General features: G+C 39.3%; 102 protein-coding genes, 4 pseudogenes and 1 CRISPR repeat array (1 of these 107 cut by a window edge). Of the genes and pseudogenes, 15 read left to right on the top strand and 91 right to left on the bottom strand.

Translation table 11 applies throughout. The annotated features are described in order from the left end of the window. The 5 genes from thrS to ccpA all read right to left on the bottom strand — a co-directional run. Positions 1-211, bottom strand: the beginning of a protein-coding gene (thrS, locus tag ABP870_RS00660) for a threonine--tRNA ligase (RefSeq protein ID WP_350013583.1). The gene continues 1,748 nt to the left of window position 1, outside the view; the window shows 211 of its 1,959 coding nt (coding positions 1-211); it begins with the start codon at positions 209-211; the stop codon falls past the left edge of the window. 668 nt (positions 212-879) lie between these two features. Beyond that, positions 880-2,232: a glycosyltransferase family 4 protein gene (locus ABP870_RS00665; protein WP_350013584.1), complete on the bottom strand. Its 1,353-nt coding sequence runs from the start codon at positions 2,230-2,232 to the stop codon at positions 880-882. Position 2,233: 1 nt separating this feature from the next. Then, positions 2,234-3,232 carry a glycosyltransferase gene (locus ABP870_RS00670; protein WP_350013585.1) on the bottom strand — a complete coding sequence of 333 codons (999 nt, stop codon included), beginning with the start codon at positions 3,230-3,232 and terminating at the stop codon, positions 2,234-2,236. A 221-nt stretch (positions 3,233-3,453) separates the two neighbouring features. Continuing rightward, entirely contained in the window at positions 3,454-4,923 is a 1,470-nt protein-coding gene (locus tag ABP870_RS00675; protein ID WP_350013586.1) for an alpha-amylase, read from the bottom strand. A gap of 90 nt (positions 4,924-5,013) precedes the next feature. After that, positions 5,014-6,015, bottom strand: coding sequence for a catabolite control protein A (gene ccpA, locus ABP870_RS00680; protein WP_062707584.1), 1,002 nt, complete (start codon positions 6,013-6,015; stop codon positions 5,014-5,016). Between the two features lie 193 nt (positions 6,016-6,208). Between ccpA and ABP870_RS00685 the strand changes: the two genes are divergently transcribed. Beyond that, the gene (locus ABP870_RS00685) at positions 6,209-7,294 is read left to right on the top strand and encodes a M24 family metallopeptidase (RefSeq protein WP_350013587.1); all 1,086 of its coding nucleotides are present in this window, start codon (positions 6,209-6,211) and stop codon (positions 7,292-7,294) included. Positions 7,295-7,509: 215 nt separating this feature from the next. Here ABP870_RS00685 and ABP870_RS00690 read toward each other — a convergent pair whose 3' ends face one another. Both ABP870_RS00690 and ABP870_RS00695 read right to left on the bottom strand, forming a co-directional pair. Continuing rightward, complete coding sequence (locus ABP870_RS00690; RefSeq protein ID WP_350013588.1) at positions 7,510-8,070, bottom strand: LOG family protein; 561 nt, start codon at positions 8,068-8,070, stop codon at positions 7,510-7,512. Positions 8,071-8,086: 16 nt separating this feature from the next. Beyond that, complete coding sequence (locus ABP870_RS00695) at positions 8,087-9,622, bottom strand: ClC family H(+)/Cl(-) exchange transporter (protein ID WP_350013589.1); 1,536 nt, start codon at positions 9,620-9,622, stop codon at positions 8,087-8,089. 126 nt (positions 9,623-9,748) lie between these two features. Between ABP870_RS00695 and ABP870_RS00700 the strand changes: the two genes are divergently transcribed. Both ABP870_RS00700 and gloA read left to right on the top strand, forming a co-directional pair. Further along, on the top strand, positions 9,749-10,417 hold the full coding sequence (locus tag ABP870_RS00700) for an NAD(P)H-dependent oxidoreductase (protein ID WP_350013590.1): 669 nt from the start codon (positions 9,749-9,751) through the stop codon (positions 10,415-10,417). 102 nt (positions 10,418-10,519) lie between these two features. Then, on the top strand, positions 10,520-10,912 hold the full coding sequence (gene gloA / locus ABP870_RS00705; protein WP_350013591.1) for a lactoylglutathione lyase: 393 nt from the start codon (positions 10,520-10,522) through the stop codon (positions 10,910-10,912). Between the two features lie 441 nt (positions 10,913-11,353). Here gloA and ABP870_RS00710 read toward each other — a convergent pair whose 3' ends face one another. From ABP870_RS00710 to ybeY, 27 genes and pseudogenes are all read right to left on the bottom strand, one after another. Continuing rightward, the gene (locus tag ABP870_RS00710; RefSeq protein WP_350013592.1) at positions 11,354-12,730 is read right to left on the bottom strand and encodes an NAD-dependent succinate-semialdehyde dehydrogenase; all 1,377 of its coding nucleotides are present in this window, start codon (positions 12,728-12,730) and stop codon (positions 11,354-11,356) included. A gap of 715 nt (positions 12,731-13,445) precedes the next feature. After that, complete coding sequence (locus tag ABP870_RS00715) at positions 13,446-14,819, bottom strand: PTS sugar transporter subunit IIC (protein WP_350013593.1); 1,374 nt, start codon at positions 14,817-14,819, stop codon at positions 13,446-13,448. Between the two features lie 27 nt (positions 14,820-14,846). Further along, the gene (locus tag ABP870_RS00720) at positions 14,847-16,277 is read right to left on the bottom strand and encodes a glycoside hydrolase family 1 protein (RefSeq protein WP_405054631.1); all 1,431 of its coding nucleotides are present in this window, start codon (positions 16,275-16,277) and stop codon (positions 14,847-14,849) included. Beyond that, on the bottom strand, positions 16,274-16,732 hold the full coding sequence (locus ABP870_RS00725) for a DUF3284 domain-containing protein (RefSeq protein ID WP_350013594.1): 459 nt from the start codon (positions 16,730-16,732) through the stop codon (positions 16,274-16,276). The genes ABP870_RS00720 and ABP870_RS00725 overlap by 4 nt, the downstream gene beginning before the upstream one ends. 4 nt (positions 16,733-16,736) lie before the next feature. Continuing rightward, the gene (locus tag ABP870_RS00730; protein WP_350013595.1) at positions 16,737-17,060 is read right to left on the bottom strand and encodes a PTS lactose/cellobiose transporter subunit IIA; all 324 of its coding nucleotides are present in this window, start codon (positions 17,058-17,060) and stop codon (positions 16,737-16,739) included. A 2-nt stretch (positions 17,061-17,062) separates the two neighbouring features. Continuing rightward, a complete protein-coding gene (locus ABP870_RS00735; protein ID WP_350013596.1) occupies positions 17,063-17,374 on the bottom strand; it encodes a PTS sugar transporter subunit IIB in 312 nt (103 codons plus the stop codon). 11 nt (positions 17,375-17,385) lie between these two features. Further along, entirely contained in the window at positions 17,386-19,380 is a 1,995-nt protein-coding gene (locus tag ABP870_RS00740; RefSeq protein ID WP_350013597.1) for a BglG family transcription antiterminator, read from the bottom strand. Positions 19,381-19,489: 109 nt separating this feature from the next. Next, positions 19,490-20,584: a DUF871 domain-containing protein gene (locus ABP870_RS00745; RefSeq protein WP_350013598.1), complete on the bottom strand. Its 1,095-nt coding sequence runs from the start codon at positions 20,582-20,584 to the stop codon at positions 19,490-19,492. Positions 20,585-20,595: 11 nt separating this feature from the next. After that, positions 20,596-21,993 carry a glycoside hydrolase family 1 protein gene (locus tag ABP870_RS00750; RefSeq protein WP_350013599.1) on the bottom strand — a complete coding sequence of 466 codons (1,398 nt, stop codon included), beginning with the start codon at positions 21,991-21,993 and terminating at the stop codon, positions 20,596-20,598. Beyond that, positions 21,994-23,349, bottom strand: coding sequence for a 6-phospho-beta-glucosidase (locus ABP870_RS00755; RefSeq protein ID WP_350013600.1), 1,356 nt, complete (start codon positions 23,347-23,349; stop codon positions 21,994-21,996). Positions 23,350-23,521: 172 nt separating this feature from the next. Then, a complete protein-coding gene (locus ABP870_RS00760) occupies positions 23,522-24,892 on the bottom strand; it encodes a glycoside hydrolase family 32 protein (protein WP_350013601.1) in 1,371 nt (456 codons plus the stop codon). A 9-nt stretch (positions 24,893-24,901) separates the two neighbouring features. After that, positions 24,902-26,530, bottom strand: coding sequence for an ABC transporter substrate-binding protein (locus tag ABP870_RS00765; RefSeq protein WP_350013602.1), 1,629 nt, complete (start codon positions 26,528-26,530; stop codon positions 24,902-24,904). Positions 26,531-26,652: 122 nt separating this feature from the next. Next, a complete protein-coding gene (locus ABP870_RS00770) occupies positions 26,653-27,540 on the bottom strand; it encodes a carbohydrate ABC transporter permease (RefSeq protein ID WP_350013603.1) in 888 nt (295 codons plus the stop codon). A 10-nt stretch (positions 27,541-27,550) separates the two neighbouring features. Beyond that, positions 27,551-28,465, bottom strand: a complete 915-nt coding sequence (locus ABP870_RS00775; protein WP_350013604.1) for an ABC transporter permease — start codon at positions 28,463-28,465, stop codon at positions 27,551-27,553. 141 nt (positions 28,466-28,606) lie between these two features. Then, on the bottom strand, positions 28,607-29,578 hold the full coding sequence (locus ABP870_RS00780) for a LacI family DNA-binding transcriptional regulator (RefSeq protein WP_350013605.1): 972 nt from the start codon (positions 29,576-29,578) through the stop codon (positions 28,607-28,609). Positions 29,579-29,836: 258 nt separating this feature from the next. Beyond that, a complete protein-coding gene (smpB, locus tag ABP870_RS00785; protein WP_350013606.1) occupies positions 29,837-30,307 on the bottom strand; it encodes an SsrA-binding protein SmpB in 471 nt (156 codons plus the stop codon). Between the two features lie 9 nt (positions 30,308-30,316). Then, entirely contained in the window at positions 30,317-32,680 is a 2,364-nt protein-coding gene (rnr, locus tag ABP870_RS00790) for a ribonuclease R (RefSeq protein ID WP_350013607.1), read from the bottom strand. A 78-nt stretch (positions 32,681-32,758) separates the two neighbouring features. After that, the gene (gene secG / locus ABP870_RS00795) at positions 32,759-32,995 is read right to left on the bottom strand and encodes a preprotein translocase subunit SecG (RefSeq protein WP_350013608.1); all 237 of its coding nucleotides are present in this window, start codon (positions 32,993-32,995) and stop codon (positions 32,759-32,761) included. A gap of 44 nt (positions 32,996-33,039) precedes the next feature. Next, the gene (gene rpmG / locus ABP870_RS00800) at positions 33,040-33,186 is read right to left on the bottom strand and encodes a 50S ribosomal protein L33 (RefSeq protein WP_062707522.1); all 147 of its coding nucleotides are present in this window, start codon (positions 33,184-33,186) and stop codon (positions 33,040-33,042) included. Then, positions 33,187-34,398 (bottom strand): multidrug efflux MFS transporter, encoded by a 1,212-nt coding sequence (locus ABP870_RS00805; RefSeq protein ID WP_350013609.1) that lies wholly within the window; start codon positions 34,396-34,398, stop codon positions 33,187-33,189. It lies immediately after the preceding gene. A 1,284-nt stretch (positions 34,399-35,682) separates the two neighbouring features. Further along, positions 35,683-36,285 (bottom strand): dephospho-CoA kinase, encoded by a 603-nt coding sequence (coaE, locus tag ABP870_RS00810; RefSeq protein WP_350013610.1) that lies wholly within the window; start codon positions 36,283-36,285, stop codon positions 35,683-35,685. Next, positions 36,282-37,112, bottom strand: a complete 831-nt coding sequence (gene mutM / locus ABP870_RS00815) for a DNA-formamidopyrimidine glycosylase (RefSeq protein ID WP_350013611.1) — start codon at positions 37,110-37,112, stop codon at positions 36,282-36,284. Before mutM ends, coaE begins: the two co-directional genes overlap by 4 nt. A gap of 954 nt (positions 37,113-38,066) precedes the next feature. Then, positions 38,067-38,601, bottom strand: a pseudogene (locus ABP870_RS00820) (NUDIX domain-containing protein). Positions 38,602-38,613: 12 nt separating this feature from the next. Then, positions 38,614-39,118, bottom strand: a pseudogene (locus ABP870_RS00825) (NUDIX hydrolase). A gap of 97 nt (positions 39,119-39,215) precedes the next feature. Then, on the bottom strand, positions 39,216-40,115 hold the full coding sequence (gene era / locus ABP870_RS00830; RefSeq protein WP_350013612.1) for a GTPase Era: 900 nt from the start codon (positions 40,113-40,115) through the stop codon (positions 39,216-39,218). 61 nt (positions 40,116-40,176) lie between these two features. Then, entirely contained in the window at positions 40,177-40,578 is a 402-nt protein-coding gene (locus ABP870_RS00835) for a diacylglycerol kinase family protein (RefSeq protein ID WP_350013684.1), read from the bottom strand. Then, positions 40,559-41,056 (bottom strand): rRNA maturation RNase YbeY, encoded by a 498-nt coding sequence (gene ybeY / locus ABP870_RS00840; protein ID WP_350013613.1) that lies wholly within the window; start codon positions 41,054-41,056, stop codon positions 40,559-40,561. Before ybeY ends, ABP870_RS00835 begins: the two co-directional genes overlap by 20 nt. A gap of 203 nt (positions 41,057-41,259) precedes the next feature. On the opposite strand from ybeY, the gene ABP870_RS00845 reads away from it, so the two are divergent. Further along, on the top strand, positions 41,260-42,465 hold the full coding sequence (locus tag ABP870_RS00845; RefSeq protein WP_350013614.1) for a mechanosensitive ion channel: 1,206 nt from the start codon (positions 41,260-41,262) through the stop codon (positions 42,463-42,465). Positions 42,466-42,621: 156 nt separating this feature from the next. On the opposite strand, the gene ABP870_RS00850 is transcribed toward ABP870_RS00845, so the two are convergent. The 8 genes from ABP870_RS00850 to rplK form a co-directional block, all read right to left on the bottom strand. Next, entirely contained in the window at positions 42,622-43,686 is a 1,065-nt protein-coding gene (locus ABP870_RS00850; RefSeq protein WP_350013615.1) for a PhoH family protein, read from the bottom strand. A 78-nt stretch (positions 43,687-43,764) separates the two neighbouring features. Then, positions 43,765-43,980 carry a YozE family protein gene (locus ABP870_RS00855; protein ID WP_350013616.1) on the bottom strand — a complete coding sequence of 72 codons (216 nt, stop codon included), beginning with the start codon at positions 43,978-43,980 and terminating at the stop codon, positions 43,765-43,767. Beyond that, a complete protein-coding gene (msrA, locus tag ABP870_RS00860) occupies positions 43,977-44,486 on the bottom strand; it encodes a peptide-methionine (S)-S-oxide reductase MsrA (RefSeq protein ID WP_350013617.1) in 510 nt (169 codons plus the stop codon). Before msrA ends, ABP870_RS00855 begins: the two co-directional genes overlap by 4 nt. Before the next feature lie 148 nt (positions 44,487-44,634). Then, positions 44,635-45,492, bottom strand: a complete 858-nt coding sequence (gene cvfB / locus ABP870_RS00865) for an RNA-binding virulence regulatory protein CvfB (RefSeq protein ID WP_350013618.1) — start codon at positions 45,490-45,492, stop codon at positions 44,635-44,637. A 93-nt stretch (positions 45,493-45,585) separates the two neighbouring features. Beyond that, positions 45,586-46,143, bottom strand: a complete 558-nt coding sequence (gene frr, locus ABP870_RS00870) for a ribosome recycling factor (protein WP_350013619.1) — start codon at positions 46,141-46,143, stop codon at positions 45,586-45,588. Positions 46,144-46,161: 18 nt separating this feature from the next. Continuing rightward, entirely contained in the window at positions 46,162-46,887 is a 726-nt protein-coding gene (pyrH, locus tag ABP870_RS00875) for a UMP kinase (protein WP_062707478.1), read from the bottom strand. Positions 46,888-47,635: 748 nt separating this feature from the next. Continuing rightward, positions 47,636-48,325: a 50S ribosomal protein L1 gene (gene rplA, locus ABP870_RS00880; RefSeq protein WP_350013620.1), complete on the bottom strand. Its 690-nt coding sequence runs from the start codon at positions 48,323-48,325 to the stop codon at positions 47,636-47,638. Positions 48,326-48,426: 101 nt separating this feature from the next. Further along, positions 48,427-48,852, bottom strand: coding sequence for a 50S ribosomal protein L11 (gene rplK / locus ABP870_RS00885; protein WP_018380860.1), 426 nt, complete (start codon positions 48,850-48,852; stop codon positions 48,427-48,429). A 184-nt stretch (positions 48,853-49,036) separates the two neighbouring features. On the opposite strand from rplK, the gene ABP870_RS00890 reads away from it, so the two are divergent. Further along, positions 49,037-49,387 (top strand): DUF3397 domain-containing protein, encoded by a 351-nt coding sequence (locus ABP870_RS00890; RefSeq protein WP_350013621.1) that lies wholly within the window; start codon positions 49,037-49,039, stop codon positions 49,385-49,387. 655 nt (positions 49,388-50,042) lie between these two features. On the opposite strand, the gene ABP870_RS00895 is transcribed toward ABP870_RS00890, so the two are convergent. Next, positions 50,043-50,681, bottom strand: coding sequence for an SDR family oxidoreductase (locus ABP870_RS00895; protein WP_350013622.1), 639 nt, complete (start codon positions 50,679-50,681; stop codon positions 50,043-50,045). Between the two features lie 81 nt (positions 50,682-50,762). Then, entirely contained in the window at positions 50,763-51,131 is a 369-nt protein-coding gene (locus tag ABP870_RS00900) for a MarR family winged helix-turn-helix transcriptional regulator (RefSeq protein ID WP_350013623.1), read from the bottom strand. An 827-nt stretch (positions 51,132-51,958) separates the two neighbouring features. Here ABP870_RS00900 and ABP870_RS00905 point away from each other — a divergent pair. Beyond that, positions 51,959-52,726: a MerR family transcriptional regulator gene (locus ABP870_RS00905; RefSeq protein ID WP_350013624.1), complete on the top strand. Its 768-nt coding sequence runs from the start codon at positions 51,959-51,961 to the stop codon at positions 52,724-52,726. Between the two features lie 198 nt (positions 52,727-52,924). Here the strand turns inward: ABP870_RS00905 and gloA2 are convergent, their stop codons facing one another. From gloA2 to rsmD, 11 genes are all read right to left on the bottom strand, one after another. Next, positions 52,925-53,311, bottom strand: coding sequence for an SMU1112c/YaeR family gloxylase I-like metalloprotein (gene gloA2, locus ABP870_RS00910; protein WP_350013625.1), 387 nt, complete (start codon positions 53,309-53,311; stop codon positions 52,925-52,927). A gap of 13 nt (positions 53,312-53,324) precedes the next feature. After that, the gene (locus ABP870_RS00915; protein ID WP_350013626.1) at positions 53,325-55,766 is read right to left on the bottom strand and encodes a DNA translocase FtsK; all 2,442 of its coding nucleotides are present in this window, start codon (positions 55,764-55,766) and stop codon (positions 53,325-53,327) included. Between the two features lie 269 nt (positions 55,767-56,035). Next, positions 56,036-57,004, bottom strand: coding sequence for a substrate-binding domain-containing protein (locus ABP870_RS00920; RefSeq protein WP_350013627.1), 969 nt, complete (start codon positions 57,002-57,004; stop codon positions 56,036-56,038). 11 nt (positions 57,005-57,015) lie between these two features. Beyond that, positions 57,016-57,960, bottom strand: coding sequence for an ABC transporter permease subunit (locus ABP870_RS00925; protein WP_350013628.1), 945 nt, complete (start codon positions 57,958-57,960; stop codon positions 57,016-57,018). Position 57,961: 1 nt separating this feature from the next. Then, on the bottom strand, positions 57,962-59,440 hold the full coding sequence (locus tag ABP870_RS00930; RefSeq protein ID WP_350013629.1) for a sugar ABC transporter ATP-binding protein: 1,479 nt from the start codon (positions 59,438-59,440) through the stop codon (positions 57,962-57,964). 12 nt (positions 59,441-59,452) lie between these two features. Then, positions 59,453-59,851 carry a D-ribose pyranase gene (rbsD, locus tag ABP870_RS00935; RefSeq protein WP_350013630.1) on the bottom strand — a complete coding sequence of 133 codons (399 nt, stop codon included), beginning with the start codon at positions 59,849-59,851 and terminating at the stop codon, positions 59,453-59,455. Next, positions 59,826-60,737: a ribokinase gene (rbsK, locus tag ABP870_RS00940; protein ID WP_350013631.1), complete on the bottom strand. Its 912-nt coding sequence runs from the start codon at positions 60,735-60,737 to the stop codon at positions 59,826-59,828. Before rbsK ends, rbsD begins: the two co-directional genes overlap by 26 nt. Then, positions 60,730-61,713, bottom strand: a complete 984-nt coding sequence (locus ABP870_RS00945; RefSeq protein WP_350013632.1) for a LacI family DNA-binding transcriptional regulator — start codon at positions 61,711-61,713, stop codon at positions 60,730-60,732. The genes rbsK and ABP870_RS00945 overlap by 8 nt, the downstream gene beginning before the upstream one ends. 126 nt (positions 61,714-61,839) lie before the next feature. Then, positions 61,840-62,919: a SepM family pheromone-processing serine protease gene (locus ABP870_RS00950; RefSeq protein ID WP_350013633.1), complete on the bottom strand. Its 1,080-nt coding sequence runs from the start codon at positions 62,917-62,919 to the stop codon at positions 61,840-61,842. Continuing rightward, positions 62,900-63,400, bottom strand: coding sequence for a pantetheine-phosphate adenylyltransferase (coaD, locus tag ABP870_RS00955; RefSeq protein ID WP_350013634.1), 501 nt, complete (start codon positions 63,398-63,400; stop codon positions 62,900-62,902). Before coaD ends, ABP870_RS00950 begins: the two co-directional genes overlap by 20 nt. Next, positions 63,390-63,929 carry a 16S rRNA (guanine(966)-N(2))-methyltransferase RsmD gene (gene rsmD / locus ABP870_RS00960; protein ID WP_350013635.1) on the bottom strand — a complete coding sequence of 180 codons (540 nt, stop codon included), beginning with the start codon at positions 63,927-63,929 and terminating at the stop codon, positions 63,390-63,392. The genes coaD and rsmD overlap by 11 nt, the downstream gene beginning before the upstream one ends. Before the next feature lie 87 nt (positions 63,930-64,016). Between rsmD and ABP870_RS00965 the strand changes: the two genes are divergently transcribed. Then, positions 64,017-64,925 (top strand): diacylglycerol/lipid kinase family protein, encoded by a 909-nt coding sequence (locus ABP870_RS00965; RefSeq protein ID WP_350013636.1) that lies wholly within the window; start codon positions 64,017-64,019, stop codon positions 64,923-64,925. A gap of 398 nt (positions 64,926-65,323) precedes the next feature. Here ABP870_RS00965 and ABP870_RS00970 read toward each other — a convergent pair whose 3' ends face one another. The 6 genes from ABP870_RS00970 to serC all read right to left on the bottom strand — a co-directional run bounded on the left by ABP870_RS00970 (position 65,324) and on the right by serC (position 70,171). Further along, on the bottom strand, positions 65,324-66,421 hold the full coding sequence (locus ABP870_RS00970) for an MmcQ/YjbR family DNA-binding protein (RefSeq protein ID WP_350013637.1): 1,098 nt from the start codon (positions 66,419-66,421) through the stop codon (positions 65,324-65,326). Between the two features lie 31 nt (positions 66,422-66,452). Then, the gene (locus tag ABP870_RS00975) at positions 66,453-66,980 is read right to left on the bottom strand and encodes a GNAT family N-acetyltransferase (protein WP_350013638.1); all 528 of its coding nucleotides are present in this window, start codon (positions 66,978-66,980) and stop codon (positions 66,453-66,455) included. 46 nt (positions 66,981-67,026) lie between these two features. Next, the gene (locus ABP870_RS00980) at positions 67,027-67,200 is read right to left on the bottom strand and encodes a DUF6440 family protein (protein WP_350013639.1); all 174 of its coding nucleotides are present in this window, start codon (positions 67,198-67,200) and stop codon (positions 67,027-67,029) included. A gap of 73 nt (positions 67,201-67,273) precedes the next feature. Next, positions 67,274-68,455, bottom strand: coding sequence for a 3-phosphoglycerate dehydrogenase family protein (locus tag ABP870_RS00985; protein ID WP_350013640.1), 1,182 nt, complete (start codon positions 68,453-68,455; stop codon positions 67,274-67,276). A gap of 76 nt (positions 68,456-68,531) precedes the next feature. Further along, positions 68,532-69,080, bottom strand: a complete 549-nt coding sequence (locus tag ABP870_RS00990) for a GNAT family N-acetyltransferase (protein WP_350013641.1) — start codon at positions 69,078-69,080, stop codon at positions 68,532-68,534. Continuing rightward, entirely contained in the window at positions 69,080-70,171 is a 1,092-nt protein-coding gene (gene serC, locus ABP870_RS00995) for a 3-phosphoserine/phosphohydroxythreonine transaminase (protein WP_350013642.1), read from the bottom strand. Before serC ends, ABP870_RS00990 begins: the two co-directional genes overlap by 1 nt. Positions 70,172-70,329: 158 nt before the next feature. Here serC and ABP870_RS01000 point away from each other — a divergent pair, with 158 nt between their 5' ends. Beyond that, positions 70,330-70,965, top strand: coding sequence for a copper homeostasis protein CutC (locus ABP870_RS01000; RefSeq protein ID WP_350013643.1), 636 nt, complete (start codon positions 70,330-70,332; stop codon positions 70,963-70,965). 81 nt (positions 70,966-71,046) lie between these two features. On the opposite strand, the gene ABP870_RS01005 is transcribed toward ABP870_RS01000, so the two are convergent. From ABP870_RS01005 to ABP870_RS01090, 18 genes are all read right to left on the bottom strand, one after another. Continuing rightward, the gene (locus tag ABP870_RS01005) at positions 71,047-71,436 is read right to left on the bottom strand and encodes a DUF5684 domain-containing protein (RefSeq protein WP_350013644.1); all 390 of its coding nucleotides are present in this window, start codon (positions 71,434-71,436) and stop codon (positions 71,047-71,049) included. 151 nt (positions 71,437-71,587) lie between these two features. Further along, on the bottom strand, positions 71,588-72,454 hold the full coding sequence (rsmI, locus tag ABP870_RS01010; RefSeq protein WP_350013645.1) for a 16S rRNA (cytidine(1402)-2'-O)-methyltransferase: 867 nt from the start codon (positions 72,452-72,454) through the stop codon (positions 71,588-71,590). A gap of 2 nt (positions 72,455-72,456) precedes the next feature. After that, the gene (gene yabA, locus ABP870_RS01015; RefSeq protein ID WP_350013646.1) at positions 72,457-72,777 is read right to left on the bottom strand and encodes a DNA replication initiation control protein YabA; all 321 of its coding nucleotides are present in this window, start codon (positions 72,775-72,777) and stop codon (positions 72,457-72,459) included. Positions 72,778-72,806: 29 nt separating this feature from the next. Further along, positions 72,807-73,706 (bottom strand): DNA polymerase III subunit delta', encoded by a 900-nt coding sequence (locus tag ABP870_RS01020; protein WP_350013647.1) that lies wholly within the window; start codon positions 73,704-73,706, stop codon positions 72,807-72,809. Further along, complete coding sequence (gene tmk, locus ABP870_RS01025) at positions 73,699-74,346, bottom strand: dTMP kinase (protein ID WP_350013648.1); 648 nt, start codon at positions 74,344-74,346, stop codon at positions 73,699-73,701. The genes ABP870_RS01020 and tmk overlap by 8 nt, the downstream gene beginning before the upstream one ends. Before the next feature lie 65 nt (positions 74,347-74,411). After that, entirely contained in the window at positions 74,412-75,071 is a 660-nt protein-coding gene (locus ABP870_RS01030; protein WP_350013649.1) for a CBS and ACT domain-containing protein, read from the bottom strand. Between the two features lie 227 nt (positions 75,072-75,298). Then, on the bottom strand, positions 75,299-75,475 hold the full coding sequence (locus ABP870_RS01035; RefSeq protein WP_350013650.1) for a hypothetical protein: 177 nt from the start codon (positions 75,473-75,475) through the stop codon (positions 75,299-75,301). Positions 75,476-75,723: 248 nt separating this feature from the next. Continuing rightward, on the bottom strand, positions 75,724-76,434 hold the full coding sequence (locus ABP870_RS01040; RefSeq protein WP_350013651.1) for an ABC transporter ATP-binding protein: 711 nt from the start codon (positions 76,432-76,434) through the stop codon (positions 75,724-75,726). Then, positions 76,434-77,198, bottom strand: coding sequence for an ABC transporter ATP-binding protein (locus ABP870_RS01045; RefSeq protein ID WP_350013652.1), 765 nt, complete (start codon positions 77,196-77,198; stop codon positions 76,434-76,436). The genes ABP870_RS01040 and ABP870_RS01045 overlap by 1 nt, the downstream gene beginning before the upstream one ends. Further along, positions 77,198-78,151 (bottom strand): branched-chain amino acid ABC transporter permease, encoded by a 954-nt coding sequence (locus ABP870_RS01050; protein ID WP_350013653.1) that lies wholly within the window; start codon positions 78,149-78,151, stop codon positions 77,198-77,200. Before ABP870_RS01050 ends, ABP870_RS01045 begins: the two co-directional genes overlap by 1 nt. 4 nt (positions 78,152-78,155) lie before the next feature. Beyond that, positions 78,156-79,025 (bottom strand): branched-chain amino acid ABC transporter permease, encoded by an 870-nt coding sequence (locus tag ABP870_RS01055; protein WP_350013654.1) that lies wholly within the window; start codon positions 79,023-79,025, stop codon positions 78,156-78,158. A gap of 136 nt (positions 79,026-79,161) precedes the next feature. After that, complete coding sequence (locus tag ABP870_RS01060) at positions 79,162-80,337, bottom strand: ABC transporter substrate-binding protein (protein WP_350013655.1); 1,176 nt, start codon at positions 80,335-80,337, stop codon at positions 79,162-79,164. Between the two features lie 376 nt (positions 80,338-80,713). Then, the gene (locus ABP870_RS01065; protein ID WP_350013656.1) at positions 80,714-80,968 is read right to left on the bottom strand and encodes a DUF2129 domain-containing protein; all 255 of its coding nucleotides are present in this window, start codon (positions 80,966-80,968) and stop codon (positions 80,714-80,716) included. Positions 80,969-81,061: 93 nt separating this feature from the next. After that, complete coding sequence (locus tag ABP870_RS01070; RefSeq protein ID WP_277952188.1) at positions 81,062-81,664, bottom strand: ATP-dependent Clp protease proteolytic subunit; 603 nt, start codon at positions 81,662-81,664, stop codon at positions 81,062-81,064. 181 nt (positions 81,665-81,845) lie between these two features. Beyond that, on the bottom strand, positions 81,846-82,475 hold the full coding sequence (upp, locus tag ABP870_RS01075; RefSeq protein WP_350013657.1) for a uracil phosphoribosyltransferase: 630 nt from the start codon (positions 82,473-82,475) through the stop codon (positions 81,846-81,848). Between the two features lie 92 nt (positions 82,476-82,567). After that, a complete protein-coding gene (locus ABP870_RS01080; RefSeq protein ID WP_350013658.1) occupies positions 82,568-83,734 on the bottom strand; it encodes a MalY/PatB family protein in 1,167 nt (388 codons plus the stop codon). 9 nt (positions 83,735-83,743) lie between these two features. Continuing rightward, positions 83,744-84,838, bottom strand: a complete 1,095-nt coding sequence (locus ABP870_RS01085; protein WP_350013659.1) for a cystathionine gamma-synthase — start codon at positions 84,836-84,838, stop codon at positions 83,744-83,746. A gap of 263 nt (positions 84,839-85,101) precedes the next feature. Further along, positions 85,102-86,736 (bottom strand): putative polysaccharide biosynthesis protein, encoded by a 1,635-nt coding sequence (locus tag ABP870_RS01090; RefSeq protein WP_350013660.1) that lies wholly within the window; start codon positions 86,734-86,736, stop codon positions 85,102-85,104. Positions 86,737-86,824: 88 nt separating this feature from the next. Here ABP870_RS01090 and ABP870_RS01095 point away from each other — a divergent pair, with 88 nt between their 5' ends. The 5 genes from ABP870_RS01095 to ABP870_RS01115 all read left to right on the top strand — a co-directional run bounded on the left by ABP870_RS01095 (position 86,825) and on the right by ABP870_RS01115 (position 92,266). Next, positions 86,825-88,270, top strand: coding sequence for a UDP-N-acetylmuramoyl-L-alanyl-D-glutamate--L-lysine ligase (locus ABP870_RS01095; RefSeq protein WP_350013661.1), 1,446 nt, complete (start codon positions 86,825-86,827; stop codon positions 88,268-88,270). Between the two features lie 216 nt (positions 88,271-88,486). Beyond that, a complete protein-coding gene (locus ABP870_RS01100) occupies positions 88,487-89,287 on the top strand; it encodes an ABC transporter ATP-binding protein (protein WP_350013662.1) in 801 nt (266 codons plus the stop codon). After that, complete coding sequence (locus ABP870_RS01105) at positions 89,284-90,228, top strand: ABC transporter substrate-binding protein (protein WP_350013663.1); 945 nt, start codon at positions 89,284-89,286, stop codon at positions 90,226-90,228. The genes ABP870_RS01100 and ABP870_RS01105 overlap by 4 nt, the downstream gene beginning before the upstream one ends. Positions 90,229-90,245: 17 nt before the next feature. Beyond that, on the top strand, positions 90,246-91,262 hold the full coding sequence (locus ABP870_RS01110; RefSeq protein WP_350013664.1) for a FecCD family ABC transporter permease: 1,017 nt from the start codon (positions 90,246-90,248) through the stop codon (positions 91,260-91,262). Beyond that, the gene (locus ABP870_RS01115; protein ID WP_350013665.1) at positions 91,259-92,266 is read left to right on the top strand and encodes an iron ABC transporter permease; all 1,008 of its coding nucleotides are present in this window, start codon (positions 91,259-91,261) and stop codon (positions 92,264-92,266) included. Before ABP870_RS01110 ends, ABP870_RS01115 begins: the two co-directional genes overlap by 4 nt. Before the next feature lie 680 nt (positions 92,267-92,946). Here the strand turns inward: ABP870_RS01115 and ABP870_RS01120 are convergent. Both ABP870_RS01120 and pflA read right to left on the bottom strand, forming a co-directional pair. Beyond that, positions 92,947-93,882: a manganese-dependent inorganic pyrophosphatase gene (locus ABP870_RS01120; protein ID WP_350013666.1), complete on the bottom strand. Its 936-nt coding sequence runs from the start codon at positions 93,880-93,882 to the stop codon at positions 92,947-92,949. Positions 93,883-94,025: 143 nt separating this feature from the next. Further along, positions 94,026-94,817, bottom strand: a complete 792-nt coding sequence (pflA, locus tag ABP870_RS01125; RefSeq protein ID WP_350013667.1) for a pyruvate formate-lyase-activating protein — start codon at positions 94,815-94,817, stop codon at positions 94,026-94,028. Positions 94,818-95,052: 235 nt separating this feature from the next. Between pflA and ABP870_RS01130 the strand changes: the two are divergent. After that, a pseudogene (locus ABP870_RS01130) lies at positions 95,053-95,348 on the top strand (transposase); the annotation flags it as partial. Positions 95,349-95,490: 142 nt separating this feature from the next. Here the strand turns inward: ABP870_RS01130 and ABP870_RS01135 are convergent. From ABP870_RS01135 to cas5c, 10 genes are all read right to left on the bottom strand, one after another. Further along, complete coding sequence (locus tag ABP870_RS01135; protein WP_350013668.1) at positions 95,491-96,822, bottom strand: hemolysin family protein; 1,332 nt, start codon at positions 96,820-96,822, stop codon at positions 95,491-95,493. 147 nt (positions 96,823-96,969) lie between these two features. Continuing rightward, a complete protein-coding gene (gene nth / locus ABP870_RS01140) occupies positions 96,970-97,599 on the bottom strand; it encodes an endonuclease III (RefSeq protein WP_350013669.1) in 630 nt (209 codons plus the stop codon). Positions 97,600-98,786: 1,187 nt separating this feature from the next. Continuing rightward, positions 98,787-99,146, bottom strand: coding sequence for a Spx/MgsR family RNA polymerase-binding regulatory protein (locus ABP870_RS01145; RefSeq protein ID WP_350013670.1), 360 nt, complete (start codon positions 99,144-99,146; stop codon positions 98,787-98,789). Continuing rightward, complete coding sequence (locus ABP870_RS01150; RefSeq protein WP_350013671.1) at positions 99,146-99,622, bottom strand: methylated-DNA--[protein]-cysteine S-methyltransferase; 477 nt, start codon at positions 99,620-99,622, stop codon at positions 99,146-99,148. The genes ABP870_RS01145 and ABP870_RS01150 overlap by 1 nt, the downstream gene beginning before the upstream one ends. Before the next feature lie 199 nt (positions 99,623-99,821). After that, a CRISPR array of direct repeats spans positions 99,822-101,377; the repeat unit is 32 nt; unit sequence ATTTCAATCCACGCACCCGCGAAGGGTGCGAC. A gap of 146 nt (positions 101,378-101,523) precedes the next feature. Then, positions 101,524-101,817: a CRISPR-associated endonuclease Cas2 gene (gene cas2 / locus ABP870_RS01155; protein ID WP_350013672.1), complete on the bottom strand. Its 294-nt coding sequence runs from the start codon at positions 101,815-101,817 to the stop codon at positions 101,524-101,526. 9 nt (positions 101,818-101,826) lie between these two features. Beyond that, positions 101,827-102,852: a type I-C CRISPR-associated endonuclease Cas1c gene (gene cas1c / locus ABP870_RS01160; RefSeq protein WP_350013673.1), complete on the bottom strand. Its 1,026-nt coding sequence runs from the start codon at positions 102,850-102,852 to the stop codon at positions 101,827-101,829. Beyond that, positions 102,849-103,520, bottom strand: coding sequence for a CRISPR-associated protein Cas4 (cas4, locus tag ABP870_RS01165; protein ID WP_350013674.1), 672 nt, complete (start codon positions 103,518-103,520; stop codon positions 102,849-102,851). Before cas4 ends, cas1c begins: the two co-directional genes overlap by 4 nt. A gap of 1 nt (position 103,521) precedes the next feature. After that, complete coding sequence (gene cas7c / locus ABP870_RS01170) at positions 103,522-104,370, bottom strand: type I-C CRISPR-associated protein Cas7/Csd2 (protein ID WP_350013675.1); 849 nt, start codon at positions 104,368-104,370, stop codon at positions 103,522-103,524. Positions 104,371-104,373: 3 nt separating this feature from the next. After that, the gene (gene cas8c / locus ABP870_RS01175) at positions 104,374-106,287 is read right to left on the bottom strand and encodes a type I-C CRISPR-associated protein Cas8c/Csd1 (protein WP_350013676.1); all 1,914 of its coding nucleotides are present in this window, start codon (positions 106,285-106,287) and stop codon (positions 104,374-104,376) included. Beyond that, positions 106,287-107,024: a type I-C CRISPR-associated protein Cas5c gene (gene cas5c / locus ABP870_RS01180; RefSeq protein ID WP_350013677.1), complete on the bottom strand. Its 738-nt coding sequence runs from the start codon at positions 107,022-107,024 to the stop codon at positions 106,287-106,289. The genes cas8c and cas5c overlap by 1 nt, the downstream gene beginning before the upstream one ends. Before the next feature lie 523 nt (positions 107,025-107,547). Here cas5c and ABP870_RS01185 point away from each other — a divergent pair. Continuing rightward, positions 107,548-107,881, top strand: a pseudogene (locus tag ABP870_RS01185) (transposase); the annotation flags it as partial.

A 107,881-nucleotide genomic window follows, 5' to 3' on the forward strand; every position in this document is an offset into this window, starting at 1 on the left:
GGACATCATAGGCATCTTCATGGTCTGGGGTGACAATTTCAAGTGAGCCATCCTCTGTAATCGGACGAACGGTATCCAATAATTGACCATTGAATTTACCAGCCAAGGCTTTTTTAGCTAAGGATTTACTGATAGATTCAGCAATATCAACTGTCGATACACCAGATTCATACTCACGAATGGCACCATCTGGAAAAGTAATCTTAATCATAAGAATCTCCTTTTGTTTCGTTTAGTAAACAAGAGCTTTAGTCTTGCTAAATTATTAGACAAATGTCCCAGACACCACTTCTGATTTTATCTTCTTCTACTTTCAAGAAGGACTCATACTCATCCAAAATCAAAAAATAACACAATGTATCACATAGCAAAATAAGATTCCGCAATTTAGAGCGAACGAAGTGAGCTTGAAAGGATATTTTCGCCGTAGTGATATTATTAGTGATAGTGTTGCTGTCACTAATAACAGAATTTTTGAGACCTAGGCTCAAAAATTAGGAATGAAACTCCGAAGGAGGTTGCTTCCGTCTGCACTACTTAAGAAAAGATCAAAAAAAGTTATTTTTTGAAATTAACTGAGTATCAAACTGCTTAAAAAAGATGTTTGAGAAAAGAAAATACGACGCCCTCAAAAGGACGTCGTAACGTGGTTCCACCTTAGTTTATCTAGGACGACAAAAAGACCCTAGAACTCTATCGGCGATAAGGGAACCACCCTTTTATGTTTGCATAAAATCATGAGAAGTAGTATCTCATCAGGCCATCTATATCCTCACACCAACCGGATACTCTCTCAAAAATAGCGACTGACAGACGTGTCTTCTATGGTTTAGAATATCATAATTCAACAGATTGTCAAGTTAAATGTTGGATTATTGTTTAGTCGTCTGACTCTCTATCACGTAGCGAAATCGTTCTAATCCGATCAACTAATAATTTTGGCGTTTTTAAAACTCTAACAGAGGTTTGAGCTGTTGTTCGGACAAGGGTCGAAGGCACTCCAAAGGTGTTTCTCATTAATTTAATATGGGTGTATTTTTTCTTACCATCCAAAGCAAAAGGACTTGTACTCACTTGATACTCTTTCGAAATAATGGCATCAATGTAGAGTTCATAAACCGACAAGGCAAAGCGCTCCGATGATATCTCATAAAGCTTGTGAGTTAAACATTCTTCAGTCATTCTCGGCGTATCAGCGATAGCATTTAAAATAGCTCGAGCAATATCCTCACTATCATCATAAAGATAACCAAACATAGGACAATCCAACAAATCTTCTAAATAAGAATTACTATGTGCAATAATCGGTGTCCCACTAACCAAACTCTCAGTATAGGTCAATCCTTGTGTTTCACTGGTTGAAGCAGATACGAGAAAATCGGCTGCTTTATAGTAATAAGCTGTCATCTCCTGAGCTACCATCCCTGTAAAAATGACATGGTCATCCAAGCCCAATGCAACCACTAAGTCTTTTAAATCATCTAGATAAGGACCACTACCAACCACCACACATTTGACCTTGGGATTTTCTGAAATAACCTCGGGAAGAGCGCGCAAAACAGCTTGAATATTTTTTTCATAGGAAATACGAGATAAACTTAATAGCATGGTATCATCACTAGCAATCCCTAATTCTTGCCGCAAAGCTAAAGTATCAGCTTCTTGAATCTCAGGGCGCTTGTACTGCTCCAACTCTATTCCAGTCGGGATAATCCTTTTAGGAATTTTGACCTTATAAGAGTCCAAGATGTTCAAGACAATACGACTTGGGCAAATGACACCATCACAATCTTTCAAAAAATTGCGCACAAAATACTTGACCATACCTGGTCTAATCAATCGTCCTTTGGCAATGTAATGCACATAGTCTTCGTAATGTGTGTGATAGGTGTGTACAACAGGAATTCCCAATTCTTTCCCAATCATCCAACCAAAAATGCCGACGCTAAACTCCGTTTGGGTATGGATAATATCGAGATGATGGTCCTTGGCAATCTTGTAGGCTGACGACAAGCCAGAATAAACGACACGTCTCTCACTAAAAGCTACAAACGGAACACTTGGTAAGCGAATGATGGTGGGGTCGTCATCAACACGGATATTTTTTTCCGCTGCTGTAAAAATAAAAACCTCATGCCCTAATTTTTCCAACTCTGTTTTTAAGGTTTTGATACTCGTTGCTACCCCCGAAATTTGTGGGAAGTAGGTATCCGTGAATAATCCAACTCTCATTTTAGAGCTCCAATACTTTTTGGTAGACGGCTGCTAATTGCTCTGCAACCAACTTGATATCCTTACTTGCGGCAACCTGGTAACCAGCCTCAACTTTATCTTCTTTACCAGCCAGAACTTTTTCTAAAGCGTAGACAAAACCAACAACATTTTTAGCTAAATAGGCAGAATGCTCATCAATCCAGCCTTCATAAACAGGAATGTCGCGTAAAACGAGATGTTGACGGCTAGCTAGAGCTTCTAAAACAACGATCCCTTCGGTTTCTTCACGACTTGGGAAGAAAAAGGCATTAGCTCCTGTCATGGCACCTTCATAGATATCTCCCTTAATATAGCCTGGGAAAATAACATTGTCTGGATGATCACCTTCGACAATCTGTCTAATATGACTTGGAATCACATAATGGTTAATGTGACCAAACCAGATAAAGGTGACGTGAGGCATGAGTTTTGCGACTTTAACAAAGTCATCAATTCCTTTACGCTCAAAAAAGAGACCAGCAGAAATGACAACTTTATCGCCTTTTTTAAGGTTAAAATGCGCCCTAAAAATAGCTTCCTTGCTATGACTTTGTTGATAACGTGTCAAATCAATGCCATTGGAAATAGCTGAAATGGGTGTCGTAATACCGTAGGATTGGATCAATTGTTTAGAATAGGCTGTTGGGGTAATCAAATAATCCGCTGCTTGGTAAAAGCGCATAAGATGCTTTTTAAAAAGGGGTGCAACTATATTTGACCCAATAAACGAATTTTCAAAATCTTCCTTTGTTGAATGCGCGTGCATAATCACACGTTTACCCGCTTTTTGAGATTTCCTTAAAAGATTCCAACTTTTAGGGCCGTAAGTATTGATATGGACGAGATCATAGTCATCATTTGGATCTGTCGTATAATCAATCCCTGCTAGCTCTAAAGCTTTTTTTTGATGTTTGATAGCCCGACCAATGCCTGATTTACTCAATTGCTCTGGCGCTTCTAAATACAGTAATACTTTCATATGGCCTATTATAACGCAAACTGAGGACATTTTCATTAACAAAACAAAAAATCAGTCCAAGGACTGACTCGTATTGTAGGAAAAACTTCTAAACGGTGGAAAAATGAAGAAGATCAGACATGATTGCTAATAAAACAATCTTTCTAAGACGTTTATTTTCCAAAAATGAAAAAGGCGGAAGAAAATGTCCACCATAAACGGTTTCTTCCACCTGAACCAATCTAAGAGCTGGCATTATTCCCTTTTGGAATCCATGCCGAGACTGATCCAGCTTGAACTGGAAATGTTGCCCAACCCTGATCATCAATAACCACTTCTTCCTCTGAATGACCTAGGTAATCAATAAAGGTTTTTCCAGCATGTAACTGACCAAGTTCCATATCCTTCCAACCAGCATCACCATTTGACATGACAACTGCTAGTGGATCGGGATGGGTCTCATCACCTTGGTTGACCCACCCGATACAATTAGGATGATCAAAATAGTCCACTTGATTGCCATAAACATGCTTTTGTCTCAGATAGGCTAATTTGTCAATGATTTCTTTGAAAGAAGCCTGGGCAAACTCGCCCTCGATACCATAGTAATCCCCATAAAAAAGACAAGGTTTTCCTTGCTGGCGCAGCATAATCAAGCTGTAAGCAAGGGGTTTAAACCAGTCTTCCACCGTCGACTCCAGTGACTGACCTCTTTGAGAATCATGATTGTCCACAAACGTGACCGCAAAATCTGGTCTAGTTTGCATCAAGCTACCTTCTAAAATCCTTGTTAAATCAAAATCCTGACCATCTAAGGAGGCTTGGTAGAGGTTCATGTGTAAAACAACATCCACCAGGTCAAATTGCAAGTCGACATCTTCTAAATAGTCGATATTTTCCTCAGTGTCATCCTTCCAGTACTCTCCAAAAACATAAAGATTGTCTTTGTGATGCTCACGGATATATCGGATAAAATTAGCCATGAAGTCGGAATCAATATGTTTAACAGCGTCTAATCGAAATCCTCCTACCTGACTTGTTTTCAGAAACCAACCAACCCACTTTTGTAGATTAGCCACTACCTCTGGGTGCCTAAAATCGACGTCATTGAACATGAGGTAATCATAATTACCATTTTCTTCATCAACACTGTCCTGATCAGCCCAGCCCTTATTATCTCCCATAACCATATATAGACCGGTTTCATTATGAAGCGCATCATAGTCCGTTCCTGAGAAGTGATACCAGTGCCATTCAAAATCATCGTAGTGTTTTTGCCGGCCAGGAAAGGCGAAATGCGTCCAAGCCTCAATATCATATGGCTCTGATATAGGTTCTTGACGATTGGACTGATTCATTTTCAAAACCTTAAACCGTTCTTTATCATCGCCATTTGCCTTATGGTTAAGAACCACATCAGCAATAGGCATAATGCCAGCCTCATTTAGCACTTTGGTCGCTCGAAGATAGTCTTCTTTTGTCCCATACTTTGTTGGAACAGTTCCTTTTTGGTCAAATTCTCCTAAGTCAAAGAGATCGTAAACACCGTAACCAACATCCTCAAAACCTGTTCCCTTAAAAGCGGGTGGCATCCAAACCTTATTGACTCCAAGTTGTTTTAAGGTATCAACGTCATCGATGAGGCGTTGCCAATGCTGGCCATCTGCTGGTAAGTACCATTCAAAATACTGCATGAGGGTTTCATTTGTCATAGATTATCTCTCTTTTCATTATTTGGTCTATTCTACCACTATTTTTAGAAATAAGAAAACATGACTCTACTAAGAAGTCATGTCACTTGTTTATTTTGTAGAGGCACGCTTGGTAACACCATGATTAAGAATAATTTCTTTTTCTTCTAATTCTTCTTTGTTCATGATTTTAGTTAACATACGCATGGCAACCGCACCTAAATCATAAATTGGCTGGTTGATAGATGACAAGTTTGGTCGTGTGTATTTCACAATTTCCGAATCATTACTTGTAATAATTTCGAAATCTTCTGGGACACGTTTGCCAGCGGCAAAGAGACCATTTAAAAGACCAACCGCAAGTTCGTCTTCTCCAACATAGGCAGCTGTTGCACCTGAGTTAATCACACGTTCTGCTAATTCAAAACCATCTTCATAGCGGTATTTAGCTTCAAAAACAAGACCTTCTGTATAGTCAAGCTGATGAGATTGTAAACCAGCTTTATAACCAGCAAGGCGCACTTTGCCATTGATGTCATCAAGAAGGGGACCTGAAACGAATGCAATCTTTTTATGATGTTTAGCTAGGTCTGAAACAACACCCTCAACTGCTTTTTCGTAGTCAATGTTAACACTTGGTAATTGATGCTCTAAATCGATTGTTCCCGCAAGAACTACTGGTGTGCGTGAACGTGAAAACTCAGCACGAATCTTATCAGTCAATCGGTGCCCCATGAAGATAATCCCGTCAACTTGCTTAGCAAATAGCGTGTTAACCACGTTAACTTCCTTATCTTCATCTTCATCACTTGAAGCAAGCACAATGTTGTATTTGTACATCTCAGCGATATCATCAATCCCCTTAGCCAAAAGAGCAAAGTAAGCATTGGAAATATTAGGAATAACAACCCCAACTGTTGTTGTTTTCTTGCTGGCAAGACCACGCGCTACGGCATTAGGACGGTAATCTAAACGATCGATAACCTCTAAGACCTTTTGACGGGTATTTTCTTTCACATTTTTGTTCCCATTGACAACACGACTAACGGTGGCCATTGATACACCAGCTTCTCTGGCAACATCATAAATGGTAATAGTATCATCTGTATTCATATGAATGTTCCTTTCGTTGTATTTTTTACCTGAAAATCACGCTTTCATAGTCTATACTATCACGATTTGGAAACACTTTCAAGTCTAACGCTATTTTTTCTCTTATTTATTTGAGAATCTGAGGAAAAAGACTGTAAAAGCTTGATTTTTAAGGCAATTTCTGAAAAAATAAGAGACAGAAAGAAGGGATGACATGACAAAAATTGATTTACTTTTAGAGAATTTACTTAAGCAGGATGTGCCAGCAGCTGTTGTTTCTGATCCTGTTACTATCAATTACCTAACAGGATTTGCTAGCGATCCTCATGAACGCTATATGTTCCTCTTTTTGATGGCTGATAAGCAACCTCTCCTTTTCTTACCAGCGCTAGACGCCGCACGCGCTGAAAGCGTTCTCGACTTTCCAGTCGTTGGCTATCAAGATGCTGAAAATCCATGGGATAAAATCAAGGCAGTTTTGCCACAAACCGATTTTGCTAAAGTGGCAGTGGAATTCGACAACCTTAATGTTACCAAATTTAAAGGCTTAGAAGCTGTCTTCACAAGTGCCTTTGTCAACTTGACTCCGTTGATCCAAAACATGCGGTTAATTAAATCTGATGATGAGATTCAAAAAATGTTGGTTGCTGGCGACTGGGCTGATAAGGCTGTACAAATCGGTTTTGACACTATTTCACTTGATAAAACAGAGACTGACATCATCGCCCAGATTGAATTTGAACTCAAAAAGCAGGGTATTTCCAAAATGAGTTTTGAGACCATGGTACTCACTGGAGATAATGCTGCCAATCCTCACGGTATTCCAGGAGTCAACAAGATCGAAAATGATGCCCTACTCCTCTTTGATTTAGGGGTTGAAACACTTGGCTATACCAGTGATATGACCAGAACAGTCGCTGTTGGGCAGCCCGATCAATTCAAAAAAGATATTTATAACCTCTGCTTAGAGGCTCAATTAACTGCCCAAGAGTTTATCAAGCCAGGGGTCACAGCTGCTGAAGTTGACGCTGCTGCACGCCGTGTCATCGAAAAAGCTGGTTATGGAGAATACTTCAACCACCGTCTTGGGCATGGGCTCGGTATGGACGTTCATGAATTCCCATCGATCATGGAAGGCAATGATATGGAAATCCAAGAAGGCATGTGTTTCTCCGTGGAACCAGGTATCTACATTCCTGGCAAGGTCGGTGTGCGGATTGAAGATTGTGGCTATGTCACCAAAAATGGTTTTGAAACCTTCACCAAAACGCCAAAAGAACTACTTTATTTTGAAGGCTAGTCCGACAACCCATGATAGCAGAAAACAGCTGATCAATCGTTAGTTATTTCAGAATATTGACGATGTGGGACTAACTTATCCATAAAAAAACACTCAGAAAGGGGACTAAAAGACCTTTTCTGAGTGTTTTTTTCTCAACTATCATTGTAGTGGACGGGAAATGCTCAAAACAGACTTTTTCTACAAACTTAGCAGCGGCTTATGCTATCTGTTTTTTAGTATTTCCTCACTTGAGGTGCTTGGTAATTTTGAATAAACGCTTCCATCTCATTTATATCATCTGTGAAAAGGACTTTATCACGGTCTTCTTGACTGAGAAAGCCTTCCTCAACCATGTGATCGAATTGCTTTTTTAAGGGTTCGAAATAACCATTAACATTGAACAACAGACAGGGTTTATCATTTTGCCCAATCCGTGACCAAGAAATGACTTCTGAAATTTCTTCAAGGGTTCCCGGACCTCCTGGCAAGGCAATGAAAACTTGGCCTAAGGACATCATCTTGGCTTTTCGACTTGGCATGTCTTCAACCACAATCAATTGAGATAAGCCTGTATGCGCAATTTCACGTTCTTTAAGAAAGGTTGGCATGACGCCAATCGTTTCACAGCCGGCAGCAATCAAACTATCTGCTAAAATTCCCATCAAACCGACCTTACCGCCACCAAAGACAAGGCTATGCTTATTATCTACCATCCAAGTGGCTAAGGCTTTTGTTTTTTGAGCATAGATAGGATTTTTCCCTGAATTAGCACCGCAAAAAATAGTTATGTTCATGTGTCATTCTCCTAACTTAGAGTAAATATTTCTCGGCTAAATGACGGTCAGATTCTCGGATGATGATGTCGATGGTATTCCCTAAATACAAAACAGACGATCCTGACACGACTTCATTCTTTCCATTGACAACTTGATTGGTAATCAAAATTTGTCGCGGTAGCTCTAATTCGCGAACTTGTTTACCAGCAATTTTGTCTGATACTGGCCACTGCAAGAGCATGAGTTTTTCAGAAACATCGACTTCCTTGTTGGCAAACATTTTTTCCAACATGGCTTCATAGACTGGGGCTCCTTTAAGCAAATCCATAACGGTGTATGAGACAAGGGTAACAAAGGCTAGGGGCATGAGTTGCGAGAGATTTCCAACCATTTCACAAACCAAGACAATAGCGGTCAGTGGGGCTTTTGAAACAGCGCCAAAGTAGGCACTCATTCCTGCGATAATAAAAATACTAAACATGCTGCTATCAATCAAACCAAGTTGAATAGCTAATGCTCCAAAGGCAGCACCAGAAAGGGCTCCAAGGGATAAGATGGGTAGAAAAATACCGCCTGGAACACCACTACCATAAGAAATCATGCAGTAAACAAAGCGAATAACTAGCCACACCAACAAGACCCAAAAACTTAGATTAAGTTTAGGAAGGGTGACAATGACCTCATGACCACCTCCAGAAAGGATTGGAAGAAAATAGCTTAAGGGCATGATAGCTATGAGTGCAACGATGCTAAAATAGGCTGGCTGGATATGAAGCATTTTCCCTAGTTTCTGGTAATAGTCTCCAACAACTAGGACCACTTTTTCGTAACCAAATGCCAACAAACCAAAAATAAGCCCCATAATGAGATACAACCAATAAGCCTCTAGGGGTAAACGGGCTAAATGGGAAGCAAAATCAAGAACAGGGGCCATACCGAAGAACTGTTTAGAGACAAGATCTGCCGTCAGACTGGCCGTTAACGTCGTAATCCAAACTGTTCGTGAAAAATGATGATAAACTTCTTCGACAACAAAAAGAAGCCCAGCAATCGGTGCGCCAAAAGCTGCTGCAATCCCTGCTGCTGAACCACTGGCAATCAAGGTTTTCTCTCCAAAAGAGGCTAAACCAAACTTGGTTGCAACACCTTTACCAACCATAGCACCCAGTTGAATACTGGGACCCTCACGACCTAGAAGCATACCACTTGAAATAGCTAATAAACCTGCTACAAATTTTTTCCAGAGCACGCTCCACCAATTCAAGTGCATGAATCCCTTAAGTTCAGCTTCAACTTGGGGAATACCGGATCCCTTAATGTGTGGCTCTGATAGCAGCAATTTTCCTACAATTAAAGCAATAAGAGCATATAATCCAAAAATAAGTGCTAAATAAATACTTTGTTCGTGAGCGAGTTCGTATAAATGCAAAACCTTTTCATAAACTACCTGAATAAGTAATCTAAAACTACTCACCACAAATCCTGCCAACAGTCCGACAATAATCCCCCTAAAAATGAGAAACAAAATCGATTCTGATAAATACGACCTAGCTTTTTGATGCTGATCCATAATGCCTCCTGTGAATCTTATCCTAAATACCTCTATCTTAACACGTTTTAAGACACACTTTCAAGGGGAAATCATAGTCATCATCACTAGAAAATGGTATCATATCTCCAAAGAAAAGGAGACATTATGGATAATCAAAACATTCGTCAACAACTTCAGGATGCTTATCAAAAACGTGTCGCCATGCGTGTCTATCAAGACAAAAAAATTCCTCAAGAGGATTTAGACACTATTTTAGACGCTGCTTGGTTGAGTCCTTCTTCTATCGGTTTAGAAGGCTGGCGCTTTGTCGTTTTGGAAAATGCAGCCGTTAAAGAAGCCATCAAAGCCGTTTCATGGGGTGCCAAATCGCAGTTGGAGACAGCAAGTCATTTTATTCTTTTAATCGCTGAGAAAAAGGCCCGCTACGATAGCGAGTCGGTCTATGACAGCCTTGTCCGCCGTGGTATTTCTGAACCAGAAGCTATAAAAAACCGCTTAAAGCAGTACCAAATCTTTCAGGAATCAGATATGGAAATCGCAGACGATGAACGTCGCCTCTGGGATTGGACCGCTAAACAAACCTATATCGCCCTAGGAAATATGATGACCTCTGCCGCTTTATTGGGCATCGATTCCTGTCCGATCGAAGGATTTCCTTATGGTAAAGTCAATGCTATTTTAGCTGAACACGGTGTGATTGACAGGGACAAAGAGGGGATTGCAAGTATGCTGTCCTTAGGCTATCGTCTCCAAGACCCCAAACATCCTCGTCGACGCAAAGAGCGTCACATGGTCATTTCCACTTTCAACTAATAGATGATATAAAGTAGACATTATCGTTAGTAAAAGACTAGACTTTTTGATAAGATAATAATTGAATTAAAAATAGTCAGCATTTCAAAAAAGGAGATCGATATGAAACCACTACATACCTGTGTTCGCGTCAAAGATTTAGACGCTTCCTTAAAATTCTACGCAGACGCTTTGTCATTGACTGAAGATCGTCGTTTAGACTTCCCTGATCAAGAATTTACCATTGTTTACCTACGTGCAGAAGGTTATGAATACGAACTTGAGTTAACTTACAACTATGGCCACGCTGCTTATGAACTTGGTGATGGCTATGGTCACATTGCCCTTGGTGTTGAAGATATCGAAAACCTTCATAAAGCTCATCAAGAAGCTGGTTACTCAATCACAGATATTAAAGGACTGCCAGACCAAAAACCAATGTTTTACTTCATCACAGATCCAGATGGTTACAAAATTGAAATCATCAGCCTTCCAGTATTTGAAGGACGTGACTAAGACAAGGTAGCAATACCTCTCACGTGAGAATCCTTCAGGGTTAAGAATGAATTCATTTTGGACAATTTTCTTAAACGTTTAATGAAAACTCTTAGAAAGAGACTAAATCAACTTTTCTAAGAGTTTATTTTTTTACAATTAAGCCTTTCTTTCCAATTGTTGCCTTTTATAAAAGAGGAGACTAGACTTTGCAGGACTAGTACCTTTCATGTTATTCGCTTATGGTTGCGGTAATCCCTATAATCCGTCGCGTCGTCATTTCATGAGCAGAAGTGTTCTGCTATCATAAGATGCACGGATGCCTCTACTAGGTGATTTTCTCAGAAATGGTGATACTATCCCACTAATTTTACAAAACATTGAAGAAGGTCAATGCCCTGTTGTTTTAAAGAGCCATCATACACAAAAAAGAGCTTCATTGAAGCCCTTTTTTATGTATGATTACCGTTTTGGTGTGTACACTAAATGTTCATTCAAGAAGGTTGCAAAGCCTAGTTCACTAAGTTCGCGTCCGTAACCGGCATTTTTGACACCACCAAATGGCAATTCTGGAAGAGATGCCCAACCTGAGTTGATGAAACTCATACCCGTTTCGATTTGAGCGGCAACACGTTCAGCATGTTCTTGATTGCTTGAGAAGACTGTACCACCAAGACCGTAACTTGAATCGTTAGCCAATTCAATCGCTTCTTCTTCGGTATCAACTTTGTAAATAGAAGCTACTGGACCAAAAATTTCTTGGTTGTAAATTGGATTTTCTTTAGTAATGTTAGTCAAGACCGTTGGCATGACAAAGTTACCAGGATGGTCAATGGCTTCATTACCGTATTCAACAGTTGCCCCATTATCAACAGCTAATTTAATTTGTTCCAAGACCTCCTCTTTAGCACCAGCTGAAGATAGAGGCGCTAAAGTTGTCTCAGCTGCCATCGGGTCGCCCCATTTAGCTGTTTTAAAGGTTTCCACAACCATGTCCACATATTTCTTATAGTTTTCTTCACCTACAACGATGAAACGTTTTGAAGAGGTACACACTTGACCAGCATTATAAAGTCGAGCATAGAAAATGGTTTCTTTTAATAAGTCAAAATCAGCATCTTCAAGGATAATGAAGGCATCATTACCACCAAGTTCAAGTGATGATTTCTTAAGATGGCGTCCCGCTGCTTCAGCAACCGATGCGCCACCACGCTCAGAACCTGTTAAGCAGACACCAGCAACACGCTTATCTGCAATAATAGTGTTAACTTGATTATAAGAAACGAAAAGGTTTTTGAATGCTCCTTCTGGCACACCAGCTTCAAGAACCAAATCTTCAAAAGCCTGAGCAGAGGCAGGACAGTTTGACGCGTGTTTTAAGACCATTGGGTTACCACCAATGAAGTTAGGCGCAAATACGCGCATGATTTGATAGAATGGGAAATTCCAAGGCTCTACCGCTAAGATAACTCCAGTTGCTTGTTTAAGGTAATAAGCGTCACCAGTATCGGTTTCCAGAGGAACTGGTTTCAAAAACTCATCAGCCTTATCAGCATAGTAATCAGCAATATCAGCACAAAGTTCCACTTCACCTTGAGCTTCTGTGAAGAGTTTCCCCATGTCCTTAGTCATCACTTCCGCATATTTATCACGATCGCGGCGGAGTAAGTCGGCAATCTTGTGAAGTTGCATTTTGCGATCTTCTAAACGATCTTCTCGACGCCATTGTTTATAAAGCTGGTGACCTGTTTCCAGCGCTTTTTCGACATCTGCATCTGAAACATTGTCGAATTGATGGAGCACTTCATTTGTGTAGGGGTAAATCGTTTGATAAGCCATATAAATCTCCTTTTTCAGTGTTATCATTATTGTAATCTTTTTCGTAAACGTTTGCAAATTTTTGAAACAGGAAAACTTTAAAAAGACAGGGCAAGCTACTTTTCTAAGTCGCTATTATCCTTTCAAGTCATCAATCATACGACAGCAAATAAGCTACACCTTTAAGAGGACCTGCTTTGACCTGTCTTGAAAGCAAGGTTTAGTTACCTAAACGATAGGACCAGTTTGCTGGACACGCGTCGATAAAAAGCAGGTGAAACGAAAATTTCCCAACAGTGCTCTCTTTAACGACTGAACTTTACAGCTATGGCAACGTCGACCGCATTGTTTGGTACTGTCCTTGATGGTAAAAGGCATCAACTAACTAGAAAACAAAGGACTAGCTCATTCCTATCTGTCTTTAGAGAATCAATCACAATAAGCACTGGAAAGGAGACGCCTACCAGCTTGTTATCCAAACAACAAAAAGTGACGACAAGCTTTTGATAGCGTTTATCGTCACTCCTAAAGTCAAGTAAAGACCGTTTTAATCTAAAAATCTAATCTTATTTCCTTTGGTTTCTCTTGTTTCGACGCTTCTTCATCCAATAGAAGCCTAAAAAGACGAATAGAAAGCCCGTGATCAGATTATAATATTGATTTCCAAAGGTAGGGCTAACCGCGATGATAAAAAATCCAAAAGCGATCAAAAAGGATGGGCCATTTTTTTCCATTGCTATTCTCCTGGTTTAATCTTATTGGCAGAAATCACAAATGGTGTCCAAATGAGGAAGGCCACAAACAAGTTAAAGAGAGAGACCAAGCCAGCCATAAAGCTACCACCCGTAGCCAGATAAGCATAAAGTCCAGCAGGTGTAATCCAAGGAACGGCTAAAAATACTGGCGGAATCAATCCTGTAGTTGTCGCAATATAAGCTATGGCATTACATACTGGTGGTACAATCAACCAAGGAATCACAAAACTTGGGTTAAGCACAATTGGCATACCAAAGATAATTGGTTCGTTAATATTGAAAACACCCATTGGCGCAGACAATTTAGCGATGGTTTTATGCTCTTCACGTTTTGAAAAGATAAAGATGGCAATAATCAAAGCTAGGGTAATACCTGAACCACCCATTTGTCCATAGGCGTCAAATGATCCACGTGTCCAATCCCATGGCAATTCTGAAACTTTTCGTGTCGCTTCATAAACAGCCGTATTTTCATTTAGAGCGACACCATAAATACCATCCATTACAGGTGCTAACACATTGTGCCCATGAAGACCGAAGAACCAGAATAATTGAACTAAGAATGATAGGAAAACAACTGAACCAATACCTTGTGATAAGCCCATGAGCGGTTTTTGCACATAGGTAGACACCAAGTCTCCTAAAGCTAAACCAGTTGCTGCAAAAGCAAGATAAGCCACAATGGCTGAAGCATAGATGGCAGCTGTACCAGGAATAATTGCTGCGAAGGCTTTATTAACAGCAGGTGGGACACTGTCAGGAAGTTTAATGGTAATGTTACGCTTGGTCAAAGCGGCATAGACGAACATGGAAAGAAATCCAATAACAAGAGCGGTGAAGAGCCCTGTTGCCCCAGCGTAATTAAGAGCGATAGCTCCCCATTGGCTTGCTTCAATACTTGTCGCCCCGTCCGCTGTTACTACTGTCAAACCAAGCTCTTTTAATAGAGCAATGTTAGATGGACTCACTTTTTCAAGAGCCGTTGATACTGTAATACTTTGAGGAATAGTAGCTACAAAAGACGCAAACGAAATCAAACCACCAGCCAGAGGGTTAACCTTGTGCATGACTGACAAGTTGTAACCAAAGGCGAAAGCAAAGAATAGGGCCATGATACTGATGGTACCAAAGTAAACATAACCATTGATATCAATAATAGGTTGCATAGCTGCCGTAAAGCTCTCCCAACCTAGATTGGTTGGAATATCTCTTAGAAAAACGTTGAGCAAAACCGCAACAGAACCCGCCATAGTAATTGGCATCATTGAAATAAAGGAATCACGGATCGCAACAAGATGACGTTGAGAGCCTATTTTCCCAGATATTTCCATAAATTTATCAGAAAAATTTGACATAGTGTTTCTCCTAAACTTTAATTATTTTTAGCAATCTTGATGTTTCTTAATCAACTCTTGATACCAGTAAAAACTATCCTTGGGCTTTCTTTCAAGGGTTCCTTCTTCAACCTCATGTTTATCAACATAAACAAACCCATAACGTTTTTGATAGCCATTGAGCCATGATAGTAAATCAGTAAAGGACCAAGTACAGTAGCCAAGAACGCTTGCACCATCTTGAATAGCATTATTAATAGCTGTTACATGCTGACTGAGATAGTCAATACGATAGTCATCATGGATGTGACCATCTTCTGTAAGCTGATCGTATTCTCCAAGACCATTTTCCGTGATTAGGACAGGAACATCGTAACGACTGCTGATGCGTTGGATAGCAATTTGAAGCCCCATCGGATCAATTTCCCAATCCCAGTTTGTTCGTTCAACAAAAGGATTCTCAATACGTTTATACAAACCAGGAACTCCTGATTCACCTGAGCTTCCTTTTTTACCTGTTGTATTCATCTCACCACGTCCTACCCCATCGATTGGGTTATAAGCCATGGTATTTGATTGATAGTAGTTAATGCCTAAGAAATCTGGTTTGGCAGAAGCGATGAGCGCCATATCCCCCTCTTGAATATCGATACTGATGCCTTGCTTAGCCAGATTATCTAAAGCAAATTTGGGGTATCTTCCTTTGAGGTAAATGTCCATCCAAAAGTGTGACTGCATGTCCTCAGCTCTTTCAGCAGCTAAAACATTAATCGGATGACTATCTTTAGCATAGATTGGAGAGTAAGCAAAACTTGGTCCAATCTTTCCATCAGGAATCATCTCATGGAAGGTATTAATCACCTTAGCATTAGCTAAATTAGCAATATGATTCACTTGGTACATGCGCTTATCCTCTTGAACACCTGGTGGATGCACACCTAACTGGTAACCCAAGCTAACAAAAATGTTTTGTTCATTTAGGCTAATCCAGTATTTGACCCTATCACCAAAACGGTCAAAGAGAACACTAGCGTACTCATTGAAATCATCAATAATCTGACGCGACTCCCAACCACCATACTCATCCATTAAGCACTGTGGCAAATCCCAATGATAAAGCGTAATCAAGGGTTCAATATGATGTTTTAGCAATTCATCAATCAAATCTGAATAAAATTGAATGCCTTCCTCATTAACAGGGCCACGACCTTCTGGTAAAATACGTGTCCAAGCAATCGAGAAACGATAGGCTTTTAAGCCCATCTCAGCCATCAGGGCAACATCCTCTTTATAGCGGTGATAATGATCTACTGCAATGTCACCTGTCGTTCCTTTAAAGGTGGTTCCTGGGAGTTTGACATAATTATCCCAGACAGATGGTGACTTGCCATCAGCATCCCAAGCCCCTTCGACCTGGTAGGCTGCCGACGCTGATCCCCAGAGAAAGTCTTTAGGAATATGCGATATCTGATTTGTCATGATTGTCTTTCCTTTTCTGATGTGTCCAGAGCCTTAGCGTGCATTATTAGAGCATCTAGTTGTGCTTGCGTTTGCTTTTCAATGCTTTTTTTGAATACAGTATTCATAAGAAAACGATTCCCTTTTTGAAAGATATCACTAGCTTGCAAGTCTTGAACATAAGTAATGAGTGTCTTGTTCGCCTCTAGCTCTTTAAAATGATAAGAAATGGTCTGTTTCCCTCGATTGGAATGAAAACTTACGACATATTGATTTGGGGCGTCAAAGCTTTCAACCACCACTTTGATTTGGTGTTGCTGAGATGACCCAAATGTTTTGATGTAATTCAATCCAGTAACAATAGCTTCGTCTGCTAGTTTTTTGAGCGTATTGTCGTGATAATCTTTCTTTAAGGAGTCAGTGACAACCTGAAATAAAGCTGTTATCGATACATCTGCTGTTTTGGTTATTTCCATAAAACTAACTCAACTCTGCTAATTTTTCGTAAACATCAATCACTTCTTTTGCCATATCAATAAAGGTTAAAGCTGTCATTAAGTGATCTTGACCATGAACCATTAAAAGCGATAATTCCACTGACTGTCCGGCAGCTTCTTGCGATAATAGCTCGGTCTGAGAATTATGTGCAACATTTAAGGAGTTGTAAGCATCATCAATTCGCGTTCTTGCTTGGGCAATATTTCCTAATTTTGCCTCACGAATGGCTTCCACAGCTTTACCTTTAGCTTCTCCACCATACATGATTAACCCCATAATCGCTTCTAAATTTGTAGGTTCAGCCATACTCAGCCCTCCATCATTTTAAGCGCTGTCTCCAACACATTTGCGCCATTCATTGTCCCGTAGTCGACCATGTTAATGCTATCTACTTTGATTTCTGGTTCATACTTTTCCTTAAACTCTTTAACCAAGAATTTGACCTGTGGGCCTAAGAGTAGAACATCAATAGCATTATCGGCCACCTCATTAGCAGCTTCTGACACAGGAACGGCCCAGATTTTAACATCTACACCTTTATCTTCTGCGGCTTTTTGCATTTTAGTAACTAGCATACTTGTTGACATACCAGCGTTACAAACTAACATAATTGATTTCATAAAAATTCCTCCTAATGTTTCCCTATTAAAGGGATAAATATTTTTTTGACATTATTGACTGTTGGACTAGCTAAGAGTTGTTCTTGAAGGTCTGTCTGCTCGACAAAGTCAACCAAACTAGGTGACAAATGTTTTAAATAGGGATTGCTTCCTTTTGATGGTGACAGCAGAAAAATAAAGCTAACGTAATGCTCTTCATTCCACTGAAGGGGTTGTTTAAAAATACCAACAACCACTTGTTCAGACAAAGACATGGCTGATGACGGATGCGGAAAAGCTAGCGTATTACCATAAACAATGGGGCTATAGCTTTCACGTAATTCCATTTGTTTTAAAAATTGCTCAACGAATTGGTCATCCCTTGATTCTTCTAAACTGTTGACCATTGTCTCGAGAACTTCAGCTTTGGAGAGTTCTTGCTCAAAATAGAAAAAGCGTTTTGAAACAAACATCTCATCGGCAATCTGACAAGCTTTTTCATCGCTTAGCTTCTTCTGTTCTCTACTGTTATAGCTTAGAGAGGCTTCTTCTGATAAATAACTTCTTATCCTCGCAATGTCTTCGTTGTTTAAGAAAACGCTAACATTTATGACGGGCGTTAAAAACATCAGATTGGAAAGGCTAATGGATGAGATAATCAAATCAATGGACTGAAGTCTTTTTTCAGATAACTCATAGTAACTAATCGCATCCACAATCTGCAAGCTACCGCCGAATTCTTTTTCTAAACGATTTTTTAGCATCAAGGCACTACCGTATCCTGTCGCACAGACCACTAGAACATTTAATTTATTTTTGTTGGAATAACGCTCGATAGCTGCCATCAGATGAAGGGTTATATAAGCCCACTCATCGTCAGTGACCTGATAGGGGGATAATTCCGGCATATCTTTAAAAACGTGCTTAGTCATCTCGAAAACCGCCGGATAATCCTGTTTTAGTTGTTCTGTCAAAGGATTCGTCATTTGAATCTTGTTTTTCAAGCGGCTTAGAAGCGGTGTCATGTGGGCAGTTAAGCCATTAAGGAGATCATTGTCCAAATAAAAAGGAACGGCAATGAGCTGGCTTGCTTCTACAAATTTTTCTTTCAGATGATACTCAATTAAACCTGTCGAAAATCCAGTTGTAGCAGGGTTGACTGATGAATTCTTCACCGTCAAATGAAGGGCGATATAATTTGCTTCTTCCTTAGGAAAGCTGATACCATAAGCTTCTTCGACTCGCTTTAAGATCCTCTTAGCAACGCGGTATTCTTCAGAAGATTCGATGACATCAGCACTATTAAAACTTTTTAACGGATAGCCCAGCCGTATTCGTTGAAGCATTAGCGCAATGTGTAGCACTAAATTCTGAATAATAAAATCAGATAATTTCAAGTTAGCATTGCGACATTCATCTATGACAAAAATGGTCAATTCTGGAAAATTGATAGTCGACACAAAATAGTGCTCTACCATGGCAGACATGGACTCATCAAAACTATTGACAAAGAAATAATCCATAATGAAGCGCCTCATATCTGCTTCAGACCCCAGTACAGTGATCATCTGTTTATTTGTCAGCAAGGTTAAACCATAAGGCAGGAGAGACTCACGAATCAGGGAAAGGACATTATTTAAGGTTGTACGACTAATGAATAATTCTTTAGCGAGACTTTTTAAGGACTGCTGTTTGTCTTCGAAAAAGAGTTTATTTAGGATGTAGTGTTTGCGATCTTCTGCCTCCTCAATTTGTAAAACGTCTTTTACGTTACGTTTTGCTGCTAACAGGTTTTGCCAAAAAAGCTCAAACATGGCTTGATCATCAACAGCTAGTTGGTAACCATAACCTCTCTTAGAGATAATACTAGCACCGTGGCCAACAATCGTGTCTGATAACTGACTGAGGTACTTTCTAACCGTGCGGTCACTCATCCCTAGCTGATGACCAATATCTTCGCTAGAGACAAAAGTAGACCTTTGCTTCATTAAAAAATCCATTAGTGACATTTCTTTTTTAGAAAGCATTCGTCCTCCTTTCACTCCTGATTATGTTAGCCCTTACATTTTTCATTATAGCAGAAGATTACCTGGTGAAAAGTCATTCTTTTTCCGTTGTGAAACTGAAAATCAGTGACTAAGATTTAATGATTAATTTAAAGTCTTCCCAAGCTTCTAACGTCTCTAGTAAAGGCAAGGAAGTCTCACAAATGTGACCTACGACATTGGCCTTGTCGCTAATGGTAAACGCTTTTAAAGCAATCTGTAATTCTCCCTTGTAGCGCGTGTATCGGTCGTTATCAATGATAAGACTCCCTCGTTTGACCTTTTTAGACTGATCGTCTCGTGGAGGGATGGAAATATCTGTATAAATCGTTCTAGGAATGGTTGAGCGAATCACATAGTCTGAAATATCGCCGCGATAGTTATGATCAAAGTTTACAATGGCTTTTTCAACACTACTAAGATCATCCAAAACGGTGACCTCAAAACACTTGACTTCTGATAGCAAAGCCTCATGGCAAGCCTTCAATTCCTCTTCCGAGATAAATTGATTTGAGATGAGAATATTATCAATGGTACCAATCGCTTTCATCAGTTGAACCTGCTGCGCTATCGGCAAATGGCGATGGTCCTCCACGGTTGGCAAACCTTCAGACAGTGGCCAAGGGCCTTCTTTGGCAGTTTGACTGCTGACAAAAGCAGCGGTTTCAATCCCTTTTTCATGATAAAAAGTCGACATCTCTATAAAATGTTGCTGCGATAGAGCAGTAAACTCATGAGGATAGAAATTATGACAGGCAATAATATTATCAAAATTAGCATCACTCGCTAAAAGATCATTAACCAAAGTCTTATCGGTACTCATGTTTAATTCAATTTTTAAACCAAACTGATTTTGCGTTAAGGAGACAATGTCGTCAATAGAGAGGGCTTCATCAAGGCGTAAACCAGCTAATCCAAATTCCTTTGCTTTGAGAATCAACTGATCCTCCCAAGCATTTTGTTCAATAAAAGTTGGACTAATATCAGCAATCACGCGCATATTCAGATCATTAGCATATTGAATAATAGCCTTATACTTGTCAAAAGTTGTGGTATCTCCTGCTTCTAGTTGCAAGAGACTCATAAAAATGCGCTCAGCACCATACCTCTTCAACAAATCCATATATGATTTAATCTTGTTAAGTTCGTGCCTTTCAGGGTAAATCGAAAAACCAAATGTGACCATATTCTCTCTCCTTATTGTGAAAAACCATTATTTTGACTGAGTTCTTTAAACCAGTAACCAGATTTCTTCAGGCGACGCTCTTGTGTTTCTAAATCAAGCGAAACTAAACCATAGCGATTTTTATAGGCGTTTAGCCAAGACCAGCAGTCAATAAAAGTCCATAGCATATACCCTTTACAGTTAGCTCCCTGTTCAATCGCTTTATGAAGTTCAATCAGATGGTCTTTGATAAAGGCAATGCGATAATCATCTTGAATCACACCATCTTTAAGAAACTTTTCTTCTCCCTCAACCCCCATGCCATTTTCAGTTACCAACCAGTCAATATTGCCATAATGGTCTCTAATCGTCATCGCAATATCGTAAATCCCTTGTTCGTAAATTTCCCAACCACGATGAGGATTGATCTTTTTACCTGGCATATCATAGTGTTCAAAATACAGGTCTAGACTAAAGGCTTCATCTGAAGCAATATGTTTTTCTGGCGCTTTGACACGCATAGGCTGGTAATAATTAACACCTAAGAAGTCTACGGTATGCTGACGAATAATGTCTATTTCTTCTGAGGTTACCTCTGGCATCAACTCATGTTTTCTAATGATCTCTACTAAGTCCTCTGGATAAGTCCCTAGAACAGACGGATCAAGGAAACTTTTGGTTTGAAACAGTTCTGCGATGTGCGCTGCTTTGCGGTCTTCTTCAGACTCACTTCTAGGATAGGCAGGCGTCAAATTGAGGACAATGCTGATTTTGTGGCTAGCATTAACATCGCGGCAAGCTTTAACGGCTAAACTGCTGGCTAATTGGGTATGATAGGCAACAGCCACTGCCGCTTTAGGGTCAACCTTACAAGGATAATGCAAGTCATTCATATAGCCACACTCAACAGGGACAATCGGCTCATTAAAAGTTATCCAAGTATCCACTAAATCTCCAAATAACTCAAAGCATCTTCTTGCATAAGCTTCATAGGCATAGACAGTTTCTTTATTTTCCCAGCCACCTTTTTCCTGAAGAGCATAAGGCAAATCAAAATGATATAAATTGACGATGGGTTTAACACCAATATCCTTGATGCTCTTAAAAACATCCCGATAAAAGGCAAGGGCTTTCTCATTAACCTTGCCAGTACCGTCAGGTATTAAACGCGCCCACTGGATGGACGGACGGAAAACAGTCTGTCCTGTCTCCTTCAATAAACCAATGTCTTCTTTATAATGTTGATAGAAGGTTGAAGTTTGACTTGGTCCAATGCCATCATGAAATTTTTCAGGCGCAATACTGTACCAGTAATCCCAGTTATTCATTCCCTTTCCATCACCCTCAATACTTCCTTCACTTTGCGGTCCAGATGTTGACGTTCCCCATAAGAAACCTTCAGGAAATTGATAAGTCTGTGTCATCGTCATTTATAGCCTTCCTTCCTTAATAGCAGCAATTGTCGGTTGAAATTGTGGTAGATAAGTTTCATGAGCTAGTAATAATTCCTTCAGCAATCGTTCTGTTTCAGACCCATTGGGAATCAGTGGATTTAAGAAAAAGGCCTGTAAGGCGGTATGGTAATCACCTGAAATAGCAGCATCTACTGTAACTAGCTCCATTTTTTTCATCAATTGCAGTTGCCCTTCCAATACTTTTGGAACAACAGGTGTCGCCAAAGGAATAGCACCTTGAGACGTTATCATTGCTGACACCTCCACAACACTGTCCTTAGGCAAAAATGGAATCACCCCATGATTGACAGTTGAAACGGTTAAGGTTTCATGACTATCAGTGATTATGGCAACAATAATTTGACAAGCAATATCACTATAATAAGCGCCGCCTCTTTGCTCCAATTGCTTAGGTTTTTCTTTGAGATTAGGATTTTGATAAAGATCGAAGAGTTCCTTCTCAACGTCTTTAACCACTGCTGCTCTGATATGTCCTTCGCGATATTGGGCGACAGCATCTTCTAACATCTCTTTTTCTAAAAAGTAGTAACGATGATAGTCACAAGGCAGCATTTGAATAGACCTTAAAAAACTAATAGGAAACTCTAGATTAGTAATGTTTTTAACAGCCTCTTGTTCTTTAGCCTTTAAAGGCCCATAAAATCGCTCAATCAGCTCACCCGTTCGATTATTTCCCTGCTTGTCCCAAACCTGATGAAAATGATAATGATTAAGACCGACATGTCTTAGCGTCAGCTCACTTTCTTCCAAGCCTAATTCGTTTGCTGCTGCCTTTTGCTGTCCAATAGGGATATTGCACAAACCAATCGTTTTCTTCCACCCTAGTCTATTGATTAAAGCTTCGGTCACCATGCCTGCCGGATTAGTAAAATTAATCAACCAAGCCTCTGGACAGAGCTCTTTCATATCAGCAATAATGGATTTATAATCCACAATGGTTCTAAAAGCCTTAAAAATACCTCCTGCTCCATTTGTCTCCTGACCAATAATCCCCATTGACAGAGGGATGCTTTCATCAAGATAGCGAGCGTCCAATCCACCAACACGAAATTGAGATGTCACAAAATCAGCGTCTTTTAACGCTTCCTGACGATTTAAGGTTGCTTTTATCTTCCAATCTAAACCTGCTTTTTCAACCATTCGTTTAGCAAGCTCTACAACGATATTGAGCTTCTCTTCACCTTCAGGCACATCAACAAACCACCACTCTGAGATAGAAATCAAATGGCTTCTTAAGATCATTCCCTCCACCAATTCCGGTGTATAGCTAGACCCACCGCCTATCGTCACCAGCTTAATAGATTCCATCATTACCTCCTTTTTTTGTATACGCTTACTTAACAGTATACCTAAAATAGCCTTTAAATAATATCCTATAAAAAACTGAGATTTTCCTTTGCTATACGGAAAAAATCCCCAACCATTTGATTGGGGATTCTGATTCGTTTCATTCAGACTAGACTTTTAAGACTAAAAAATAGGATTAGACAACACGGCTTAAATCACAATCTCCTTCAATGTAATAAGCCGAGCTAAGCGTTTCTTCACCATCATTCACAAAGATTTCAATACTATTATAATCAATCACGACAACTATTTTTTTAGCTTGGATAGGAATTGATCGTAGGTCTGTTTCCCAAGTTTCATCACCTTTAAGGCTATATTTGAGGTGTTTGCGATCTATGAATACAACTCCCTCTTCTTCATCAAATCCAAAACTAATATAGTCATCCACAGTTCCTAATTTCATTTGTAACGTCCCTTTGACTTCAATTTCAAAGAATCCAGTTTTAGTCAGATTCTGATTCATTTCAATCATCGGAAGAGCTTCGATAGTTTCCGGAAGGATATTCTGAAAAACTCGAGTATTCTTTAACGTTAACTCACGTGGCAAAGTCATACTGCCAGCCCATTTATGATGCAAGTCATGAGGAGGAAGTTGACGTCCCCATGTATGTAGCCAAGCAATCATAATACGTCGACCCTTATCATCTAACAAAGATTGAGGGGCATAAAAGTCATGACCATGGTCTAATTCATGAATGGACTCTAATTTAAATCGTTTCTCGTCCCAGTCTACCTTTCCTGTTAATACTACTGAAGCATTAATGTTTCTAAAATTATATTTGTCACGTGCTACTCTCATAGGAGACATTACCAATACATCAGTGCCTTCCAAATTGAAATAATCTGGACATTCCCACATGATACCTTGTTCAGGTGTCCCTTTTAAGAATATTGATTCAAATGTCCAGTCTATTAAGTTATCTGAACCAAGTAAGACAATTGTTCCTACATTATCCTGATGCTTAGCGGCGACCACTGCATAATACTTGCCATCTTTCTTAAATAGTTTTGGATCGCGAAAGTCTGACGAAACTAATTCTTCCGGCAGATATTCTCCTGTAGCTACTGGATTCTCAGTGATTTTTGTAAAATGAATACCATCTTTAGAATAGGCCATATTCTGAACTTGCCGGATACTACCATCTTCTTGCTCGATATTACCAGTGTACATTAGCCACAAAACATCATCTTTAACAATAGCTGATCCAGAAAAACAGCCATCTTTATCATATGGCATATCTGGTGCCAATGCTACCGGTAAATGCTCCCAATTTACAAAATCTGACGTTTTTGCATGTCCCCAATGCATTGGACCCCAAACACTATCATAAGGATAAAATTGATAAAACAAATGGTACTCACCACGAAAATAGACAAAACCATTTGGGTCATTTATCCAGCCTATTTCAGCTGAAAAGTGGTTTACAGGCTTAAATTGATGATTAACTTCTTTTTTATGGTCCAGAATATGGTAATTAGCTCTCGTGGTCGTATAGGTGTTTAGCATTCTTATCTCCTATTCTTGATTCTTTTTGAACTCATCGTAATATTTTTGTTTTAACTTCATGTAGTCTTTTAAACCGTATTTTTCAAGTTCCTTTAAGTAACTCTCCCATTCATCATCAATTCCACCATTAGTAATCCATTCTGAACGTTTACGAGTTATATAATCCATCATATCGGCTTCGACTTGGGCAATTTTATCTAAGTCTTCTTCTTCCATAAAGACCTTAGGATAGATTTCATCATTTTTCATGTAAGGAACATAGTTAGCTTGCAATAAATCTAAACGCCACTTTGCATCATCAGGCATAGTTGTGATATCACCATAATAACTATCAAGAATAGCCAATGGGCCACCGACTTCTGTTTTTTGTCGTAATTCAGTAGGAGCGGTACCGTCTAAAGGTAAATGTTTAAGACTATTTGTTTCTTTGTTAAATTCAAAAATATTTTGTTGCTTAGTGTCACCATAAGTTCCCCAATTATTTTGAACGGATTGTATTGGTTTATATTGCGCGTCAATCCATTTGGCAGTCAACTCAAGATTTTTGTTGACACTAGTGATAACCATACGGTCACGTTGGAAGCCAACATTGTTAGTACGAGTAACATTTTTCTCGCCGTCTGGTCCCTCTAGTACAGGTAGGAGTTGATAATCTTCATTATTCCCTGTTACGTTATTTTTATCCCATGTAAAGTAAACTCCGTACTTTTTATCATTTCCTTTAGATGTATATGTATTCCAATCTTGTTCAAATGCCTCAGAATCAATAAGTCGTTTTTCATATAAAGAACGCATGAATTTGATACCTTCTTTATAGTCATCATTATCGGCTGTAAAATCAACTTTCCCGTCATTTCCAACAACCACATGCTCATCATTATCCCCAACACCAAAGGAACCAAAGAGTACTTTAAAGTCTTCATTTCCAGCACTGTTAATAAATGACAGCGGTATTTCATCTGCCTTACCATTTCTGTTTGGATCTTTTGTTTTGAATGCTTCTAATACTTTCACCAAATCATCAGTAGTTTTAGGCATCTCAAGACCTAGTTCATCCAGCCACTTTTTATTTATCCATGCCATATCGTTAACACTATGAATTGACTCTTTTCCTTCACCTAATTCTTCAATCCAAGGGAATGAATAAATATGTCCATCCGGCGCTGTGATGAGAGCGCGATAGTGAGGATTCTCATTAAGTATTTTTTTCAAGTTTGGCATGTGTTCATCAATTAAATCTTCTACGGGAACAATGACTCCTTGCTCTGCCCATTTCATCAACTCTACATCAGAAGCGCCATCATTGTGAATGGCATCTGGAACATCACCAGATGAAATATCTAAATTGCGTTTTTCAGCAAAATCACTTTGATAATTAGTCCAATCAATATGAACTCCAGTTTCCTTTTCAAGACGTTTAAAAATCAACTTTTTATTGGGATCTTTCGGAGCTAACGTTGAGCTAGTAGTCATAAATTTTAATGTTACTTTATCCTTCAGTGGAAACTTAATGTCTTTCAATCCATAATCTTCACTTGCTGTTTTACTTACCGAGTTACCACAAGCTGCTAACAAGATTGCACTAGTACTTAAAAGAGCACCTATTTTAAACCATTTATTTAAATTCTTTGCTTTCATTTTAAATGAAACTCCTTTTTTATTTCAAATATAAAATTGTTTAATACAAAAACTAACTATCATCACACAAAAATTTTTAAAGTGTGGCTAACTAATTTCATTTTGACATCTAATTCTATTTTTTAACCTTTAAGCGATCCTGCCATAATACCTTTATCAAAGTATTTTTGGAAGAATGGATATAGTACAATCAATGGTAAACTTGATATGACAATTGTCGCATATTTAACAATTTCAGCAATTCGTTTTAATTCATTGATAGCTGCCTGGGCACCAATCATGTTTGCATTGACTTCGTTTTGAATCAATATATTTCGTAGCACTAGTTGCAATGGGGCTTTATCAGGATCTTTAATATAAATCATTGCATCAAAATAGGAATTCCATTGTCCAACAAAAGCGTAGAGAAAAAGGACAAACATAATCGGTTTTGCTAATGGCAAGATGACTTTTAAGAAAACTTGAAACTCATTAGCTCCATCGATAACAGCTGCTTCTACTAGTTCATCTGGTAAACTTTGAAAATAAGTTCTAGCAAGAATAATATTCCAAACATTAACGGCACCTGGTAGGACAATTGCCCACATAGAGTTTAACATACCAAGATTTTTAACCAACAAATAGGTCGGAACAAGTCCGCCACCGAAGAACATGGTAAAAATCAAAAAATAGTTGACCCATCTACGTCCAATTAAATCTTTCTTCGATAGAGGATAGGCAGTCATAACAGAAATAACTACCGTCAATGCTGCGAAAATTGTTGAATAAAGTAGCGAATTGATAAAACCTCGTAAAATTGAATCATCACTAAATACTCTTTGGTAACCTTCAACCGTCCAGTCCCTTGGATTAAAACTAATCCCTTGATTTACTAATACCCGTGGATCCATAAAAGACGCAATCAAAATGTATCCCATTGGTACTACTGTAATTAAAACTAACAAGGCAATTAAAACACGGTTCATGACTAACACACGTTTATCGAAATTAGTTAACATTCTTGTATTCATATTTTGCTCCTTATAAACCTTCTCCATCGTTCAAACGTTCAACAATTTTATTAACAGAGAATAGTAAAACCATATTGATAATAGAATTAAATAAACCAACTGCTGTTGAATATGAATAATCTCCCGATACTAAACCAACTTTATAAACATAAGTTGAAATAATTTCTGAAGCTGTTAGATTCAATGACGTCTGCATCAAGTAAGCTTTTTCATATCCTACATTCATAATGTTCCCAGCAGCTAAGATAAATTGTATGACCATAATAGGTTTTAATGCAGGTAAATCAATATGACGAATTCTTTGAAAGATATTAGCACCATCCAACTGAGCTGCTTCCACTAAAGAGGGATCTACATTAACCAAAGTAGCTGTATACAAAGTTGAAGCCCAGCCCATACCTTGCCAAATACCACTCATGATATAAAGTGGTCTAAAATAATCAGGATCTGTCATAAAATCAGCCTTTATTCCGATGAATGATAGGATTGCATTGACAGGTCCTTCTACAGAGAAGAAGAGAAAAATCATACCCACAATGACAATAACTGAAATAAAGTTAGGAGCGTACAAAACTAATTGAATTCTTTTTTTAGCTTTATCACTTAAAATCTGATTTAACATGATTGCTAACATAATTGGTGGAAAAAATCCCAAAAGCAATCCATAAACACTCAACTTTAAGGTATTAGATAGGAGCATTCCAAAATTAGGAGAAGCTAAAAAATTTCTAAACTCTTCTAGCCCCACCCAGGGACTGTTAAAAATTCCAAGTAAGGGATTATAATTTTTAAAAGCAATCAACACCCCATACATAGGAACATATTTGAAAATAAAGGTCAGTAGTAAACCCGGTAGTAACATCAAAAGTAAGAGTTTTTGTTTTTTTAATTTTATCAAAAAACTTGATTGTTTTACTTGAGACATGGTTCCCTCCTGTTTTTGGAAACGTTTCAATTTGTATTTTTTAAAATAACAAGCCGTAGCTTATTATTGGAAACGTTTCAAGTTTATTTGACTATATTGTAATCGATTTCACAGCTGTTGTCAAGCAAATTCTTAAAAAATTTACACTTTTGTTGTCCCACCATCTTCAAAACGAATTGGAAGTACAATCCTACTTTCTTCAACATTATTTTCAATAACTCTCATCAAGAGTTCAACTGACTCTTTAGCCATTAGTTCAATAGGCTGAGCAATAGTTGATACATAATAATTTTGATCAACAGCAGATTTTAAGCCATCAAAACCAATAATTTGATAGTCCTTAGGTGCATACCTATTGAGAGCTTGACTCACTTTTATAACGTTAGTAGCCATGAAATCATTAACAGTAAAAATACCATCAATGTCGGGATTTTCTATCAAAAACTTTTCTATTTTATCATGCAAATCATCAATCGGTTCTAACATGTCTAATTTTTTAACGATTACTCCATGCTTTTGAAGAGTCTCAGAAAAACCTACTTTTCGTAATACGGTTTCATTTTCGAATTGATTAGTTCCACCAATATAAGCAAACTGTGTCGCACCTTTTGCCATCAACACTTCAGCAGCTAACTTTCCTCCCCCATAATTATCAGAAGTCACATATGGGATTTTTTCGGAAAAATGACGATCAATGCTGACAAACGGTAAAGTGGAGGAAACATATTGATCTATATCTGAATACGTAATACCAATAATGCCATCAACCTTATTTTTTTCGAGCATTTGAAGATACTCAAATTCTTTCTGCCCGTCTTCTTCAGCATTACAAATAAAAAGTTTATAACGTCTTTTCGCCAATTCTTTTTCAACATGATAAGCGAATTCTGAAAAAAAAGGGTGCCATATCGTCGGGATGATTAATGCAATAATGTTACTTCTGTTTGTTTTTAAACCGCGAGCATATTCATCTGGCTGATAATTTAACTCTTTGATTGCTTCCTCAACTTTTTTTAGAGTTGAATCCTTGACTTTAACACCATTAACCACACGAGAAACTGTCCCAACACCGACACCAGCCAATTCTGCAACTTCCTTCATTGTTGCTTTCACCAATATTTACCACCTTCCTTTCATTTTTATATCTAAATTCATACATCAAGTCAAGTTTTATATAATACTCAATGAAAATCAAAATCAGACTAGGCGACGCCAAAGCCGACAGAACTGAAGGTCACCAAACCAAGCCAACAACGTCTGCTTTTGATTTTCGAAGAGCATTAAACTTATCATTTTACAACTAGCAATAGTGAAATCGTTTTTTGTGAGTACACATTCTAAAAAAATGAGAGTTGCCCCTATATTCCTACTTTATCTCTGATTAATGCTCTTCATCACACGTTTAATGTCACGATCTTGTTCCCGACGCTTGATGCTTTCACGTTTGTCATAATCATGTTTCCCTTTTGCAAGTCCGATTAAAACTTTGGCAAAACCATTTTTGAGATAAACTTTGAGAGGAACCAGTGTCATCCCACTGCCTTTTAACTCATTTGCTAATCGATTAATGTCACGTTTTTTAAGCAATAGTTTACGTGTACGTTCTGGATCTTGATTCCAAATATTTCCCTGTTCAAAGGGAGCAATGTGAACATTGACCAACCAAGCTTCCCCATTTTTGATTTGGGCAAAGCCATCCTTGAGTTGAATCCTAGCAGCACGAACCGATTTGATTTCAGTTCCTGTCAAAACAATGCCTGCTTCAACCGTATCGACAATACTATAATCATGTCTTGCCTTCTTATTTTGAGCTAAGACATTGGAGTCTGTACCTTTTGGCATGGAATCCTCCTATTTACGTTTTTTAGATGTTTGCGACTTTTTAGCCACTTTCTTATAAAAAGGTTTCTTGTCTTTTTTCCCTTTGCTAGATTGGCGACGCTTGTCCCCAGTTCTAGAGTTATCACCGCGGTAGTGATCCTTATCAGCTTTATCCTTTGATTTTCCACGACCATTTTCAGAGTGGCGACCACGTCTTCCTTCTTTTCGGTCTGATTTAGCGACTTTTTCGATAACATCGTAATCACTTGGTAAATATTCAAAGTCGATATCACCCGTTTCTTTATCCGCACGTGTTAATTTAATACGAATAGGTTGGCCCACTTTAAAGACCTTACCTGATGTTTCACCTTTAAGTGACATGCTACGCTCATTGTAATGATAAAACTCAGGTAGGGTTGTCACGTGTATCAAACCTTCAATGGTATTTGGTAACTCAACAAAGAGGCCGAATTTGACCACAGAAGCTACAACACCATCAAACTCTTCACCTACGTGCTCTTCCATGTATTCAGCTTTCTTCATAGCCTCAACAACACGTTCAGCATCAATAGCACGACGCTCTAGTTGTGAAGAAGAGGTAGCCAATTCTGGAACCACATTGGCGAAATGCTCTTTCTTTTCAGATGTAGCACCTTGAGAGTATTCGCGAATCATGCGATGTACGAGGAGGTCAGGGTAACGACGAATAGGGCTGGTAAAGTGCGTGTAGTACTCGGCAGCTAAACCGTAGTGACCGTGATTATGCTCTGAATAACGCGCTTGTTGCATGGAACGAAGCAGCATCATATTAAGCACTTCTGAGCCAGGCTGACCTTCCATTTTAGCCATGAAATCCTGCAAAGCTGACTGCGTTATTTTTGAAGCTGTTCCCTTGATTTGAACGCCAAAGACACTTGCATAATCGATGAATTTCTGTAATTTTTCTGCCTTAGGCTCTTCATGAATACGATAGATAAAAGGTAAGTCCTTTTTAGAAAAATGCTCCGCAACACATTCATTTGCCGCTAACATAAAGGATTCAATCATACGCTCAGCGATTCCTCGGCTACGTACCACGATATCTACAGGCATACCTTTATCATTGACGATGATTTTGGCTTCTGAGGTATCAAAGTTAAGCGCTCCACGACGCACACGCATGTCCTCTAAAATCTTATGCAGGGCAGTCATATCGTGGACAGGATCCACAATAGCTTCATATTCCTTGAGAACTTCTTGATTACCACCAAGCATCTCATTGACATCGCTATAGGTCATCCGATAGGTAGTATTGATGACCGATTGGCAGATTTGGTAATCCACTACTTTCCCTTGAGGATTGATTTCCATGATGGCAGATTGGGTCAAACGATCAACATTTGGGTTAAGCGAACAGATACCATTAGACAAGCGTTCCGGCAACATTGGCACCACACGGTCTGTCACATAAACTGATGTCCCACGCGCCACCGCTTCACGGTTAAGGGCCGAACCTTCCGTCACATAATAGGATACATCTGCAATATGAACTCCTAGTTCAAAATTTCCGTTAGACAAACGTTTGATATGAACGGCATCATCCAAGTCTTTAGCATCAGCACCATCAATAGTAAAGGTAATTTCCTTACGAAGGTCAACACGCCCCACTAAGTCCTTGTCACTAGGCGCATCTGCTACTGCATTGGCTTCTGCTATAACATCTTCTGGAAATTCAGAAACAATGTCCATGGACTCCAGCACTTCAAGAACATCAATACCAACATCTCCCTGATGCCCAACAATATCACGAACCACACCGACGAAATAGTCATGACCGCGGATTGGGTATTTATCAATGTCAACCTTGATAATTTCAGTACCGTCAAGAACAACAGGTTCTTTTTTGATATAGATCTTTTGTTGAATTTTTTGATTTTTAGACTTGATGTATCCGGCGTATTTAGGCTTCTCATCATCCAAAATGAATTTACCAACAACTGTTTTTAAAGCATGTTCAACAATCTTAACCACTCGTGCTTCTGCTGCTGTTCCTTTGAGACGGTCGGCCGGCTTTTTGATAACGACCTCTACAGTATCCCCGTCAATAGCATAACCAACGTCATTACGCCCAATAAACATGTCATCTTCATTGTCATCTACAAAGAGAAAGCCAAATCCTGCTTTGTTAGCACGAAAAACACCCTGAACGGTAATCTGCTCTTTCTTCTCCCGTGGTTTACGAAGCGACAGCATACCATCATCATTAAACCGAAGCTCTCGCTGACTTTCCATTTTGGAGATTTCTTTTATTAGAAGAGGGAATTTCTTCGCACCAGCCATGTCCAAGCTAGCAGCCAAATCATTGATGTTTGACTTTCCATGCTCCTTTAAATAATTAAAAATTTGTTCTTTCATAGTTTCCTTACTTTAGTTGATTTGTCGCCTCTAGCGACGATTTAAAAAGGGCCTGACAATTGTCACGGCCCACAGTTCTTAACGACTTGATAGTAATACAAGTAAAAATGCAATTAATAGCCAAAAGAAGACGAGAATACCTGTAAAACGTTGCATAAAAGCTTCAAAACCGCGTGCTTTAGAACGTTCGAAAAGGGCTTCAGAGCCGCCACTATCAAATACATTACTTCCTGGATTTTTTTGCGGTTGCATGAAAATCGCAATAACCAAAATAACCGAAATCACCAAGAGTGCTGTTAAAAGCAAATTGTACATCTTTTTCCTCCAATACTGTCCTTACAAGATTACCATAATTCCCTTTAAGATTCAAGGTGTAAAGTCACTTTACGCTCTTTTGGACAATATTTTGGCACCTGAATTTTTTCCGGATGCGTCACCTTATTTTTACTAGTCAAATAATTTTTACTACCACACTCACTGCATTTTAAATGAATTTTAACGCGCACTTAGATTTCCTTTTTTGTGAGATATTTTCTGAAGTTAACAAGACTCCACATAAAATTGAAAAAGACAATAGCACTGGTTACATAGAAAACCGAACGATAACCCATACCAGCCGCAACAGTAGATCCAACAAAAGGACCAATAACTTGACCAAAGTTAGTAAACATTTGATTGTAGGCAAAGATTCGAGAGATCCCTTGCTTAGGGGTCAGATGTGTCAACAGCGAATTAACACTAGGCATCAAGGCACCAGTACCAAAACCAAAAAGAAAGCGCCAAATCCCCAACTCTAAGCTGGTTTCAGACCTAGCTAGAAAGAGGTAGATGACTGAGCAATAAAGCAACCCCATGAGAATGAGACGGTGATTTCCGATTTTATCTCCCGCCTTTCCAAGACGCGAGCTTGAAATCATGCTAGAAAATCCCATCGCCGAAACGATAGCTCCTGAAACAAACATGAGATTCTCTGTTTGTCCCAAATGCCGTATATAAAGTGTTAAGATTGGCGCTACAGACTGGGCTGCGATTTGGATAATCATACTAGTCACGAAAAGACCAACTAACATTTGTTTATCTTTAATACGATCAAATAATTCTTTTGTCGACCAGGCATCAATACGAGCAACTGGTTTAAAGTCTTCTTCAATCATGAAAATCGTCATCAGACAGACTGTAAAGAGGAGAAAGCCCACTAAGAGGAAAACATTCTTAATACCCACTAATTCTGCCAAAAAACCACCAAAAAGCGGTCCAATCAAACTTCCTCCAATAACTCCTGTTGCCAAGGTCCCCAAAGCATAACCTGTCTTTTCTTGTGGCGCTTGTGAGGCAATCAGAGCATTCGAATTGGGAATAAAGCCAGCAAACATACCGTTTAAAACACGGAGAATTAGTAACCAAAAAACATTGGGAACAAAGGCAAGTCCCCCCATAGTTAGGGTCATGACAAAACTAGCACGAATCATCATGGGTTTACGACCATAGCGGTCAGCTAATCTCCCCCACATCGGAGCAAATAAACCAGAGGCTAGGGCTGACAGTGAAACAGCTAAACCGGAATATAATTCTACCAAACCTGGTTTAGCACCTAGCTGCTCGACATAAAGTGGCATGAATGGCATGACAAGCGAAAAGCTTGCTCCAGCAAGAAAACTACCAAACCAAGCTATTTTGAGGTTCTTTTTCCAATCAACTTCTATAGGAATCCTAATCATCTTCTCTCTATTTGTTATAACAATGCCCACTATTATATCATAAAATGCCACAAAAAACGATAACATCAGCCTATCATTCCACGCCGTAGGCACACTGGAAAAATAAGTAACCCTTGTCTAGATACACACTTCTTTAAATCATTTCACAACAGTTGTCAAACGGTATGGGCAATTCCTCATTTTCAGGCACATTATAGTCAAATGAATTAACTTTCAGACAAGGAACAGAAAGTCGCAGACAGTACTCACGTACGGCAAGTCGAAAGTGACGATGTATCAAAGTTAATTCAAAAGACTGTATCGTACATTTGCTATTTAAAAAATAGCATTTAAAACGAAAAACTTTTTTGAAAACGACAGTTTCTTCATACGGTTTAACATGCATGTCATCACATTTGAAAGAAAGCTCTCTAGCCATTATGAACTGAGTTTATCGCTTAAAGCACCATCCTTAATCATATGAGTCAAATCATCTCTAGTATCATTCAAAAAAGCAGGCACAGCAGCTAATCTCCACTACTCAACTAATACTGTCAAAGTTACTGTGATGATACTGTACCAATTAAGCATCATTAACGGCATCACCAATGTTTTTTCAATACCAGCTTGCATTTCAGCCATCTCATATCTTCTATGCACATCAGCAGATAATACCCATTCTTATCTTAGCACATTGACTACCAAATTAGGCATTAGCCTTTCCCAAAATTTTAGAAGACCATTTAACGAAAACTGCATCTCCCGACCAATACCGACAGCAAATAAGACGCTTCCAATACCTAATGTACCATCTAGTACCCCCCCAATAGACTAACAGCCACTTCAATACCTGTTCTAACCACCGGGACACGCCATCCTGACATTTGACAAAAACCAACCATCAGGCCGTCCCTAAGACCTGCTCCCATATGACAAGTCAGGTAAATAGTCGAAGCTAAACCTACTTAAAAGAGACCTAAAACCGCCAAAAAAGACGCCCCTTAAGTAAGTCTGGACCGTCAAACAAGGCTACAACTATCCTCACAACTCAGGCGATGATAATCATATTTAACATAGTGCCAATACCTGACTTAATCTTTATCGGAATCCAAGATAAAAGGGCCAAACCAGAAATGATAAAGATCATGACTCCTAACTGATACTCAATAAGAATCAAAATTAGGCAGGAACAAACAGGTTTCTCAAAGCCAAACAAAACCAAGTCAATCACTAAACTAACACCAACAAAACTTTTGGATCAACACCCAGAATCCTCTAGCCGTCCAAGGCATAAGAGGAATGACTTTACGCTTTGACATGACTCACTTCCTTTAATAGACGATCGACTTGCGCATAAGTAACCTCTAAAGGACCGCTATTGTCAATTACCCTATCTGATCGTTTTTTCTTTTCCTCTAAAGAAAGCTGCGCTGCCATACGTTGCTTAGCCTGCTCCCTAGTATAACCATTTCGTTGCATCAGACGTTGCAGTTGCTGCGCTGGATCAAGGTAAACAAGCCAGACTTGATTGAGCTGGCTTTGATAATCCAGTTCAAACAGAAGAGGAATATCCATGAAAACCAAGTCATTTTTTTTCAATAAAGCATCTCTTCTCGCCAGCAATTCCTGCCGAATAATCGTATCCTGCAAAGCTGAAACCTCTGCCCGAACTTTTTCATCCGAGAAAAATTGTTCAGAGAGCGCTTGTCTATCGATCTCCCCGTCGGGAGCTAGGATTTTAGACCCATAAAAATCCAACAAAACCTGATACAATTTCCCACCTTTTGTTTGAAGCTCATGAACAACAGCATCCGCATCGATGACTTCAAAACCTTTTTCTCTAATATAGCGAGTTACCGTCGACTTGCCTGAAGCAATACCACCAGTGATACCAATTGTTACTGTCATATCTTTTGGCACTTGGGACAATAATGACTGCCCCTTCCTCCTACTTGTATTTTTTCAATAGCTGTTCCGCAGCGTTGACAAGGCTGTCCGGTCAAGCCATAAACTTGTAAATAGTGCTGCATGGTACCATCTTCTCCCAGTGCATTGCGATAAGTCCGAATTGTGGAGCCACCTTTTTCAATCCCCAACTGCAAGATACGGATGGTCTCATCATGCAGACGCTTGATTTCCGTCTTTTTAAGACTAGAACTATGTCGCAAAGGGTGGACCTTAGCAGCCCAGAGCACTTCGTCAACATAGATGTTTCCTAATCCAGCTACCAAGGATTGTTCTAAAAGGTAGGGCTTGACTTTCTTATAGGAAGACTTTAGAGAACGTTCAAAAGGCGCTAGTTTGAACGTTTCTTGAGTAGGTTCAGGACCTAATTTCTTGGATGCAAAATAAGTTGCTTCTTGAGATGGTAACAGAATCTCCATAGTGCCAAACTTTCGCACATCTTGATAAACCAAGACAGAATTATCCGTAAACGTGAAAAAGACATGAAAATGTTTATTGTCAGCTACATTTTCTTGCCTGTCAAACATAAGGTATTTCCCTTCCATCCGCAAATGCGACATAAGCAACAAATCGCCAAAATCAAAAATCAAATATTTCCCACGACGGCGCATGGCTTGAATAGTCATTTGACCATCCATGAGCGGTCTAAAAGAATCCAACCCCGTCACAGCAATCTTAGGAAAAGCAAAACGAATGTCCTTGATTTGCTTCCCAACCACATGCTTCTCCAAACCACGACGAACCGTCTCAACCTCAGGAAGTTCAGGCATAAAATCACGATATAAAGGGCGTTAAACGGACACAGTCAAAATAGGAAATCTACTAAAGACGCTCGCGTCAAAGTAGTATTTATCTTTTTGACACTGTCCGTAGCCCGTGTTCAAATCAGAACACAAACTTACCCTTCTCCTTTCTATTTTTATCTCGAGAAAGTCGTAGGCGAGTTCAATTAAGCTCGCTAACCGGCGCTCTCCTTTCTAACAAATTAACAAATTAAGTGACAAACCATCATCTAGGGAGTTCTATCTAATTTCCGAGCTTTTCGCTCGGGTTCAGGTCAACTTACAATACTCTATCCTTTCTTATAATAATATTTATTTGTCATAGAAAACCTAACGACGATGCTCCTGCATCTAGGAAGTATTATCTTTTTTCACAGTGTCGTGGACGAGTTCCATTGCGCTAACTCCCAGCTATCTCCTTTTTGTCAATAACGATCACCCTAAAAATCAAAGCAATATGAGTTAGCTTCTTTGCACGATGTTTAGGGCAGAGCTATTCAAAAAAATCATACCCTTTATTTTTTAACAAGATTATTTCACCCTAAAACAATGTCGTACAATCTAATACTCATCCACAATCAAAAATAATACGAAGTATCGAATAGCAAAATAAGATTCCGCAGTTTAGAGCGAACGAAGTGATCTTGAAAAGATATTTTCGCCGTAGTGGTATTATTGTGACAATGTTGCTGTCACTAATAACGGAATTTTTGAGACCTAGGCTCAAAAATTAGGGATGAAACTCCGAAGGAGCTTGCTTCCGTCCACACTACCTAAGAAGAGATCAAAAAAGTTTTTTTGAAATTAACTGAGTATAACCTTATCATTAACACCTGTGTATCAGTAACATTTATCTTTTTGATACCAGTATTTACTGATAAACTCTAGCACCCCATTTCTTTCTAAAAAGTTGCTTTTAGCCACCTATACAAAAAGGAAATATCAAAAATACTTCCTTACTAAGTCGTTATGGTCATCACGTTCATAAAAAAGTTCAGTAGACGTTTTGCCAAAAAAGATAGGAAATATCTCATCCATCGAATCTGCTAAGTCAATCTTACCTGAAAATAAGTCTTGACGAGAGACCCATTTGACCTCACCTTCTTCTGAAGATGTTAGTTCCCCTGAAAAATCAGATGTCTTATATAAGAAGACCAAATATCTAATCTTGTCTCCCCTTGTTTGAAAATGCTTGACCCAACCAGCTCAGGATTTAAAATCGTTAAACCGGTCTCTTCAAAAACTTCACGAACAACAGCATCGTGTAGACTTTCACTCTTTTCTGACGAAAGATAAAAAGCTTCGCTTTTTCTATTTCCAACCTAAAATAGTCTCTCCCCAGACTATTTTAGCCACCTGGAAATACTGCCCCAGGCCAGTCATACCACTTGGGATCTCTAATTTGGACAAGACAATTGCCATCTTTATCCTCGACAAGACACATATTGGTTAAAATGACATCTTCACTGCGTGGCATTCCAGCACTCCTTTAACGTCCTAACTGAAAGTCATTCGTAAAATACTCTTTTAGCATTAAGCGATGTTTATCAGAAATACTCTCTAACTGACCAATCTCTTCTTTTGTAAAAAAGGCCACTTTCAGAGTTTCTTCGTTATGAAAATCACTGATATCTCCAATCTCTGTCGCTGTCAGTTCATAAATGAATACGACTGTTTGGACTTGGTCTCCGTTTGGATAAACCTCGTCAAAATTTGTATAGACATTCAACAAACGCTTGGCTTGGACCTCTATCCCTGTTTCTTCATAGAACTCACGAACAGCTGCATCAAGTGAGGACTCACCTAATTCCATAACGATTGTAAAAAGCTACGCTTTTCCTATTTCAGCCAGATAAAGCCCATGTCTTCTTGTCACCTCTCAGCTGGAGAAGAATTTTTCCTTCTTCATTAGCTAAAATACCGCCAGCAAAGTTAAGGATGACCTTGTCATGCCCAACTTTTGATCGGATATAGGAAATATAATCTTGTGACATTTCAAATCCTTTCAAAATCAACTCGTAAAACGATTCGCTATACTTTTATGCTTCCTTATTCCACGATCGGCGGGTTATTAGAGTCAATCTGTAGACTCTAATACTCTTTCTCATTGTAACCAAAGTCGGCGAGGTCGAGTTTTTTATCACGCCAGTTTTTCTTAACCTTAACCCAGGTTTCGAGGAAGACTTTATCTCCTAGCATGAGTTCAATATCACGGCGAGCCATGGTTCCAATCTTTTTGAGCATAGCACCTTTTTTACCGATGACAATCCCTTTTTGGCTGTCGCGTTCGACCATAATAGTTGCGCGGATATGCACCTTGTCCGTTTCCTCATCACGCTTCATGGACTCAATCACAACAGCGATAGAATGCGGTACTTCTTGCTGCGTTAAATGAAGCACCTTTTCGCGGATCATTTCAGAAACCAAGAAACGTTCTGGATGATCGGTAATTTGATCCTCTGGGAAATACTGAAAACCTTCCTCAAGATTATCTTTGAGAATTTCCATCAAACGATTAACATTATTTCCCTGCGTGGCAGAAATCGGTACAATTTCCTTAAAGTCCATTTGGTCCTTAAAGTCATCGATCTGTGCCAAAAGCTGCTCTGGATGCACTTTATCAATCTTGTTAATAACTAAAATAACAGGCACCTTAGCTGCTTTGAGACGTTCAATAATCATATCGTCACCTTTACCACGCTCTTCATCTGCTGGTACCATAAAAAGGACAGTCTCCACTTCACGAAGTGTGCTGTAAGCTGATTCTACCATGAAATCACCCAAGGCTGTCTTGGGTTTATGAATACCTGGTGTGTCAATAAAAACAATTTGCTCTGTATCTGTGGTATAGATACCCATAATTTTATTACGCGTTGTTTGTGCCTTGTCACTCATGATAGCAATCTTCTGCCCCATGACATAATTCAAGAAGGTTGATTTTCCAACATTAGGACGACCTAAAATCGCCACAAAACCACTTTTAAATGACATAAATTTGATTCACTTTCTTCAATTCTTTAGTTCCTAACAGATAGTTGTCAGGTATTGTTATTCATCCAAAAACTAGCTGCCACATCTTAGGTACAAAGATGATAAGACCAGTTAATAAAGCATATCCCGAGATCACTAAAACAGCACCCGCAGCCATGTCTTTCGCATTTTTTGCCAACATGGAGAAATGGTAATCACTAGCTAAGTCCACTACATTTTCGATAGCTGAGTTGACAATTTCAAAAGAAATCACCAAAAAGATACTAAGAAGTAAAAATAACCACTCTACTGCTGAAATTTGGAAAACAATTCCGGCTAGCACTGCCAGAAAAGTCGAAATCATATGCTTGCGCATATTGCGCTCTTCCCTATAAGCATTGACCACTCCAGTTACAGCGAACTCCATACTAGCTGTCAAAGTCCGGTTTTTCCATTTATTTTGCTTATTGTCTTGTGAGTCCATAGGCATTTAAAATCTCTTCCTGTAGTCCGAACATCTCTGCTTCTTCTTCTGGTGTGTAGTGGTCATAGCCATTGATATGAAGAAATCCATGAACTGCCAAGAAGCCCATTTCACGCTCATAGGAATGTCCATACTCTTGGGCTTGCTCTTGCGCTTTATCAATAGAGATAAAAAGCTCGCCGATATAAGCGTCAAATTCTTCCAACATTTCAGCTATCTCAGGATTTTGCGCCAAATCCTCCTCATCAAAAACAATAGGATTTTCTGGCTTGTACTCCAAACTAATGACATCTGTCGGACGATCTGTATCTCGATATTCCAGATTTAAGGCATGACTTCGCTCATTGGTCACAAATGTAACAGCCATTTCCTTGTCCGCTTTTCCAGTTTTTTCAGCCGCAAATTCAAGCAAATCAAGTGTTTGCTTCTTGATCTCTTCAGAGACCTGTCCAGTCTCATCAATCATCTCTACATACATATTTTAGATAGTAATCATCACTTCTTGTGAAGTGACTTGTTATCCTTTCTTTCAAATTCTTACAGTCTTTTTATTATACCATAAATCCTGATTAAGCTCTTCTGTCAAGCCAATAGACACTTTGATGACGAAAGCATTTTCTTTGTGAAAATAGCAACATCATGCTATTCTAATATTGAAAGAAATTTTTAGGAGGTATCATTATGGATACATATTCACGATTCACTGAATCTATCTTTGGAGCTATTCCAGGCGCCATTCGTATTATCGTTTTAATTCTAGTTGCGCTTGTTGTTGCTGCCATTGTCAAAAAACTTGTCGTTAAAGGCTTAACCAAATTAGCTCCTGTTGCTAAATTGTCAAAATGGGGATTGGTCAAGCCAACTCAAGATGAAAAATCACTTGTTAAAGGTTGCGGTCAATTCGCTTATTTCTTAGTCATCTTGTTCTTCTTACCAGCTATTCTTTCTGGTCTTGGCGTTTCAAGTGTTGTTGACCCTATCTCAAACATGTTTGCTAAATTCTTTGGTTTCTTGCCAAACGCCGTAGCTGCTGGTCTCATCCTTTTCGTTGGTGTCTTTCTCTGCAAATTCGTTAAAAACATCGTTAGCAATCTCTTGGTTAAATTACCATTTGAAAAATGGATGAACAAGCTCTTTGACCAGGATATAGATCAAGCTAAGGTGAACGAAGTTAAAATCGCTGATGCACTGGCATCTATCGTCTACGTTCTTCTTTTTATTCCAATCTTAACGCTTGCGCTAGAAACCCTTGGAATCAGATCACTATCAGAACCAATCGTTGGCTTGCTTAACCAAGTGATTAATTTTATTCCCAACATCTTGGTTGCCGTTGTTCTCTTGGCAATTGGCGGCTTTATTGCTAAATTGCTCAGTAACTTGCTTGAAAAGGTCCTTAAAGCATCAGGTATCGATCGCTATTCACAATACCTCAGCGTTAAAGGACAAGCAGAGTACCAAATCTCAACGGTACTTGCTAACATCGTCAGTGCTATCATCTTAGTTTTCTTCTTTGTTCAAGCACTGGCAACACTTAACCTTTCTGTTCTTAACACAATTGGTCTTGCTGTCATTGCTTATCTTCCAGCTGTTATTAGTTCACTCGCTATTCTCGGACTTGCCATCATTCTTGGCAACGTACTTGCTGGCTTTATCGCTAAATCTACTAATAGCAAGGCGCTTGGCGAAGTTGTTCGCTATGGACTAATTGCACTAGCTATCTTCATGGCACTCGATCAATTGAACATTGCTCAAACGATTGTTCAAACAACATTCACCATTATTCTTGGAGCGGTTGCTGTTGCTTTCGCCCTCGCCTTTGGTCTTGGTGGTAAAGCCTTCGCAGCCCGCCAACTTGAAAAATTGGAAAACTTCCTTAACAAGAAATAATCCATAATAACCTGTCTAAACCTCCCTTAATGAGGCATTTAGATTAAAGACAAATGTCAGTTGTGATGTTTGTCTTTTTTTGTATCCTTGGTTGAACATGATTATCTTATAACAAAAAACTCTCTGAATGATCAGAGAGCTCATTATGTTAAGACCTTATTTGTTAGCCTCATCTTCAGGCAACGCTCCAATCACTTCATAGGTCGTTAAGCCTGATTCTTTATCAGATCGTGATTCTTCAGATGATTTTTGAATATCTTGTGTACGAGGTTTCGTTTCATAGGCATTGATAATTTCTGCCACTACTGGATGGCGAACCACATCCTTGGCCGAAAAATGCACAAAATCTATCTGCTTAATAGACTTCAACTTTTCAGACGCATCAATCAAGCCAGATTTTACATTGCGAGGCAAATCAATTTGACTAGTATCCCCGTTAACAATCATCTTAGAATTAAACCCAAGACGCGTTAAAAACATCTTCATTTGCATGATGGTCGTGTTCTGAGCCTCATCCAAAATGACAAAAGCATCATCCAATGTACGTCCACGCATGTAAGCTAGGGGAGCAATTTCAATAATGTCGCGCTCCATAAGGCGAGTTGTCTGCTCCTTACCCAAAATTTGATAAAGAGCGTCATAAACAGGACGAAGATAAGGATCGACCTTTTCTTTCAAATCTCCTGGTAAAAATCCTAAACTCTCGCCAGCTTCAACCGCAGGACGGGTCAAAATAATCCGTTTTACTTGTCCACGCTTGAGAGCTGTTACAGCCAAGGTCACCGCAAGGAAAGTTTTACCAGTACCAGCAGGACCAATACCGAAAACCACGTCATGCTTCTTAACGCTATCCACATACACTTTTTGCCCAAGTGTTTTGACGCGAATGGGTTTGCCATAGCTATCTTTAATGATTTCCTCTTCATAAAGAGCCACGAATTTATCAATAGTGCCATTTTCAGCCATAGAAAGCGCTGTTACAGCATCCGATGTGTTCACTGTCATCCCGCGCTCTACAAGAACGAGAAGCGCTTGGATAGTGATACGTGCTAATTCCACCGCTTCTTGCTCGTCTGCCAAAATCTGAATGCGCTCTGTTCTAGCATGGATAATCACATGAAGATGTTCTTCGATAAGACGTAAATGACGTTCATTAGTTCCAAAGAGGGCTAAGACATCATCTGGATGATTGAGGGTAATTTCTACAGAATACTCTTGCAACGTTAAATCCTTTTCTTTGTTAAATTAGTTTCATTATACCAAAAATCCCTAAAAATAGGGATTTCTGAATATTGTAGTCTAATGTGCCAAATAATCTTGCCAAATCTGGTCAAAATGACTAAGGTTAAAAGTAAAACTAGCTTCATCTTCTAAATAACGACTGATCGTGTCAAAGTCATCTGTATGCTTAGGAAAGGTTGTATCCTCAAAGGCCAAATCAGCCAGAATTGCCACTGGCTCAGTTGATTTAGGATTGCGTTCCGTCATCAACCAAGTGTAAAAGGATTTTCTCAATGCCAATTCTCCTCTAAAAACCGATGCCGAATCGCACTCGACATCGCGTAACGCTCCGGATTAGTTTTATAGAACCCTTGATGATAGTCTTCAGCCTCATAAAAAGTAGCTGCCGGTTCAATTGTTGTTACGATTGGTTTATCAAAACGTCCCGATTTTTGAAGAGCAGACTTAGATTTCTCAGCAATCTCCTTTTGACGCTCATCAAAATAATAAATCACTGGACGATAATTGTCTCCTCGATCCTCAAACTGCCCAAAAGCATCTGTCGGATCAGTTTGCGCCCAGTATAATTCCACTAATTCATCATAAGTTATTTTTTCAGGGTCAAAGATAATTTCCACAGCCTCTGTATGACCAGTCGTATGACTACAAACTTGTTCATATGTTGGATTTGGTACATGACCACCTGTATAACCACTTCGAACAGATAAAATTCCCTCTTGTTCTTCAAATGGTTGAACCATACACCAGAAACAACCGCCTGCAAATATTGCTCTTTCCATGCTTATACCTCTTCCTATTACGTCTTATTCAATCATCAGATAGAAGGCTGTCAATGACATCCTTAACTAATAATAGTCTCATGTTGATTGCTTTGAGTATAACAAAAAAAACTCAGAATGTCTGAGATTTTTTCTGTCTTTTTGAATATTAATCAATTAACTCTGTTCCCGACCTATCTTGTTTGATTTTTTTAGCCTTCATCAAACCACCTAAAGCTTTTTTAAACTGCCCTTTAGATATACCAAAAATAGCTTTGATATCCTCTGGAGCGGATTTATCATTAAGCGTCATAAATCCACCATTAGCTTCTAAATAAGTTAAAATCATCTGAGCATCATTTTCCAACATTTCAAAAGAACGGGGCTTAATTGATAGATTCAGAGTGCGGTCAATTTCCCGGAACCCAATGACACGAGCATCTAAAACCTGACCAAGACGTGGTTCAGCATAACGCTCACTTGGATGGATAAATCCTAACATATTGTTTTCTGGTAGATAAACAAAAGTACCTGACAGTTTGAGACGGTAAACAATCGCTGGCCAAGTTTGGTTTTGCATATTATCGTAAGCTGGTCCAGCCATTTTCTGAAAAACGTCAGCCTCAGCGGGCAAGCCCCAGATACGATCTTTACGGTCAACGTCAAGTTTTATATACAAACGGTCTCCCTTTTTAGGCCACAATTCTTTCATTTCTGGAAGAACATCCAAGGAAACAACAATTTCCTTATCTGGAATTCCAGTATCCACAAAAACACCTAAATCACGACGGACATCTGACACCGTTCCCCAACCATAGCTAGTTCTGGTCGAAGTCACTTCTTTTGTTGTCAAACGGGGTTTTTGCTTCATATCAGTATAAGCAAATCCTTTAACCATATCGCCTAATTGATGTGTTCCCTCTTCTTTAGAAAGGGAAAAGGTGATGCCATCTTTTTGGACAAAATAGGCTTGTGTATTTTCATCTGTTACCAAACCACTGATAACCGTTCCTAATAGTTCATTCATATTTTTTCTCTATTTCTATTGCAAAAAGGCAATGGGACAAAACGCCCAACTCGGGTCTTTCATCACACCGCCTTTTAGATTTTCTATTTTAGATTAAACTTCTAGAAGTTCTTTTTCTTTATTGGCAACCATGCTATCGATATGTTTAACCGCTTCATCTGTTGCTGCTTGAATATCTTTTTCAAGGCTGCGTAATTGGTCTTCAGTAATTTCGTTAGCCTTCTCTTGCTTTTTAGCCTCATCCATAGCATCACGACGAATGTTACGGATAGCAACTTTTGAGTTTTCCCCAACTTTTTTCACTTCTTTAGCAAGCTCTTTACGAGTTTCTTCCGTAAGTGGTGGAATAACCAAGCGAATGACCGAACCATCATTTGCAGGGTTAATTCCAAGATCAGATTCATTGATAGCACGTTCAATATCCTTAATAGAGGATTTATCAAATGGTGAAATCAAAAGGACACGAGCTTCTGGTACGGTGATTGATGCTAGTTGGTTAAGAGGCGTTGGTGCTCCATAGTATTCTACTTGAATACGATCCAAAAGACTGGCATTAGCACGTCCAGCACGAATGCTAGCAAATTCACGAGCAAGCGATTGGTGAGATTGTTCAAAACGTTCTTTAGCTTTTGTAATAATTTCTTTTGTCATTTTGTTTCCTTTATCCTTTTATGCTTTATTTGATACTGTCGTACCGATTGGCTCTCCAAGAACTACACGCTTAATGTTGCCTGGCTCATTCATATTAAAGACTACCAAATCAATATCATTATCCATCGAAATCGCTGATGCTGTGGCATCCATAATCTTTAAACCGCGTTTAATCACTTCACCATGGGTCAATTCGTCAAACTTCACCGCATCAGCATTTTTGCGGGGATCATCATTGTAGACACCATCTACACCATTTTTAGCCATAAGAATGGCATCTGCTTCAATTTCAGCAGAACGAAGGGCAGCTGTCGTATCAGTTGAGAAATAGGGAGAACCAATTCCAGCGCCGAAAATAACCACACGATTTTTCTCCAAATGACGAAGCGCTCGTCCACGAATATAAGGCTCTGCTACATTATGCATGGCAATGGCCGTTTGAACACGTGTATCAACCCCCTCTTGTTGAAGACTATCAGCCATAACAAGAGCATTCATAACTGTACCGAGCATACCCGTATAATCCGCTTGAACACGATCCATCCCAGCTTCTGCAGCCGGCTCCCCACGCCAGAGGTTTCCACCACCAATAACAAGGGCAATCTGTATGCCTGATGCATGAACCTCAGCAATTTCTTTTGCCATCTCTTGAACTGTCTTGATGTCAATACCGACACCACGCTCTCCAGCAAGAGCTTCTCCAGATAATTTAATCAAAACACGTTTATATTTTGGTTGAACCATGTTCTTCTCCTCAATGCTAATTAATACTCAGTTAATTTCAAAAAATAACTTTTTTTGATCTTCTCTTAAATAGTGCAGACGGAAGCAACCTTCTTCGGTGTTTCATTCCTAATATTTGAGCCTAAGTCTCAAAAAATTCCGTTATTAGTGACAGCAACACCGTCACTAATAATATCACTACGCGAAAATATCCTTTCAAGCTCACTTCGTTTGCTCTAAACTGCGGGATCTTATTTTGCTATTCGATACATCGTGCTATTTTTTGATTTTGGATGAGTATAACATGATAACACATCATTATCTTTACCATTTTATCATAAAGAAGCTTAATTTAATAGTCTCATTGTACTGTGTTTTTGTACTTTTTGGTCAATTTGGCTTGATGAAAAGGACCTTTTAGGATCAATTTCTTCCCCTTTTTCATTTTTTATAGCCAAGGAAATTCTCAAACTGCTTAATCAAAAAAGTTTTCTAAGACCATGCCAAACGCTTGAAAAAGCAATCTTTCCATTGGCGCAAAAAATCTTTCAAGGCGCAAAAAGGGGAGGAGAGACTTTTCATGCGTTTGGCGTCTTCTATTACTAGATTTCATTGACAATTATGTCTTACAGTTTCAATTCTTTTATCATCCAAAGATATTCGCCCATTCTCAGTCTCTTATTTTAGCAAAGTATGGATTTAGCCAAACTATCAATCTAACGCTAATAAAAAAGGCTTACCGAAGTAAGCACATTTTTTAAACTACCTATTAAAGAGAGTTAGGATCAACCTTGATACCAACACCTTGAGTTGTAGTAAGCGTCAAGTTTGTGATGTAAGTACCTTTAGCTGTTGATGGTTTTGCTTTAACGATAACGTTGTTAAGAGCTCTAAAGTTTTCAACTAATTTGTCATCTTCAAATGACACTTTACCAATAAGAGCTTGAACATTACCAGCTTTGTCAGCACGGTAAGTGATTTTACCACCTTTAGACTCTTCAACTGCTTTAGCAACATCCATAGTTACTGTACCAGTTTTAGGGTTTGGCATAAGGTTACGAGGTCCAAGGACACGTCCAAGACGACCCACAACTGCCATCATATCAGGTGTTGCGATAACAACATCAAAATCTAACCAACCACCTTGGATTTTTTGAACAAGATCATCTTCACCTACGAAGTCTGCACCAGCTGCTTTAGCTTCCTCAGCTTTAGCACCACGCGCAAAAACAAGAACGCGAGAAGTTTTACCAGTTCCAGCAGGCAATACCATTGCACCACGGATTTGTTGGTCAGCTTTCTTAACGTCGATGTTAAGGTTGTATGATACTTCTACAGTTGCATCAAATTTTGCGAAGTTTGTTGATTTAGCAAGCACTACAGCTTCTTCAACGCTGTAAGCCTTTGTGCTGTCGATTTTTTCGAGCGCAGCACGCATTTGTTTACTTTTTTTAGCCATTATAAAATTTCTCCTTGTAATGTGGTAATAGCGATTTTCATCTCCCACGTCACTCATCGAAATAGACGATGAAGTTTAGCGGGTTCAGGGGCTCTTACTGATTAATCAGTAACAGTGAATCCCATAGAACGAGCAGTACCTTCGATCATACGCATAGCAGACTCAACTGATGCTGCGTTCAAATCTGGCATTTTAGTTTCAGCAATTTCTTGTACTTGTGCACGAGTAACTGATGCAACTTTCGTTTTGTTTGGCTCACCAGAACCTTTTTCAACACCTGCAGCTTTTTTCAAAAGAACAGCAGCTGGTGGTGTTTTTGTAACGAAATCAAATGATTTGTCTTCGTATACTGAGATAACAACTGGGATAATCATACCAGCTTGGTCAGCTGTACGAGCGTTAAACTCTTTGGTGAATCCCATAATGTTGATACCGGCTTGACCAAGTGCTGGTCCAACGGGTGGAGCTGGTGTCGCTTTACCGGCAGGAATTTGAAGTTTTACAATGTTTTCGACTTTCTTAGCCATGAATAAAATCCTCCTATTGTGGTTATGTCGGTAATTTAAAGATTTTTACCTCCCACAAGCATGCCAATAGCATACTCATCTATTATACTTATTTTAAAGTAAATTTCAAGTTTTTTATGCTTTTTTTCTAAAAATGATTTACTTTACTCAAGAGAATCGTTAAAATAAACATATGTCAGTATTCATGTTTAAAGTACTCAGTGCGAGTTTACTCATTTTAACCCCTATCTTTACCTATATTATTTGCAAATTTTTCAGGTTGGGGCGACTTGGTATCAAATTCCCAGACATCACCATTCCTTTATATATCTTTGAGATAATCGTAGCTAGTTCACAATTTTTTAAGCACAGTTTTATCTATTATTATTTAATAGCCATTGCTATCCTTGCCATTGTCGTTGCAAGCTGGCAATTTCTAAAAACCAAAACATTCACTTATAAGAGATGGTTCAAATTTTTTTGGCGCCTCAATTTCTTTTTAACCTTTTTTTTCTTCTTAGTTACCCTTATTCTTTTATTTCAGTATTCTTCCTAATGGAACAATCTGAGTTTCATAACGTGCAAAAAGGCAAGTCCTGTTCAAAGGAGTTGCCTTTTTAATGTCGCCTATTCGATGGTTTCATTCATTTATCCCATTAAAAACCAATCTAGTAATGGTTAGTGAAAACTAAGTTTTTAAACGTTTGGCTACCGTTTTTCGCAATAAAACTGCTATTTCAATCACTCAATTATACACAACTTCTCCATTTGCTAAACAGCAATGACCTTACTACCGAGTCGCCTTAATATCTTTAGCAAGTAGTACCAAAAAAGGAAAGCCATTTTAAGGAAAATGGCCATTCAAACTAACAATACCTATTATTATAGAACGCCTTCTTTAGCTAGCCCATTCTACCTGATATACCCTTAGTTTAAAATCTAGGAGACTTCATACTTCAATCATTGCTTTGCTTGACCCTATGTCTTTAAGTCTCTATACCTTGCGACAAAAGAGCTTTAAAAACTACACCTTTGGCTATAAAAAGGTTGCGAGTTGATGAGATAAAAGCTGACTAGTTTTCCAAGATACCACTTCTCGGTAGCTAGTCAAAATCAAGGATTGGGCGTTCCTTATCAGGTCTGCTTGAGAGCATTATTAATACCCTTTACTAAATTTTTGTCGTTTTCGTTCGAAGTGTTACCTCGTTCGTTTAAAGACTCTTCAAAGCATCCGTAATTGGTGTTTCACCATCACTCATCTGGATGATTTTACCGATAGTGTTTGGAAACTCTAAAACCTCCGCCAATACCCTAGCAACATTTGGAATGGTGTTAGGTTTTGGCTGCGAAATATGAATCGCAATCTTTCCTGAACCTGATGCTGCCTCGACCAGATTTCCTGGTTGGATAATCGTATAGTTTAATTTAGTTTGATGCATTAACCAATGGTCGGCAAAAAATTTGGCAATATTATAATTCATAATCTTGGCTAAATTCGGATCTGACCATTTTTCAGGCTCCGTTGCAAATATAGAGCTAAGCAGAACAAAACGTGATACATCTGCTGCTTCTGCTGCTTGCATGAGTTTAACTGCCCCGAAGGCATCCGTTTGCAACAAATCTTTTCCACGCGATCCTGCTGTAAAATAAACGGCATCGCTTCCTTTGATTAGAGATGCTAGTTTTGTTGAATCTTCATGCAGATCCATGGCAACTGGTTCAACCCCTGCCAGCTGGATAACGTTCCCTGGCTTTCTTGCTCCAGCAACCACGGTATGCCCTTTTCCAATCAATTCCTTGATCAACTGTTCTGCAACTCGTCCTGTTGCTCCTGCTACAAATACACGCATAGCTTCCTCCTTTGTTATCTAGTTGTTTGCGCACGCAATTAAAAGATGACATAGAGAACTACTAGGTTGACTAGTAGCTTGTCACAATAATGATTTACAAATCTCTTCTTCGGCTAAAAAAAGCTGCAATTCCTGCTCAACTTTATCTAAAAAAGCTCGACCTTTTGTTGTCAAGACGACATAAAGAGCACGATTATCTTCCTCGCAAAGTTCCCTACGAACGTATCCTGTTTCTGCCTCTATCTTAGCAGCTAAACGCGACGTTGCACTAGTACTAAGACCCAGCTTTTGACTTAAATCACTCACTCGCAATTCGAGATTAGTTTGATCTTTTAAGATATAGCAAACAGTATAAGTATTAAGATTGACACCGTACATGAGAAAAAAATGCTCTAACCTAATTTTTAAGCGCTCATGCTCCTGATGAAACCTTAACCATTGTTCGAACATCTAATCTCTCCTCAATCACTTGTACACACTCTCATTATACAGCTCTTGTTGGAACAAAGCAAAGATTTTGAACAAGACCAACTATATTCAATAAACTTTAGTCGCTTGTTTCAGCTCAAGATGCTCTCTTATCGCCAAGTATAGTGAGATGAAACAAAAATCGTACAACTGTGACATAGTATTGATACAACATACTCACTAAATATTTGTAAAACGCCCCAAAAAATAATGTCACATTACGACACTTGTCACAAACTATTTTTATCTGTCCATATTTTTGGAAGACCATCAAACTGTTTTCTAGATTACCAAATTCTTGCTCTTCAAAGGAGCTGACTGGCAGTATCACTCTCATCATGATTCTTCGAAACTGAAACTATTACATGATTATTATAGAGCTTTTCACTTGCGCTCAGGATCACAAAAAATCGTAAGGATAAGTGGCGATATTCTTTTATAAGCTTGGTAACCAACAGTAGCAATTCAAACCACATTTGTTACAACAACTTCATCATGATTGAACGATATTGCTCTTATATTCATTACCATGTCATCTGTACGAAAGTTTCCGTATGGCTTAGCCAATTCTTCCTTTGTATTTTTCCTGCACATTATCAGTCAAGTAGAAGCCATCACTCCATCGTAACCACCTCGCTAGTTTTTTTTCCTGATTTTCCCAAAAAACTGACGTTCGGATTGTCTCGAAAAAATATTTCAAAAACCACTTGACATTAACCTTACGTTAATTTGTATACTAAACTAGTGAACGATAAACAAAAGTCGTTCACTGATTATCTTGCAAGATATGACATAGAGAGGAAACAAGCATGATTTATTCGATTGGGCAGTTGGCTGAACTCTCCGGTATTAGCACGCGCACTCTTCGGTACTATGAAGCTATTGGGATACTTCTACCTTCTCGTAAAAATGACAGTGGCTACCGATTTTACGACGAAAAGGAGGTCGACATCCTGCAACAAATCCTTTTTTATAAGGAGCGAGGTTTTGAACTCAAGCAAATTAAGGAATTACTCATTCAAGAAAATCTTGATACGATGACGCGTTTAGAAGACCATTTACTAGATCTAAAAGCTAAAAAGGCGAGATTGGAAGCCATGATTGATAACCTCGAACGTACTATTCAATCACAGAAAGGAAAATCAACAATGACGACACAAGAAAAATTTCAAGCATTTAAAGAGAAACAGTTAGCAGAAAATGACGCAAAGTATGGAACTGAACTCCGGAATACCTACGGAGAAGAGGAAATTCACCAAGCTAACCAGCACTTTGCTCAGATGACCGAAGAAAGTTATAAACAGTGGCAAAAGCTAGATCAAGACATTAAAACCTTACTCCATCAAGCGATAGTGGAAAAATGGACGGTAGAAGATGAAAGAAGCAAGCAAATCGTTCAACGTCATAAAAAGTGGCTACAAATAGCAGACAAGCACTACTCAGTTGAAAAACATATCGGCATTGCTCAGCTATACACGGCTGATGACCGTTTTACAACTTACTATGATGGCACCACAAAAGGTTGCGCTGCTTTTTTAACGGCTAGCATTAGCCACTGGGCAACATTAATTGATTAAAAAACTGATAGTGGCTTAACTGCTACTATCAGTTTTTTAGTGATAACATATTTTCATCAATTGCTTTGAAATATCCAGTCAAATAGATGAGGAGCTAAAGACACTCTTCTGAAAAGTTGCCACTCGATTGCCAATTTGGATAAAAAGAAAGCCAGCTCTTAACAAAGAGTTGACTAAACTACTGTTCTATCAATGTTTCTATTCATGAATTTCAAGTGGCAACCCATCTGGATCGAAAAAGAAGGCCATTTTCTTTTGGTCAAAATCATCCCATCGCAAAGGTTCATGATCAATACCTAAACGCTCAAATTCTGTCAAGCAAGCTTCCACATCAGAGACCTTAAAAGCCAGATGGCGAAGACCCTGATGTTCAGGATTGGGAAGGGTAGGTCTTGGCGGGGCATCTGGTTTGATAAAAATCTCTAAAACCAATTGACCTTGGCGAACGTTAAAAAGAATATCCTTTTTCTCTGGGCGAATGTGTTCGTCTAACTGTTCAAACCCTAAAAGGTCACAATAGAAATGACGCGTTCTCTCATAATCACTGCCAATGATAGCCACGTGATGAATACTATCAAGATTCATGGTTCCTCTCCTTTTACTGTGGTGGTTGCAATACCTTTCTTGGTTTAGTTCCTTCAGCTGGTCCAATAACGCCTGCTTCTTCTAACTCTTCCATAAGACGTGTCGCTCGATTAAATCCAACAGACAGCCGCCGTTGAATCATAGAAGCGCTGGCTTTTTGGGTTTCTAAAACCAGAGCTTTAGCGTCTTCAAAGAGGGGGTCCCCTTCAGAAGCTCCTCCCCCGCTAGATCCTGCCATATCGGCCTCTGTTACGTCACCTGGATCAAAGGAATCATCGTATTCAGCTTCTGCTTGATCTTTGATAAAGGTCACTATTCGCTCGACATCATCATCTGAAATAAAGGAACCTTGCAAACGAACGGGGTGGTTCTCATCAATCGGCTTAAATAACATATCACCGCGACCAAGTAATTTTTCAGCACCATTTTCATCCAATATCGTACGACTATCTGTACCAGATGAAACAGCAAAAGCCACACGAGATGGCACATTAGCCTTGATCAATCCTGAGATAACATCAACGGATGGACGTTGTGTTGCCAAAATCATATGAATACCAGCGGCACGCGCTTTTTGCCCAAGGCGAATAATGGCATCTTCTACTTCCTTGCTGGCAACCATCATCAGGTCAGCCAGTTCATCAACGATGACAACAATGAAGGGTAAGGGAATATGTTTTTCTTCTGAAGTGGCATTCCACGCTTCGACTTTGGCATTGTATCCTGCAATATTTCGAACACCAAACTGGCTGAAGAGTTCATAACGGTTTTCCATTTCATCAACCACTTTTTGCAAGGCTTTGCTGGCTTTACGAGGATTGGTCACAACTGGAATGAGAAGATGGGGAATATCATTGTAAACAGAAAGCTCAACCATCTTAGGATCAACCATGAGAAACTTGACTTGATCAGGACGAGCCTTCATAAGAATACTTGAAATAATCCCATTTACCGCTACTGATTTACCCGAACCAGTCGAGCCAGCTACAAGTAAGTGCGGCATTTTGGAAAGATCAAAACTACGAGCCGTTCCATTGACGGCCTTTCCAAGCGGAATTTCTAGGAGATTTTCAGGTTTAGCACTGGATTGTTCCCAAAGCTCACGGAAAGAAACAGTCGCAATCTCTGAATTGGGTACCTCAATACCGACCAATGATTTTCCGGGAATCGGTGCCTCTATTCGGACATCCTTAGCAGCCAATGCCAGGGCTAGGTCATCAGCCAGGTTAGAGATACGATTAACACGCACCCCAACGGCTGGCTTAACCTCATACTTGGTAACAGATGGACCAATTTCTGCACGTTCAACTTTAACATCAATGTTGAAACTCTTGAAGGTATCTTCGAGAATCTTGATGTTTTGACGGACAATGTTTTTCTCTTTAGCTTGACTCTTAGGCCTATCAGCAGCAAAGAGGTCAATCCCAGGAAGTTTATAATTAAGATGTTGCTTTGGTGTGAAGTCTACGACAACTGGTGAATCGGGTTCACTATCCAATTGATCCAAATCTACCGCTAGAGATTCCGTAGGGACTACCATGTCTTGGTTATCAGGGGCATAAGCATCAGTTGGCGAATTCTCAAATAAACTCTCATCAAAAGTTGGAAACCCGTCACTACCATTATCTGGTGTGTAGCCTACAATCTCAATCTCGCGATTTGGCTCTTGTTCTTGAATGTCTTCAGGGTTAAGAGAGCCATTCTCTAGAATTTCACCTGTCTCTGGATCAATCTGAAGAGATGCTAAACGCTCAGCTTCAGCTTTTTCAGCTGCTTCCCGCTCTTTTTTTTCTAGGGCTAACTGGCGTTTTTCCTCTCGACGAACAAATCGTTCTTGCTTGTTCATTTCATGCTTAGCCGTCCATTCATCACGTTTTTGTCGGAGAAATTCTAATAAATCATAAAGATCCCATGAACTAATGATGAAAATCCCGATTGCGATAATGAGAAAGCCAATAAAGAAAGCTCCTATATTAGTGAACAAAAAGGCAGTTGGTTTGTACAAAAGAGCACCAAACATACCTCCACCCAGAAACTGGGTCACACTAAAATGACTAAGGTCTCTGTAAATGAGACGAGAAGTAGATTTAAAAACTTCCTGCCCTTGTAAGAATGGTTGGGTATAAAGGTAAGCATGCCATTCTAATAATAAACCAACAAAGAGGGTCACAATCCCAGTCATTACCCCTTCATGTCTTTGAAACCATCTAAAACCAAAAAGACTAGCAAAGACCAAAAGGATTGCTGGATAAGCTAAGCTTCCTACAAAAAAACGAATAACATTGTAAACGGTTATCCCAAACACTCCCAGTCGAATGACACCAAATAAAAGAATAATTGCTGCTAAAAAGCTGACAATCATGCGTCTGATAGCAGCTTGCTTTGCCATTTCTGCCTTGGTAGGGCGGCGCTTTTTCCTACCATTAGTTTTTGTTTTTGTTCTTGTTTTTGCCATAACTCCATTATAGCACATTTTGAAACAGCATTTTCTTCGGTGAAATTAAAAACAAAGGTCAAAAACAGTCTGCAACATTTCCAGAAAATCAAGTCAGGTAGTGGTTGCCGACTTTCACCCCCACTTACTAGCAACCTATTGAGGATAATACTAAAAAATTTTTTAGAACGAACAATCCCTCGAAGTCTATAATAAAAAAGAGCAGAACAAAAATCGGTAACTCGCAAGATTCGATCCTTATTCTATACGCTCTTTTCAGTCAGATTTTTTTACCAGTTATGGTCATCCACATTTTCTTTGGTTACAAGGAAGATTGGTGACACTGTTTCTTTGTCGACTTTTTTACCCTGATAATGATCGATGGCAGCTTGGATGGCAATTTCCCCCATCTTAGCGGGTTGTTGGGCAATAGTTGCTGACATGTCACCTTTTTTGATAGATTCATGTGCATCTGGTTGACCGTCAATACCAACAATCAAAACATTGTCAAGTCCAGCTGCTTTGGCTGCTTGAGCTGCACCCATAGCCATTTCATCGTTTTGTGCAAAAACAGCTTGAACATCTTTATTTCCTTGAATCATATTTTGAGCTGTATTTAGGGCCTTAGCACGATCAAAGTTTGCTGATTGACTTGATAGAATATCTAATTGATTTTTAGCCACTTCATTAAATCCGTTACCACGGTCAACTGTCGCTGATGCTCCGGGTACTCCTGACAATTCAAAGGTTTTAGCACCTTTTCCTAGTTCTTTGATGATATAATCTGCTGCCATTTTACCTGCTTCAACGTTGTCTGATGCCACTGTTGTTAGAACATCACCTCCATTGCTACCGCGGTCAAGTAGGATAACAGGGATATTTGCAGAATTAGCCGCTTTAATAGCTGGTACAATAGCATCTGAATCAACAGGATTGATTAAGATAGCATCAACATTTTGACTAACGAAGTTTTGGACATCGTCTGCTTGTCTTGCAGCATCATCCTGAGCATCTGCTACTTTTACCTTAACACTTTTATCTTTAGCGTATTTATCAATCCCTTCTTTCATGGCTACGAAATAAGGATTATTAGTTGTGGAGATTGAGACACCTAGATTTAGATCTTTAGCTTCTTTTTGGGTAACTTCTTTACCTGATTTATCGGATCCATTGTCCAGCCCTGTTTTACCACAGGCTGCTAAAATGATAAAAAGACTTAAAACAAGAAGAATGCGACCAAACTGTTTAATGATTTTCATGATAGACTCCTTTATTGATTAGCTACTTTAAAACGATCCAGTAGCACTGCGATAATGATAACAATACCTTTAACAACTTGTTGCCAGAAAGCCGAGACACCGATAATATTAAGCCCATTATTTAAGACACCAATAATAAGAGCACCAATCAGGGTTCCGATAATACGACCTTTTCCTCCTGACAAAGACGTCCCTCCAAGTACAACAGCTGCAATAGCATCCATCTCATAACTACTTCCCGCAGTTGGCTGAGCCGAACTTAAACGAGAAGTGATAATCAATCCTGATAAGGCTGCCATCATCCCTGAAATAGTATAAATAATAATTTTTACTTTATTTAACTTAACACCTGAGATATACGCCGCTTTTTCATTTCCTCCTATAGCGTATACAGATTTCCCAAATGCCGTTTTATGAAGTAACACATATAAGAAAATAAAAACAAGAAACATCAGAATGACTGGGAAAGGAATCCCAACAATATAACCTTGTCCCAAAAATTGGAAAAGGAAACTATCCCCAAGTCCTGCTGTGATGGGATTACCATTAGTGTAGACTAAGGTCGCACCTCTAAAAATTGTCATGGTTGCAAGAGTGACAATAAATGGCGCTAATTTCCCAAAGGAAATCAAGAAACCATTTAACATACCAAATAGACCTCCCAAAAATAGCGCCAGTACAATAGCTAAAGGCACTGGCATGCCACTACCAATAAAACCAGCTGATACTGCGCTAGATAGAGCCAAAATTGATCCAACAGACAAATCAATACCACCGGTTAAAATCACAAAAGTCATCCCAAATGCAATAAAACCATTGGCTGTCACTTGCAAGAGCAAGTTAAGCAAGTTGTTGGTTGTTAAGAAATTAGGATTAAGCATTGTAATAACAATCATCAATGCTACTAATGCGATCAGAGTTGTTAATTCTGATACATATTTCATTACTTGTTTCACACTATTGTCCTCCTGTCGCAAGTTGCATGACTTTTTCTTGATCCGCTTCTAATTGACTAAGTTCCCCACTGATACGTCCTTCATGCATAACAATAATTCGGTCACTCACTCCCAAAATTTCAGGGAGATCAGACGATACCATGATAATAGGTACTCCTCTTTCAGCTAATTCATTCATTAACTGATAAATTTCTCTCTTAGCACCGACATCAACTCCTCGCGTCGGCTCATCTAAAATCAATATCTTAGGAGCAATGCCAATCCATTTGGCAAGAACAACTTTTTGTTGATTACCACCAGATAAATTTCCCACAGGTAATTTGGGAGTACCCGATTTGACACGAAGTCGCTCAATTAATTGATTAACAAAATCTGTACTTACTTTTTCATCAAAGAAACCGTGTTTACTAAAATCTCGCGTACTTGGCAAAGTCATATTATCTTTAATCGAAAAATCCAGAATTAAGCCTTCATCCTTACGATTTTCTGTCAAAAAACCAATTCCTTTTTCAATAGCTTGTACCGGATTGGCAATTGTAACTTCCTGACCATCTATTTTAATCTGACCGGATTTTAGAGGATCAATACCAAAAATAGCTCGCATAACCTCAGTCCGACCAGCTCCCATCAGTCCAGAAAAGCCAAGAATTTCACCTTTTCTAACCTGGAAAGACACGTCCTCGAAAGTATTTCCTGTTAAATGACTGACCTCGAAAGCAACATCTCCAATCTTTGCTACTTTATCAGGATAATAATCTTCTAATTCTCGACCAACCATTTTTTTCACCAACTCATCTGAAGTTGTCTCGCTGGTTTGTGTCGTATCCACTACCAATCCATCACGCATAACCGTGATAAGATCTGTTATTCTAAAAATTTCTTCCATTCGGTGAGAGATGTAAACAATACCAACTCCTTGGCTTTTCAGACTATTAATGATTGAAAAGAGACTTTCTGTTTCTCTATCAGTTAGTGCTGCTGTCGGTTCATCCATAATCAGGATTGAAACTTCTGATAACAAACACTTGGCAATTTCAATCATTTGTTGCTGTCCAACGGATAACTTACCAATCTCGACAGTTAAAGGAATAGACACTCCCAAGCGCTCAAATGCTTGATTAGCTTTTTCTTTCATGGCTTTTTGATCAAGCAAGCCAAAGCGATTTTTAATTTCACGACCTAAAAATAAATTTTCTAAAACAGTCATGTCTGCCCAGGTATTCATTTCCTGATGAATAAAGCTGATACCAAAATTTTCTGCTTCTTGCGGATTCGTAAAGGTCATCTCCTGACCGTCGATCAAAATTTTTCCCTTAGTTGCTGGAAACAAGCCAGTTAATATATTCATTAAGGTTGATTTTCCAGCACCATTTTCTCCCATTAGTGCATGAACTTGTCCAGATTGTAACTCCAAATCAATCTTTTCAAGAACCTTATTATTCCCAAAAGACTTTGAAATGTCTCTCATTTCAATTTTCATGTATTCACCTCGCTATAGGGTCACACCAGATTGTAAAATAATATTTGAGTAAGGTGTATCCTCACCTGTTCGGATAACTGCTTTGACACCTTTGTTAAGCTCCTTCAATTCTTCATGGCTGATATATTGAATCTCAACACTAGAGTCTAATTTTTCCAGTATCGCTTCTAATTGTTTAGGGTTTTCAGTTTTAATTTCTTCTGCTAAGATAACTTTTTCCACTAAAATATTGTCCAAATAGTTATCAAGAACGTCTTGAAACGTTGGTAAACCATGTCTAAGCGCAAGATCAATTTTAATCACTTTTGGAGGAACTGGCAGCCCCAAATCACCAATACAGACACGATCCGTATGTCCTAAATCAGCTGCTACTTTCGCTAAATTACTATTTAATAGACCATGTTTCTTCATAATAGCCACTCTCTTTCATTTCTTGCAAATGCGGCATGCCGCCTTGTGCTCCGAATCCTTGAACAGATAAATGAGACGCTAGCGTTCCAAAAGACACTGCTTCCTTAAATGACATACCTTTTGAAATTGCAAATCCAAAAGCACCATTAAAAGTATCTCCTGCTCCAGTTGTGTCAACAACATTTGCTTTTATGGCAGGTACTTTTTGAATATCTTTTCCATCGAAAAAGATAGATCCTTCTGTGCCCAGCGTTACCAAAAGTTTGTTTGGATAAGCTTGAATGATTTCTTCTAAGTCGCTATCAGGAAATAGTTCTTTTACTTCATGTTCGTTAGGAGTAAAAATATCTACAAACTCCAGCATTTCGTTATCGGTAGCCCGTGATGGCGCCGGATTATAGAGGACCTTAACCCCTTTTTGATGACAAAATTGGGCAATGGCTAGATTGCTTGAATGACTAATTTCATTTTGTAGAATGACCAGGTCAGCACTCGCGATAATTTCCCATTCTTTATCGAAACGACTTGTATCTACTGTTCCGTTAGCTCCCGGACAATAGATAATTCTATTGTCATTGTCAAAAAGTGTTATTTGAGCAACTCCTGTTGAATGTGGTACCGTTCCCACATTGTCCGAAATCACTCGATTTTGGCTTAAATTGTTTAAAAGACTAGACCCAAACGAGTCTTGACCAACAGCTCCCAGCATCTCAACATGATCATTTTCAGAACTCAATCGTCCAACAGCCACCGCTTGATTGGCACCTTTTCCTCCAGGTACCATGGAAAAATGTCTTCCAAAGACCGTCTCACCAGCCTCAGCTATACGGTCTGTTTCCATGACTAAATCCATTGAAATGCTGCCTATAATAACTATTTTACTCATGTGACCTCCTTAACGTTTCTCTTTCAATATATCTAACTGGTAATTGCACCCTTTTTTCTTCAATAGGTAAATGATTGGCCATCTTATATACTAACTCTGCAGCTTCTTGGCCAAGTCTGTATGAGGATTGGTGGATTGTTGATAACTTTGGGTAAATAAATTGACTCACCACAATATCATCATAACCAATAATCTGGATATCTTCAGGTATTTTTTTTTCACGAGCTAAGACCTCATGAATATAAGCTATAGCGTGCACATCAGATGGAGCAATAATGCTATCACAATCAGGATTTTCATCTAGCATAATCGCGGCCTCTTTTTGAATCGTATCAAAGTCAAAAGAGTGACTATCAGAGATTGATACGGCTACATGATTGTTTTGTAAATACCTAAGACTCGCTTCAAACCTCTGATTAATATTTTGCGCATTATCTGATGGGCCTCGAACAAGTAACACTTTGTCAGTACCTGATTGCACAATTTGTTCCGCAGCCAATCGTCCACCAGCCTGGTTATCTGAAAAAACACCGTACTTTGTTTCCTGATCAACACGGTCGACAACAACTATCGGAATATCTAGATTAGGATGTGTTTTTGAAAAATCGTGGGTCGTTATAATCCCAGCCGCCTTAATTTGTAGCAGAACATTTAAATAATCCTCTTCTACTGCATCCTCCTTACCAATACTCCCTAGCATGACCCTGTAGCCTTTTTCTTTTAAAAATTCTTCTGCTCCTCTAGCCAAGCGAGGGAAAAATGGGTTGGAAATATCCGGGAGTAAAAGCCCTACTAATTGATTGCGCTGCGACTTTAGTGACTGAGCCAAAACATTTGGAACATAATGCAATTTTTTGATAGCTTGCTTTATCTTATCTTGAGCCTCTTGCCCAACATACCCCTTTTGGGAAATATAGCGGGAAACGGTTGATTTTGAAACCCCTGCTTCCTCTGCAACCTCTTTTATCGTTACCAAAAAATCATCCCTTCCTTATGTGGTACCGTTCTCACATATTAAGTGTAACCGCTTTCTAAATTTTTGTCAATCATTTTTCCAAATAAAAAAGCAATTTCGGTTTAATCGAAATTGCTTTGTCATTGATTATGAGGTTTTTTCTAAATAGTCAATGGCATCTTGCACATTTTTGACTGGGATAATTTTCATCTTTGTTTTAATGCGCTTGGCTGCTGCTTTAGCTTCCTGATAGTTGTTTTTAGCATTAGGATGTTCTTTCAAGTAAGCTCTAGAGATAGGGTTGTTGGGCACAAAGAAAATATCTGCCTTATCCTTGGCTGCTGAGACAACTTTCTTATCAGTCCCACCAATATCACCGACAGAACCGTCTTTTTCGATGGTACCAGTACCTGCGATCATGCGACCTTTTCTCAAATCCTCTTTATTGATTTGATCTAAGATGTCCAAGGTAAACATAAGGCCAGCGCTTGGTCCGCCAACGTTTCCTGTTGAAAAACGAACTGGTGTTTTGGTCTCAACTTCAGTATGGTCTACAAGTCCAATACCAATACCATTTTTACCATTTCCTAGCTTAATGATTTTTCCTGAAGCTTCTTTCTTCTTATTATCTGATAGGTATTGCACCGTCACCTTATCACCAATCTTTTGCTTGGCAACATAGTTGATGAGCTCCTTAGAACTTTCAAACGTTTTGCCATTGACACCTGTCAAAGTATCTGCAAGATCTAAAATCCCTTTGAATGTTGAATCTTTGGCAACGTCAAGCACATAGACACCAAGGTATTTTAAATTCACTGATTTTCCAGCTAATTTAAAAGCTTGATAAATGGCTTCATTCTGAGATGTTTGCATGTAGAATCGGTTGAGACGGATATACTCATCCTCAGTATAGTTACCCAAGCTCTCCTTGGCAGTTGACACATCTGTAAAAGGGGTCGCCCAAGCGTAAAGAAGAGCTGCTGGTGTTGCTTGCATTTGGGAAATAGCCACAAAATTATAAGACCCTTTTGCCTTGTCTTCTTTTTTATCAACTTCTAGAACATCACGAATATCATAGGCTCCGCCAGGCATTTCAATATAATAAGGCAATGGAAGCAAAAAAGCAACTGCTAACAAAATAGCTGTCCCAATTCCCAAGAGCCACCATTTCAGAGGAGATTTTTTTTGAGGACTCTCCTCGATGATTCTAAATTCGTGTTTGTTCATGTTTTTTATCCACCTCTCTAACTACAGATTCAGGAACAAAATCCGAGATATCTGCTTTGAAATAAATCAATTCTCTAATACGGCTAGAACTCACTTCCTGCCATTGATTAGCTGACATGAGATAAACGGTATCAATCTTATCGTTCAAATGCTTATTGAAAAACTCTAAATTAGCTTCATAAGTCAAATCATTACCATTACGCAGCCCTCGTACGAGATGAGTCACTTCAAGCTTGGCTGCAATGTCAACAGCTAGACTATTATTAGCCGTAAGAACCTTAACATTATCAAGGTTGGCTACTGCTTCTTCAAGCATATGGCATCGTTGATCAATACTGAACTGGCCTTCTTTTTCCTTATTGTAAAAAATGCCAACATACAGTTGATCAAATAGTTGACTAGCACGCGCAATCAAATCCACATGCCCCAGGGTTACTGGATCAAAAGACCCTGTAAATAAGCCAATTTTCTTATCTGACATAAACCGTTACCTTACTAATTCCATAAATTTTTTGTTTCCAAATGCCAAAAGCTGATATTTCCTCAGGCAAGTCTACCGCTTTATCGGTCTCACAAACAAGCATAACCTCCTCAGCCAGTAATCTTTTGTCTTCCAAGTCTGTTACGACTGATGCAATTTGTTCCTTAGCATAAGGAGGGTCTAAAAGAACAAGATTGAAGGTTCCCGAAAGCTGACGGATAGCCTTGCTATCATCCATCTTCAAGAGTTGGAATTGATGTTCAGATTTAGTCATCTTGATATTCTCTTGAATAATGGCTTGAGCTGAACGGTCTTTTTCAACCAAAACAGCATGGTCCATACCACGCGAAATAGCTTCAATCGCCAGACTACCACTACCAGCATACAAATCTAGAACCCTACCACCATCAAAAAAAGGGCCAATCATATTAAACATAGCCCCTTTAACCTTATCAGTTGTTGGGCGTGTCGTTTTACCGGACAACGTCTTCAAAGGACGTCCACCAAATTCACCTGCTACTACTCTCATAATGTTTTCTATTATAGCAAATTTCTTTGAGATAATTCTCCCAAAAAATGCTATAATAAAGCTTAAATTTTGATAACAAGGAAACATATGACAAGATTTGCACTCATCATCAATCAAAAATCTGGAAAAAGTGACAAAGACCAATTGATTGAAACCATAAAAAACTTCTTAATCGACAAACAGATCCCTGAACAAAACATTGCCTATTTTTACCCAAAATCAGCCGACGAAACAAGAGAAATGGCTAAAGAGACCTGTCAAGATAAAACTGATGTCATCATTCCACTAGGAGGAGATGGTACCATCAAACTAGTTTGTGCGGGTATTTATGAAGGTGGCAGTTACTCTCGTTTAGGACTAATCCCAACTGGCACCGTCAATAATTTCGCTAAATCGCTTGGCGTTCCCTTAAATCCTAAAAAAGCCTTAGAAAATCTCTTTTCTGGACGAGAATTAGCGATTGACATCGCAAGGGTTAATAATCAATACATGATTTCTAGCTTAACGTTAGGTCTAATGGCTGATATGGCTCTCGGTGTCACACCTGAAAAGAAGCGTCGTTACGGTGCCCTAGCCTTTATTAAGGCTGGTTGGAAAATTTTTCTACGACGACGCTCCTACCGCGTACAAGCCATATCGGATCAAAAAACACAATATATCAAAACAAAATTACTCTTAATCACTATGAGTAACACGGTTGCAGGACTCCCTGGTTTTAATCAGAAAGACACAGTGGACGATGGACTCTTTACCGTTTACACCTTAAGACGAACCCACTTCATCCGATTCTTTTTTTACTTCTTTTTCCGTATTGGTAAATTTAGTCGATTCAGGCATTGGGACGCCTTCCAAGCTTCTGAATTGCGGTTAATCAATGTGCGAAAAAAAGATAAAAATAATCCCAATGTTCGTATCGATGGGGATGTCGCTGGAAAACTACCTGTCCTTATTCAGATGCTTCCAAAAGCCATTACTGTTATCGTTCCTCAACAATAATCCCTAAATCCTAAAAGCACCCTAAAGGTCAGACCACGAATCTAACCTTTAGGGTGCTTTTATCACGTTATTGACTGACAAAAATACTATCAACAGCCACAACCTCGTACTCATCACATTTCAAAAATAACGGTATCTCAATCTCTGTGTACAACCGAGTTTAGTTGGGAAGGAGCGAGTTTTTTTGTCATAACATCACAAAATTGCTATTTCTGAATTTAGCTAAGTAGCAATCACATCTGAACCCCAAAATAAAGCTCTTGATAATCGTGAATAAAACATCACGGATGACTAATTTGCGATAGCAAACCAATCAAAGTAACATGAAATCGTATCAGATAACACTCCCTCTTAAGAGCCATTATTGACTCAACTTTTTGAGGCAGTACCGCTCTAAGTTAAGATTTTGTTAATTGAGGAAACGTCTTCTCAAGATAATCAACTAGCTCCTTGCTTAAACGCCTAGGGCCTCTAACCGCTCTAACTCCTTTTTCGACCATCAATTCCAAAGGTAGTTGGTCATCCAAAAAAGTCTCTTTTAAAGATAGTTTCATCAACTGCTTGTTTTGTGGCTTATCCCTATTCTCTTTTTGGTCAATATTGGTCTCTAAAACCTGACAAGCATATCGAATAGCCTTAATCGGACTTGTCATGTAAATCAATACCCAATCGCCAGTCTTGATGCTGGCTTTTTGTGTCCAGAGGATTTCAGGACTTTTTGCAAATTCAGCATCGATATTATAGTATTTGGGATTAGCTGGAATCACCCAATAATCAGGCCCATTTGGATTTGATGGGGTCGTAGGGGCTACAAGCGCACGACTATTTTCAACTAGGCTAAATAAGGTCTCGTCTGATAGGCTACCGTCTAAAACAATGGTGAGCCAACTTTTCTTGGACATATGATAAGAGGGATAAATGCCTGACATCTTCAATAAATCTGGTAACTGTTTTGGGTCAACCTTGACATTGATAAATTCTACCTCTTCATGCAGAGCCTTCTGAGACCACTTTTCTCTACCAACTTGTAATTTTCCCCTCGTAACTGATCCTATCAGCCCATACCATTTTGAATTATCAGGATGTCTAAAGACGCTAAAGCCTGGAAATTTAACAAAAGGGTTATCCATATGATCTCCAAAAGTGTTTGTTAAATAATGGGCTAAGCGATTGGTTTGTTCATATTGAAAGACGTTAGTCTCAAAACAGGCTTCAGCTATTCGTGTCAAAATCTGACCATAAGATTCACGAACTTGCCCAATGAAACTTCCTTGAGCTGTGCTCGCACGAAAGGCATCGTACTCTTCTTTCAAATCCACATCTAACACCTGACCCAAAATAGAACCATCAGGTGTTATCCTAATAACCGCCTGAAACTGGTCATCCAAGAACTGTTCTCGATAGACATAAGCGCCAGGCTCCTTGACAAAACCAAACTTCTCTAGTTGCTCAAATCGAACGCTTTTTTTCTTAAAAAACTCAGATTCAAATGACATAGTCTTCCTTTCGTTTTATGGGTTTCATTCATCACTCTTTTGAGGCGATTCCTCTTAACTCATACTTTGCTGTCTCAAGATGCCTGCCTAAGTGGTTGACCATCTCTAAAGCCAGCAATCGACCACCTAATTTTTCAATCAATTGACGAGAGGGAGCATTCTTTTCGTGCGCTACAACAAGCACACTATCAATTCCTAGAGAGCGATACTGTTGTAAAGCAAACGCTATTAAGCTTTGGGCAACTCCCTGATGTCTAAAAGAAGGTGCAACTATATAACCAATATGCCCCAGTTTTAAACAATCGGGATGTGCCATTTCCCAAAAGCAAATCACAAAACCTGCAATGGCGCCTTCTACAAAAGCAAAATATCGGGTATAGGTTGGAGTATTTTGATTAGACTGCTTGATTTCCGATATATCACTTTCCGTTACAAAATCTTCGAAATCCTCAACCGGCCACCATTCCACAAATGGATTACGGCGCTTATCTTCTAATAGCTCATCTTCAAAATCCAGAAAAGCCATTTGATCACTTAAAGTTATTTTTCGAATTGCCATACTATCTCCGTTGAGCAAAAAAGCCGCTCAGATGAGCAGCCTTGATTTAGTGACTGTCATACCAGTCTTTATTTATTTTTGGTTTGCCATCCGCATCTACTAGCATAATCGGATCCTTGCCATTTTTAAGGTATTCTACTCCTGTTTCCAAATCCACAATAATAGTCGAACCAGCATTATCCGTCAAATACTCAAAACGGTTCATTAGTCTTTTTACCATATTAAAACACCTTTCATCAATCGGATAAATTTATGGTAGCAAATATGAAGAATGATTTCAATGACTAGCTTTCTTATTTTACCAGCGGAATCAAGCGTACACGCACAATGTTGTCACTTGTTTCAAATTTAGCAACCAGCTGATCAATTTTCGCTCTGTCATCTTCATCCAAATCAAGCAAGGTATAGGCATAATCGCCTTTTGAACGATTGAGGATATTATCGATATTGATGTCTAAATCTGAAACGGCTGTGGAAATGTTTGCCACAATATTAGGGACATTTTTATTAATCAAGGTTATGCGGTAAGGCGCATCTTGAACCTGATGCATGTTGGGAAAATTAACGGAATTGGTAATTTCACCTGTCTCCAAGAAGCGGCGAACAGTTTGACTTGCCATGATGGCACAGTTGAGCTCTGCTTCTTGGGTTGAACCACCCACATGTGGAAACACCGTTACCCCTTCTTTATTGAGCAGTTCTTCTGTCCCAAAATCAGTCACGTACCGCTTAACGACCCCTGTTTCTAAGGCATCAAAGAGAGAAGCATTATCCACAAGTTCTGCACGGGCAAAGTTGATAATGACAGTATCTTTTTTCATCTGAGCGAATGCTTTACTGTCAAATGTATGCTTGGTATCTGCAGTCAAAGGCACATGAACCGTGATGTAGTCAGACTGACTAAAAATCTCTTTTAAATCATTAACACGTTTCACATGACTAGAAATATTCCATGCTGTTTCAATGGATACATAAGGATCGTATCCCAATACATTCATCCCTAAACGACGCGCATCATTTGCGATTCTAGCTCCAATAGCCCCAAGTCCAATCACGCCAAGCGTTTTACCGGAGATTTCTGTTCCAGCAAACTGAGACTTACCAGCTTCTATTTGTTTAGGCACGTCTGGACCTGTTAGATGATTGACCCAAGTATTAGCTGATAGGTAATCCCGCGCTGATAACAGAATGGCTGTCAAGACAGCCTCTTTCACCGCATTGGCGTTAGCCCCTGGTGTATTAAAAACAACAATACCAGCTTCTGTCGCCTTATCGATCGGAATATTGTTAGTTCCTGCCCCTGCACGCGCAATAGCTTTAAGATTATCCGGAAAATGATTGTCATGCAGATTTTGACTACGTAGTATATAGGCATCTGGATTCTCCGCTAGATCACCATCAATTTGAAAGGCGTTGCCCAATTCTTTCAAACCAATCTTGTTAATGTTATTAAATGTCTTGACGCTAAAGACCATACTAATCTCCTTTTATCTTGCTCCATTTAAGCGAACTCATACACCTCACTCTTTCTAGTGAGTACCTGCTAAAACGTTAGAAATCGTAACGAAGCCCCTCATCGACTTCTTGATAGTCAGCTGTTTCAGACCTACTCTTCATTTTTTGATAGGCTAGTCGTTCACCTTCAAACATGACTTTTCCACAGTAAACATACCCAAGTTTTTCTAAAATGTGTTGCATGATGAGATTTTGAGGATGAGTATCACAGCGGAAATCCGGCCCCTTATGACCTTCAATCAACCCTTGCAAGAAAGTCTGTGCTACTTTTTGCCCGCTGGCCTTCTTAGAAACAGCTATTCTGTGGAAAACAGTGTATTGGTGGTTAGCATGTTTCCATTTGCCATCTGTGATTTTTTCATAAGCAGGATCTTGCCCCACAATGACTGCCGCATAAGCTACAATTTCTCCATCAATCAATCCAACCCAAGCTTGTCCTTGCAGAATATCATCAATAATATCGCTGGCTTCTGGGTACTTCCCTTGCCATTGATCACTCCCAGATGCTTTCAAAAAAGCTCGCGCCTCTTCGATAATAACCATAATAGTATCTACTTCATTGGGATGTGCTAAACGCAACTCCATTACTGATGTTCCTCCTCGAATTCTTTCATAAACGTAATCAAAGCTTCTACCCCTTCTAGAGGAAAGGCATTATAAAGACTAGCTCTCATACCACCAACACTGCGGTGACCTTTGATATTTTTAAATCCTGCCGCATTTGCTGCTTCATTAAAGGCTTTATCCAAGTCTTCGCTTGGTGTCACAAAAGGAATATTAGCTAGTGAACGGTCCTTAGCAAACTTAACTGGGCTCTTATAAAAATCAGAAGCATCGATAAAGTCATAGAGAAGACCTGACTTTTGACGATTAAGTTCTTCCATTTTAGCAACTCCCCCCAAGGATTTAACATGTTCAAAAACTAATTTTGCCATATAGATACTAAACGTTGGTGGCGTATTATAAAGAGAAGCATTATCTGCTTGGAGACGATAATCCAACATGCTAGAAAGAGCAGGCTCATCATTTAAAAAGTCATCACGAACAATAACAATGGTCACACCAGCTGGACCTATGTTCTTCTGAGCACCAGCATAAATCATCGCAAAATCTGACACCTTGTAATCAACAGCCAAAATGTTCGATGACATATCCGCAACAACTGGCACGCCATTAGTATCAGGCAAGTCATAAATACTAGTTCCCTCGATAGTATTGTTACTTGTGATATGAACATAAGCTGCTTCTGGATCAATAAGGCTAGCATCAACATTTGGAATATGGTCAAAACCTGTTTCTTCAGAAGAAGCTAAGCAGATGGGTTCAAAAGCAATTGTCTTAGACAGCTTAACAGCTTCAGTATAGGCTTTTTTACCCCAAGACCCTGCTACAACATAATAAGCCTTTTTACCTCTAGCCATGTTTAATGGCAGCATAGAGAACTGGGTTGAAGCACCCCCTTGTAAAAACAGCACCCTATAATTATCTGGAATTTGCATCAACTCTCTTAACAGCTGTTCAGCTTCTTTGATAATGTCATCAAATTCTTTGGAGCGGTGGGACAATTCCATAACACTCATGCCCGAATTGGCATAATCTAAAAACTCAGCTTGTGCTTTTTTTAAGACTTCTTTTGGCAATACTGCAGGACCTGCAGAAAAGTTATAAATTGTCATAACCACGACCTCCATTTGAAAATTAATTCATTATATCACAAATTCCTACAATATTGTCAGAATTTTTGTATAATGGTGCCATTTTTTATGCATAATCCTCAAAGGAAAATACAGACAATCATGATATAATAGCATCATCTCATCTTGAAAGGATATTTATGATAACCAAAGAATATTGTGCTGAAAATTTAACCGACTTACATAGACTAAATAGCCCAGACATTACTCGGGTTGAACTATGTGATAACTTAGCTGTTGGTGGAACAACACCTTCATACGGTGTTATCAAAGAAGCCAATCGGTACCTCCATGAAAAAAATATTACCACAGCTATTATGATTCGTCCTCGTGGTGGCAACTTTATCTATAATGATCTCGAACTTCGTGCCATGGAAGAAGATATCTTACAGGCAGTTGAGTTGGAATCTGATGCTCTCGTTTTAGGCTTATTGACAGAGGACGACCAACTAGATAAGGAAGCCATCGAACAACTCTTGCCTGCCACTCAGGGGCTTCCTTTGGTTTTCCACATGGCTTTTGATCAAATTCCTCAAGAAGATCAGTTTCAAGCCATGGATGACTTAATCGACTATGGTTTTACACGCATCCTCACTCATGGCAATCCTGATGGCAAGTCAGACATCTTTAACAACCTCACACATTTAAAAGCCTTGATTGAACACGCCGCGGGTCGAATCGACATCCTAATCGGTGGCGGAGTTACTAAGGAAAATTTTGAAGAACTAGTCAAGCTAACAGGAACTAAGCAAGTTCATGGGACGCGTCTGCTATAATCAAAAAGAGAGACTGTGCAATTGCAAGAACGGTACAGTCTCTCTTCTTTATTTAGATTATATAATAAGGCAAATTTTCATTTACTCTAGCATGTGGGGAACGATATGATAGTTATCCTCTTGAAAGGCTCTTCCAAAGGCAAGAATTAGCGTCGTGATGCCTGGGAAAAATAGACTTAGAACAGCAAGTCCCTTTGACCCACCAAAAGCCCTAACATAACAAAATCGAGTGTATAGATAGTAAAAGCCTATCGCCCAGCCAATAAAGTAATACCATTTCTCAGACTCTCCAAATGTGATTTTATGTTTAACAAAACCACCATAGAAGGGAATCAGAGAATACCAACCTTTCTGACCTGCCTTTTGAAACAATCTCCAATTTCCAATCAAAGAAAGCAACTCAGAAATCATTAAAATAAGAAAAATAAAACCATAGATGGCTCCTACGACTAGAACTTCTTCCTTTCCCATAACCTCTCCACAATTCTTTTTGATGACTTCTCCCTTTTACAAGAGAATAATGCATTCTATACTAACGTCCAGCCTCCAGTATACCAGAGTACTTCTTTATTAGATAGCCACTCCAAGTCAATCAATAGGGGCAAACACTCTACGCTATACCTTAATCAAGCTCATGATAAGCATTGTAAACTTCCTGTCGATTGAGACCACGCTCTTTAGCAACGGCTTTAATCGCTTGATTAGGCTTGGTACCTGATGCTATTCGTGCTTTAACATCCTCTAAAGGAGACAGAGTTGCTTGTTCTTCAGATATTGTAGAGCCATCATCGCCTTCAACAATTAACAGGCACTCTCCCTTCAAAGGATGCTCACTCAAGTTAGCCAACAATTCAGTGATGGCACCTCGTTGATACTCTTCATAAAGCTTGGTCAACTCTCGCACGAGAACTACCTGCCGATCTCCGTAGATAGCGAGCATATTTTCCAAGGTTGACACCACACGATAAGGGGATTCGTAAAAAATTTGGGTCTCTTGATAGCCTCGTTTGTCAGTAAAAAAGGCTTTTTGTTGTCCAGCCTTACGAGGTAAAAAACCATAAAAAATATGGGGTTGGGGAGCCAACCCACTAGCGATCAAGGCGGTAATTCCAGCTGAAGCTCCTGGTAAGGCCACCACTGAAATACCTTCTGAAATGGCTGCCTTTACCAAATCATGCCCTGGATCTGAAATGGATGGCATACCTGCATCAGATACTTGCGCTAAGGACTCTCCTTCTTTCAATAGGGAAATCAAATCTGGGATTTTTTCAAAAGCATTGTGTTCATGAAAACTAATTTGCCGTGTCTCAATGTCAAAATGCTTAAGCAGTAAACCAGTGTTACGAGTGTCTTCTGCACAAATGGCGCCAACAGTCTTCAAGGTCTCGACAGCGCGGTATGTCATATCGGATAAATTACCTATCGGTGTTGGAACTAAAAATAAGGTCCCATAGGAAGTTTGTTCTTTAAAACTCTTTTGAATTTGCATGATTACTCCCTATAAAGCAGCTCTAAACAAAAGGCGCACTGTTCATCATTTTCACGTCTCTGACCGTAAAAATCGGTACAAATATGAAACCCTTCCTCATAAATAGTATCCAAGTGTTGTTTGGTTTGATGGTGATTTTTTTCAGAATGTTGCTCACTAACATGAGTCAAACGCTCTCGCAACTTGCTATTTTCCAAACGTAGTTGCGTATTTTCTTCTACCAAATCCTGCACTTGCTTTTTAATGGCTTCAATCTCGGCTAAGGTAACCATGAGATTTTGCGAAAACCCATCAAATGCATCAAATAAATCTTTTTTAGCCACCACAGCTACCTCCTCGTGAACCTCATTCATTATGCCTGTAAAATCATGTATTCTAAAGCATTTTGAAAACTGACGTTGGATTGCCACATCCTTCTAGCAAGAATCACCTTATCTAGATAGTCAAGTGCTTTTTGATTCTTCAAATCTTGTCCCAAAAGAGAAACTAGCAATTGAAATGCCAAAGCTTGAGAATCTTTATCTGTCAATTGACTTGCTAAACGGCTTATTTCTAAGTAGGCTTTTCCTTTGTCTGTTACTAATAAGTTTACCAATCGCTCTAGTAAATTTAAATATTGTAAAACCTTAGCATCCTCCGCTAAACGTCGAGCCTCACTAACAGATGAAGCGACATCTGAAAGCAGAGCTGCTTGCTGGCGGAGCAAGCCCATTTGTTCCAAATTAGCCATAATCACTTGCTTATTTTTCCGAAAATAGAACTGTTGACAGCGACTTTTAATGGTTGCTAAGAGCTGATTGTCATCTTCAACCAAAAGAATCAAGTAAACTTGACTTTGTGGCTCTTCCATCACTTTAAGAAGGCTATTAGCAGCATTGACATGCATCTTATCCGCTCCACGGATAAGCACAACCTGCTCCTTACCTTCATAACTAGAACTGGAAAAACGACTCAATAAAGAACGCACTTCATCTGTCTTAATCAGACCATTAGTGGGTTCCAAAATGGCCAAGTCGGCAAAATCATCGTCTAAAATGAGACGGCAAGAACGGCATTGTCCACACGGCTCCTGACCCTTAAAATCTTCACAAAACTGATACTGGGTCATCCAGATAGCCATCTCCCAAGACGCAAATCCACCTGTAAATAGATAAGCATGACTGCGTTTTCCGTTAGCAAGAATCTGGCGCATCTCTGTTAATAATTGCGGTTGCTGCTGCTCCAATACAGTCGTCAAAGGATTTTTAGACATGCTTTATTTCCTTATATTTCTTTATAATAGCAGCCAAGGTATCCTCTACAACCTTATCCACAGGCTGGCTGGCATCAACCAAGACGATGCGTTCAGCATTTTCCTCAAGTAGTGCCAAATAGCCTTCGCGAACCTTTTGGTGCATCTCTAATTTTTCCAAATCCAAGCGATTTACTTCTCGATCACCATTTTGAGAAATACGCTCTAAACCAAGTTCTGAAGTAACGTCCAGATATACCGTCAAATCTGGTTGACGCTGGTCTGTTGCATAAGCGTTCAACCAAGTAATATCTGTTATCTCTAATCCACGTCCATAGCCTTGATAAGCTACTGAACTATCAATAAAGCGGTCTACCAGTACAAAAGCATCGTTTTCAAGCTTTGGTAGTATTTTTTCCACAAGATGTTGGCGACGTGCCGCAATGTAAAGCAAGAGCTCTGTTTTCGCATCCATCGCCGTATGATTGACATCTAAGATAATATCGCGAATTTTTTCAGCGATGTCAACACCTCCAGGCTCTCGAGTTGCTACAATATCCTGATCAAATATTTGCTGTAATTTAGGGATAACTTGCTCTAAAACAGTCGTCTTTCCAGCCCCATCAGGGCCTTCAAAGGAAATCAAAAATCCATTAGTCATAGTACTTCTATTTTAGCAGAATTTATCAAAAAAAACGACAGGAATTATTGTCGTTTTCTTGTCTTTCAAAAACCAGCTTTAGCCTCTGTTTTGATAATGCTTATCACTGTGATACCTTGATTTTCCAATGCTTTTTGTAAGGCATGGGTATCTGTTTGTCCTTCAATCTGAATTTCAACCAATGTTTTTCCGGACTTATGATTAGCCACGACAGTGCGGTGAATATTAAGATTGGCATCACTAATCACACGCACTACCTTTTCCAGACTCCCAATGGTATCATTTAGAAGAATATTAAGACGAAGGCCTTCTGATCCATAACCAGATACTTCAAGGAAAGCTTTGAAAATATCACGATCCGTTATAATGCCGTAAAGTTGATCATTATCCACAACAGGTAGTACGCCAATCTTGTGTTTCATCATGATGTAGATAGCATCTTCAAGACTAGCATCTTGTGAAACAGTAATGACATCACGAATCATAATATCGCGAATTCTTGTTTTATTTAGCAAATAATTCATCTCATAAATTGAGAGACTAGTTGCTTTTGAAGGCGTTGCATCAGCCATAGTTCCTTCTGTTACCAAACCAACCAGGCGATCATTTTCAATAACAGGTAGTCGGCGCAAATCGTGAGCCTTCATTTTGTCTGAAGCGTGAGCAACAGTCGTATCTGGTGATACGTAAACGACTCTTGAAGTCATAAAATCTTTAACGGGCATAGGAATTCTCCTTCAACTTGTTCAATATATTAATACAACCAATAGAAAAACAGTCACTACCTATCATCTACTAACTTAGAAAGGCTACCTAGCTGCCATATCATTCACTAGTAACATTGTTATTTCTTGATTAAAACTATCCGCTGGATAGGAGCGGATGATGCTCAGGCAATCCGTAGTTACAACCTAAAAAGAATAACCAGAGGCAAGGATAACGGCTATCGCAATTATCCTTTCTTGATTAACATTGTCCACCAAAAAATACGGCGAATTGTGTCACAATCCTTATCCACAACCTTAAAAGGTCCACCGGCTGCAATGACAATTGCTAGCGCAATTTTTATTTCCCGATTAACATTGTCCACTGGTAAAACACGAAAGATTGTTGCACAATCCTTATCCACAACCTAAAATGGTCCACTGGCTGCAATGACAATTGCTAGCGCAATTTTTATTTCCCGATTAACATTGTCCACTGGTAAAATACGAAAGATTGTTGCACAATCCTTATCCACAACCTAAAAAGGTCCACCGGCTGCAATGACAATTGCTAGCGCAATTTTTATTTCCCGATTAACATTGTCCACTGGTAAAACACGAAAGATTGTTGCACAATCCTTATCCACAACCTAAAATGGTCCACTGGACCTTTTTAGCCACCCAGATATGCTTTTCTGACATCATCTGATTCAAGGAGTTCTTGTCCTGTTCCTGATAAGACGATTTTTCCAGTTTCTAAGACATAACCACGGTCTGCGATTGAGAGGGCTTTGGTCGCATTTTGTTCAATCAGGAGCACCGTTGTGCCCTGTTTTTGAATGTCTTTGACAATATCAAAAATTTCTTGAATAAATATTGGTGCTAATCCCATTGATGGCTCATCAAGAAGCAAGAGTTTGGGCTGACTCATAAGGGCGCGACCCATGGCTAGCATCTGTTGCTCACCACCTGATAATGTAGCTGCATCCTGATTTTTACGTTCTTCAAGACGTGGGAAACGCTCAAAAATACTTTTTAGATTTTTTTGATTTTGATCCTTATCCTTTTTCAAAAATGCACCCATTTCAAGATTTTCCATAACGGTTAATCCTGGGAAAACATGGCGCCCCTCTGGAACTTGTGATAAGCCATCAGACACAATCTTACGAGCAGGCACTCTCTGAATCTCATCTCCTAAGAAAAGAATTTTACCTTCCTTAGGACGAATTAATCCAGAAATGGTTCGAAGAATCGATGTTTTACCGGCACCATTAGCACCGATTAAAGAAACAACTTCTCCTTCATTAACCTCAAAAGAAACATTTTTTACCGCCTCAATTGCCCCATAGCTGACCGACAGGTTTTCTACGTGTAACATAGCCATTAGACATCACCTCCAAGGTAGGCTTCAATAACGCGTTGATCTTTTTTAATCTCATCTGGTGTACCGTGCGCAATTAGACGACCATACTCAAGAACATAGATACGCTCGGTCACTTCCATAACCAGACTCATATCATGCTCAATCAAAATAATGGTAATCCCAAATTGGTCCTTAACTTGGCGGATAAGTGCTGTCAATTCCGCTGTTTCCTGTGGGTTCATCCCTGCAGCAGGTTCATCTAAGAAAAGAATTTTAGGTTGAGTAGCTAGGGCACGCACGATTTCAAGACGGCGTTGCTGTCCATAAGGCAAATTCTTTGCTAAATGAGTTGCATAACCATCAAGTCCAAAAATTGCCAACAACTCCGTAGCTTTTTGACGCAATCTGTCTTCGCTAGCATAGAACTTTGGTAATCGCAATAAGGAAGACAGAAAATGCGACTTTTTGGTATTACTCATACCAAGCAATACATTATCTAAGACTGTCATATCTTTGAAAAGACGAATATTTTGGAAGGTACGAGACAAGCCAAGCGAAGCAATGGTATAAGGTTTTTTTCCATTTAACAAGGTACCATCAAGCATCACAGATCCTTCAGATGGTTCATAAACTCCAGTTAAAAGGTTGAAGAGAGTGGTCTTTCCAGCACCATTAGGACCAATAAGACCAACCAATTCACCTTCATTCAGCTCCATGGTAACGTCACCAACAGCTGTCAAACCACCGAAATGTTTGGTTAAATGTTTCACTTCAAGTAAAGCCATTAGTTATTACCCCCTTTATTTTTTTGAATGAATTTAGACAACATCAATTCTTTAGTCCCCAAAAGTCCTCCCGGACGGAACACCATTACTAAAATTAAGGCTAAAGAATAGATAATCATACGCAAATCAGCAACATTCTGCAAATACATGTTAAGAATTCCCAACACAATAGCAGCAACAACAGTTCCAGTCATTGACCCAAGACCACCTAAAACAGCAATGATCAAATAATCAATAGAGCGCATAATCGTAAAATCTTTAGGGGCAACAGTCCCAATATAACCAACGTAGAGAGAGCCTGCGATAGCCGCTGTCATCGCAGCGATGGCAAAGGTAATCACCTTTACTTTTGTTGTATTCACTCCCATTGACTCCGCAGCAATTTCGTCCTCACGCACAGAAATAACTTGACGACCTGTGGCACTTCGTAGATAGTTCATCAAAAGCACTGCAATAATCACAACGAAGATGAAAACAACTTGCCAGCTTGTATAAGGAAGAATCCCTGTCAAACCAGCTGCGCCGTTGGTCAAGTCACCACCATTGACAATAGCGATACGGATGATTTCCGCTACACCAAGTGTTGCAATCGCAAGGTAGTCACCTTTAAGACGCAGTGTCGGAAAACCCACTACTACCGCAATGATACCTGCGACAATTGCACCCACAAGCATTGACAGGTAAAAACCGACATACGTTGGATTAGCTTGAGTCATAATAGCTGTCGCATAAGCACCAATGGCCATGAATCCAGCTTGACCAAGTGAGAATTGTCCAGAAAAACCTAAAACCAAGTTGGTTCCCATAGCCATAATGATTGAGATACCAATTCCCATTAAAATCTGAACATGATAAAGCCCTAAAATACCTGTACTAACTAAGCTATTGAGGACAAGAAAAGCGACTATAATAAGGCCTAGCCAAGCTAGGATTGATTTGATATTTTTTGTCATTTGCTTATACCTTCTCCTTAATATTTTTACCAAGAATACCTGCCGGACGAACTAAGAGAATAATGATCAAGATGGCATAAACAACAGCATCTTTGTAGCTTGACAATCCCATTGCTGTCGACAGTGTTTCCAGCATCCCAATCATAAATCCACCGACGGCTGCACCAGGAATGATTCCAATCCCACCGAGAACAGCAGCAACAAAAGCCTTGATACCAGGTGCCATCCCCATGAGAGGATTCATTGTATTATAGTAAAGACCAATCAGCACTCCTGCCGCCCCAGCCATGGCAGAGCCAAGAGCAAAGGTAAAACTAATCGTTGCGTTAACGTTGATCCCCATCAATTGTGCGGCATCGCTATCAACAGAAACGGCACGCATGGCTTTACCCATCTTTGTTTTCTTAACGATGAAGTTAAGCGCAAGCATCAATAAAATAGATACTGCTAAGATAATCAATTGAATATTAGTCACACTAATGGCACCTAAATCATATTTAATCGTTGTGATTGCCTGTGGAAAGGCGCGCGCTTCAGCACCGACCAAATAGACCATGCCATATTCTAAAAGAAATGAAACGCCAATTGCTGTAATCAAAGCTGCAATACGCGTTGAATTCCTAAGTGGTCGATAAGCCAAAAACTCAATGATGACCCCAATAGCAGCTGTGATCAGCATTGTTACTATTAAAGCAACAAAGACGTTCATATGGAAAGTTGAAATCAGATAATAACCAACAAACGCTCCCATCATATAGACATCACCGTGTGCAAAGTTAATCAACTTGATGATACCATAAACCATGGTATAACCTAGCGCCAATAGTGCGTAAACACTTCCCAAAATCAGACCATTGACAAGTTGTTGTAACATAAGAGTTTACCAAACTTTCTATCAAAATGATAACATCTGAGAAGGGTTCCTCCCCAGATGTTATCTTGTGTTTTAATTCTGAAGCAAGTCGGGTAGTAATGGTCATCAGAAACCTTACCTACCTCGATTTTAGATATTATTTGTCAGCTTCAACAACGGTAGCTGAACTTTCCTTGCCGTCTGTAAGGCCAACAACTGATACGGATTTCACTGGATTGTGCTTCTTATCAATCGTCATTGTACCAGTAGCGCCTTCAAAGTCTTTTGTTTTAGCAAGGTTTTTAGCAATTTCAGCAGAATTTTCAGCACCTTTTGCTGCATCTGCTACCATGTAAACAGAGTCATAGCCAAGAGCCGCAAACATTGATGGTTCTTCACCATATTTTTCCTTGTAAGCTTTAGCAAATGCTGCTGCTTTTTTAGAGGTTTTAGCTGAGTATCCTGAAACGTAATAAACGTTTGAAGCATTCTTAGCCCCTGCCAACTCGACCAGTTTATCATCCGCAAAGCCATCAGGACCAACGATAGGAGCATCAATTCCCATTTCACGGGCTTGCTTGATGATTGTACCAACTTCTTGGTAGTAACCTGGCATTACGATGGCATCGAAATCGTCATCTTTGAATTTTGTCAGAGCTGATTGAAAATCAGTGTCTTTGGCTTGGAAGGTTGACTCACTAACAATGTCACCTTTATAGTGCTTTTTAAACTCTTTGGCTATCCCTTTTGAATAGTCACTCGAATTATCATAGTAAAGGACTACTTTTTTTGCTTTTAAATCCTTGCTAAGAAATTTGGAAAGGACCTCACCTTGATAACTGTCGATAAAGGTTGTTCGAAACATGTATTGTCGTGTCTTTCCATCTTTTCCAACGGTTAAATCATCCTGTGTTGCCGCTGGTGCTACCAGTGGTACAGCTGCTTTTTCAGCATTTGGACTAGCTGAGGCAACGGCTGACGATACCATTGGACCTACGACAGCATTAACGCCACTTTCCGTTGTCAAGTTAGTGGTAACCGTAGCTGATTCTGAGTTGTCAGATTTATTGTCCTTAACAAACGCTTTGATTTTCTTACCGTCAACACCACCATCTTTATTGATCTCAGCAATCGCCAATTGAGCACCATTTTTACCAGCGTTACCATAAGCAGAAACATCACCCGTTGACTCAAAGTTTAATCCCACTTTCAGCGTATCACCAACTTTAGTTCCTTCTGTGTTTGAACTTGAACTATTAGGAGCAGCACTACAAGCTGCAAGAAAGGCTGTACTCATCAATGTAACAGCGACAAAAGTTAATTTTTTCTTCATAAAGCAATCTCCTTAAAGTATGTTACACAATAATACTGAATTATCAGAATATTGTCAATACTTTATTTCTGAATTTTTCAAATTTTTTAAAAAATGACCTTAAGAAGCTTCTAAGCCTATCAAATTGAAGAAAAAAATCTCTTAGAAATACTGTGACATCAATACTTCTAAGAGATTTATTATTTAAAGACGTAAAAGTCATTTTCTTGATAGTTCATGTTCGGAAGGGGTTGTCTACTTTCTTAAAGACTGTTAAGCCTCTTTCTCCAGAACTTTGAGAAACAACTGTAACACTTGACAGTTTTGCTACGCTTTTACCCTTTTCATTAACAATCAACAAAAAAATAGACAGTCCTCAAGAACCGTCTATGTGTTATCAATCATCATGGTTGTCCAGATTACCTACAAAATTCGTATCGATATCATCGAGAGCCGACGGTTTAACCTTTTTAACATATTTCATTGTTTTTAAAGTTGACACAATGTCTTCTTCCTGATCTTTATCAATATATATCATGACATATTTAAATCGTTTGGAATGGTAAAAAATATCACCCAATTTACTTAACTTTCTAGCATCGCGATTATAGTAAAGGTAAACCGCAAGGCTCATTCTTTCTTTGATTTCCATAGTTTCCTTTTTCTTATTCAGTCTTATTTTTACTATTATAGCAAATTTTCCCAAATAAAAAACCTGCCAAGGCAGGTTAAATCGCATTCTTTATTATTTTAATTCATTGTTATCCATGATAGCGTCGATGAAGCCATATGCAAGTGTTTCTTCAGCATCCATCCAGCGATCACGTTCAGCATCGATATGGATTTTTTCCATACTTTGCCCTGAATTATCAGAAAGAATTTTTTCTAATTTGTGACGTGTTTTCAAAAGATGCTCAGCAGCAATAGCCATATCTGTTTGTTGCGTACCGCCACCAGTACCTCCCATCGGTTGGTGCATCATGTATTCTGCGTTTGGCAACATGAAACGTTTACCTTTGGCACCTGATGATGCGATAATGGTCCCCATTGAAGCTGCCATTCCCATAACAATGGTTTGCACATCAGCTTTAATGAAGTTCATAGTATCAACGATGGCTAAACCAGCAGAGACAGATCCACCGGGTGTATTGACATAAAGGTAAATATCTTTAGTAGGGTCTTGGGCATCCAAGAAAAGCAACTGCGCGATCACTGAGTTTGCCATGTTATCTTCAACTGGACCCGTTAACATAATAATACGGTCTTTTAACAGACGTGAGTAAATATCATAAGAGCGCTCACCGCGTGACGTTTGTTCAATAACTACAGGAATCATATTTTTCTCCATTTCATTGTTTGTTAGCAATTTCAATTGCCAATTTAATGACTGATTTTATTATATGACTTTGGTCAAAAAAGGTCAAATAAAAAACTCATTTTTTTAGCATTCTAAGCTAGAGAGTGCTAATTCAACATCTAAAAGGAAAGAGCAATCTCTTGCTCTTTCTAGGCTAAAGCCGACACTATTGCTATTTTGTACCAAAGAGACGGTCACCCGCATCACCAAGACCAGGAACAATGTAACCATGCTCATTTAGTTTTTCATCAAGAGATGCCGCATAGATATCAACATCTGGATGAGCGGCTTGTAATTTCTCCACACCTTCTGGAGCAGCCACCAAACACACAAAGCGAATATTTGTCGCACCGCGTTTTTTGAGCGAATCGACTGCCAATATAGCTGATCCACCAGTCGCAAGCATTGGGTCAACCACAAAAATTTGGCGTTGATCAATGTCTTCTGGTAATTTAACCAAGTATTCCACTGGCTCAAGCGTTTCCTCGTCACGATACATACCGATATGACCAACTTTAGCAGCTGGAACGAGGCTCAAAAGGCCATCTACCATACCAATACCAGCACGAAGGATTGGAACAATAGCTAATTTCTTACCAGCCAATTGTTTTTGAATCGTTGTTGTCACTGGCGTTTCAATTTCAACGTCTTCAAGAGGCAAGTCACGAGACACTTCGTACCCCATCAACATAGCAATTTCATCAACTAATTCTCTAAAATCTTTTGTTGGAGTCGTTGAACGACGTAAGATCGATAGTTTGTGTTGAATGAGCGGATGTGAAATGACTTGGAATTTTCCCATGATTTAAAACCACTTTCTATTGTTTTTATTTATTATATCAAAAAATCCTCCGCGAGGGGAGGATTTAAGTAGGTCAATCCAACAAAATTCAACTATCCTTTTGGGAAAGCTTTGACCAAGCGCTTCAGCGCTTCTTCTATCACGTGGGTGGGCGTTGCTGTATTTAGACGGAAATGATACTCTCCCTCTTTTCCAAAAGTTAAACCATCGTTTAGGATTAATTTGACATCTTCTTGAAGAATGTTTCCAAGCTCATTATGGCTAATGCCATAGTTAGAAAAATCTAACCAAACCAGATAAGTGCCTTCTGGTTTCATGACCTTGATATCTGTTTGTGTGGTCAAGGTTTCAGTCAGTAGATTGATATTCCTCTCCAGAACTATTTTTAATTCATCCAACCAGTCCTTACCATACCTTAGTGCTGTTTCTGTGGCTAAGAAACCTAGCGTGGAGACTTCATGCTGATTATTGACCAACTGTGCATCCTTAAAAGCTTTTCTTAGTTTAGGATTTGGGATGAGTGCAAAGCTATTTTTGGTTCCTGCAATATTGAAGGTCTTAGTTGCACTCGTCAATACCAGAGCAAAATTCTGATAATCAGCATTAACAGACAAGAGACTATGATGCTTATGTCCAAAAAGTACCAAATCTTGGTGAATTTCATCTGAAATCAGATAAACACCATATTTTCGGCAAAGTTCTGCTACCCTAACAATTTCCTCTTTGGTCCAAACTCGTCCACCAGGATTATGAGGACTGCAAAAAAGATAGAGTTTAACATCATGATCAACCAAGTCTTTTTCCAATTGTTCAAAGTCTATCTCGAAGTGCCCATTCTTGTCTATCAAGGAATTGCTTACTAAAAGGCGTTTGGCTAACGTGACACTTCGTGCGAAAGGAGGATAAACCGGTGTGTTAATGAGAACAGCATCTCCTTTTTGTGTAAAAGCATTAATAGCCACTGAAATAGCTGGTACCACTCCTTCAATCAAGACAATGTCTTCTTTATTAAGGATAACTTGATGCTGTGTTTTTTCCCATTCTTGAACGGCCCGGTAGAGACTATCTTTGGGAGCATCATAGCCAAAAACGGAAGTTTTAGCAAATTCTTCAAGTGCTTCTGTCATAGCCGGAAAAATCTGAAAGTCCATGTCCGCAATCCAAAGAGGAATAATCTCTGGATCATGTTTAACTTTTTGCCACTTGATGGCATTGGTTTTCAGACGCTCTGGAATATCGGTAAAATTATACTTGGTCATATTAACGCCTCACTTACTCAAAGCTTGCTCTAAATCAGCTTTCAAATCTTCCACATCTTCAATTCCTACCGATAGTCGCAACAAATTATCGGACAAACCATAAGAAAAGCGTACCTCAGCAGGAATATCAGCATGCGTTTGTGTAGCCGGGTAGGTAATCAGACTTTCTACACCACCCAGACTTTCTGCAAAACTAATCACTTTGAGACTATTTAAGAGTGCAGGAATTTTTCCTTGATCTTTAACTTTAAAAGAAATCATCCCGCCTTTTCCTGTGTAAAGAACTTCTTTAACAGCCACATGATTTGCTAGAAAAACCGCCAAGTCTTGAGCATTTTTTGTCACAGCTTCCATACGGATTTTAAGGGTTTTGAGTCCACGCATGAGAAGATAAGAATCCAGTGGAGATAAATTAGGCCCAGTGGTATTGTAATGATACATGAGTGTTTCAAAAAGTTCTGTACTATCTGTAATAACAACACCTGCTAAGACATCGTTGTGACCTGATAAGTATTTTGTTGCTGAATGAATGACAATATCAGCACCAAGCGGAATCGGGTTTTGGTAAACAGGGCTAAAAAAAGTATTGTCAACCAAGACTTTTGCCCCATTATCATGAGCGACCTTGGCCACTTTTTCAATGTCAAATTCGACCATTAAGGGATTGGTTGGGGTTTCAATATAAACCACATCAGTCGATTCATCGATGGCAGCGATCATCTCCTCTTCGGTATTAGCATAAGTAATACTAAAACGGCCTTCTGACTCCTGACTGTTAAACCAACGAAAAGAACCGCCATACAAATCACGCGCTGCAACGACCTTACTTCCATGAGAAAAGACTGAAAAAGCAAGCACAATAGCACTCATACCTGAACTGGTTGCAATAGCATACTGTGCTTGTTCGATTTTTGCCAGCGTTTCTTCCAATGCACTTCTGGTAGGATTCTTAGTTCGTGTGTAATCAAAACCAGTAGACTTGCCAAATTCTGGGTGTTGATAAGTGGTTGATAGATGGATTGGAGCCACCAGTGAGCCGGTTGCATCATCTGATTTGATGCCTGCTTGCGCTAAAATAGTAGCCAATTGATAAGCTTTTGTCATAACTCTCCCTTTCTGGTTTTAGAAAGCCTCATAATAGTCACCTTTAATCAAGTACATTTATTCTAACATTTCTCAGAAAAGATAACAGATGAAGGATTATACCGATTTATGATAAAAGGATATAGTTTACCATTATAGCGATAAACCAACACGAGCCTAGTGACTCTAATAGTTTTTAGGCAACCGAGGATAGTTACTAGTTAAAAGCTTTCTTCCGAGTAATGTAAAAAGGCTAGACATTTGTCTAACCCAATATCATCGATTTATGAAATCTTAAATTTCTCACGAAGACGACCAGCACGCCCACCAATCAACTTATCCAGCATGCGCGTTTTAAGCGACATGTAGCCATAACTTAACACACCAACAGCACCAACTATAACAACATAAAGCACACTGTGAACACGACTAGCAGGATCAAGCACAAAACTTAAACCAAATGTCACAATTGCCGTCAAAACGGCCATCACAAGTGTCATCAGATTAATCATCTGCAAACGCCTTGTCAAACTAGAAGCATCAATCGGCGTCAACTGTTGCAGGCGAAGATAGCTTAAGACTATCGGAACCGCTAAAGCAATAGAAGTTGATAGAAGTGGACCATAGCCATGGAACAGGTAAATCATGGGAAGCTGTAAGGCAATCTTAGTTATTAATCCATAAATGAAATACCGCATGGCTTTTCGATTTTCAAACATGGCTTGAAGCATGGGAGACAACATGATGTAAAGGGCTAAAAATACTGTCTGCACCATTGCTGCTACAAACAGACCAAGTGCCATGTCACTAGGTGCGCCATAAAAAACAGTATATACTGGCTTGGCTAACACAAGAATGCCGACAATCGCTGGCATAATAAACATAAAGAGCAGTTGTAAGTTATTAGTAATCAAACTAGCGGCTGCCTTCATATCTTTTTTAACGTAGTTTTCCGTCAATAAAGCAATCCCAACACCACCAATGGAAGCTGCAACAGATACCAGGAGCATAACAACCTTATTAGGATTTGACGCAAAATAAGCAAATTGAACCAGCAAATCCGAACGGCTATAATCTGTTATCATTTTCATAAAAGGAACATAAGAAAACTGATCAATCAAACTAAAGACTTGAACGGCTGAGCCGGTCACGATAAAAGGGATTGCTTCTTTCAAGGTCTCAACAAACAAAACCTTGGCATCAACAGAGACATCTTTTGTTTTTTCAAAAAAAATTGGCTTCAACAAGTTTGATTTAGCCAAATAAAAGATCAAAACAACCATGCTGGCTAACATTCCAAGGAAGGCCGCAAAGGTTGACTGAGTAACAGCCTTAACATAATCACCAGAACCAAGCTGCATGATAAAATAAGCTGTTAAAAGCATCCAAATAACACGGATAAATTGTTCAGCTATTTGACTCTTAGCAGACGGAGCCAAATCATTGTGTCCCTGAAAAACGCCTCTAATGACACTCATCATTGGGAAAATAAAAACAGACCAAGATAGGCTTTGAATAACCGGGACTAGTTCGTTACCCGCTCCTGACAGTTTGGCAATAACCGGAGACAAAAAAAACATAATCCCAGCACTAATAAAACCAATAATCAGCATGAACTTTAAGAATTGACGAATCAATTGCATGGCCTCAGACTGCCTGTCCATGGCATTATATTTGGCAATCTGTTTTGCTACTGCCACATTCAAACCTGATGTAGAAATCAAGAGAAAAAGTGAGTAGATGTTATAACCTTGCGTAAAAAGTGCATTGGCTTCATTAGCATGCTTACCCATCCACAGATACCAAGGAATGATATAGATCACTCCCAATAAACGACTGATGAAACTTCCAGCTGCCGACCAGGCAGTCCCGCGCATCATCTGCTCCTGTTGGGAGATTTTTGATTTGCTTTCAGACATTTTCCAATCCTTCTAAATCTTCTTCAATTCATTATAAACTTTTACATAAGACTTGTAAAACTCTAACCATAGGTCTAAAATAAGAAGTATGATAACAATAGAAACCGTATTAGATATATTAAAGAATGATCAAAATTATCGCCAAATCAACCACCCTAATGGTTACTTCTTTAACTGGCAGGGAGTCTGTTTTGATAACTTAAGCTATGATAGCCGAGAGGTCAATGCTCAGACACTCTTTTTTGCCAAAGGGGCATCCTTCAAAACTGAATTTTTAGAACAAGCCGTTTCTAAGGGTCTCAGCTGGTATATCTCTGAAATTGATTACGAAGTAGGAATCCCTGCAATCTTAGTTAATGACATTAAGCAAGCAATGAGTTTAATTGCTATGACTTTCTACAACAACCCCCAAGAGAAACTCCAATTACTGGCATTTACAGGGACTAAAGGTAAAACCACGGCTGCCTATTTTGCCTACCACATCTTGAAACAACATGATAAGCCAGCCATGCTATCAACCATGAACACAACCTTAGATGGCAAAACCTTCTTTAAGTCAACTTTGACTACTCCTGAAAGTTTAGACCTCTTTAAAATGATGGCTGAAGCGGTCTCAAATGGTATGACACACCTAATCATGGAAGTCTCCAGTCAGGCTTATCTGGTAAAACGCGTCTATGGATTGACTTTTGATGTTGGCGTCTTTCTCAATATTAGTCCTGACCATATCGGGCCGATTGAACACCCAACTTTTGAGGATTATTTCTATCACAAGCGCCAGCTAATGCTTAATAGCCAGGCAGTCGTTGTCAATAGTAGCATGAATCACTTCCAAGTAGTTAAAGAACAAGTTGAAACTCGTCCTCATGATTTCTATGGTCAAGATTCTGACAACGCTATTGAAAACAGCTCTGCTTTTTCGTTTGATGCTAAAGGAAAACTAGCTGGACATTACGATATCCAATTAATTGGTGACTTTAATCAAGAGAATGCTATTGCCGCAGGATTAGCTTGTCGACGTCTAGGCGCAAGTCTTGAGGATATCCAAAAAGGGATTGCTGAAACCAGTGTTCCCGGTCGTATGGAAGTTTTAACACAAGCAAACGGTGCTAAAGTATTTGTCGATTACGCCCATAACGGCGATAGTCTAACCAAGTTGCTTGATGTTGTCAGCCAGCATCAAAAAGGACAGATTACTTTGATATTAGGCGCTCCAGGCAATAAAGGGGAAAGCCGGCGTGCTGACTTCGGTCATGTCATCAATCAGTACCCTAAGTTAAGGGTTATCTTAACGGCTGATGACCCCAACTTCGAAAATCCACAAACCATCTCTGAAGAAATCGCCAACCATATTGATCGACCTGTTAAGATCATAATCGACCGTGAGAAGGCTATCCAAACCGCTTTGAAACACACTACCAATGAAGACGATGCCGTCATCATTGCTGGTAAGGGAGCAGATGCTTATCAAATCGTCGAAGGAAAACATGCTGAATACGCTGGTGATTTAGAAGTCGCAAAATTATTTTTATAATCATTCTTGATACTTTTTTGAATGATTATTATTAAGAAAATTTTCTGTAAAAAGAGGCAAAAAGGGCTTTTGAAAGCCCTTTTACTATGCTATAATCAAACACGGATTATCCAGGATCAGACTGAATAAATCGTTAAAGTATTGGATTTTTTAATCTTTAAAACACGTCGTACACGTCATCAATAAGCTGTTACTTTAAGAAATGGAGGACCTACCTTGTCAGAGATTCAAGCCTGCGACATTGATGTGGCCTATGATCACACTACCATTATTGAAAATCTTTCGGTCAGTCTTCCTAGAAGAGCCATAACCACCATCATCGGTGCTAACGGTTGCGGGAAATCTACCCTACTCAAAGCCTTAACACGTATCCATAGCATTAAAAAAGGTCATATTTACCTTGATGGTCAGTCTATCGCCAAGATGCCTACTAAGGAGGTAGCTAAAAAAATCGCTCTTCTTCCTCAGGCTTTAGAAGCAACTGAAGGGATTACCGTTTATGAATTAGTGTCTTATGGCCGCTTTCCTCATCAGAGATATCTGGGAACTATGACTGCCCATGACCGTAGCCACATCCACTGGGCAATGGAGATGACAAAAGTGACGGAACTCGCCAATCTTGAAGTGGATAGTCTCAGCGGAGGTCAGCGTCAACGTGTCTGGATTGCTATGGCCTTGGCTCAAGACACTGATACTATTTTTCTAGATGAACCAACGACTTATCTAGACCTCAACCACCAACTTGAAGTTCTTGAATTGTTGGAGCGTTTAAATAAAGATTCTGATAAAACTATTGTCATGGTGCTCCATGACCTCAATTTATCAGCCCGTTTTTCAGATCACATCATCGCTATGAAAAAGGGAACCATTCGCTATCAAGGATCTGTCGAAGAGGTCATTACACCTGAACGTATTAAAGATATTTTTCAAATAAAGGCTCATATTATCGACGATCCTGTTTCCAAACGTCCCATTTTACTCTCTTATCAATTATTATCACCTTCGGAGGATTTATGAAAGGTCGCAAACTCTTAACGTTCATTTGTCTTATGACTGCTTGTTTTCTTCTGGTCGCTTGCAGCTCTTCCAAAAAAGAAACTTCAAAATCAGAAGAAGTTAATATTTCTAGTATGCCCAAGATAAAAGGATTTACCTACTATGGTGATGTTCCTGAAAACCCTAAAAAAGTCGTCAACTTTGCCTATTCATACACGGGGTATCTTTTAAAACTTGGTGTTGATGTTTCTTCTTATTCACTTGATTTAGAAAAAAATAGCACTGCTTTTGGCGATAAGCTAAAAGGATTGCCGCAACTAACGTCAGCTGATACTGAAGCTATTGCTGCCCAAGAACCTGATTTGATCATTGTTTTTTCACTTGATGAAAACATCGACAAACTCAAAAAAATCGCGCCTGTACTGGCTATTGAATTTGGCGCTAGCGATTATCTTCAAGTCATGGACCAATTAGGTCAGATTTTTGGTAAAGAAAAAGAAGCCAAAGCATGGCGTCAAGATTGGGACAAAAAAGTGTCTCAAACGAAAAAGAAACTAGCTAAGCAACTCAAGCCAGATACTACTTTTACTGTTATGGATTTCTACGATAAAAGTATCTATCTCTATGGTCCAGAATTTGGACGTGGTAGTGAGTTAATATATCGCGCTCTAGGCTACAAAGCACCTCAAAAAGTTAAGGAAGATGTTTTCAAAAAAGGTTGGTTTGGGGTCTCTCAAGAAGTTCTTGGTGACTACATCGGTGACTATGCTGTCGTCAATATCAATAAAGATAATCAAAAGGCTGCCTCATCACTTAAGGAAAGCGATGTTTGGAAAAACATTCCTGCGGTTAAAGAAGGACACGTTTTAACGGTTGACTATAACCTCTTCTACTTCGCTGATCCGATGTCGCTTGAGCTACAACTAGATGCTTTTACTACTGCTGTCAAAAAAGCTAACTAATCATTAGAAAGGCTATTATGTCGCCCATAATGACTCATCAAAATAGGCCAAAATTACTTTGGCTTGTTTTTTTCATCCTTACTATCTTCCTCCTAGTAGGGATCTACACTGGTTTACGATTTGGAGCTGTTCATTTTTCTCATAAAGCGGTATTAACTGCCTTGCAACACCCTCTCACCAATTCAAAAATCCAAGATATTGTGATTGATATTCGTCTGCCACGTATCATAGCTGCCATCTTTGTTGGGGCAGCCATGGCTCAAGCTGGTGCCCTTATGCAAGGGATTACACGAAATGCTATTGCTGATCCAGGGCTTCTTGGTATCAATGCTGGAGCAGGTTTGGCTCTCATTATAGCTTATGCCTTTATTGGTAATCTTCACTACCTCCAGATCTTATTGATTTGTCTTCTCGGTTCTAGTCTTGCGGCTCTGATGGTATTCATCTTGTCCTATCAGAAAGGAAGAGGCTACCATCAAGTGCGATTAATCTTAGCTGGAGCCATGATTTCCACACTATTTTCTGCACTCGGTCAAGCCATAACGATCTATTTCAATCTTGAAACCACAGTTATTGGTTGGCAGGCAGGGGGACTGGCCCAAATCAACTGGTCTATGATTACCATGATTATCCCTATTATTATTCTAGGGCTTTGCTTAGCGCAATTATTTTCTCACCAACTAACTATTCTTAGTTTAAATGAGACAGTGGCTAAAGCCCTCGGTCAAGAAACGTTTCTAATGACTTTATTATTATTAATAATTGTTTTGGTTATCTCATCAGGTGCTGTTGCTATGGTAGGTTCCATTTCCTTTATCGGTTTGATCATCCCTCACTTTATTAAACTCTTTGTTCCAAAGGATTATCGTCTTATTCTTCCCTTATCAGCTTACGCTGGGGCAGTATTTCTGCTTTGGGTTGACATTGTTTCGCGCATGATTCATCCCCCCACAGAAACACCGATTAGTGCCATTATTGCCATTGTCGGCCTACCTTGTTTCTTGTGGCTTATTAGAAGGGGAAAATACCTATGATGGCACATAAAAAACGCACCAAACCAACCTTTCTTATCCTAATTTTCCTACTCCTTACCTGTTTTTTCCTTGCATTATCAATCGGTTATGCTAATGCTTCCATCATGGATCTTGTCGACGTCTTAACCGGTCAATCTTCCAGGGGCATGACGTTGATTATTACCCAAATTCGTTTACCTCGTATTATGGCCTGTCTTTTGGGCGGAGGCTCTCTTGCCTTGTCAGGCTTGCTCCTGCAAAATCTTACTAAGAATCCTTTGGCTGATTCTGGTATTTTAGGCATTAATTCTGGGGCAGGATTGATGGTCGCACTTGCTGTCGGCTACTCTGATTTATCAGATAGTAACACCACGGCACTGACCCCTTTTCTAGCCATGTTTGGTGGGGCAGCAACGATTGTCCTTGTTTACTGGATTTCTCGAAAAAAGAATCACGGTGTCAACCCAACACGCTTAATCATTGCTGGTATTGGAATGTCCAGTATATTATCAGGACTAATGGTTACCGTTGTTTCTGGAATCGATGATTTTAAAGTCGATTTTATTGTCAGCTGGTTGAGCGGCAGTATTTCTGGAGGATCATGGCCAAGAATACTAGGCTTTGCACCAGCTTTGCTTCTCCTTTGGATCATCACTTATACTAGAAGTCAGTCTCTTAACATCATGAACCTCAACGAACAAACCGCTCTAGCTCTAGGATTAGAGCTTCATAAGGAACGAGTGGTTGTGCTCGTTCTATCAACCGCTCTAGCCTCTCTCAGTGTTGTCTTAATTGGCAATATTACCTTTATCGGACTTGTTGCTGGGCATATCACACGTCAATTACTAGGCGGTGACCATCATTTGACGATCCCAAGTAGTATTATCCTTGGCATGATTTTACTTTTGGTTGCTGATACTATCGGACGCGTATTACTTGTTGGAACAGGGGTTCCAACTGGAATCATTGTCACCTTGATTGGCGCCCCTTATTTCCTTTATTTAATGACAAGAGTCAAACTATAACAAAAAGCTTCCTAATTTTCTGTAGTGGGTGACTTAACTATGAAGGTTATGGGGCTTTTTCAGTGTAAAAAGGACAATCACAGCCGACCTCAACCAAGCCACACTCGATCGCCTCCATGACTCATCTTATCAAGATAATGTCCTACCTCATTTCGCATTGCAAACATTACGATTAGACGTCTAATCTAAAATCAGTAAACTTACCCATGCAGGATTATGCTGACACTTTGCCAAAAATTCTCCAAATAAGGTGTTGGTTTGGTGCACTCTTTTAAAACCACCAAATCATCAAAATAAGACAGTAACCAGCAAGCGACTGGTGTATTTGAAGGTCATTTTTATAGTAAGCTTGGATATACTTGACAAATGGCAGAAAGTTCCATATAACTTATTTTTTTGTCGTGAACATACCAAAAAACAATATGACTCCCTCGCACGCTTAGCTATCAGTCACCCACTATAGTTGATAAATAGCTGATAAAATAGACACCTGACACCTCCCTGACAAGTGATCATTTAGGAAATCTTATAGGAACCTGAATAATCATTTGACTTTTGGAAATGCCGTTATTTCAATGCTTTCGGCTATAAAGAAAAAAAGATTGAAGAAAAGTCCAAAATGGACCTTTTCTTCAATCTGAAGGGTAACAATTCAAAATGATTTCTACCTGTTATTGCCTTTAATCATTGAAACTTTCTGTCAATTGTGGGACTACTTGTTTCTTACGTGAAACAGCACCTTCAAGGAAGGCATGATTATTGTCAAGCTTGAAGTTAAAGGCTGCTTCAACCTTTTCCATATTTGAACCTAGTGCCAGAATTTCTGAGTTTGAGTTAAGAATATCAGTAATCATCAAGACGAAGTCGGAGTAACCTTCTGATACAATCGCATCAGCAATAGCTGCTTCAATCTCTTCTTGGCGTTCCAGGACATCGTTAATATCAACGGTGTTTACTTGTGCTACACGGACACTATTTCCATTAAGTTCAAATGTTTTAGCATCGATATCAATCAATTCTACTGCTGACTTACTAGAAAGGTTGGTACCTGCTTTGAGCAATTCAAGGCCGTATTCCTCCAAGTTGATACCAGCTACTTCTGCCAATTCTTTAGCAACCTGCGGATCTGATTCGTGAGTTGTTGGTGATTTCAAAAGAAGTGTATCAGAAATCAATCCTGAAAGCAAAAGACCAGCTACTTCTTTTGGAAGTTCTACCTTGTTTTCTTTGGCAGCACGATACACGATTGAAGATGCTGATCCAACCGGCTCTACGCGCATATAAAGAGGGTTAGCAGTCTCAAAATTAGCCACGCGGTGATGATCAATAACAGCTGCAACTTCCACATCATGAATATCTGAGATTGATTGTTGAAATTCGTTGTGATCAGTCAAGATAACTTGGCTAACACCCTCTGCTTTAGCAGATTCAACCACACGCGGAGCGTCTACACCAAAGTAGTTAAGCGCAAAGGCTGTCTCCTCGTTTGGTGTACCAAGTGCTACTGCTTCAGCATCGCGACCAAAAACTGTACGCTCCAAGTAAGCCCAACCATATGATGATGCAATGGCATCTGTGTCAGGATTTTGGTGACCAAAAACTAAAAATTTAGACATGTTTATACCTCTTTATTATTTTAACTTCTGTTACATTATACCATAAGTCTAACTAACTACCAAAGTACTTGCTAACAAATAAGAACCACTCTGACATAACTTTTTTTAAAAAAAGCTAGGATTATTATCCCAGCTGACTTCATTTAAGCACCTTGCATGCGTTTCATGTATTCTGTATAACTTTCAGTGTGCATGATATCCTTGGCATTTTGAACGCGAGCTGGTGTTGGCGGTTTAACACCCTCAAGCTTATAAGGAATGCCTAATTCTCGCCACTTGAATTCACCCATTGTATGGTAGGGTAGAATTTCGAACTTGTCCACGTTGCTTAGGGTTTTGACGAATTGCCCCAACTCTTCCAATTCTTCATCCACATCTGTCAATCCGGGCACCAAAACGTGACGAATCCAAACTGGTTTTCCCTTGTCAGATAGATAGCGGGCACAAGCCAGGATATTACGATTAGATTGACCAGTGACCAGTTTATGCTTCTCAGGACGAATCGCTTTAATATCTAGAAGAACTAAATCAGTCACTTCTAACAGTTTGTCAAAGATCTCGTGATAAGCTGGTTTATCACGAAATGGTAAGGCACAAGTATCCAGAGTACAATGAATCCCATATTTTTTGGCTTCATGGAACAGGGCTGTAACAAATTCAATCTGTAGGAGAGCTTCTCCCCCTGAAACCGTAATGCCACCATTTTTACCCCAAAAATGGCGGTATTTCATGGCTTCATTTAAGACATCTTGGACTGTTCTTTCTTGCGAGTTATTTGTCTCCATTTGCCAAGTATCAGGATTATGACAATACTGACAACGCATTTTGCAGCCCTGCATGAAGACAATAAAACGAATACCCGGACCATCAACAGAGCCAAAGCTTTCCGTTGAATGAACCATTCCCGTTACTTGTGAATAATCAGTTTCAGTCATTGCATCCTCCCATACGTGAAAATTTTATGTAACCGTTTTTATATTTTCTATTATACACTTTTCACCATTAAAATAAAAGAGCCACAAGAAAATGACATGGCTAATTCAATAAGTTCTTTTATAGTACAGTCAACAAGCCTTGCCATTAATTTCCTAGAACATAAGGTAAAGTCCTTAGAACTAAGTTTCTGAGGCTTTTTACTAATTTTTGAATTTTAATAAACCACAAGAACTTTTGAGGACACTAGAAAAGCCAGACTATAATCGCAAGCAATTTGCATATTATACCCTTGACCAGTTGGTTTCTGAGGATTACTTTCTCCGTCAAGTGGAACAAGTCATGATTTTGAGGTTATTTATCATTTAGTTGACGACACCTATTCTTCTTATAATGGTCGTCCGAATTTGAATCTTGCTATGTTAATCAAGAACCTTCTTATTCAATGCTACTATAAGATTCGCTCCATGCGCCAGACTATCAAGGAGATTGAGAAGAACACTGCCTATCCTTGGTTTCTTGGGATAACTTTAACGTGTCTCACTATCAACAATCCAGGAAAATGATGGTAGGAAGGCCTTTTATTTTGGTCTAGTTCAGCTTTACGACCCATTTTTACTTCAAAGGTCGAGATACCAAAAAAGACAAACCTCCAAAAGGACGTTTGTCTTCAATCTAATCTTCTTCTTCCTCTTCAGGAATTTCAGAAACCAATAATTTTAATTTGTTAATACGACCATCCTTAACCTTATCGTTAATTAGGGTCAATTGTTTATCGTTACTATCCACAATGTAAGATTCTTTGACTTCTTGACTCGGAATCGAACCAACTCCTGTTAGATAGAAACCAGCAATAGTGTCAACATCGTCACTTTCTAAGTTTGTATCGAAATAACCATTGAACTCATTGAGAGTCATTGTTCCCTGAACAATATAGGTATTTTCAGCAATTTCACGAACCGATTCAGCTGCAAGATCTGTTTCATCGTCAATTTCACCGACAATTTCTTCTAAAAGATCTTCCAATGTCGCAATACCTGCTAAACCTCCATATTCATCCAAAAGGATAGCCATTTGGTTCTGAGTTGCTCTCAACTGAGTCAACAGGTCATCTACAAAAATAGTCTCTGGAACAAATAATGGCTCTTGCATAATACGACGAATATTGATGTTATCAAAGCCATTCGCAAATGCATCGTTAAGGATTTTCTTAGTATGAATGAGCCCAATAACCTTATCCTTATCCCCGTCATAAACAGGAATGCGGGAATAATTTTCTTGTAAAATAGCTTGGACAATTTCCTTGATATCATCATTGATATCTACCATAAAAGCATCTGTACGAGGTACCATAACCTCTCGCGCCATCATCTCATCAAGAGAGAAAATTCCTTGAAGCATACCAATCTCGTCCGCATCCAGTGAGGCTTCACTATTAGTCAAGATGTATTCAATTTCATCACGCGTCATCTGCTCATCTGCATCATCAAAATTCATTGGGGTGATACGGCTGAGAAGATTAGTTGATGCTGATAGCAACCAAACAAAGGGGCTGACAATCTTGCTTAAAACCAAAATAACTGGTGCTGAAACAACAGCAAGATTTTCCTTGAGATTCATGGCAATCCGTTTGGGATAAAGTTCACCAAAAACAATAGAGATATAAGTCAAGAAGATTAAGGACGCCGCGCTCCCAATAGTACTTGCAAGCCTAGAATCTCCAAACCAACTGGCAATAACTTCCCCTAAAGAATCTGCAAAATTGGCACCAGCCAAGAGATTAATTAAAGTAATCCCTACCTGAATAGTTGATAAAAAGTTATTAGGATTTTCTAAAACTTTCAGCAAACGAATGAATTTCTTATCACCCTCTTCGGCTTTTTGATCAACACGAGATCGATTCAAGGAAACAAGAGCCATCTCACTGGCTGAGAAAAAGGCATTGAGCAGGGTTAAAATAAGTAATAAAATAAATTGTAAAATCAAGGACTGACCGGGGTCTTCCATCAATAGTCTCCTAAAAAGTAAATATAGTGTCTCTATTATAGCATAAAATTTAGCGATAGGCTAAGTATTTCCTACCTAAAACGGCTATAAAACCTTTTATCAAGGCATTTTTAACAAATCCCATCATCAAGAAAGCACTGGATGGATTTAAATTTCAGAAAAGTCATAGAGTTGAGGGTATTTGTGACATTCTGGATTCTTAGGATGGCAGATAGCACGTCCAAAATAAATCATCGCCTGATGAGCCGCTAGCCATTCTTCTTTAGGTAATACCTCCATGACGCGTTTTTCAATGTCAAGTGGTGTAGCTGATTTTTTCACAATATCATGATGTTTACAAATTCTGGTTACATGGGTATCAACCGCAAAGGCTGGTATGCCAAAACCAACACTCATAACCACATTGGCTGTTTTACGTCCTACACCTGACAAACTTTCCAACTCAGATCTCGTTCTGGGTACCTCTCCATCAAACTCTTCCAAGAGCTGTTGCGAGCATTTTTTCAAAAACTTAGCTTTATTACGATAAAGCCCCAGTCGTGAAATGTACTCGGCAATTTCCTCTTCTGTTGCTAAAGCCATATCAGCAGGAGTCGGAAAGGCTTCAAAGAGAGCTGGGGTCACTTTATTGACCGCCGCATCTGTTGTTTGTGCTGACAAGGTCACCGCCACTAGCAACTCAAAGCTGTTACGAAAATTTAGACTAGGCTTGGCATCTGGAAAAAGAGCGATAATCTCTTCAATAACCTTACGTGCTCGTTTTTTTGATAAAACCATAAACATTCCTTTTTGCTTTTTTCTTATTATAGCACGACTGCTGTCTTCAGACACAAAGCAGCTTATTAAAAATGACACTACTATAGTTATCATTTAAATCGTTTTTTCCTTATTGTTGAACCAGATATCATAGATAACAATCTTGACCCGGGAACCTTCGGCGACCGCCATTGAATTTGCCCCTAGCTCCTGAAAATTACTCTATCGATGAGCCCCCGTTACCCTCTTTTGGTTCAGACTTTTTTCACACTAAATCTTCCTTGAGCTTTACTATTGTGGCATGAAGAACACTTCTCAAAAAGTTAACTTTTTGGAAAATAAACCGCTAGAAGAAGACATCTCATTCTTTAACTTTTTGCTCCAGTCAAATAGATCATTTATTGAAAATTAACCAAAAAACTTTAGTCAATCTAGCATGCATCAGCCAAACTCAAATCGTATTTCAACAACTGATTAATCAACTGTTTTTTACTCTTCTTCTCCCTAACTTGAAACAGTTCTTTATAGCCAAGCGGTAGAGTGTCTATCTAGATAGACTGAAGACTGTAAGACACTTCCATAGTATCCAACTTTTTTCAACAGTTGCCAAATGTCGTTAACACTCTTTTCTTTTCAAATAATTATCCTATTTGTAACAGATGTTGTTCCTGATTTGGCTAACTATCAAACAGCTGTCCCATGTAAAGGCAGTCTTTGAAAAGACATCTCTATCCTGCATGAACAATCACTGGCTAATTCCCTATAAAAATTGCTGTCAATCATTAGACCATATGTTCTACTCACAAAGCTTTCGAAAAACTTTACCGGCACTTAAAAATCTCAACAAGACATTAGCTTTCTCAGGGAAACTCTGACTCACAAGGAACTATATCACACACGCTAATCCTATCTTTCAGACTGTCTTTTAAAAACGTTCAAAAAATACACAGACTATATCACAAACACCCTTGAATGTCTCTTATTCTAGCACTAAACTCAAAGCCAACAACAAATCCATCAAAGTTATTAAACACCAAAAAGTTTAGAACCAAGCTATTCCTCTCTTTAATCATGAAAAAAGAGAGAAACAATCTGATTCCCTCTTGTCCCTAGCTACCACCATCTACTAAAAGCTGTTTAGCTACTTCCTTCTTGATTGGAAGGCTTGATCATATATGACTGATGGCTAGAAAAACGATTATTCATTCTTACTCAGATAACTGTAAGGCTGCATAAGGTGTGCGATAACCGATTTGGAGAACCCTGTCATCCTTGATCAGGATAGGACGCTTGATTAACATGCCATCTTTAGATAAAAGTTCCAAAGCCTCATCAACTGTCAAGCTATCAAACTTGTCTTTAAGACCTAATTGCCTATATGAATTTCCTGAAGTGTTAAAAAACTTCTTCAAATCAAGGTCGGAATGCTCCAAAAGTTCCTTAAGTAGACTGACTTGTGGTGGATTAGTTTTAATATCAACCGATTCATAGTCCACCCCAAGCATATCCAGCTCCTTCTTAGCCTTCTTGCAGGTCGTACATTTAGGGTATTCGTAAAAAGTATACATCATTTCTCCAATTCTAAGAGCATCGCCTTGCGCTCAATCCCACCAGCATAGCCCGTCAACCTCCCATCTGCACCTAATACTCGGTGACAAGGCACGATGATGGATAGGGGATTTTTTCCAACGGCAGAGCCAATAGCTTGCGCAGATTTGCAATTAAGATCTGTGGCTAGCTTGCCATAAGTGGTCGTTTGACCGTAGGGAATAGCCGCTAGCGCTGACCAGACCCGATGTTGGAAGGCAGTCCCATGCGGAGCCAGTCTCAATTGATCAGGGTCTGGCTGACGCCCGGCAAAATAGGCATCTAGCCAAAACTTAGCTTCTTGGTGAGGAGCCACTTCCTGATTCAATAGTTGAGATGACTCAAAACCATGCTCATAATAAGCCTGTCCCACAAAATAAAGCCCCAAAAGCGACTCCTCATCAGCTAGAAGACTGATTTGTCCCAAAGGAGACTGATAAAATGTTCTAAATATCATTCATTTATTATATCAAAAATAATAGCAGTATGAATCTGTATTTAGGATACTCTTGAATCAGAAAAACTAATCTACACAGTGACTAAAGCGGTGAACTGCCTAACAGACAACTATATCCACAATCGTTCCATCACCGTCAACAAACCCACGAAGGGGCGACAAGCGCCCTAGGTTACTTGTCAGCAAGATGATCGATCGTATTTCAATCCACGCACCCGCGAAGGGTGCGACTAGCTTTGACCAAGAATATGTAGATGCGTATATAATTTCAATCCACGCACCCGCGAAGGGTGCGACTTTATAAGTTTTTCGGAGTGTACTATGACAATCTATATTTCAATCCACGCACCCGCGAAGGGTGCGACACAAGCGCATCGGAAAATACCTAACCAACGAGTCGATTTCAATCCACGCACCCGCGAAGGGTGCGACGGTTTTTCGTACGACCTAGCTTTCAAATGTGTTATTTCAATCCACGCACCCGCGAAGGGTGCGACCAAGCGCCTGTTGGTGGTGTTGTACCACCAGTAATTTCAATCCACGCACCCGCGAAGGGTGCGACAGACAGTTACGTTTTTATCACTGGAAACAGTTGATATTTCAATCCACGCACCCGCGAAGGGTGCGACATTTGCTAGCAATAAGTTGAGAGATACCCCAAGAATTTCAATCCACGCACCCGCGAAGGGTGCGACATCAAAATCTAGCGCAGTTTGTGGGCTTACTTTTATTTCAATCCACGCACCCGCGAAGGGTGCGACGGTACCAAAATTTAGAGCGTGGGAGCTGGGTGTATATTTCAATCCACGCACCCGCGAAGGGTGCGACATGATTGGAAAAAGCAAGGATGTCATAGATTAACAATTTCAATCCACGCACCCGCGAAGGGTGCGACTTCATCGTAGGTTGACCTGTTTTTTTGCTTAACGATTTCAATCCACGCACCCGCGAAGGGTGCGACGTCGCATGCAATACATCATGTTTGGGACACTAACGATTTCAATCCACGCACCCGCGAAGGGTGCGACGTTGCTCTAGGAAAAGCCAAAGATCATGCAAGGATTTCAATCCACGCACCCGCGAAGGGTGCGACCCTTTCACATCTTGATATTCCTCTTTCCTATCGAGATTTCAATCCACGCACCCGCGAAGGGTGCGACAAAGCAGTCAACAGAGACACACCGATGCTTTTAATTTCAATCCACGCACCCGCGAAGGGTGCGACTTGGCGAAAAAATCGCTAAGTTTGACGATATGATGATTTCAATCCACGCACCCGCGAAGGGTGCGACCCGTTAACATCTATAAACGAATTGTCTCCATCTTTATTTCAATCCACGCACCCGCGAAGGGTGCGACACAAGCATGTTCCAAAACTATTGGAGGCCTTGGATTTCAATCCACGCACCCGCGAAGGGTGCGACCTGCTGCTTAGAGGTGTTGACGACGAATATGTTTATATTTCAATCCACGCACCCGCGAAGGGTGCGACCGCTGATGGATGGTTACGGCGCAGAAGGTGGCAATTTCAATCCACGCACCCGCGAAGGGTGCGACAGGTTATTGCGGTGATTGCCTTGTCGATCGTGTAATTTCAATCCACGCACCCGCGAAGGGTGCGACGTTAATAATGAACGCATTGCAACACTTTTTAAAGATTTCAATCCACGCACCCGCGAAGGGTGCGACAAAACCAATATTAGGTGGTTGGTTTGATTTTGATATTTCAATCCACGCACCCGCGAAGGGTGCGACAGCGCAAGAAGACACTGTTTTGTACTATTTTATCAAATTCAAAAGTCCTTTTTCAAGGCATTTTTATTAAAAATCGCTCACTTCAAGCTGTTTTAGCAACGAACGTATCAGTTTTTACTGAGTAACTCAGGTTCGCACAATTAGTTTTACAAGAGTAGGACTCCTACATCAGGGTCATAACTATCATCTCGACCTATCGTCTCTATTCGATTTTGCCAATTTTTACCCAGCAAATAAAACCGAATACTGTCAGATCCTATGTCTATAATTTCCAGTAATTTTTCCTTAATTTCGACAAATTCAGCTGGAGTAACTGAGCATTCAAATACAGAATTTTGGACGCGCTGCCCATAATCTACGCACAACTTCGCTACATGACGCAGTCGTCTACGCCCTGCAGCCGTGTTAGTATTAACATCATAGGTAACTAAAACCATCATAAATGCCTCCTAGATCAAAAATGGTGGATAACTCTCTAGGTCGCCCCGAATGGCTTTCGCCAATAGCTGAGCTTGAACGTAAGGCAGCAGCATCAGTTTTACTTTTTCCTTAGTAAAAGGATGCACAACTTCTGTGTGCTTACGCTTCTGCCATGCTTCAATGAACGTAGCGCGGCCTCTATCTGTTAGCAGAACACTGCCGTTTTCCTTAATCTCAAAATCTTTCTTACTCAACTGACTACGATTGATAAGCGAAAAGACAAAGCGATCAACAATATAAGCACGAAACTCTTCCACCAGATCTAGCGCAAGACTAGCTCGACCAGGACGGTCCGTATGGAAAAAACCGACGTAGCTATCCAAACCAACAGCTTCCAAAGCAGATTGACATTCATAGGTCAGCATACTATAACCAAAAGATAAGAGAGCATTGACACAGTCTAACGGTGGACGTCGTGAACGTATCTTAAATGAAAAAGTTTCTTTATCAGTCAGGATAAAATCATTAAAAAGTCGGAAGTACTGGCTAGCTGCCTGTCCCTCAATTCCAAGTAACGTCTCCTTATCCGGTGCAGCTTGAATTTGCTCCAATGCCCAAATCAGTTCCGTATTGACTTCTCCAAATAACTGCATATCGATACGGTCTTTGTGGTCACGTTTAAATCGCAGAAGATACTTTCGCGAATTAGATACCTTAGCTAGAATAAAGCGTTTGGCATACTTAAGCGATTCCTCATCGTCAGCTAAGCGGTAGTGTTCCCTTCGTAGCAATACATTGCCGTTGGTCGGTCCGACAAAACGACCACAAAACTGACCTTGTGGGTTGTGAAATGACAGATTAATATTATGTTCCGCGCATAACTTTATCAAAGAAGGTGACGCACCTAGGTAAGAGAAACAAACAATACCGTCAATAATCCGATAGGGGAAACGTTGAACGACCTTTCCCTCCTTCTTGATAACGATATTATCCCGCTCTCGGGTCAAGTAGAAATCTTCCTGTGTCAGATATAAGGTATTCAGTAATTTTTTCATAAACTGTCCTCATCTTTCAAAGCTTGTGCGATATAATGATCAACATTTCGACCTTTCTTGCTTAATCTTGGTAGGCAAATATGTACTAGAGAGCATAGTTGACAATTTTTAAAATACTCTGCCTTGGTCACTTGTTTACCTTCATAATAAGCATGCATTTCCTGTGCTAAATTTAAGACCTCCTGCCTCAAGGTTGGCGTTATCTCTATTTTCTTTTTCTGATTAACCTTATGATAATAGAGATAACCGACATCAATCGTACAATTCAATGTCTCTTCAAGGCAAATCGTCTGCGCCACCAATTGAACAATATCTCGCGTATCCTTTTTAGGCTGTCCGCGTTTATATTCAACAATAATAGGCCGCCATTTTCCACGTCTCCCCTTAAGTTCTACTCCTGCTGCATCTTTGTAAAATTCTACCACATCCAAAATACCGTAAAGTCCCAACTTGGAAGATGCAACGTGCATGGCTCGTGAAATAATCACATCTTTGCGCTTTTCTTTGATATAAGGATTATCAGCTTTTTTATGTAAAACTTGTCCATGTGCTGTGGCCTCATTATCTTCCCACTGTTGATCAATATGAATTAACCCCCACTGACGCTTACAAAACTGAAAATGCTGAATACCTGATAACATCAAATAATCTTCTTCGGCATAGACCATATTACAGTCCTTCTAAAATATCGACTTTCAAACCTTTCGCTTTATATTCTTCTAATTTTTCTTGATTAAGCACAATATCATAATCTTCATAGCTGTTTTTATCTGGATTTACTTTATCAAATTCTAACAAATCAAAGATACGTCCACTTGAAACGTTACCTAACTTGCTAGCATGAGTAAACCAAAAGACCTCACGCACACGCATGGAACCCTCAGGGCGAGCTGAGGAAGCATCATTTTCAAATAGACTTATTAGGGCCTCCTTAAGTACTTCTGCGTCTTCTTGGCTAAAACCTGTTTTTTCAGCAAAATAAGCGTTGATAGAACCTCTAACGACATAAATACCATAGTCGACAAAATGCTTGGTCCCCATGGTGTCAGACGAACGACCACTAGTATTTTTAGATTCCATACCATTGGTGCTACGCGTAATTTGTAGGCTGGAAATCACGATAGGCTCCAGAGATTTAGCCATGCTAATAGAGACTGGTCCACGCACCCCAATAGATTTTTTCAGATAGGTAAAAACTTGTCCAAAGCTACGTACGTCAAGCCACATTTGATTAGCTTTCTCTTCAATCTCATCATTGGATGTTTTGGTTGTAAAATGCTGAGAAAAACGTTTTTCAAGGGATTTGAACTCGTCCTCAATACGATCGTTAGCTTGAACAAAAATAGAATGCCCCATATCTTGCATACGATTACGAATTTTACGTTTAATGGCAACATCACTCATCAGACCATAACCATTAGCATCTGTTCGTGGCATATTCCCTGATAAGGGGTCGCCATTGGCATTTGCCTCACGTACCTCGAGGGTTACCATAAAATCAATTTTATTTTCTAACATCTGCTATTCCTCGCTTTCCATGTTTGCTTTTGATGTATAATAATAATTCTTTTCAGCATAATAGCCAAATATAAACCTGTAGTCTAAGGCGTCCGTGAATTCTTTCGTAGACAGAGCTGGCGTTAGCAATTCAATAACTTCCGCACGCTCTTTATCCAATTTACGCCAAAGACCTGGGCGATTTAACTTCAGAACTTCCTCATAAGGCTTTACCTTATTTTCCAATAGTGCCATCATTTTCGCAGGTTGCCCTGTGTAGGCAGTCCAATAACGCTCCGCATTTGTGATGCGGTCCTGACTACCTTCTAAAGTATAGCGTTGCTTTTCAATCGCATAGCGCTGCTTTTCAATCAACTCATAGATAGCAAGTAAGCGGCCATATAAATAGGAACGATCACTATATTTGTGGTCCAACATAGGGGTAAACTCCTCTCCATTTTGTTTATGCAGGATAGCTAGCGCCACCTGTTGAATCTGATACCAGTGTTTAGGATATCTCTGACGGTGCTTTAGGTTATTTTCTAATTTCTTGACTAGATGACGAGGCACCGAACGACCATCTAACAAAGCCGTGACAAGTTGTTGATATTGGTCACTTCGGAAACTATCATTGTCCAATTCCAAATAACGGTCTCTATCAGTTCCGTAAGCGGCCAAAATCATATCATTCAAACTCGGTGTTTTTATAACAAAGTTATTGCCCTGTTTTCTACTTTCCCAACTGTAATCACTCTGCCATTTTTCTAAATGTTTCAACAATTCTGAAACCTGAAGCTGACGAAAATATTTAAGCGCAATTCGTCCATCATTAGTCTTATTCAAAATGGCTGCGTAATAGGTAGAAGCGTCACTAAACTTCTTCTGACCATGAATAAAGGACTGATTAATATCACGATTGGTTTGCGTAACAGAAAAAGCTGACGCTTCTACCTCATAAACATCCGGCAACATGTTGTCCCAGTTGAAAACATCGCTTTCGGTAGACCTAGTCACATCAAGTTGACTATCATTAGCTACATCGTCACTAAACCAATTGATCATCTGCTGTGTTCCTCCCAGCCAAACATGAGTTTGGTCATTTTCTAGCAAATATTTTGCCATCAGGTGAATCTTCTCAGAAGTCTGATTGCCAACGGTAAAGACATCATCGCGCTCTCTAAAGCGACCTTTGTAGGTTTCGTTATTATTACTAACTGAAATCAATTTAGCATTCCCAATCAAGCCGCGATGTTTGGTTGCAAGAGTTTCTTTTCTTCCACTGATATTGCAGATAATGTTATCTTCCTGATTGCTTTCGACGTAAGAGATAAAATCTTGGTGTAATTCTTGATAGTTAGTGACAGATACTCTCCGATTACCAATAAAATGATCAATATTAAATTCCAGAAAGCACGCCGACAAATCAACGGTCTTTTCCTTATTGTCTGTCTCAGTATAGGTCACTTTCAATCCCTCTCTCGTATAAGATTGGCCATACAAAGATTGACAAATCTGAGACAAAAATTCAGGCTGTAAGATAAATCTTTGGATGAGGTTCAGATACTCTTTGACATGCTCATCGCGACAAGCGGCACGCCAGTTTTCCAATTGATTATGGTAAGCATCGTACTGGTCTTGATTCATTTCAGCCACATAATAGCTGAATTTATCAACCAGAGGGTGTGGAGCAGGATTCTTACCAGAACGTGCCACTGAATGAGATGTGACAGGAAAAATAATCGCTTCTTCTTTCCCTATATAATCTGCTTTGATAAACTTCCCTTCATTATCGAGAACAATTGAAATGATATTTTTTCCATTCGATTTAAGACTGGTATGATAAATTGGCAGTAATATCGTTCCCTTACTAGCATTATCAACCCAATTCTCACTTTCCGCATTTTCATAGGTTTTGAGTAGTGAGGTAAAGAAATCCATCAGTGACCCCCTTTTTCCTTAGCTTCATCAGCTAGGTAACTAGCATATTCCTCATCAACAGACTTGACTTGTCCTGGCGTCTTAAAAGCATAACTGGACAAGGTATTCATGATTTCACAATCTTTTTGCTCCTTAAAACGAACGATGCCATTTTCCATGACTGTCTGAGTAAAATAGGACCGTAGTGGTGTTTTCTTATCAGTTGGATAAGCAAAAGAATGAAACATAATACCAAAATCAATGGTCTGACCATGATAAGAAGAAGTGGCCACATCATACTCTTCTTGGCTAATCTCGTCGACCCGACCATAGCATTCTCGTGTCCCCAAAAAAACATCTCTACGTCCACCTTTTTTTAAAGAACGCGCCATTATAGCTTCATGCTTTTTAGGTAAGCGATCTTTTTCAAGATCGGGACGATTGCTATTCCACGTAAAATGAAACTTAACCAAGTATTCCACGTCACTTAGATAAGAAACATAACTCAGATCCGCTCCGTAGTCAGCAAGCAACGCACGAACCCCATGCAATTCAGTCTGAATCTGATTAATCACTTTGACTTCTGTCACCACATTAACGATAGTTGGTTTATAGTAAACAGCATCAACCACACCTTGAAGCGCCTGACGAGTAGGAATTAAGTACGAACTACGTTCTCCCCCGCCCTTGGTCGCGGGGTTAGTAAAAAGAGCTAATTCTCCTCTCACACGCATGTAAAAATTTCGTGAACGATACAAATTGGATACCTCCTTATTTTGATAGAGAAATCTAGAAAAGACAATGATATCAACGACAAAAAGAATTTTGGAAGAGAATCGTGCTAAATTCTTCTCTTCCGTTCTCTTTTTTTCTCCACTGATGGAGAGCGATAGACTTTCAAAAATGTCGCTGATGCAATAATGATTGCTGGTATTTTATCAATCAGTTTACTCAACAGTTGAAAAAGATGATCGTCGATAAGATCTTACCTCCTCTACATTAATAAAACATGTCGCATAATCTATGTTATTTTTAAACTCTCATTGCTCTTATATGATACACATAACTCACAAAAGGCTACTTGCTAGATTGTTAATATCACATCTTAACTCTTAATCATAATCACCTCTCACCCAATTGAGTAAGGCTTTTGCTGTAACAATAAGAAGCATGATAGAAGCTAGTGACATTCCTATCAGAAACAGGAAAAATTGAATAGGTTACACTAAACTAGACAGAATTTATAAAGTGTTCTACACTAAAGAAAACAGGAGAAACAATATGTCTAGAAAAATACGCCGTCATTTTACGGATGACTTTAAGCAACAAATCGTTGACCTTCACAATGCCGGTATGAAACGTAACGAGATCATCAAAGAATATGATTTAACTCCCTCAACCTTCGACAAATGGGTCAGACAAGCCAAAACAACTGGTTCCTTCAAATCGATTGATAATCTAACAGAGGAACAACGAGAGCTAATAGCCCTTAGAAAGCACAATAAAGAACTCAAAATGCAGCTAGACATCCTAAAGCAAGCGGCAGTGATTATGGCACAAAAAGGCAAATAATCACTGCTAACAAGGATAAATACAGCATTTCAGCCATGTGTCG

This window comes from Streptococcus jiangjianxini (assembly GCF_040225085.1).
Classification (GTDB): Bacteria; Bacillota; Bacilli; order Lactobacillales; family Streptococcaceae; genus Streptococcus; species Streptococcus jiangjianxini.

Excerpts from the sequence above, each read along its gene's own strand:
- ABP870_RS00665 (WP_350013584.1), bottom strand. The coding sequence starts at position 2,232 with ATGAGAGTTGGATTATTCACGGATACCTACTTCCCACAAATTTCGGGG.
- ABP870_RS00670 (WP_350013585.1), bottom strand. The coding sequence starts at position 3,232 with ATGAAAGTATTACTGTATTTAGAAGCGCCAGAGCAATTGAGTAAATCA.
- ABP870_RS00675 (WP_350013586.1), bottom strand. The coding sequence starts at position 4,923 with ATGACAAATGAAACCCTCATGCAGTATTTTGAATGGTACTTACCAGCA.
- ccpA (WP_062707584.1), bottom strand. The coding sequence starts at position 6,015 with ATGAATACAGATGATACTATTACCATTTATGATGTTGCCAGAGAAGCT.
- ABP870_RS00685 (WP_350013587.1), top strand. The coding sequence starts at position 6,209 with ATGACAAAAATTGATTTACTTTTAGAGAATTTACTTAAGCAGGATGTG.
- ABP870_RS00690 (WP_350013588.1), bottom strand. The coding sequence starts at position 8,070 with ATGAACATAACTATTTTTTGCGGTGCTAATTCAGGGAAAAATCCTATC.
- ABP870_RS00695 (WP_350013589.1), bottom strand. The coding sequence starts at position 9,622 with ATGGATCAGCATCAAAAAGCTAGGTCGTATTTATCAGAATCGATTTTG.
- ABP870_RS00700 (WP_350013590.1), top strand. The coding sequence starts at position 9,749 with ATGGATAATCAAAACATTCGTCAACAACTTCAGGATGCTTATCAAAAA.
- gloA (WP_350013591.1), top strand. The coding sequence starts at position 10,520 with ATGAAACCACTACATACCTGTGTTCGCGTCAAAGATTTAGACGCTTCC.
- ABP870_RS00710 (WP_350013592.1), bottom strand. The coding sequence starts at position 12,730 with ATGGCTTATCAAACGATTTACCCCTACACAAATGAAGTGCTCCATCAA.
- ABP870_RS00715 (WP_350013593.1), bottom strand. The coding sequence starts at position 14,819 with ATGTCAAATTTTTCTGATAAATTTATGGAAATATCTGGGAAAATAGGC.
- ABP870_RS00720 (WP_405054631.1), bottom strand. The coding sequence starts at position 16,277 with ATGACAAATCAGATATCGCATATTCCTAAAGACTTTCTCTGGGGATCA.
- ABP870_RS00725 (WP_350013594.1), bottom strand. The coding sequence starts at position 16,732 with ATGGAAATAACCAAAACAGCAGATGTATCGATAACAGCTTTATTTCAG.
- ABP870_RS00730 (WP_350013595.1), bottom strand. The coding sequence starts at position 17,060 with ATGGCTGAACCTACAAATTTAGAAGCGATTATGGGGTTAATCATGTAT.
- ABP870_RS00735 (WP_350013596.1), bottom strand. The coding sequence starts at position 17,374 with ATGAAATCAATTATGTTAGTTTGTAACGCTGGTATGTCAACAAGTATG.
- ABP870_RS00740 (WP_350013597.1), bottom strand. The coding sequence starts at position 19,380 with ATGCTTTCTAAAAAAGAAATGTCACTAATGGATTTTTTAATGAAGCAA.
- ABP870_RS00745 (WP_350013598.1), bottom strand. The coding sequence starts at position 20,584 with ATGGTCACATTTGGTTTTTCGATTTACCCTGAAAGGCACGAACTTAAC.
- ABP870_RS00750 (WP_350013599.1), bottom strand. The coding sequence starts at position 21,993 with ATGACGATGACACAGACTTATCAATTTCCTGAAGGTTTCTTATGGGGA.
- ABP870_RS00755 (WP_350013600.1), bottom strand. The coding sequence starts at position 23,349 with ATGATGGAATCTATTAAGCTGGTGACGATAGGCGGTGGGTCTAGCTAT.
- ABP870_RS00760 (WP_350013601.1), bottom strand. The coding sequence starts at position 24,892 with ATGCTAAACACCTATACGACCACGAGAGCTAATTACCATATTCTGGAC.
- ABP870_RS00765 (WP_350013602.1), bottom strand. The coding sequence starts at position 26,530 with ATGAAAGCAAAGAATTTAAATAAATGGTTTAAAATAGGTGCTCTTTTA.
- ABP870_RS00770 (WP_350013603.1), bottom strand. The coding sequence starts at position 27,540 with ATGAATACAAGAATGTTAACTAATTTCGATAAACGTGTGTTAGTCATG.
- ABP870_RS00775 (WP_350013604.1), bottom strand. The coding sequence starts at position 28,465 with ATGTCTCAAGTAAAACAATCAAGTTTTTTGATAAAATTAAAAAAACAA.
- smpB (WP_350013606.1), bottom strand. The coding sequence starts at position 30,307 with ATGCCAAAAGGTACAGACTCCAATGTCTTAGCTCAAAATAAGAAGGCA.
- rnr (WP_350013607.1), bottom strand. The coding sequence starts at position 32,680 with ATGAAAGAACAAATTTTTAATTATTTAAAGGAGCATGGAAAGTCAAAC.
- secG (WP_350013608.1), bottom strand. The coding sequence starts at position 32,995 with ATGTACAATTTGCTTTTAACAGCACTCTTGGTGATTTCGGTTATTTTG.
- ABP870_RS00805 (WP_350013609.1), bottom strand. The coding sequence starts at position 34,398 with ATGATTAGGATTCCTATAGAAGTTGATTGGAAAAAGAACCTCAAAATA.
- coaE (WP_350013610.1), bottom strand. The coding sequence starts at position 36,285 with ATGACAGTAACAATTGGTATCACTGGTGGTATTGCTTCAGGCAAGTCG.
- mutM (WP_350013611.1), bottom strand. The coding sequence starts at position 37,112 with ATGCCTGAACTTCCTGAGGTTGAGACGGTTCGTCGTGGTTTGGAGAAG.
- era (WP_350013612.1), bottom strand. The coding sequence starts at position 40,115 with ATGTCATTTAAAAGTGGTTTTGTGGCGATTTTAGGTCGTCCTAATGTT.
- ABP870_RS00835 (WP_350013684.1), bottom strand. The coding sequence starts at position 40,578 with ATGGACTCACAAGACAATAAGCAAAATAAATGGAAAAACCGGACTTTG.
- ybeY (WP_350013613.1), bottom strand. The coding sequence starts at position 41,056 with ATGTATGTAGAGATGATTGATGAGACTGGACAGGTCTCTGAAGAGATC.
- ABP870_RS00845 (WP_350013614.1), top strand. The coding sequence starts at position 41,260 with ATGGATACATATTCACGATTCACTGAATCTATCTTTGGAGCTATTCCA.
- msrA (WP_350013617.1), bottom strand. The coding sequence starts at position 44,486 with ATGGAAAGAGCAATATTTGCAGGCGGTTGTTTCTGGTGTATGGTTCAA.
- cvfB (WP_350013618.1), bottom strand. The coding sequence starts at position 45,492 with ATGAATGAACTATTAGGAACGGTTATCAGTGGTTTGGTAACAGATGAA.
- frr (WP_350013619.1), bottom strand. The coding sequence starts at position 46,143 with ATGACAAAAGAAATTATTACAAAAGCTAAAGAACGTTTTGAACAATCT.
- pyrH (WP_062707478.1), bottom strand. The coding sequence starts at position 46,887 with ATGGTTCAACCAAAATATAAACGTGTTTTGATTAAATTATCTGGAGAA.
- rplA (WP_350013620.1), bottom strand. The coding sequence starts at position 48,325 with ATGGCTAAAAAAAGTAAACAAATGCGTGCTGCGCTCGAAAAAATCGAC.
- rplK (WP_018380860.1), bottom strand. The coding sequence starts at position 48,852 with ATGGCTAAGAAAGTCGAAAACATTGTAAAACTTCAAATTCCTGCCGGT.
- ABP870_RS00890 (WP_350013621.1), top strand. The coding sequence starts at position 49,037 with ATGTTTAAAGTACTCAGTGCGAGTTTACTCATTTTAACCCCTATCTTT.
- ABP870_RS00895 (WP_350013622.1), bottom strand. The coding sequence starts at position 50,681 with ATGCGTGTATTTGTAGCAGGAGCAACAGGACGAGTTGCAGAACAGTTG.
- ABP870_RS00900 (WP_350013623.1), bottom strand. The coding sequence starts at position 51,131 with ATGTTCGAACAATGGTTAAGGTTTCATCAGGAGCATGAGCGCTTAAAA.
- ABP870_RS00905 (WP_350013624.1), top strand. The coding sequence starts at position 51,959 with ATGATTTATTCGATTGGGCAGTTGGCTGAACTCTCCGGTATTAGCACG.
- gloA2 (WP_350013625.1), bottom strand. The coding sequence starts at position 53,311 with ATGAATCTTGATAGTATTCATCACGTGGCTATCATTGGCAGTGATTAT.
- ABP870_RS00915 (WP_350013626.1), bottom strand. The coding sequence starts at position 55,766 with ATGGCAAAAACAAGAACAAAAACAAAAACTAATGGTAGGAAAAAGCGC.
- ABP870_RS00920 (WP_350013627.1), bottom strand. The coding sequence starts at position 57,004 with ATGAAAATCATTAAACAGTTTGGTCGCATTCTTCTTGTTTTAAGTCTT.
- ABP870_RS00930 (WP_350013629.1), bottom strand. The coding sequence starts at position 59,440 with ATGAAAATTGAAATGAGAGACATTTCAAAGTCTTTTGGGAATAATAAG.
- rbsD (WP_350013630.1), bottom strand. The coding sequence starts at position 59,851 with ATGAAGAAACATGGTCTATTAAATAGTAATTTAGCGAAAGTAGCAGCT.
- rbsK (WP_350013631.1), bottom strand. The coding sequence starts at position 60,737 with ATGAGTAAAATAGTTATTATAGGCAGCATTTCAATGGATTTAGTCATG.
- ABP870_RS00950 (WP_350013633.1), bottom strand. The coding sequence starts at position 62,919 with ATGAACAAACACGAATTTAGAATCATCGAGGAGAGTCCTCAAAAAAAA.
- coaD (WP_350013634.1), bottom strand. The coding sequence starts at position 63,400 with ATGTCAGATAAGAAAATTGGCTTATTTACAGGGTCTTTTGATCCAGTA.
- rsmD (WP_350013635.1), bottom strand. The coding sequence starts at position 63,929 with ATGAGAGTAGTAGCAGGTGAATTTGGTGGACGTCCTTTGAAGACGTTG.
- ABP870_RS00965 (WP_350013636.1), top strand. The coding sequence starts at position 64,017 with ATGACAAGATTTGCACTCATCATCAATCAAAAATCTGGAAAAAGTGAC.
- ABP870_RS00970 (WP_350013637.1), bottom strand. The coding sequence starts at position 66,421 with ATGTCATTTGAATCTGAGTTTTTTAAGAAAAAAAGCGTTCGATTTGAG.
- ABP870_RS00975 (WP_350013638.1), bottom strand. The coding sequence starts at position 66,980 with ATGGCAATTCGAAAAATAACTTTAAGTGATCAAATGGCTTTTCTGGAT.
- ABP870_RS00980 (WP_350013639.1), bottom strand. The coding sequence starts at position 67,200 with ATGGTAAAAAGACTAATGAACCGTTTTGAGTATTTGACGGATAATGCT.
- ABP870_RS00985 (WP_350013640.1), bottom strand. The coding sequence starts at position 68,455 with ATGGTCTTTAGCGTCAAGACATTTAATAACATTAACAAGATTGGTTTG.
- ABP870_RS00990 (WP_350013641.1), bottom strand. The coding sequence starts at position 69,080 with ATGGAGTTGCGTTTAGCACATCCCAATGAAGTAGATACTATTATGGTT.
- serC (WP_350013642.1), bottom strand. The coding sequence starts at position 70,171 with ATGACAATTTATAACTTTTCTGCAGGTCCTGCAGTATTGCCAAAAGAA.
- ABP870_RS01000 (WP_350013643.1), top strand. The coding sequence starts at position 70,330 with ATGATAACCAAAGAATATTGTGCTGAAAATTTAACCGACTTACATAGA.
- ABP870_RS01005 (WP_350013644.1), bottom strand. The coding sequence starts at position 71,436 with ATGGGAAAGGAAGAAGTTCTAGTCGTAGGAGCCATCTATGGTTTTATT.
- rsmI (WP_350013645.1), bottom strand. The coding sequence starts at position 72,454 with ATGCAAATTCAAAAGAGTTTTAAAGAACAAACTTCCTATGGGACCTTA.
- ABP870_RS01020 (WP_350013647.1), bottom strand. The coding sequence starts at position 73,706 with ATGTCTAAAAATCCTTTGACGACTGTATTGGAGCAGCAGCAACCGCAA.
- tmk (WP_350013648.1), bottom strand. The coding sequence starts at position 74,346 with ATGACTAATGGATTTTTGATTTCCTTTGAAGGCCCTGATGGGGCTGGA.
- ABP870_RS01030 (WP_350013649.1), bottom strand. The coding sequence starts at position 75,071 with ATGCCCGTTAAAGATTTTATGACTTCAAGAGTCGTTTACGTATCACCA.
- ABP870_RS01040 (WP_350013651.1), bottom strand. The coding sequence starts at position 76,434 with ATGGCTATGTTACACGTAGAAAACCTGTCGGTCAGCTATGGGGCAATT.
- ABP870_RS01045 (WP_350013652.1), bottom strand. The coding sequence starts at position 77,198 with ATGGCTTTACTTGAAGTGAAACATTTAACCAAACATTTCGGTGGTTTG.
- ABP870_RS01050 (WP_350013653.1), bottom strand. The coding sequence starts at position 78,151 with ATGACAAAAAATATCAAATCAATCCTAGCTTGGCTAGGCCTTATTATA.
- ABP870_RS01055 (WP_350013654.1), bottom strand. The coding sequence starts at position 79,025 with ATGTTACAACAACTTGTCAATGGTCTGATTTTGGGAAGTGTTTACGCA.
- ABP870_RS01060 (WP_350013655.1), bottom strand. The coding sequence starts at position 80,337 with ATGAAGAAAAAATTAACTTTTGTCGCTGTTACATTGATGAGTACAGCC.
- ABP870_RS01065 (WP_350013656.1), bottom strand. The coding sequence starts at position 80,968 with ATGGAAATCAAAGAAAGAATGAGCCTTGCGGTTTACCTTTACTATAAT.
- ABP870_RS01070 (WP_277952188.1), bottom strand. The coding sequence starts at position 81,664 with ATGGAGAAAAATATGATTCCTGTAGTTATTGAACAAACGTCACGCGGT.
- upp (WP_350013657.1), bottom strand. The coding sequence starts at position 82,475 with ATGGGAAAATTCCAAGTCATTTCACATCCGCTCATTCAACACAAACTA.
- ABP870_RS01080 (WP_350013658.1), bottom strand. The coding sequence starts at position 83,734 with ATGACCAAGTATAATTTTACCGATATTCCAGAGCGTCTGAAAACCAAT.
- ABP870_RS01085 (WP_350013659.1), bottom strand. The coding sequence starts at position 84,838 with ATGACAAAAGCTTATCAATTGGCTACTATTTTAGCGCAAGCAGGCATC.
- ABP870_RS01090 (WP_350013660.1), bottom strand. The coding sequence starts at position 86,736 with ATGTCTGAAAGCAAATCAAAAATCTCCCAACAGGAGCAGATGATGCGC.
- ABP870_RS01095 (WP_350013661.1), top strand. The coding sequence starts at position 86,825 with ATGATAACAATAGAAACCGTATTAGATATATTAAAGAATGATCAAAAT.
- ABP870_RS01105 (WP_350013663.1), top strand. The coding sequence starts at position 89,284 with ATGAAAGGTCGCAAACTCTTAACGTTCATTTGTCTTATGACTGCTTGT.
- ABP870_RS01110 (WP_350013664.1), top strand. The coding sequence starts at position 90,246 with ATGTCGCCCATAATGACTCATCAAAATAGGCCAAAATTACTTTGGCTT.
- ABP870_RS01115 (WP_350013665.1), top strand. The coding sequence starts at position 91,259 with ATGATGGCACATAAAAAACGCACCAAACCAACCTTTCTTATCCTAATT.
- ABP870_RS01120 (WP_350013666.1), bottom strand. The coding sequence starts at position 93,882 with ATGTCTAAATTTTTAGTTTTTGGTCACCAAAATCCTGACACAGATGCC.
- pflA (WP_350013667.1), bottom strand. The coding sequence starts at position 94,817 with ATGACTGAAACTGATTATTCACAAGTAACGGGAATGGTTCATTCAACG.
- ABP870_RS01135 (WP_350013668.1), bottom strand. The coding sequence starts at position 96,822 with ATGGAAGACCCCGGTCAGTCCTTGATTTTACAATTTATTTTATTACTT.
- nth (WP_350013669.1), bottom strand. The coding sequence starts at position 97,599 with ATGGTTTTATCAAAAAAACGAGCACGTAAGGTTATTGAAGAGATTATC.
- ABP870_RS01145 (WP_350013670.1), bottom strand. The coding sequence starts at position 99,146 with ATGTATACTTTTTACGAATACCCTAAATGTACGACCTGCAAGAAGGCT.
- ABP870_RS01150 (WP_350013671.1), bottom strand. The coding sequence starts at position 99,622 with ATGATATTTAGAACATTTTATCAGTCTCCTTTGGGACAAATCAGTCTT.
- cas2 (WP_350013672.1), bottom strand. The coding sequence starts at position 101,817 with ATGATGGTTTTAGTTACCTATGATGTTAATACTAACACGGCTGCAGGG.
- cas1c (WP_350013673.1), bottom strand. The coding sequence starts at position 102,852 with ATGAAAAAATTACTGAATACCTTATATCTGACACAGGAAGATTTCTAC.
- cas4 (WP_350013674.1), bottom strand. The coding sequence starts at position 103,520 with ATGGTCTATGCCGAAGAAGATTATTTGATGTTATCAGGTATTCAGCAT.
- cas7c (WP_350013675.1), bottom strand. The coding sequence starts at position 104,370 with ATGTTAGAAAATAAAATTGATTTTATGGTAACCCTCGAGGTACGTGAG.
- cas8c (WP_350013676.1), bottom strand. The coding sequence starts at position 106,287 with ATGGATTTCTTTACCTCACTACTCAAAACCTATGAAAATGCGGAAAGT.